Origin of the sequence: Arthrobacter sp. NPDC058130, from assembly GCF_042884475.1 — a bacterium.
Lineage (GTDB): Bacteria > Actinomycetota > Actinomycetes > Actinomycetales > Micrococcaceae > Arthrobacter.
Window position 1 is genome coordinate 112,692 of record NZ_JBHVTV010000006.1, and the last position, 110,763, is coordinate 223,454.

Genomic DNA, 110,763 nt, shown 5'->3' on the forward strand with positions numbered 1-110,763 from the left:
TCCGAGCTCCAGGCCCAGTTCACGGACGGCTTCGCTGCTCATCAGGGACACGACGCGGAAGGGCCCGCACTGCAGCTCGACCTGGGCCATGACCTTGTCCGCGGTGATGCCCGTGACCAGACCGACGAACCGGTTGCGGGCGGAGCGGCCCACTTTGGTGGGGTCCTCCGGAAGCTGGGCCTGGTCCCGGGCGAGGTGCGCAAGTTCCAGCCCATCCACGGCCAGCCGGCCGGAGTCATCCTTGACCGGGGTCAGGATCCCGCTCTCGGTCCAGCGCCGGACGGTGTCGTCACTGACCCCGAGGAAACGAGCTGCTTCTGATACGCGAATTTTCGGCATGACACCATAATCTCCTATTTGCGGCGAATATGGGCATTCTGATCCGCAAATCAGTAAGAAATCACCTTCTCGTGGACATTCCGTGTCGTGAGGAGCGCCGCCCGGCCTCCAGTGAAGCACCCAACTGAGGCGCCGCTTTTGAGGCGCCGGCCCCTAGGCCAGGACCTTGTCCAGTTTGGTGAACGAGGTGCCCCAGCCCTCGCGCGTCATGTCCAAAAATTCGGCGCTGCCGAACGGACCTTGGATGAGGTGCAGCCGGGTCCGGCCTCCCAGGTCCTCGAACTCAAGCCGCAGTTCGATCTGGGAGGTGGCGCCGACGTCGGGCTCCACCCGCTGGGTGGCCACCAGGAGCGACGGCGGGTGGAAAACGGAGATCACGGCGTCGATCGGCCCCTCCTTGGCGAGCCCATCCTCCTCCCAGACCATGACCAGCTGCCACGCGCCGCCGACGCGGGGCTCCACCACAATCCGGTCCCGCGGCGAGTCCACTCCCACGGGGCCGAACCAGGCGGCGAGCTGGTCCGGATCCGTGAAGGCCTTGAAGACCAGTTCGCGGGGAGCGTCGAACTCCCTGTTCATCGACAGGACGTGGGACTCATGGGCGTTCTGTTGCGTGTTCATTTCCTGGCTCCTGATTCTTGGGAACTTGCTGGATTTTTCGCAAATGCACATCGAGGCGGCTGAAGCTGGCATCCCAGAAGCGCCGGTACTCTTCCATATATTCGACAACCTCGCGGAGCGGCGCGGCCTCCAGTTTCGAGGAGCGCCACTGCGCATTCCGGCTCCGGGTGATCAGCCCGGCAGCCTCCAGGACCTTAAGGTGGCGGGAGATCGCGGGGAGGCTGATGTCAAAGGGCTCGGCCAGCTCATTCACGGTGGCTTCGCCCTCCGCCAGCCGGGCCAGGATGGCCCGGCGGGTGGGATCGGCGAGCGCCGAGAAGATGAGACTGAGCCGATCGGTTGCCACCGGGATGCGTCCTTCGTATTTAACATTTCTGCTAATTAACTGATGCGTTAAATATGAACCTGCAACAACCTCGCGTCAAGGGTTTTCCGCGCCGGCCGTCCTCCATTCGCCCTCTCGATTTCGGCGTCCGCCCGGACCATAATCGGAGCTATCCAGATAACGCTCTGCCGAGAGGAGCCGGCCGTGGCAACTTCAATCTTGCGGGCAGGGATGAGAGGTGCGGCCGCCGCCCTCACGCTGGGTGTAGTCCTGCTGACCACCGGATGTTCCTACGACAATCCAGCCGAAACCGCGAAGATCACACCTGCGACCCACGGGATCAACACCGTGGTGGGTTCGGTAAAGCTGGCTGACATGCTGATCCTCTCCCATGGAGCGGATCAGCCCGGACGAATCATCGGGACCGTTTTCAACACGTCCTCAAAGGACTCGACCGTCACGGTTTCGGGCGCTTCAGGGCCGCCCGTATCGATTCCGGTCAAGGCCAACGGCTACACTTCCCTGGCCCAACCACCGGCGATGATGCTGGACCCCACGGGGGGAGCCCCGGGCTCGATGGTCACGGTTAAGGTGAGCGAAGACGCCACGGGCACGTCGGCCGATGTGCAGCTTCCGGTCCTCGACTCGACGCTGACCGAATACCAGTCCTACATGCCCGCGGCGCCCGCATCCGGCACCCCCTCACCCACGCAATCCGGGGGCACAGCTTCGCCGGGCCCGACTGGGACCAGCCCATCCACCGCCAGCCCCGGCCCCAGTCCATCCACGTCCAGCCCCTCCCCCAGCCCCACCCCGTAGTCCCGGCTGCCGCCGGGGACCGCTAGGGAATGGCGGCGACGACGTCGATCTCGACCAGGAAGTCACCAAGGAACGATCCCACGGTGGTTCGCGCCGGGTAGGGGGTTTCGGCGAACTCTTGGTAGGTTGCGTTGAACCCGGCAAAGTCCCGGCCCGGATGGTGCAGGTGCACGGTTGCCTTGACCACGTGGGAAAAGTCCAGGGCGTGCGCACCGAGGACGGCTGCCAGATTCTTCATCGCCTGCACGGTTTGCTCTTCAATCGTGGTGCCGATGGTTTCGCCGGTGGCCGGATCGTGCGGCGTTTGGCCGGCAGTGTAGAGCAGGCCGTTGGCGGCGATGGCCTGGGAATAAGGCCCCGCCGGGCTGGGCGCGAGGTCGGTGCTGATCCGCTGTAGCGACATGGTGCTGTGTCCTTTCCTGGCGGCCGGCCTGCCGGCCGGCCCGAAATTGCTGATGGCTGGTTGGTGAGGGTCCTAGAGGACCTTGGACAGAAAGGCCTGCGTGCGTTCGTGTTGCGGGTTGTCCAGGACTTCGGAAGGAGGCCCGCTTTCGACGACGACTCCCTGGTCCATGAAGACCACCTGGTCGCTGACCTGGCGGGCGAAGGCGAGTTCGTGGGTGACCACCACCATCGTCATTCCGGCCTCGGCAAGGGACTTCATGACGTCGAGTACCTCGCCAACGAGCTCCGGGTCCAAGGCCGAGGTGGGCTCATCGAAGAGCATGAGCTTGGGCTTCATGGCCAGTGCCCGGGCGATCGCGACCCGCTGCTGCTGCCCGCCGGAGAGCTCCTGGGGATAGGAATGCCCCCGGTTGCCGAGCCCTACGCGGTCCAGCAGCGTCTGCGCCTCGGCTGTCACTTCGCTCCGGGGACGGCCCAGGACGCGGACTGGTGCTTCGACAATGTTCTCCAGCACGGTCATGTGCGGGAACAGGTTGAACCGTTGGAAGACCATTCCGGCGGCGCGTCGTGACCGTGCAGTCTGCCGCTCCTTCATTTCGTAGAGGCGTCCGTTGCGTTCGGCGTAGCCGACCAGTTGCTCGTCGACGTACAGCCGTCCGGCGTCGACCTTTTCCAGGTGGTTGATGCACCGCAGGAAGGTTGTCTTTCCGGAACCGGACGGGCCGATCAGGCAGGTCACCGAGCCGCGTTCTATCGTCAAATCGATGCCTTTGAGGATTTCCGTTGAGCCGAAGCTCTTGCGGACACCCTGGGCCTCCACCATTGCCGTGTTCATGATGCTGTCCTTGTCTTTGAACGGATCTTTGAACGGCGGGCCCGTCGCGGCGCCGCGTCGAAGCCGCGTCCGTAGCGCCGTTCAAGTTTGGTTTGGAAGAAGCTCAGGATGGTCGTCATCAGCAGGTACCAGAGGCTGGCGACGATGAGCAGCGGGATGGTTTGGTAGTTGTTGGAGTAGATGATCTGGGCCGAGTACAGCAGGTCCGAGATCGCCAGCACGCTGACCAGGGCCGTGCCCTTGAGCATGGAAATGACCTGGTTGCCGGTGGGCGGAAGGACCACACGCATCGCCTGGGGAAGGATGACCCGGCGCATAAGCTGGCTGCCGTTCATGCCCAGGGCCCGGGCGGCATCGTACTGGCCCTTGTCCACCGAGCCAATGCCGCCGCGGATAATCTCGGCCATGTAGGCGGCCTCGTTCAGGGACAGCCCCAGCAGCGCGGCGCCCAGCGGGGTGATGAGTACATTGGCCGATCCCAGGACCAGGGAGGGGCCGCCGAGGGGAAGGCCGAAGGCGATCACCGGATACAGGGCGGCGATGTTGTACCAGAAGATCAGCTGCACCAGCAGTGGTGTGCCACGGAAGAACCAGATGTAGCCCCGGCTGATGGTGTTCACGATCGGGTTGGCCGAGAGCCGCATGACCGCCAGGACGGTTCCCAGTGCGATGCCGACACTCATGGACACCACGGTCAGGAGGATGGTCAGCCCGGCCCCGGCGATGACCTGGGGCGCGAAGAGATAGGAGACGACGACGTCCCAGTGGTACCGCTGGTTCACCGCCACGTCCCAGGCGGCGCTGAGCGCGACCAGGATGAGGACGACGGCGGTCGCGAGCCGGAGCGGGTGCCTGAGCGGCACCACCGGGATGGAATCCGGCGCCGCCGGGGTGGTCTGGCGGGTGGCGGGGATGGCGTGTTGTTGCTGCATGGCTGTCACCTCCTATTGGGCGAAATTGACGCGGGCGTCGGTGATGGCGCTGGACTCAAGCCCGTATTTGCCGAGCACCTTGCGGTAGGAGTCGCTCTTGATGACCTCGGAGAGTGCGGCGGAGACGGATTTCACCAGGCCGGAGTCCTTGGGGATGCCCACACCGACCGGTGTGAAGTCGTATTTTGCGGCGATCTCGATCTGGGGATTCTGCGTGGCAGCGAAGTTCAGAATCGGCGAATCCGCCAGGACGGCATCCAGCCGGCCGCTGGACAGGGCGGAGATGGCCTGCCGCGTGTCCTGGAACTCGCTCCGCTGGATGGCGTCCTTGCCGGCCGCGGTGCAGGCCTTGTCGTAGTCGGGGACGTTGACCGTGAGCTGGTAGGACCCGGTCAGGAGACCGACCTTGCGGCCGCACAGGGAGTGTTGGTCGGTGATCCCCTGCGGGTTCGACTTCGCCACGGCAATGGAGTTGCCCATCTGCATGTAGTCAACGAAATCCAGGACCTTCATGCGCTTTTCGGTGGGGGTCATCGAGGAGACGGTCATGTCGTACCGGCCCGCGGCCATCCCGGGGATGATGGAGTCGAAATTGGCCACCTGGATCTCCACCTTCACTCCCAGGGCCTGGCCGAGGAGGCGTGCGATGTCCGGGTTGGTCCCGGTCATGTCCTGCGTTCCTTCGCGGTAGAACTGTGTCGGCGGCTCGTTGGTGGGGATGGCCACGCGGAGGACCTTCGTTGATTTGATCGAGTCGGGGAGCAGCTGCGCGGCGGCATCGTTGACCGCGAGGGCAGGGACTCCGGTGCCGGAACCGGCGGAGTCTCCCGACGCTGTCGACGGTGTCGATTGTGAGGTGGCCGTGCCCGGCGCGCAGCCGGTGGCCGCGAGCAGGAGAGCGGCCGTGGCCAGGACGGCGGGGATGCCGCGTGGAATGAGCTTCAGGGAAGCCGGCGCTGTGGGGGTTTTCATCAGGGGGTCCTCGTATCGGAGTAGGCCAGCTGGGCAGGCGGAAATTCGGCGGTAGGAGATTGGTTCGGGCGGAAGTCGGTGGGAAGGGCGCGCGTGAAGGCCTCGCTGCGGTGCCGGAGCAGGTCGCGGCCCTCGTCCCGCAGCTCTGGGATGGTGGATACCCCGAGCAGCATCATGGTGCGCGTCATTTCGGCGGCCATCAGCTTCAGGACGTGGGCAACGCCGGCCTGGCTGGCGGCGGCAAGCCCGTAGAGGTATGGGCGGCCGATTGCGCAGGCGTCGGCGCCGAGCGCGATGGCCTTGACGACGTCCGAGCCGCGGCGGATGCCGCCGTCGACGATGATTTCCATCCGGCCGGCCGTCATCTCGACGATGTCGGGCAGTACGTCCAGGGCCGAGGCCATGTGGTCCAGCTGCCTGCCGCCGTGGTTGCTGACCTGGACGGCGTCAATGCCGATCTCGGCCGCTCTGACGGCGTCCCTGGGATTGACGACGCCTTTGAGAATGATCGGACCGTCCCACCGCGCCCTCAGGTCCCGGATGTCGTCCCAGTCCGTCGGCTCGTAGGACCCCGCCAGCAGCGTCCGCCACATGTCCGGCGTGCTGGAAAGCGGGCCCTGAGGAATTTCCGCGTCCAGGTTCGGGAAGGCAATCGCGTCGTTGGCCAGGAAGCCCAGGGCCCACCGGGGGTGCAGTGCCCCTTCGATGACGGTTTTGGGTTTGATGGACGGCGGCGCGGTGAATCCGTTGCGGTAGTCGCGCTCCCTGTGGCCGATGGCCCGGCAGTCGACATTGACCACAAGGGCCTCGTAGCCGGCGTTTGAGACCCGGTCCAGGACAGCCTGCAGGAGGCCCTTGTCCGCCGTGGGCTCAAGGTTGAACCAGCGGCGCAGTCCGGGGGCCGCTGCGCTGACGTGCTCCATGGTGGTGGTGCTCAGGTGTGCCAGTCCGTAGGGCACGCCGGCGTCAAGGGCGGCGCGGGCGACGGCGGTCTCGCCGTCGGGATGGAACAACCTGGTGCCGCCGGTTGGGGACAGGGTCAGCGGCATCGCGACCCGGCCGCCCAGGAGGGTTGAGCTGAGGTCCAGGTGCTCCACCGACCCCCACTTCGGCAGGAAGGCCCAGTCTTCAAAGGACGACTGGTTGCGCCGCAGGGAGACCTCATCCTCGCCGCCGCCCTCGATGTAGTCGAACACGCTCCCGGGCAGGCGCTTGGCGGCCAGCTTCCGCATGTCTTCAACGCTGTAGCAGCGCCGCTGCAGCCGTTCCGCCACTGACCGGGCGGGTCCCTGGACCGCCGCCAGTGACTTGATGTCTTTGATTCTCATTAAGTGTCCTCATGTCTTGCGTGGATGGCCCGCGTGGAGCCGCGATCAATTTCGTCCCTCAATGGTGACGAAGATCTCATCCCGTCTGCATGTAGATTCCTCCAAAAGAATCAATTTTCACCTGTGATATCGTCCACATATGGACTCGGAACAGCCTGTTGTTGAGCTTGACCAGAACTCCGCGCTGGTCCGGCTGTCGGACTGCATCCAGCTCATGCAGGCCGGTCTGGTGCATGCGAATCCCGCCCCGGACAACCTCGCGCATCCCGTCTCGGACGTCCTCATGTACGACCCTATGGACGAATGGACGAGCATCGAGGACCGGATCATCCTCGCTGTCGGGCTAAGCTGCGGGTCGCCGGATTTTGACCAGCTGCTTCACCGGGCGTCGAACAGCAACGCGGCCGCGGTGATCGTCAAGGCGCACGGGGCGTCGCTGGAGCAGCTGCGTTCCGCCGCGGTCCGTCACAGCCTCGCGGTCCTCGTCGCACCGGACAACGCGGATTGGACGCGGCTGGTGGCACTGGCCAGGGCGTCGGTCATGGGTGCCGCCGTGGATTCCGTCTCGGGGGTCCGGCTTGGGGATCTCTACGCCTTCGCCAACGCCGCCGCTTCCATCACCAGTGGCGCGGCCAGCATCGTGGACCCCCTGGGACGGGTGCTTGGCTATTCGACCCTGCCGGGCCAGCCGATCGACGAGTTGCGCCGGGTCACCACGCTGTCCTTGCAGGAGATCAAGCCGCCTGCCTTCGATGCGGATTTCAAGATCGTCTATGCGTCCGCGGGCGCGGTGCTGATCCCGGCAGCGGATGGTGAGATGGCCCGGCTGGCCCTTGCCGTAAGGGCCGGCGGTGAGCTGCTTGGTTCGATCTGGATCATCGACCCGGGCGAGAGCAAACGGGAAGCTGCCCTGGAGGCACTCACCAGGATGGCGCCGCTGGCGGGGCTGCACATGCTCCACGCTCGTTCAGCGTCCGACTTTGGCGAACGCCGGAACGGGGATTTGATCCGCACGCTTTTGGACGACACCGTCCACGCGTCCTTTGCCGCAGCGCAGCTGGGGCTCGATGCAGCCCAGGGACTCGCGGTCGCGGCTTTTTCCATCAACCGGCCCGAATCCGGGAGCCTGGAGTCTGTACGGGAAATTCATCGGCTGCTGCAGCTCGTCACGACGGTTTGCAACATCCAGTTCAACATGAGCCACAGCGCCCTCATCGGCTCGGTGGTGTATGCGCTCTTGCCCTGCGGGGGAACAAGCCCGAGGACCGCGCACCGGCGCGTGGCCCAGGAGATCGGGGCGTACGCGCACACGATCAGTTCTTACCCGATCGTCGCCGCCGTCGGAGGCGTCGCTCCCAGGCTCGAGGACCTGCCGCGATCCCGATCTGAAGCACTGCAAACGCAACAGTATCTGCTTCACGGGCACGCGGGCGAGCGCGGCAACAAGGGTGCGCAGGCCTCCGCTGCCGGGCTTTTCGAGGACCATCGGATCCCGCTGAACCTGTTGAAAGTCGGGGCATTCATCGACGACAACGGGCTTGCGGATCTCGATGAGATCGCCAGGATCCAAGCCCACGACGCCGAACAGCAAACCGACTATCTGGAGACCCTCCGGGCCTACCTCACGTCAAACGGAAACATCTCCGCGATGGCGGCACGCCTGCACGTGCACAACAACACCGTCCGTTATCGCGTGGCCCGCCTGGCCAAGGACTTTGACCTCGATCTGGACGACCCGCAGAAGCGGCTCTGGCTGTGGCTGCGCCTGACGACCATGGAGCTGGCTCCTACGGCGACACCAATGGGGCCGTAGTAGGGCGCACGCCCTCATACCAGCCAAAAGAAGGCAGGATCCGGCGAACGCCGGATCCTGCCTGCTTTTGGGGTGACTCGGAGGTGGTTGCTACTTATGAGAAGCGTCCCGGCCGGAAGGTGGCCAGCATCGGGTGCTTGGCGCCGGTCATGATCTCGCCCGCGAGGAGTTCGCCGGCGATGAGGCCGAGGGTGGCCCCGGAGTGGGTGAAGGCCAGGAAGCAGCCGGGCACTTGGCCGAGTTCGCCGAGGACAGGTTCGCCGTCGCCGGGGATGGGCTTGTAGCCGATTTTCCAGGACGCCGGCTTGAGTTCAGGGTTGCCGGCGATGAGCTTTGATGCCTCATCGGCGAGTTCCTGGACCACTTCGTCGGGGATGCTGAAGGAGCCGTCGGCATGTTCGCTGATGCTCTCTTCGTACCAGTCGTGGTCCAGCGCAAACGTGCCGCCGGGGTTGGGCCGCACGGCGGCCCGCGGGGTGTTCATCACGGCCTTCACCTCGTGGTCCACCGGCTTGGTCAGCACCAGCATGGAGACCGGCGAACCGTTGGGGATCTCGACGCCGAGGGGGGCGACGACGGCGGGCGTCGCGGCACCGCACGCCACGAGCACCGCGTCCGCCGGGTAGGTCTCGCCTGCGGCCGTCTCGACGCCGGTGGCCCGGCCGCCGTCGACCGTGACGGACGCCTTGCCGGCGTTGAGCACCAGTTCGCCGCCCAGGGCGTGGAATTCCTCCATCAGGAAGTCCACCAGGTCGGGCAGGCTGACCCAGCCTTCACCGGGGTTGAAGATGGCGTTTTCCGGCACGGCGCCCGGGTCGATGCCGGGGGTGGCAGAGGCAATCAGTTCCGGCGCCAGGAGCTTGGAATCGTAGCCGATGGATTTCTCGTACTCGTGGCGGGCTTCGGTGGCAGAGGCTTCTCCGGCGGCGTTCCACATGAGGCCGCCGCCGAACTGCAGCCAGTCCCGGCCCGAGTCGGCGGCAAAGAGGGTGCGGTAGCGGTCCACGCCGGCAACCCGGAGCTGGTGGTAGGCGGTGGAGCGTTCTCCGGCGGAATTCAGCCACGACAGCGAACGGCCGCTGGCCTCGCTGGCCAGGCCGCGCTCGGTCAGGAGGACCACCGAGGCACCGCCGCGGAGCAGGTGGACGGCGGTGGAGACTCCGAGGATGCCGCCGCCGATGACGGCGACGCGTTTGGTTGAGGCGGTGGAGGACATGGGTCTGCCTTTTCTTTCGTAGGGGGTGCTTGAGGGCGCGCGCCGCGACGCCGAAGGAGCGCTGTGCGGCTATGCCAGGGCGTGGATTTTTTCGATGACCGCCAGGACTTCGAGTGATTCTGCGGGGTCAACCGGGAGCGGGCCCTGGCCCCGGAGCGCGGCCGCGAGCCTGGTGTAGAACGCGGGATACGCGCCGGGTTCCGGCACGATTGGCTGCCGGTCTCCGTCGACACCCAAGGTCCCCCAATGGGTTTGGGGGTCAGCTCCGTAGGCGGGGTCCGACGGCGTCATGCCGGCGGCGAGGGCTGGCTCCTGGCTGTCCAGGCCCCACTTCATGTAGCCGGCTTCGGAGCCCAGGACGTGGAAGCGCGGGCCGACCTGGGCCGCCATGCCGTTCATCCACAGCCGGGACCGGACCCCGGATTCATGGAGCAGGGACACGAAGGCCTCGGTGTCGGCTCCGTCCGGGTCCGGGCCGTGGGTGGCGGTCTCCCCGTGGCTTGCCGCCACCGGGCCGAAAAGCTGGATGGCCTGGTCGATCAGGTGGGCGCCGAGGTCGTTGAGGATGCCGCCGCCCGCCGCGACCGCCGCAGTGTCGCGCCAGTTCCCGAAGCCCTCGGGCCGCCACCACTCAAAGCGGGACTCGAAGGTGCGGACCTCACCAAGCGCCCCTTCCGTGAGGAGCTTTTGGAGCGTCAGGAAGTCGGCGTCCCACCGGCGGTTCTGGAAGACCGTGAGCTGCACGCCGGCGTCGGACGCCCGGGACATGAGCTCCTTGCCGTGGGTTGACGTCGTGACGAACGGCTTGTCCACCACCACGTGCAGGCCGCGGGCGATGGCCGACGCGGCGAGATCGAAGTGCGTCAGCGGAGGCGTGCCGAGGACAACGAGATCCAGCTCCCCGGCCAGCGCGAACATGGCCTCCGGGGTCGGGACGACCCGGGCGTGCGGGTAGCGGCTTGCCGCCTCGGCGGCGCGGTCCGGATCCGCGGTGACAATGACGTCCAGCGAGTAGTCTGGAGCAGCCCCGATCAGCGGTGCGTGGAAGACTTTGCCCGAGATGCCGAAACCGACGACGGCGGTGCGGATGGGTGCCGCGGCATCGGACCCCTTCAAAGTCCCCATCAGAGCACTTCCGAAAGGAAGCGCTGAAGGCGTTCGCTTTGGGGGTTGTCGAAGAGGTCGGCCGGCGTGCCGGACTCGACAACTTCGCCTTCGTCCATGAAGACCACCTGGTCGGCGACCTTGCGGGCGAAGCCCATCTCGTGCGTGACCACCAGCATGGTCATGCCCCGGCGGCCCAGGCCTGCCATGAGGTTCAGGACCCCCTTGACCAGCTCCGGGTCCAGCGCGCTGGTGGCCTCGTCGAAGAGCATGACCTCCGGTTCCATGGCCAGGGCGCGGGCGATTGCGACGCGCTGCTGCTGTCCGCCGGAGAGGTCCCGCGGCCGGTGGTCGGCACGTTCGGCGAGGCCCACCTCGGCGAGGCGGCGGCGGGCACGTTCCCTGGCCTCGGCCTTGGACATCCCCTTGACGCTCCACAGTGCCAATGCCACGTTCTCGAGGGCGGTGTGGTCCGGAAAGAGGTTGAAGTGCTGGAACACCATGCCGATGCGGGCACGCAGGACATCCGGTTTGACCTGGAGCGCACTCTCGCCGGCGAGAAGCACGTCCCCGCTCCTGGGCTCGTGCAGGCGGTTGACCCCGCGAAGGAGGGTGGACTTGCCGGAGCCGGAGGGCCCGATGATGCAGGTGGTGGTGCCCGGGGCGACAGTCAGGCTGACGTTGCGGAGCACGTCGATGTCGCCGTAGGCCATGGTCAGGTTATTCAGTTCCAGGCTGGACCCGTGGAAGGTCTCGATGTCCGGGACTGTGCTTTTAGTGTTGGTGCTTGCGAGGTTCACGTGTTGCTCCCGGTGGTCAGCGGCGAGGCCGCGTCGAGTTCTTTGACTTCCTTCAGCCCGCTGCTTGGTGCGGCGGGGCGGCGCCGGCCGGTCCGGAAGCGGTTGTCGAAGTAGTTGACCAGGTGGGTCAGGGGAACCGTGATCACCAGGTAGAAGATGCCGGCCATGACCAGGGGCGAGAGGTTGCCGGAGAGTACCGCGGCGTCCTGGCCCACCCGGAAGAGTTCCCGTTCGCTGACCAGCAGGCCCAGGAAGTAGACCAGCGAGGAGTCCTTGACGATCGCGATGAACTGGTTCACCAGGGCCGGCAGGACCCGGCGGACGCCTTGCGGGACGACCACCAGAGCCATGGATTTCGCGTAGCTCATGCCCAGCGCGCGGCACGCCTCGCCCTGGCCCTTGTCCACGCTCTGGATGCCTGCACGGAAGATTTCGCCGATGTAGGCGCTGGCAATCAGGCTCAGCGCAATGATCCCCAGCGGGTAGGGCGAGGGGCCGAAGATGGACTGGCTGAAACGGGCGAATCCCTGACCGATCAGCAGGATGGTCAGGATGGCCGGGAGCCCGCGAAACAGGTCTGTGTAGATCCGGGCCGGGACCCGGAGCCACCTGGAGGGCGAGATCCCCATGACCGCGACGATCATGCCGAGGACAACGCCGATAATCGTCGCTGCAATGGAAATGATGAGGGTGTTTAGAAGGCCGACCCCCAGCAGTTGGGGCAGGACCTCGGCCATTGCGCCGAAGTCGAAGAAAGTGCGGGTGATGGTGCTTAACCAGTCCATGGTTGCTCTCAGACGTAGGTAGCTTGTGGATCCCGGGCGGGCCGCGGAGTGCGGCCCGCCCGGTCAGTCGGTGGCCAGGTCAGGTGCCGGGCGCGTGTGCCTTGCGGTGCATATGGGCCGTTTACTTGCTGGGCCGTTTACTTGCTCGGCGTGGGCGTTGCAGTCCGCTCGGCCTTCGGCAGGTACTGCTCGGGCATCGGGGAGCCCGGGAACCACTTCTCGTAGAGCCTCTTCCACGTGCCGTCTTCCATGGCTGCTGCCAGGCCCTTGTTGAGGGCGTCCTTGAAGGCGGTCTTGCCCTTGGCCACGGCGAAGCCGGCGGGAGCATCGAAGGACGGGATGTCCGCGGCGCTGACCAGTCCGTACTGAGTCTGGTAGGCCTTGGCGGCCTCGTAGTCCAGGAAGTGCGCATCGACGGATCCGCTGTTCACCGCGGAAATTGCGGTGTTGTTGTCCGGGAAGCGCACCAGGCTCGCGGAGGTGAAGTTCTTGACGGCGTACGCCTCCTGCAGCGTTCCCTGCACGACGCCCAGGCGCTTTCCGGCGAGCCCGTCGGCGCTTGTAATGCCGGAGGTCTTCGTGGTGATGACGGTCAGGTAGCCGGCCAGGTAGCCATCAGAGAAGTCAACGGTCTGCTTGCGCTTGTCAGTGATGCCGATCGCAGCAACGCCGGCGTCGAACTGGCCGTTGGAGACGGCCGCGAGCAGCCCGGAGAAGTCCTGTCCGGTGAAGACAACCTTGTCCACTCCGGCGCGGTGGGCGACGTCCTTGAAGAGTTCGACGTCGAAGCCGGTGAAGTTACCCTGGGCGTCGGCGAAGGTGTAGGGCTTCGAGTCACCCAGGCTGGCTACGCGAATGGTGCCTGACTCAATCAGTCCGTAGGGGTTGTCCGCCGGGGCGGACTGGGCGGAAGGGGATCCTCCGCAGCCGGACAATGCCAGGACCGCGGCAACAGCGGCGGCGACGAGCGCCCCCGGGCGCAATTTCTTTCCTGTGTTCACAGCGTTTTCCAATCGTGGGAGTGAGGGGCGGGCTAGGCGGGTGGTGAGCCCCCGCGGTGCGGGACTGTCGATGCAGGGCCTTGCTGAGTCCGGTCTCAGTCCCTAGGATTGAGACCGGACTCACATCGATTGCTAGAAATGTAATCGAAGCCACATGGGGCGTCAAGGGTCCGCGACGAAAGGCCGTAATGAATAGTGATGCTTCCCGACGCCGCGACGTCACTGTCGCCGACGTCGCACGAGCCGCGCAGGTTTCCAAGGCCCAGGCGGCCCGCGCCCTGGGCAACTACGGCGCCGTGAGCGACGACGTGCGCGAGCGGGTGCTGGCTGCCGCCGAAGAGCTGGACTACCGGCCCAACGAGCTCGCCCGCAGCATGAACACGGGAAAATCGCACACCATCGGAGTGGTGGTCGGTGACATCGAAAACCCGCATTTTGGCCTGGCCACACGCGGCATCACGGACACCGCCAAGCGCAGCGGCTTCAACGTCATCCTGATCAACACGGATGAGGACACCGAGGCGGAAATCGACGCCGTCGGAGTGCTCCTGGACAAGCGCGTTGACGGCCTGATCGTGGCGCCGGCGTCATCGGCGGAAACGCAACACTTACGGCGCGTCCACGAAGCCGGGCGTCCGCTGGTGCTTCTGGACCGCAAGGCAGCGGGGCTCGACGTCGACACGGTGGCCGTGGACATGGAGGACATCTCGCATGAATCCACCAGCTACCTGATCGCGTCCGGCCACCGCAGGATCGCCTTCGTCTCGACGCTCAAGACAGCCGGACCCTACTTCGACGGCATGGAGCTGGACTCGTCGCAGATCTCGGACCGGCGCGACGGCCTGAAACGCGCGTTCGATGAGGCGGGTCTGGACCTGCCCGTCGACCTGATCCGCCTGAACGCCGGCGACAGCGAGTCGATCAGGAAGATCACCCGCGAGCTGCTGCAGCGCCCGGACCCGGCGACGGCAATCATCGCCTCCGACGGGCTGATCGGCCTCAGCGTCGTCGAGGCCATCCAGGAGCTGGGCCTCTTGATTCCGGATGATGTTTCCTTCCTCATGTATGACGACTTCGCCTGGACGCGCCTGACCACTCCCCCGCTCACCGTCATCGCGCAGCCCGTGTATGACATGGGCGTAGCAGCTGCGTCGGCCCTGATCCGGCAGATCGAGGGCCGCAAGGCACCTGCGGCCGCGCCGACGTTCACGGCCGAGCTGATCCGCCGCGGCTCGGTCGCGGCCCCGCGGGCGGCCAGCGCCGGCGGCTGACCCGCCCGAGGGTTGCGGTCCGAGCCCCGGGCTGCGGGACAGGGCTTAGTTCTCTGGCGCGGAATCGCGTCGAGGGATTGAGTGGGCTGTAGGTCTAGCAAATATGCGGCGGAGGGAGCGTGGTCCCTGTGGGCGGACGGGTCCGGCTGCTGGAACCGGACAGCCCCCGCCCGGGTCCCGTGGAAGCGAGCATGAATCCGTCATGGAGCTGACCGTCATCGTTCTCATTACCGCCGCCCTGTTCGCGTGGGCGCTGGTTTCGGTGCGGCTGCAGCAGGCGGATCTGACCGCGCCCATCGTGTTCACCGCCCTCGGCGCGGCCATGGCCTGGTTCGGGCTGATCGACGGCTCCTCACCCCCGGCGGGTATCACCCCGGTTGTCGAGATCACCCTGGTGTGGGTGCTCTTCTCCGACGCCGCCCGCCTGCCCCTCCAACAATTGCGCCAGGACGTGGGCCGCTATGTGCGGCTGCTGGGAGTCGGCCTGCCCCTGACGATTTTGTTCGGGTGGGCCCTGGCCGCCTGGTTCTTTCCCCAGTTCGGGTTCTGGCTGGCCCTCCTCGTCGGCGCGGCGCTGGCCCCCACCGACGCCGCCCTCGGAATCCCCGTGGTGACGAATCCGGCGGTGCCGTCCCGGATCCGCCAGCTGATCACGGTCGAGAGTGGCCTCAATGACGGCATCGCCACCCCGGTGGTCATGCTCGCGATCGCCGGGGCGGCTGCCGCAGCGGGCCTGGAAAATGCCGCCGGCCCCGGCAGCGCGGCCGTCGAGTTGCTCGTCGGCGCGGGCGTCGGTGCACTGATCGGCGCCGCGGGCGGATGGCTGCTGCAGCTGGCCCGCCAGCGCGGGACCGGCGCCGAGGACTTTGCCGGCATCGGGGTCCTCGCCCTGAGCCTGCTCGCCTACAGCGCCGCCCTCGCCGTGGGAGGCAACGGATTCGTCGCCGCGTTCTGCGGCGGGCTGGCATTCGGCACGTGCGCCGGCCAACGGGCCCCGGCCGAGCTGGTCTTCGTCGAGCAGATGGGCGGCCTGGTGTCGCTGCTGGTGTGGCTGGCCTTCGGAGCCATCACCATTCCGATCATGCTGGCGCACTCCCTCCCGCTGACCATCGCGTATGCCGTGCTCAGCCTCACAGTGGTGCGCATGCTGCCGGTGGCCCTGGCTTCGATTGGCGCCGGCCTGAGCCGGTCCACCGTCCTGTTCGTGGGGTGGTTCGGTCCGCGCGGCCTGGCCTCCCTTGTGTTCGCGCTGCTGGCACTGGAAGCCCTTGGCCCCGTGGCCGATCAGGCTGTCGCCGTCATCGCGGCCACCGTACTGCTCAGCGTCCTGGCCCATGGCGTCACCGCCGCGCCGCTGGCCGCCCGCTACGGACGGTCCGCCGCCGCGGCCGGACCGGAGCCCGGCGGGCCGGTGCAGGTTACCCCCGCTCCCGCCCGGGGCCTGAGCCGCAAGCACACGCCCACGCCGCTCCGTCGGCGGAACCGGGCCCGGCCCTGATCGGCGCCCTGCCGGGGCCGCCGTCGTCGTTCGCACATCGCCGGACGCCTCAGCCCGCAACGCCTGTGATGAGTCTCACGCGCAATTTTCGCCATCTGGCTTGAGCCGCCCGCGCGGCGCTGTGCACTATGGAAAGGCAAGGTGGGGAACCCGATTTCCCGCCGACGCAGCCCCGACGTTCCCTCTGACGCTCCGCGTCCGCAGTGAACCACGGGCACCCATCCTGGTGGACGCAATGAGGCCATACCGGTGAGCTCGCAGAGCTGCCCAAGGTCTCAGGCGTTCCTGGTTTGGCCCCACGGCGGCTCCGCATCGGTGCGGCAGCCGGACATCCGGATTCATGAATGGAAGCACTGAACAATGACGTTTGAAACTGCCACCTCTGTAACCCACAAGCTCTGGGACCGCTCCACCATGCACCACGAGCTCGACGCCCTGGTCCACGAGCTCTCCGAGCGCCACAACACCTCCAAGAACAACATCGCGGTCCACGCCAGCGGACCCGGCACCTTCACGCTCAGCCTGAACCACGGGGCAGCAAACCTTGAGGCAGTTTCCTCCTAGCAATCACAACGACGACGGCGGGAGCCACCTCCCGCCGTCGTCCTTGCTAACCACTCTCCCGCGGGCCACGGTCCCGCCAAACAGTTGCCAGCAGATCAACCGCCGCCCGGCCCACGGACATGCCCAGCCGGAGCTCGCTCCCAGCAATGGTGGCGGCGCAGACCAGGCAACGAACTGATCCCCGCACTGCAGCGCGTGAGGATATCCGCGCCCCGCACGCCCTCGGAATTCATCAGCGCCACCTGTTCCAGGCCAGGCTCTCCAGCCGCTTGACCCGGCGTCGTCAGCAGACTTCTTCCAATTGCCCCCGGTTCGGCCGGCCGCCAGGGAGTCATAAAGCGCCCGTTGGTGTGCTTTCTGGCGCAAGCGCCGACCGGGCGGACAGGCGTAGTCGCAGGTCACCTCTCCTCCTGGCGCGGAAACCCTTGATTTTGCCGCCAGCGGGCGGGCGACGAGAAGCGTCCTCCCGCACTATTTCCACATTGTGAAATTATCATTTCCTCTTGTGGAAAAATGTGAGCGGGGTTACTTTGGAAACAGACTCCGATTTCCGGGGCTGTTCCCGATTGATAGGTACAGATCAATGAAGATCCCAGACTCTGCGGCGCTGAAGGCGAGTTCGGCGCCGACGAAGAAGAAGCCCCTGTATAGGTCGCTCTTCTTCCAAATTCTGATCGCCGTCGTGGCAGGAGTGCTCATTGGCCATTTCTGGCCGGACCTCGGTTCCCAGCTGAGGCCGCTCGGTGACGGATTCATCCAACTCATCAAAATGATCATCGCGCCGCTGATTTTCCTGGTGATCGTCACCGGAATTTCGGCCGTAGGCGACGTCAAGGCGGTCGGAAGGGTAGGAGTCAAGGCCCTTCTGTACTTCACCGCGGCCACGCTGTTTGCCCTGGTTTTCGGCCTCATCGTTGGCAACATCGTCCAGCCGGGTGCCGGCCTGAACATCGACCCCGGCACGCTGTCCCAGGAAGCCCTCAACGCCAAAACCGGCACCACGCCACCGAAGGATGCGGCGGCGTTCATCCTGGACATCATTCCCGTCAGCGTTATCGGAGCCTTCGCGAACAACAGCCTGCTTCAGGTCCTGTTTTTCTCGGTGTTCTTCGGAGCGGCGATCGTCGTCATCGGCCGCGAACGCTGCATGCCGGTCATCAGCCTCATGGAGACTGTTCTTGAGCTCATCTTCAAGATCATGTCGTGGATCATGAAGGTCGCACCGATCGGCGCATTCGGCGCCATGGCGTTCATCATCGGCCAGTACGGGCTCGGAACCCTAGGCACCTACGCCAAGCTGATCGCCGCCTGCTACGGCGCTGCCATCATCTTCATCGGGCTTTTGTTCCTCCTGGCCTGGGGGTTCGCCCGGGTCCCGTTGTGGCGCTTCCTGAAATACACCCGCGAAGAATTCCTGCTGGCCATGGGTACCGCCTCCACCGAGGCCGTGATGCCGCGCATCATGACCAAGCTGACCAACGCGGGCTGCTCCCGGGCCACCACCGGACTGGTGGTCCCCACGGGCTACTCGTTCAACCTCGACGGCGCCGCGATCTACCTTTCGATCTCGCTGCTGTTCCTGGCCCAGGCGTTCGGACACCACCTCGACCTCGGGCAGCAGCTCGCGGCACTGGGTGTGTTGCTGCTGACCTCCAAGGGCATGGCCGGCGTGCCGGGCTCCTCGTTCCTTGCACTGTCCGCCACGGCAGCGGCCCTGGGCATCTTCCCGGTCGCAGGTGTCGCGCTCCTGCTCGGCGCCGACCGGCTCATGGACTCCATGCGTGTTGTGGTGAACCTGCTGGGCAACTGCGTGGCCACCTTCGTGGTCTCCAAATGGGAAGGCCAGTTTGACCGCGACGTCATGGTCCGCGCCTTCCGTGGCGAGATCACCAACCACGATTCCGCGATCATGCTGGGGGTGGAGGACGACTTCGAGGACCAGGAACTCCAACGGATCACTGAGGGCGGGCAGCCGTCACCGAAGTTCCGCGGCAGCCCGGCTCCCGGAGACATCCCGGAGTTCCAGATGAGCAGGCGCTCCCCCGGAGATACCGGGCAGGCCGGACCGCAGGCGGAGCACACACCGGCCATGCTCAACGAATAGCGGCAACCTTCACCCAGGTCCCCGTTCCGGTCCCGCCGGGGCGGGGACCTGCGCGTGGGTCCCCGGACCTTGGCCATCACGTCACGTGGATGATCACGGTCCCCAGGGCCGCACGGGCCGAACGGCCCGCACCCCGGGCAAAACCGCGCCCAAGTGAAGGACACATCTGGTACGTCCCTACTCTTGCTGGCACACTGAGCCGATGAGCGATCCTCTCCCCCAGTCCCGGCGGCCCGGCATCCGCGCCGCGATGTTCGTGGATTTCGACAACGTCTATACGGGCCTGATGGCCTTGGACCCGGCCGCCGCCAAAAGGTTCGCCGAGGACCCCAAGCACTGGACGGAAGCGCTGGCCGACGGCGGTGCGGGCGAGGAATCCCGGCGCTTCCTGATCCGCAACTGCTACCTTAACCCGGTCATCTACTCCAAGTATCGGCCCTACTGGACGCGTGCGGGCTTCCGGGTGATCGACTGCCCGTCCCTGACGCAGCGGGGCAAGTCCAGCACCGACATCAACCTGGTGCTGGACGCCATGGATGCGCTGTCCGGCGCGGCCCACATTGAGGAATTCTTCGTCGCGTCGGCGGACGCGGACTTCACGTCGCTGGTGCAGCGGTTCCGGGCGGCGGACCGCATGACCACCGTCATCGCCGCCGGCGCCGTGGCGTTCGCGTACCGGGAGATGGCCGACAGCGTGGTGGAGTCCCACGACTTCGTGGCGATCCTCAACGGGACCACGGCCGGCGCCCCCCCCGCATGGTGCCAACCGCCGGCCTTGGCGTGCCGCTCCGCACCGCACCGGGCGTCCCGGGGTCCGCGACGACGGCCGTCGACGAGGTCCGGGCCCTGGTGCAGGCCGCGCCGGGCCCGGTCACCGGGGCGGTGGCGGCGCACAGGGCCCTGACCGCGGACCCGTCGCTGAAGACCGATTGGGGCGGCCACGGCAAGTTCGGAGCCTGGATCGCCCAGATCGGCCAGGGCGTTGAGTACTCGTCCACGCCGTCGCCTGGCTGGGTGTGGGACTCGAAGCGGTTTTCGCCGGAGCTGTCCTCGCTGGCACCCGAGGGCCGGCCGGCGATCGAGGAGCAGGTCACCCGGGTCACCGACGTGCCGGCGCTGTCCGCCGAACAATTCCGGCAGGTTTTCCTGTCGCTGGAGGCGAAGCTGCGCGAGCACCTGGCCAACCGCGGCGAACTGGCGCGTTCTGTCCGGGACGACTGTGTTGCGGCCGGGCAGCCGGTGTCCCGTTCGGCGGTCAACTTCGTGATCCAGGGCGTGGTGTACGCCGGCGGTTCCCTCTCCGATGAGATGACGGCCCGGGAACTCGCCGCCGCGTGGACCAGAAATGTCGAAGAGCTGTGCCGGCTTGCCCTCATGGAGTTCGACGACGCCGAAAAGCTCGCGCTGCGGCGCTGGGCCGGCGGCGGGCTGCTGGAGCCCGGCCCGACCACCCCCCGGGCGTAGCGGCGCGTTAGGCCTCGGCCCCCACCGCGGCCGACCGGCCGTCGTCGTCCAACGGTGTGCCGCTGGCCATCATTGCCTTGTTGGCGGGCGGGTGGAAGTCGTCACCGTCAAAGAAAGCGACGTCCAGCCGCTCCCCCAGCAGGGAGCCGACGGTTGACTTCCCGCAGCCGGAGACGCCCATGACAACCAGGGGCGGTTGATTCGCGGTCATGATGCGTCTCCCTGCCCGAAGCTCAGGAGCACTTTCCCGGATTCGGCGGAGTTCCTGGCAACCTCGAAGGCTTCCAGGGCCTGTTCCACGGGGAACTCGTGGGTGATGACGGGATTGATCTGCAGGGAGCCGTCGGCTAGGGCGGCGATGACGTCGTCGATTTCGTCGTTGAAGCGGAAGGAGCCCTTGAGGTCGAGTTCGCGCGTGATGGCCAGGGAGATCAGGACCGGCTGGGGGCCGGTGGGCAGCAGGCCCACCATGACGACGGTGCCGCCGCGGGTCGCGCCCTGGATGGCCGAGGCCAGGCCGTGGTGGTTGCCGGAGGATTCGATCACGACGTCGGCCTCGACGGCGGCGATCGCCTCCGCGTCGTCCGCCTTGAGGACGGCGTCGGCTCCCACGGCCGCGGCGATTTCCAGCGGCCTGGCGTGCATGTCCACCGCGACGATCCGGGCCGCGCCGGCACGTTTGAGGACCGCGACCGCGAGGGCGCCGATGGGGCCGCTGCCGATCACGAGCGCGGTTTTGCCGGCCACGTCCCCGGCCCGGGAGACGGCGTGCCAGGCGACGCTGGCCGGCTCGATCAGCGCCGCGGTGCGCAGGCCAACGGCCGCCGGCAGCGGCCGGAGCATCCGTGCGGGCAGGGTCACGTACCGGCTGAACGCGCCGTCGGTGTGCGGGACGCGGGCCGCGCTGCCCAGGTAGGTGCAGCCCGGTGACAGGTTGGGCCGGTCCGCCGGATAGCGCGCCGCGCCCGGGCCCGGCGTGGCCGGGTGGGCCGCGACCGGCGTGCCCGCGGCCGGCCCGGTGCCGTCCGCCGCGGCCCGGACCACGGTGCCGGAAATCTCGTGCCCGAGCACCAGCGGCGCCCTCAGGATGGACTCCCCCGCCGCGCCGTGCAGCCAGTAGTGCAGGTCCGAGCCGCAGATGCCGCCGTAGGCCACCTCGATGACGGCCTCCTCCGGGGCGGGCGCCGGCAGCGGCACCTTATCGATCCGCAGATCGCCGGCCGCGTGGGCGACCACCGCCAGGCCCGCAACCGGCAGCACCGAAACCGGCAGTGCTGATTCGGGCAGTGCTGATTCGGCCAGTGTTGATTCGGGATGTGCTGTGGTGCCGGACATCAGACCACCACCGTCATTCCGCCGTCGATGAAGATCGTCTGGCCGTTGACGAAGTTGGACCCGTCCGAGGCCAGCCACACCGCCGGGCCGGCCAGGTCCTGCACAGTGCCCCACCGGTGCGCCGGGGTCCGGCCCAGGATCCAGGCATTGAACGCCTCGTCATCGACCAGGTTCTGCGTCATCTCGGTATGGATATAGCCCGGCGCGATCCCGTTGATCTGCAGCCCGGCCCCGGCCCACTCGGCGGTCATGGCCCGGGTCAGGTTCCGCAGCCCGCCCTTGGCCGCAATGTACGGGGCGATCGTGGGCCGGGCCAGGTCGGTCTGGACCGAGCAGATGTTGATGATCTTGCCCCGGCCGCGCGGAATCATGTGCCGGGCCGCCTCCCGCCCGACCAGGAACGCGCTGGTCAAATCCGTGGAGATCACCCGCTCCCAGTCCGCCACATCCAGCTCCAGCATCGGGACCCGGTGCTGGATGCCGGCATTGTTCACCAGGATCTCCAGCGGCCCCACATTCTCCTCCACCCACGCGATCCCCCGCGCCGCCCCGGCGTCACTGGTGACATCGAACGCGCAGCCATGCACCCGGCCCGGCGGATAGTCCGCGGCCATCGCCGCCTCGGCAGCCTTGAGCCGCTCCGGATTGATGCCGTTGAGCACCACCGTCGCGCCCGCGTCGGCCAGCGCCCGGGCCAGGGCATTGCCGATCCCCCGGCTGGAACCGGTCACCAGGGCCACCCGCCCCGTCAGGTCAAAAAGTGATGTCATGAGAAGGGACCGTTCTGTACCAGGTTGGCCGGGGCCTGCCCGGCGGCCAAAGCCTCGAGCTGCTTCCGCAGGAGCTTCAGGATCCTCGGCTGGAAGGCCGACGCGTTGCCGCCGACGTGCGGGGTGATCAGGGCGTTGGGCGTGGACCACAGCGGGTGGTCCTGCGGCAGCGGCTCCGGATCAACGACGTCGAGGGCGCACTGCAGGCGCCCTGACAGGACTTCCTTGGTCAGGGCGGCCGTGTCCACCACGGAGCCGCGGCCCACGTTGACCACCAGGGCACCGTCAGGCAGGGCGGCGAGGACCTCTTCACCGATCAGCTGGTGGGTTTGGGCGTTCAGGGGCAGCACCGACACCAGGATGTCGTGCGACGCGGCGAGCGCGGGCAGTTCCGCGGACGCGTGCACCTCGCCGTGTTCGTCGGTGCGGGCCGCGCTCCCCACCCGGGTGACGGTGACCTCGAAGGGCGCCAAACGAAGGGCGATTTCGTGCCCGATCCCGCCAACGCCCACCAGCAGCACGCGCCGGTCCGCCAGGGACTGGCGCCGCTCCGGCCGCCAGAGGCCGTACTGCTGGTCGCGGACTGCCTGGTCGATGCCGCGCAGCTTCGCCAGGATCAGGCCCACGGCCAGTTCCGCGGTCGCGGCGGCGTGGACACCGGAGGCGCTGGCCACGCCCGCGGCCGGCCCGGCGGCCTCGATGACGCCGTCGTACCCGGTGGACTGCGTCTGCACGTACTTCAGCCCCTCTACCTGGGCCAGGGAGCCCAATACAGCGGAGGCGTCGATGTACGGGAGGATGACGCCGTCGATCTCACTCAGCGTCCCGCCGTCGGGCTCCGATTTCAGGTCCCAAACCACTCCTCTCAGCCCTTCGGGCAGGGGCGAGAGATCGGCGAGGAGTTGCCGGTCGGGGAAGCTGACGGTGCGGACTGTTTGCATCGGAGAACCTATTCGATCTTTGACGGTGAAGTGGGCGGGGCTGCGCGGGCTAGCGCCGGTCGAAGGTGAGCCCGCCGGGGACCTGGAACGTGGGCATGAGTTCGAGCATGCCCACGTTCACGTGCCGGGGCGTCTCGATCGCGTAGTCCAGCGCGTTGACGATGTCGTCCGTGGTCAGCGACTCGTAGCCTTCGTAGTACGTCTTCCACGCCTCCTCCATGGCCTCGGGAGTGCCGCCCATGTTGCGGCCGAAGATTTCCGTCTCGACGCGTCCGGGGCATATTTCCGTGACGCGGATGCGCTTGCCCACGGTGTCGTTGCGCAGCTGCCGGGAAATTTGGTGCACGGCCGCCTTGGTGGCGTGGTAGACGGTGTGGCCGTAGAAGTTGTACACGCCGGCAATGGAGCTGATGTTGATCACGTGCCCGCGGTCGCGTTCCACCATGCCCGGCAGCACCAGCCTGGTCAGCTGGAGCAGGCCGCGCAGGTTCACGTCCACGAGCTCGTCAATGTCGCTCTCGCTGGAATCCAAGATGTTCCCCGGCCGGGACACTCCGGCGCAGTTCACCAGGACGTCGATTTCAAGATCGCCGACGGCGGCGGCCAGCGCCGCGGTGTCGGTCAGGTCCACGACCTGGGGGATGGCCCCGGTCTTGTCGGCCAGTTCCTTGAGCCGTTCCTCGTTGCGGGCGACGGCGTGGACCGCGAGTCCCCGCTTGGCCAGGCGTTCGGCGATCGCGGCGCCCATTCCGGTGGACGCACCGGTGACGAGGGCAGTTGAGTAGTCAGAAAAAGGCATTCAAGTCTCCTGGTGAGCGACGTGCAGTTGGTTCAGTGAAGTGCAGCGAAGTTGGCGCAGCTCGGGTGGTGGGTTGTTAGGCGTCGCGGAGGGGCAGGTGCGCCCGGTCCTTGACCGTGCTGACGGCAATGAGGGTGCCCAGCGCGGTGATGACGGCATAAAAAGCGGGCATGTAGATGTTGCCGGTGGATGAGATCAGCCAAGTCATCAGCAGCGGTGCAGTGCCGCCAAAGAGTGCCGACGAGACGTTGTAGCCCAGTCCGTAGGCGGAGTAGCGGACGCGGGTGGGGAACAGTTCAACAATGAGGATGTGGATCACTGCGGTGTGGCCGGCGAAGACAACTGCCATGATGCAGGCGCCGAGGATGGCCAGGCCCATGTTGCCGGTGGCGATCAGGGCGTAGGCGGGGATGCCGACGATGGCCATGGCGATTGCGGAGCCGGCGATGACCTTCTTACGGCCAATGCGGTCGGACAGGGCGCCCATGAACGGGATGGCGATGCAGATGGCCACCAGGCTGCAGGCGGTGACGATCAGTGCCTCGCCGATGGTGAAGTTGATCTGCTTGCCCTTCAGGAACGTGGGCATGTAGGAGAACAGGACGTAGTAGCCGGAGCCGTTCATGAGTGGGATGAACAGGGCCAGGAGCATGGCGCGGCGGTGTTCGGCGGACTTGAAGGCTTCCTTGAGCGGGTTCTTGGACAGCCCGCCCTCTTCCTTCAGCTTCTCGAAGTTCGGGGTGTCGCTGATGGCCTTGCGGATGTACCAGCCGATGACGCCCATGGGGATGGCGACCAGGAACGGGATGCGCCAGGCGAAGGCACCGAAGCCGCCGCCGTCGATCGCTGCCTGGGTGAGCCACGGGGACATGGAGAAGGCCACGAGCGTACCGGTGAGGAGGGCCGCGAAGGAGGCGATCTGGGCGTAGGAGGTGATAATGCCGCGCTTGCCCTCCGGGGCGTGCTCGGCGAGGAAGGTCATGGCGCCGGCGGCTTCGCCGCCAACGGAGAAGCCCTGCAGCATGCGCAGCAGCACCAGGAGCACCGGGGCGGCGATGCCGATTGCCGCGTAGCTCGGCAGCAGGCCGATGCCCGCCGTCGCGACGCTGATCAGCAGGATGACAAAGACCAGCAGCTTTTGCCTGCCGATGCGGTCCCCCAGGTATCCGCAGATCACGGCGCCGAGGGGACGCACGAAGAAGGACACGGCGTAGCCGGCGAAGACAAACAGCAGCGCGTTGTCCGGGTTGCCGGGCGCCAGGAACACCAGGGCAAGCGTTCCGGCCATGAAAGCAAAGATGCCGTTGTCATAGAGTTCCACGAAAATGCCGACGCAGCCGGCCATAACAACTTTGCGGGTCTGCTTACTGCTGAGCCGCTCTTTGTGCGGCTGGGCCGCGTGCGTAGAGATTGACATGGCTTTCCTTACTAAGGGGATGGTAACAAGGCTTTGGTGCTGGGACGAGACTGTTTAGCTTCCGGAGGCCGGCGCGAGCTGTTGCCAGCCGGGCTGGCCGCCGATGCCGAGGAGGGCGAAGACGGTACTGACTGTGGAACGGAGATTCTCCAGTTCCCGCAAGGCCGCCCGGTGTTTCGCCGTAGCGTCGGGGACGGTGGTCTTGCGGAAGGTTATGGTGTGGCCGGGCCGGGCCTGGGCCAGCACATCCAGCGAGCGGGTGGTGACCACTGCCAGGACGGGGTAGCCGGCGGTGACCCCGCGGCCGCGGTGCAGCACCAGGAGTTCATCCCGGGACGGCACCTCGATCGCTCCGACCGGGACGCCGCGGGAAAGCACTTCCGCGCTCGACTGGCGTTCGGGGAGGGCGCCGCCCAGACGCAGTCCGATGTGGTTGCTCCGGGCGCTGACGGTGTATTCGGTGGTGAAGAGCAGTTCAGCGGTGTCGCCGAATTCGTCCACATCGGGCCCGTCCGTGACCTCCACTACCGCGTGGCTGCTGAAGTGCGGCCGAGTGAGTCCCAGCCGGAACAGTGGCAGGTCGAAGTACGGGTGCCGGATGGGTGCGACGCTTCGTGAGGTCTTGAGTTCGGTGCCTTCCGTCAGCCGCAGGCCGAATCCGACCACCGTGTCCGGGGCGCAGCTGCCGAGCAGAACGGGCGCCTCCACCGAGCCGTGGACAGCGAGGTAGGACCTGAGGCCGCCGGTGATCTGGCTCAGCGCCACTGTTTCCCCGGCCCGGACTGACACCGGTTCCCACTGCGGGCACTCCCGCCCGCCCACCGTGAGCCGCAGGGGCGCCCCGGTGACGGCGATGAGGATGTCCGTGGTGGCCCGCATGCGGAAATCCAGTGCGGTGATTTCCAGCAGCGGCGCGTTGTCCTCGTTGGCGGTGAGGATGTTGGCTGCGCGTGCGGAGAACTGGTCGAGAGCACCGTTCACGGGTAGTCCGAACCGGGGTCCCCGGAAGCGCCCCAGGTCGGTGACCACGGAGTGGCCGGGCTGCTGGATGATCAAAGAGCCGCTCATCGCGCCGCTTCCAGTTTCCGGCCGGCGTAGTCCGCGAACTCTTCGGGCTGGATCTGGTGGAACCTCAGCAGGTCGCCGGGGACGTAGGGCACAAGCGGTTCGGTGGTGGCGTCAAGGACGGCCAGCGGAGTCTGGCCGATGACGCACCATCCGCCGGGTGCTGCGGCCGGGGCAATGACTGCCTGCCGGCCTGCGACGGCGACGGCACCTGCAGGAACGGACAGGCGGGGGTCCTTCAGCCGCGGGACCGGGAGCGGAAATTCGGGGCCGTCCATCATGGGCGAGCCGGCGGGGGCGCCGAGGCAGCGGATGACGTAGGACTTGGCCGTGTGCAGCCCGATGATTTCCTGGATGGAGAGCTGCTCATGCTCGGCGACGCGTTCCAGGTCCGGGCCGTACTCCCCGCCGTAGACGACCGGGACGTTGAACTCGCGCGGAGCCCGGGCTGGCGCACCGATGAAGTCGAGCTGGCGCATGCCGAGGAGGACAAAGGCGCGGACCTGGCGCGCGGTGGTGACGCCGGGGTCGAATTCCACCAGCAGCGAGTCGTACGTCGGTACGGCGCCGTGGACGCCGTCGGCGTCTGCGGCCTCGAGCCATGCGGCGAGGGAATGCACGGTGGTCCAGTTGGCTTCCTGGTCCGGGGAGGAGGCGACGACGCGCAGGGCGGCGTCCCCGGATTCGAAGACCTCCACCGGTGTTGGCGTTGAAGTGGCGGTCATGTCAGGCAGCCGTCACTTTGGCGGCCAGCACCTGGGCGAGCGGGGCGATTTTCACGCCGGCGTTTTCCAGTTCGGCGCGGACCTGCCGGGCCAGGTGCACAGCACCGGGAGTGTCCCCATGCAGGAGGATGGTGTCGGCGGTGATCGGCAGGTCGGTTCCGGCGACAGTTTCGATAAGTCCTGCGCACACCATGCGGATGGTCCGGTCCACGATGACAGAGGGGTCATGGATAACGGCGCCGGGGCGGCTGCGGGGCACCAGGGTGCCGTCTGCCTCGTAGGCGCGGTCCGCGATGCCCACGATGGCGACCGGGAGCTGCCGTCCGGCGGCGGCGTCGGCCAGCGCGCCGTCCTGGGCCAGGACGATCAGGTCCGGGTTGATCCGGGAGGCGGCGTCGGCCACGGCTTCGGCGTAGTCGGCACGGGTGGCAACCAGGTTGCCGAGGCGTCCGTGGGGTGCGATGTGTGCGACGCCGGTGCCGTGATAGGCGGCGAAGGCGCTCAGTGCGCCGAACTGGTAGAGGACGTCGTTGCGGACTTCATCCGCGGTGAGGTCCATGGCGCGCCGGCCGAAGCCCCGCAGGTCGGGGAAGCTCGGGTGCGCCCCGATGCTGACACCGCGCCGCACGCATTCGGCGACGGTCGCGTTCATGATGTCCGGGTCCCCGGCATGGAATCCGCAGGCGATGTTGGCGCTGGAAACCACGTCGAGCAGGGCCGCGTCGTCGCCCATCGAGTAGGCGCCAAAGCCTTCGCCGAGATCTGCAACGAGATCAACTGTGGGTCCCATGTGAGCCCTCCTGGGGTGTTGGCTGGAGCGTTGCGCCGCGAGGGGCAAAGCTCAGCTTCCGGTAGTGAAGTAAGTGCCGGGAACCGGCCCGGTGTGAGGCTTTCGGTCCGGCGGCCCGGAATGCCGGGCGCCTGTCAAAAAGTCTGGCACCGCGACTTGGCTCACACAAAGACGTAATCCATGTCACGGGATAGGCCCCGGTTATGACGGACCTTGGGTCTGCTCTCACGTGCCACCTCGTCTCACATCAGATTTCGGCTTGCCGCCGCGGGATTGCGAATGCATTCAAGCTATGGACCGCATATTTCGGAAATGTAAAAGAACCCGTCCATTCCTGTAAACACCCCTCATATGCGAAATGCGTCTGACGTCATCACGAAATTGCATGTCACCGGGGGAGATAGAATGTACGATTAGTGAAATAGCGTTCTGGGTTCAACCTAGTGTCAGCGACGTGGATCACACAAAGACCTATTGCGTATCCCTCCACTGCATCCGCCTATGACCTTTCCGGGTCCAGGACGCCGCAAAGAGAGAAGGCGGCAATGGACACGCGGAAGCTTGCGTATTTCGTCCAGATCGTGGATTCGGGCAGCATCACCAAGGCCGCGGCGGCCCTGCATGTGGCCCAGCCGGCGCTGAGCCAGCAGGTGTCGGCGCTGGAAACCGATCTCAAGCAGCGCCTGCTGATCCGCAGCAAGCAGGGCGTCAAGCCCACGGCCGCCGGGCACACCCTGTACCGGCACGCGCAGTCCATCCTGCGGCTGGTGGAACAGGCCCGCAAAGACGTCGCCAAGTCCGGGGCCGCCCCGTCCGGGCGCGTTTCGATTGCCATTGCGCCGTACAGCATGGCGTCGAGCCTGACGCCGAGGATCATTGGCGAAGTGGGCCGCCGATACCCAGACATCGTCCTGCACGTCACGGAAATTTACGGCGGCGTGCTGAGTGAAGCGATCAAGAACGGCCGCCTGGACATGGCCCTCATTTACGAGCCGGGTCCGATCCGCGGCGTCCAGTTCACCACGATGATCGTCGAGGACCTGCACTTTGTGGTCAACGCCAGCAGATTTGATGGTGCACCCGGCAATGGTGAAATCACGCTCGAGGAAGTCGCCCGTTTCGGGCTTTTCCTGCCCGAGAAAATCCACACCCTGCGCCAGGTTGTCGAGGCGGGCTTTGACAGCAAGGGGTTCAGCCTCCAGCTGGTCGGCGAAGTGGAGTCGGTGCCGTCCCTGGCCCGGCTCCTGCGGGCCGACCTGGGCGCCACGATCATGCCCAAGTCCGCCGCGGATGCCTTGTTCCATGAGGAGGACTTCCATGTCCTGCGGATCGTGGATCCCGCGCTGCAGTGCAAGATCGCCCTGTGCACGCCGGATCATGACCCGCTCTCTGAGGCGGCGTCCGCGGTTCTCCTGGTGCTCAAGGAAATGCTCCAGGAAATGCTCAGCGACAAATATGCGCGGTAGCCGGCCCATAGCATCCGCTTATTAGGTCACTCATCATTCGTCTTAGTAACTAGGCTCCCGGGATTCTAAAATTGGAGATAAGCCGAGAAATTGCGGCAGCTACTTTCATGAAGACCTAATTGGGAGCATTCGGTGAAAAAGATCAGCACTCTGCGAAGAATTTCCGACGGAAGTCTAGGACTGATGGCGAAAACCGGCTGCCATTGCCCGGCCAATGGTTTTTGGCGTCCGGCGGATCGCTCAGTGGATCCGGTCTTCATTTTCGAAGGCAGCATCATGCCCGCCACCGGCGGCAGCTCGACCGTCTGGTACCTGGAGGATGCCATCGTCGGTCCCCCGACCCATCAGCTTCCGGCCCGGTAGGACTGAAGCGGGTCCGGTAGGACTGCTGCTGCGGAAGGGAGGGTTCGATGTCCTGCGCGGACATCGAACCCTCCCTTTTCGCATGCCCGGGACCATGCTTCACGCGGGCCCTTCATGCGCGCCCCTCCGGGCACGCCAAAGCCGCCGCACGGGAGCTCCCGGGCGGCGGCTGCGGCGGCTTAGGCGGCGGCGCTGAAGGCGCTGCCAGGCCGGCTCGAACTAGGCCTGTTCGACCAGCAGTCCCTTGGCCTTCAGGACGTCGGTGAGCTTGCACAGATCGATGGTGGTTCCACCGGCCTTGTAGAGGCTGATCAGTTCGCGCTCGGCGTCGTCACGTTCCTGCGAGAGGCGGATGACGTCCTCGATCTCGTCTTTCCGGACCACCACAACGCCGTCCGCGTCGCCGCGGAGGACGTCGCCGGGGTAGATGATTTCGTCGCCGAAGACCACCGGGTGGTTGATCGGGCCGATGGTTTCCTTCACGGTGCCCTTGATCGAGACGCTGCCGGAGAAGACAGGCAGTCCCAGTTCGATGAGGTCCTTGGTGTCACGGACGCCGGAGTCGGTCACCAGGCCGGCGAGGCCCTTGGCCTTCATCGCGTTGCCGAGGACGTCGCCGAAGGTTCCGGCTTCCTCGTACTCCCCTGCCGCGGCGAGGATGACGTCGCCTTCCTGCGCGTAGTGGATGGCCACCTGCAGCATGAGGTTGTCCCTGGGGGCGCAGCGGACGGTGACGGCGGGACCACAGAAGGACATGTCCCGGTCAATCGGCTTGATCCGGGAGCTGAGTGCTCCCTTGCGGCCCTGGGCCTCGTGGATGGTGGCTGAGGAGAACTTCGCCAGGCGGCTGACGGCGTCGGCGTCGGGGCGGTCGATGGTGGTTTTTACGTGGATCACAGCGTTTTCCTTCGGTGGGTGCGGGTCAGTTGAGGGCCTGGACGGCCTTGTCGATGGCGGCGATGGATTCTTCGATAATGTCGAGGCTGGTGGCGTAGGAGATGCGGAAGTACGGGCCCAGCCCGTAGGCCGATCCCTGGACGACCGCCACGGAGGCCGCCTCGAGAAGGTAGAGGGTGAAGTCCTCGTCGTTTTCGATGACCTGCCCCTCCGGGGTGGCCTTCCCGATGGCCCCCGCACAGTTGACGTAGGCGTAGAAGGCGCCTTCCGGCGTCGTGCATGACAGGCCGTCGACGGCGTTCAGCGCGGCCACCGCGGTGTCGCGCCGGCCGCGGTAGATCTCGAGGCTGTCCCGCACGAAGCTCTGGTCGCCGGTGAGGGCGGCAGCGCCGGCGGCCTGGCTGACCGAGGACGGGCAGGAGGAGATCTGCGACTGGAGTTTGTTGATCGCGGCGATCAGCGGGGCGGGTCCGGCTGCGTAGCCCAGCCGCCAGCCGGTCATGGCGTAGGCCTTGGACACGCCGTTGACGGCGAGGATGCGGTCCTTCAGTTCGGGCGCCACTTCCACCAGGCTCGCGAGCCGGCCTTCGCCGAAGTAGATCTGGTCGTAGATTTCGTCCGTGAGGACGGAGACGTGCGGGAAGCCGGCCAGGACGTCCGCGAGCGCGCGCAGTTCCGCCGGCGAGTAGACGGCACCGGTGGGGTTGGACGGCGAGTTCAGGATGACCCATTTGGTCCGCGCGTTGAGGGCTCCGGCGAGAGCCTCCGGCGTGAGCTTGAATCCCGTCTCCTCGCCGCAGGGGACAATGACGGGGGTGCCCTCGTTCGCGAGCACCATGTCCGGGTAGGAGACCCAGTAGGGGGCGGGGACCACCACTTCGTCGCCTGCGTCCAGGGAGGCCATGAAGGCCGTGAAAATGACCGGTTTGGCGCCGCCGCCGATGGTGATCTCGGCCGGTGTGTAGTGCAGGCCGGTGCGCAGCTCGAGGGTCTGCAGGATTGCCTGCTGCAGGGCGGGCGTTCCGGTGACGGAGGTGTACTTGGTCTCGCCGCGGCTGATCGCCTCGACGGCGGCGGCCTTGATGTGTTCCGGGGTGTCGAAGTCCGGCTCGCCGACCGTCAGGTCCAGGATCCGGCGCCCTTCTGCCTTCAGCTCACGCACACGGGCCGCCGCGGCCACGCTGGCGGAGGACTTGATGCGGGAAACGCGCGTTGCAGGTTCAAATTCAGACATGGTCTCGTCCTAGGGATTCAGCAGGGAGCGGTACTCATTTCCTTCGACACTAGGGAATTCTGGCGGGTATGGATAAGACCTAAAGTGCGTGGACGGATAAGCGTCCCTTATGGCTGGCGCTGTGCCAGACGTTCCGGTTATGGCTCCACGCACTATTGGTATTTCCGCGGCCGCGCCGTTCTGTCTAGCCTTCTATGTAAGCCGGCGCCGTGCGGCGCGGCCCTTCCCGTTGGCCCGTGCCCCACCGCCCCGAATCCGAACTGAGGAGTGCTCTTGGCCGTTCTGCAGCGCCCGGACCGCCGGGAAGCCCCCTCGACGTCGGACGCGCGTCCCCGGACGGTCGACGGCGGCGGCTACCGGTACCGGGGACGGCAAAAGCCGGATGCGGCCGCCGTCCAGGCGGAGAAAATCCGGAAGAAGCTCCGGGAGGAGCGGCAGCGGATCTCCTTCAACGCGAGCAGCGTCCGCGCCCTGTCCGTCCGCCTGAACCAGCAGGTCGCCCAGGCGCTCTGCGACGGCATGAAGGCCACCCTCGTCGCGCGCGCCGCGGACCTGTCCCGCTGGGCGGTCCGGACCATCGGTTTGTCCTCCGAGGATCTGTTCCCGTCCGGGTTGCCGGCGGAGCAGCACCTTGCGGTGATCGGCGAGTTGAAGTCGGAGCTGGCCGAGCTTGCGGAGTCAAGGGCTGCGCTTGATGGACGGCGCGTCAAACTCCTGGCCACGGCCCGCCGGCTTGGCGTCATGGACGACTACGAGCTCGCGGCGCTGAGCGGACTCCAGTGCGAAGCCATCCGAAAGATGACCTGGGGCCTGCAGCCGGCGTCGGCCAGCTAGGCCGCGGCCCGCAAAACAATCAAACCCCTTTGATCGATCTATCTGAATTGATAGAATCGCGGCGTGAGTCACACCACATCCCTGGAGGCTCAGGCGGCAGCGTCGGGGTTCCTCCGACTGGCCGGACACCCCGTGCGATGGCAGCTGCTGGGCGAGCTGGCCCGCAGCGACCGGCAGGTGCGCGAGCTGGCGGCGCTGGTGGGTCAGCGCCAGAGCCTGACCTCCTACCATCTCGGCCAACTCCGCGCGGCCGGGCTGGTGACCATGCGGCGCAGCTCGGCTGACGGGCGCGACACGTACTGCAGCCTCAACCTGGCGGCCTACCGCGATCGGCTGGCCGAATCCGGCGCGGCGCTGCACGCCGGCCTGCGGCTGGTCCCGGCTGGGCTGACACCGCCGGCCGACGGTCTGGGCGAAACGCCGAGCCGACCGCCCGCGCAGCTGCCCGCGCAGTCCCCCGTAAGGGTGCTGTTCCTCTGCACGGGCAACAGCGCCCGGTCCCAGATGGCAGAAGCGACCCTGCAGCGCCTGGGCGGCTCCCGGATCGACGCCGCCAGCGCCGGCAGCCATCCCAAAGATCTGCACCCCAACGCCGTGCGCGTGATGCTGGAGCGTGGCCTGGACATCAGCGGCGCCCGCTCCAAGCATCTGGGTGAGTTCGCCGGGCAGCGGTTCGACTATGTGATCACCCTTTGTGACCGCGTACGGGAAGTGTGCCCTGACTTCCCTGGAGCGCCCGCGATGGTGCATTGGAGCATCCCCGATCCGGCGGCAGAGGCGGCAGAGGCGACTAGCCAGGACAGTTACGCGTCGTTTGTCCGCACGGCAGATGAGCTGAACACGCGGATCCTGTTCCTGCTGTACGCAATCGAGTACTCCCAAAGGACCTCGGAAAGGAGCTAGAAATGCCCAACGACTTTAAAGAACTGGTCAGCGTCCGCTACATGGTGGACGACGTCGACGCGGCGATCGAGTTCTATACAACGCACCTCGGATTCACCCTCAGGATGAGCGCAGCACCGGCGTTCGCCGACGTCACCCGCGGCCGGCTGCGGCTCCTCCTGAGCGGGCCGAGCAGCTCGGCAGGCCGGCCCATGCCGGACGGCGCGGTGCCCGCACCGGGAGGATGGAACCGCATCCACCTCATTGTGGGCGATATCGCGGCCGAAGTGCACCGGCTGCGCGAGGCCGGCCTCACGTTCCGAAATGACATCGTCAAAGGTCCAGGCGGACAGCAGATCCTGCTGGAAGATCCGTCCGGCAACGTCGTCGAGTTGTTCCAGCCCGCCGGCGGATAGGCGTGGTTTCACGGAGCGGACGACGGCGGGACCTCCCGCCGTCGTCCGCTTACGTTTAGTCAGTTTCCATAGGAAATTGCCTGCGACAGAATGACTGCCAACAGGGCACCGGCCGTGAGAATGACCGCCCAGGTTTCCAGGCGCAACCGCCAGGATGATCCCTTCGTCGGTTTCATGGCCTAGCGCAAAATGACGGTGCGGTTGCCGAGCAGCAGGATCCGGCCCTCGCAATGCCAGCGCACGGCGTTGCGAAGGGCCGCGCATTCGGCGTCCCGGCCCACCGCCACCAGGTCATCGGCGGTATACGTGTGGTCCACGTCGATGACCTGCTGGGAAATGATCGGGCCCTCGTCGAGTTCGGCGTTGACGTAGTGAGCCGTGGCGCCCACGGTCTTGACGCCGCGGTCGTAGGCCTGGTGGTAGGGCTTCGCGCCCTTGAAGCTGGGCAGGAACGAGTGGTGGATGTTAATGGTCCGCCCTGCCAGCCGGGCCGAGAGCTCATCGCTGAGGACCTGCATGTAACGGGCCAGGACCACGAGTTCCACGTCGAAGGCGTCCACCAGCTCCATTAGCCGGGCCTCAGCCTCGGGCTTGGTGTCCTTGGTGACTGGCAGGTGGAAGAATGGGATGCCGTGCCACTGGACCAGGCCCTCCTGGTCGCGGTGGTTGGACACCACGGCCACGATCTCCACCGGGATGTCGCCGGTGCGTGCCCGGAAGAGCAGATCGTTGAGGCAGTGGCCCATCTTGGACACCATCACCAGGACACGGCGTTTGCGGCCATGCGGTTCCAGCTGCCAATTCATCCCCCACTCCTCGGCCACAGGCGTGAAGTCGCGGCGCAGGTCCTCGGTGCTGAGGGACTCCTGCTCTGAAGAGGAGTCTGGGGAGGAGCCGGTGGTGGCACCCGCGGAAAAGTGGACGCGCATGAAGAAGTGCCGTTGCCCCTTGTCCCCGTACTGCTTGATGTCCAGGATGTCGCAGCCGTGGTTGAGCAGGAATCCCGAGACCGCGTGGACGATGCCCGGCGACTCCACACAGTCGACGGTCAGGACGTGCTCTGCCGTGGCGCCGGGTTCCACAGGAGCCAGGCCGGGGGACTGTGCGGTCACTTCTTCACCTTCTCAAACTCTCGCGCAACAGCTGATGCCTCTTCCTGCGCAAGCTCGGCCTGGAACCGCGAATATCGGGCCAGGTGCGCGGGACGCCTGCGCAGCACGAACCACGCGGAACCGAGCAGGATGAACCAGACCGGCGTGACCAGCAGCGCCAGAAGCGTGTCCGGCTGCGTGGTCAGCGCCCAGAGCACGAAGGCGAAGAACGCGAAGACCACGCAGACCATGGGGACTCCGCCCGGCATCCGGTACTTGGACGCATCATGCAGGTGCGGCCGGCGACGGCGGAAGGACAGGTGGCTGGCCAGGATGATGGACCAGACGAACACGAAGCAGACAGCGGACACGGTGGTCACCATGTCGAAGGCCTTGCCGATGTCCGAGCCGGCGTACATCAGCACGACGCCGGAGAGCAGCAGGACGCAGGAGAGGAACAGGGCGTTCTGCGGAACCCTGCGGCGGGACAGCCTGCTAAACACGCCGGGCGCGTCCCCCTCCTGCGCCAGTCCGTAGACCATGCGGGAGGTGGAGTAGATGCCGGAGTTGGCCGAGGACATGGCCGAGGTGAGCACCACCAGGTTCACGATCGTTGCCGCAGCGCCGAGCCCTGCCAGGGAGAACATGGCGATGAACGGGCTGTGTCCGGCCTGGAACTGGGTCCAGGGAGTGACGGACATCAGGATGATCAGGGCGCCCACGTAGAACAGCAGCACGCGGATGGGGATGGAGTTGATGGCCTTCGGCAGGTTCTTCTCCGGGTCCTTGGCCTCAGCTGCGGTGGTGCCTACCAGCTCAATGCCCACAAAGGCGAACACGGCGATCTGGAAGCCGGCCACAAACCCCATGAACTCGTTCGGGAAGAAACCGCCGTGGCTCCACAGGTTGGAGAAGCTGGCCGGTCCGGCGTCGGAGGTGAACCCGCTGAAGATCATGAACAGGCCCACCACGATCAGCGCCGCGATGGCGATGATCTTGATCAGCGCGAACCAGAACTCCGTCTCGCCGAACGCCTTCACCGTGGTCAGGTTCAGGAGCAGAAGGATGGCGATGGTGGCCAGGCCCGGGATCCACAGCGGCAGCCCCGGCCAGAGTTCCTTGGAGTAGCCGGCGATGGCGATGACGTCCGCGATTCCCGTGATCACCCAGCAGAACCAGTACGTCCAGCCGGTGAAGAAGCCGGCCCAGGGCCCGAGGAGGTCCGCTGCGAAGTCGCTGAAGGATTTGTAGTTCAGGTTGCTCAGCAGCAGCTCGCCCATGGCCCGCATGACGAAGAAGAGCATGAAGCCGATGATCATGTAGACGAAAATGACGGAGGGCCCGGCCGCGGAGATGGTTTTGCCCGAGCCCATGAAGAGGCCGGTGCCGATGGCGCCGCCAATGGCGATCAGCTGGATGTGCCGGTTGCTGAGCTGCCGCTCAAGATGAGGCTCCTGGTGGGAAGTTACGGTTTCAGTTGTCACGTGCTGCTCCTGGAATCAATGCTGTCTGGAGTGCTGCTGGGAGGGACGCCTGCCCCTGTCCGCCGGGAACAGAGTCAAGGCTGTTGAAGCTGTAGAGATGAATGCCCGCGAGCTTGCCAGGCTGGCTTTCCAGTCCGGACACCAGGCTTTGGGGCGAGTAGCGGTCGCCGCTCAGGAGTTTGCGGGCCAGCGGGCCCTTCCGGCTGAGGAACTTCAGGGAACTTCCGACGCCGATCTGCGTCGCCAGGGAGACCAGTTTGGTCCGGGGCACGGACCCCGCCACCCCTGCCCAGACGGGCAGCTCAACGCCTTCGCGGCGCAGGAGCGCCGCGTAGTCAAGGATCGTCTCCGGGGCGAAGCACATCTGGGTTACAACGTGCGAGGCCAGGTGCTGCTTGGCCAGGAGGGCGTCCAGCATGTCCACGGGGCCGGCGGAGGGGTGGCCCTCCGGGTAGCCCGCGATGCCTGCCCGCATCATGCCGCCGGAGTACTGGGCGATGTCTTCCAGCAGCGGGAGGGCGGACCGGTAGGGTCCGGCCTGCTGCTTCCGGTCCCCGCCAATGACAAACACCTCGCGGATGCCAGCAGCATCGCAGTCGCGGAGGATTCCGGTCAGCTCGGCCCGGTCATGCAGGCTCCGGGCGGCGAGGTGCGGGATGACGGTGTAGCCCAGCACACCAAGCTGCACGGCGGTGCGCATGGTCCGCTCGATGCCGTGATGGGGCAGGCATGTCACCGTGAGCGTGGTGGTCAACGGCACCAGGTCCGTGACCCGCTCGACGATTCCCTCGGAAGGGATGATTTCTATTCTGATGGGGAACATCATTGGTCCTCTCAATGCATCAGGTGTTTGGGCATCAGGTGTTGGGGCATCAGGTGTTGGGTTGTCAGGCCGTAGCCGCGAGCAGGGAGCTTGCTTCCTGGCGGGTGCTGCCGGAGTCCTGGATGCCGTCGGCGATGTGGGCGAGTTCGGCGGGGATTTCCCGGCCCTTCTTGCGCATCGCGGTGGCCCAGAGCCGGCCGGCGCGGTAGGAGGAGCGCACCAGCGGCCCGGACATGACGCCGAGGAAGCCGATCTCGTCCGCCTCGTTTTGCAGGTCCACGAATTCCTGCGGCTTGACCCAGCGGTCCACCGGCAGGTGCCGTTCGGAGGGGCGGAGGTACTGGGTGATGGTGATCAGGTCGCAGCCGGCCTCGTGCAGGTCCCGGAGGGCCTCGGAGATTTCCTCGCGGGTCTCGCCCATGCCCAGGATCAGGTTGGACTTGGTGACCATGCCGAGCTTGCGGCCCTGGCTGATGACGTCCAGGGAGCGGTCGTAGCGGAACGCCGGGCGGATCCGCTTGAAGATCCGGGGCACGGTCTCGACGTTGTGGGCGAAGACCTCGGGCCGGGAGTCGCAGATCGCCGCGATGTGTTCGGGCTTGCCGGAGAAGTCCGGGATGAGCAGTTCGACGCCGGTGCCCGGGTTCAGTTCGTGGATCTTGCGGACCGTCTCGGCGTAGAGCCAGACGCCCTCATCGGCGAGGTCGTCGCGGGCCACGCCGGTCACGGTGGCGTAGCGCAGGGCCATGGCCTGGACCGAGCGGGCCACCTTGGTGGGCTCGAACATGTCCACCGGGGAGGGCTTGCCGGTGTCGATCTGGCAGAAGTCGCAGCGCCGGGTGCATTCGGAGCCGCCGATCAGGAAGGTCGCTTCCTTGTCTTCCCAGCATTCGAAGATGTTCGGGCAGCCGGCCTCCTCACACACCGTGTGGAGGCCTTCCTTCTTCACGAGGTTCTTGAGCTGGACGAACTCGGGGCCCATCTGGACCTTGGCCTTGATCCATTCCGGCTTACGTTCCACCGGTGTGGCCGCGTTTCGCTGCTCAATGCGCAGCATCTTCCGGCCTTCTGGTGCCAGTGTCATAGTTCTCTTTCCTTCAGCATTCGACGACGTTGACGGCGAGGCCGCCCATGGCCGTTTCCTTGTATTTGGAGCTCATGTCCTTGCCGGTCTCCCGCATGGTCACGATGACCTCGTCCAGGGAGACCCGGTGGGTGCCGTCGCCCCAGAGGGCCATCTTGGCGGCGTTGATGGCCTTCGCCGCGGCGATCGCGTTGCGTTCGATGCAGGGCACCTGGACCAGCCCGCCGATGGGATCGCAGGTCAGGCCCAGGTTGTGTTCCATCGCGATCTCCGCGGCGTTCTCCACCTGCGCCGGCGTCCCGCCCATGACTTCGGCCAGCCCGGCGGCCGCCATCGACGACGCCGAGCCCACCTCGCCCTGGCAGCCGACCTCGGCGCCGGAAATCGAGGCCTGCTCCTTGTAGAGCACCCCGATGGCACCGGCGGTGAGCAGGAACTTCACCACCACGTCGTCGCGGTCGGCCTGGGTGGCGTTCTCCATGCCGGGGGCGAAATGCAGAGCATAGTAGAGCACGGCCGGGATGATCCCAGCGGCGCCGTTCGTCGGGGCGGTGACCACGCGCCCGCCGGAGGCGTTCTCCTCGTTCACGGCGAGGGCGATCAGGTTCACCCATTCCTGCCAGTACTTCGGGTCCCGGAAGTCGGGGTCATGGTCCCGGCTCTCCTTCAGCAACCGCTCGTGCCAGTCGGGGGCCCGGCGGCGGACCTTCAGCCCGCCCGGCAGCAGGCCCTCGCGCCTGAGGCTGGTTTCCACGCAGCCCTCCATTACGGAATGGATATGGAGCAGGCCCGCCCGGATCTCCTCTTCGGTGCGGTTGTCTTCCTCATTGATCCGCATGACGTCACTGATGCCCAAGGACGTGTTCTGGCAGTGCTTGAGCAGCTCCGCCGCGGTCCGGAACGGCAGCGGAAGTTCCTTCTTGGATTCATCGAGTTCCTGCTGGGCGGCGTCTTCCTCGCCTTCGCGGACGATGAAGCCGCCGCCGACGGAGAAGAACGTGGCGCTGTGCACGGTTTCGCCAGCGGCGTCGGAGACCGTGAATGTCATGCCGTTGGTGTGCCGGGGCAGGATGGTCAGCGGGCGCAGGACCATGTCCTTCACCCCGTAGGGCAGGGGCACGGCCCCGGCCAGCTGCAGGGTGCCGGTCTCGGCGATCGTGGCCAGCCGGCCCTCCACTTCCTCGGGCAGGATCAGCTCGGGGTGGAATCCCTCCAGCCCAAGCAGGATGGCGGTCATGGTGCCGTGGCCGTGGCCCGTCGCGGCCAGGGAGCCGTAGAGATCCACCCGCAGCGACGCCGTGTCCGCCAGCTTGCCAAGGGATTTGAGTTCTTCGGCGAAGACGGCTGCGGCACGCATGGGGCCAACAGTATGAGAGCTCGAAGGCCCGATCCCAATAGAAAAGAGATCAAAAACACCAACAGCCATGGCCGGGTTCCTAACTGGGTATATGTGGTAACAGAGCGGTGGGTGAGCTGCCCCCGAGGGGCCGGCGGAGCCGGGCTTTTCGAAAGCGTGCGTCAGTAAGCGGGGGCCCACACCGACAGGGTTCCCTGGCCGAGCTTGCGAGGCTAGGGGGACGGTGGGGAGAAGGAGCAGCACGCGTGAAAAGTCCGGTCCGCCGGTCCCGGAGCCAGTCCGCGAACGGTCTGGCTCCGGGAATGGTCAGGCGAGGTCGGCCACGCCTGGGTAGAGCGGGTGGGCTTTGGCGAGGGCCTCCACGCGGGCGCGCAGGCCCGAGAGGTCCGCGCCGGCGTCGGCGGTGAGTGCCTCGGCGATGATGTCCGCGACCTCGGCGAAGGCCGCCTCACCGAACCCGCGGGTGGCCAGCGCCGGGGTGCCGATCCGCAGCCCCGAGGTGACCATCGGCGGACGCGGATCAAACGGCACGGCGTTGCGGTTGACCGTGATGTCGATCGCGGCGAGCCGGTCCTCGGCCTCCTGGCCGTTGAGCTCGCAGTCGCGCAAGTCCACCAGGACCAGGTGCACGTCGGTGCCGCCGGAGACCACGCTGATGCCCTTCGCGGTCACGTCCGGGCGGACCAGCCGGTCCGCGAGGATCCGGGCACCGGCCAGCACCCGCTCCTGCCGCTCCCTGAACTCTTCGGACGCGGCGATCCTGAACGCCACCGCCTTGCCCGCGATCACGTGCTCCAGCGGGCCGCCCTGCTGGCCCGGGAACACCGCGGAGTTGATCTTCTTCGCGACCTCGGCGTCGTTGGTCAGGATGATCCCGCCGCGCGGACCGGCCAGGGTCTTGTGCGTCGTGGAGGTGGTGACGTGCGCGTGCGGCACCGGGGACGGGTGCAGCCCGGCCGCGACCAGCCCGGCGAAGTGCGCCATGTCCACCATCAGGTACGCGCCCACCGAATCGGCGATCCGGCGGAACTCGGCGAAGTCCAGCTGCCGGGCATACGCGGACCAGCCGGCCACGATCAGCGCCGGCCTGTGTTCCAGGGCCAGGGCCTCGACCTCGGCCATGTCCACCGTGTGGGTGTCCTGACGGACCTGGTACGGGACGACGTTGTAGAGCCGGCCGGAGAAGTTGATCCGCATCCCGTGCGTCAGGTGCCCGCCGTGCGCCAGGTTCAGGCCCATGATCGTGTCCCCCGGCCGGATCAGGGCGTGCATCACCGAGGCGTTCGCCTGCGCGCCGGAGTGCGGCTGCACGTTCGCGTATTCGGCGCCGAACAGGGCCTTGACCCGGTCGATCGCGAGCTGCTCGATGACGTCCACGTGCTCGCAGCCGCCGTAGTAGCGCTTGCCCGGGTAGCCCTCGGCGTACTTGTTGGTCAGCACGGAACCCTGCGCCTGCATGACGGCCCTGGCGGTGTGGTTCTCCGAGGCGATCATCTCCAGCCCGTCCCGCTGCCGGCCCAGCTCGGCGTCGATCTTCGCCGCGATCTCCGGATCCAGCGCGGACAGGTCCGCGTCCAGGGACGCGGAGACCACCTGCGCGAAGCCGGTTTCGGTCACCGCGGCGCTCACAGTTCGCCGCCGTTCGCTGCCGCGTACTCCTCAGCAGACAGCAGCGGACCTTCCGCGGTCACCGCCACCTTGAACAGCCAGCCGGCACCATACGGGTCACTGTTGATCAGCGCCGGATCCGACACAACATCATCATTGACCGCCACAACCTCGCCGGTCACCGGGGCATACAGATCCGAAACCGACTTCGTCGACTCCACCTCACCGCACGTCTCCCCCGCCGTCACCGACGAACCAACCTCCGGCAGATCCACATACACAATGTCACCCAGGGCATCAGCCGCCACAGCGGAAATACCAATCCCCACTGGGCCTGACCCATCAACAGCAACCCACTCGTGCTCGGCGGAGTACTTCAGTTCAGCAACTACTTTGCTCATTTCAATTCCTTTAATCTCGTCTGAATAAAAATCTGCGGTCGGTTTGAATGCCAGGTGACGGCAGGCGGCTCATCCCCAGCACCTTTGGCCTTCGAAGGCGCTTCCTAAGATGCCTGGAACGGGAGGCGGGCCGACCTTGAGGGCCGGTTGGCCGCGGTTTTCGAAGGCGCCCCTTTCGTGGAGGCTCCGTCGGGGTCCGGCATCCGGAAGCTTGCGTCTAAGGGAGCGTCACGTCCGCCCAGCGGGCGTATACGCGACCGAGCACGCGGAGGATGTCGGTCCCGACGGGGGCCGGGCTACTTTTGGCGCTTGTAGAACGGCAGTGCCACCACTTCGAACGGCTCTGCCTTGCCGCGCAAATCGATGTCCAGGGCGGTGCCCGGTGCGGCGTGTTCGACGTCGACATAGGCCATGGCAATGGGGTAGCCCAGGGTGGGGCTCGGCTGCCCTGAGGTCACTTCGCCAACAACGTTGCCCTCCTTGAGGACCGCGTAGTGGCTGCGGCCGGCGCGGCGGCCCAGTCCCTTGAGGCCGACCAGCTTGCGGCCCCTGGTGGACCCGACGCCGGCTGCCTTCAGATCGCCCAGTGCGGGTTTGCCGACGAAGTCCGATTCCTTGGCGAGCGAGACAACGGGCCCCAGGCCTGCGGCATAGGGATTGCCTTCGCGGGAGAGCTCATTGCCGTAGAGCGGCATGCCGGCCTCCAGCCGCAGCGAGTCGCGGCAGGCCAGGCCGGCCGGGACGAGCCCGTGGGCGCTTCCGGTTTCCAGCAGCTTCTCCCACAGGCCCGGAGCGTCGTCGTTCGGCACGTAGATTTCGAACCCGTCTTCGCCGGTGTAGCCGGTGCGGGCAAGCAGCAGCTCCTGCCCGTTGATCTGGACTTCAACAGCCGCGTAGTACTTCAGCTCAGCCACCAGCGAATGCTGCTCAGCCGGAACCAGCGTCAGCAGAATGGCCTCTGCATTCGGTCCCTGGACTGCGATCAGGGAGGTCTCGGCGGAGGCGTCCTCGACGGTGACGTCGAACCCGCCTTCTTTTCCGGCACCAGCCCTCTCGGCCAAGGCCGCGGCGACCACCACGGCGTTGCCGGCGTTCGGGACCACGAGGTACTTCTCCTCGCCTCGACGGTACGAGATGAGGTCATCGATGATGCCGCCGTCCTCGTCGCAGATCAGCGAGTACTTGGCCTTGCCGACGGTGACCGCGGACAGCTTCCCGGCCAGGGCGTAGTCCAAGAAGGCTGCGGCATCCGGGCCGCTGACCCAGACTTCGCCCATGTGGGAGAGATCGAACAAACCCGCCGCGTTGCGGACCGCGTGGTGCTCGGCGAGTTCGGAGCTGTATTTGAGCGGCATCTGCCAGCCACCGAAGTCAGTGAAGGAGGCGCCGGCTATTTTGTGCTGCTCATAGAGAGCGGTGTAGTTCTCAGTCATCGGGATACTCCTTAGTTCTCGAATTCGGAAAGCGGCGGGCAGGAGCAGACCAGGTTCCGGTCGCCTGCGGCGCCGTCGATGCGGCCGACGGGCGGGAAGTATTTGTCCTGCCTGAGTGCGTGCACGGGGAACACGGCCTGCTCACGCGGGTACGCCCGCTCCCAGCCGGAAGATACGACGGCGGCCGCCGTGTGCGGTGCGTTGCGCAGCGGGGAGTTCTCCACCGTGAAATCGCCGTTGGCGACCTGGTCGATCTCCTGCCGGATGGTGATCATCGCCTCGATGAAACGGTCAATCTCCGCAAGGTCCTCGGACTCGGTAGGCTCCACCATCAGGGTGCCAGCCACCGGGAACGACAGCGTGGGCGCGTGGAAGCCAAAGTCGATGAGACGCTTGGCCACGTCCTCGGCGGTCACGCCCGTTTTGGCGGTGAGTTCGCGCAGGTCCAGGATGCACTCGTGGGCCACCAGCCCGCTCTCCCCGGTGTAGAGCACCGGGTAGTGCTCATCCAACCGCGCCGCGACGTAGTTCGCCGCGAGCAGAGCAGACTTGGTGGCCTCGGTCAGGCCCACACCGCCCATCAGCTTCACGTACGCCCAGGAAATCGGCAGGACACCGGCCGAGCCGTAGCGGGAGGCGGAGATCGCAACTCCAGTTCCCGGTTCGATGGCGCAGGCCTCGTGCGCGGCCTTGTTGGCGTCGCCCGGCATGAACGGGGCCAGATGCGCCTTGGCCGCGACCGGGCCCACGCCGGGTCCGCCGCCGCCGTGCGGGATGCAGAACGTCTTGTGCAGGTTCAGGTGGGACACGTCGCCGCCGAACTTCCCCGGCTGGGCGAGGCCCACGAGGGCGTTGAGGTTGGCGCCGTCAACATAGACCTGTCCGCCGGCCGCATGCACCGAATCGCAGACCTCGCGGACGTCGGCGTCGTACACACCGTGGGTCGAGGGGTAGGTGATCATGATCGCCGACAGGACGTCCTTGTTGGCCTCGATCTTGGCGGTCAGGTCCGCGTGGTCGATCGTGCCGTCCGAAGCGGTGGCCACGACCACGACCTTCATGCCGGCCAGGACGGCGGAGGCGGCGTTGGTGCCGTGCGCGGAGGCCGGGATCAGGCAGACGTTGCGCTGGGCATCGCCGCGGGAGAGGTGGTAGCCGCGGATGGCCAGCAGGCCGGCCAGTTCGCCCTGCGAGCCGGCATTCGGCTGGATCGAGACCTGGTCGTAGCCGGTGATCTCAGTCAGGTCCGATTCCAGGCCCTCGATCAGTTCCCGCCAGCCCTCGGTCTGGGAGTCCGGGGCGAAGGGGTGGATGGAGGCGAACTCCGGCCAGGAGATGGCCTCCATCTCGGCCGTGGCGTTCAGCTTCATGGTGCAGGAGCCCAGCGGGATCATGGTGCGGTCCAGGGCGAGGTCGCGGTCCGAGAGGCGGCGGATGTAACGCAGCAGCTGGGTCTCGGAACGGTGTGTGTTGAAGACCGGGTGCTGGAGGTAGTCGGAGGTGCGGACCACGGATTCGGGCAGGTCGAAGCCCTTGGCCTCCACCACCGGACCGGCGCCAAAGGCGACAACCACCGCGGAGAGGACCTCCGCCGTCGTGGTCTCATCGACTGACACGCCAACTGTGTCCGCATCGATGAAACGCAGGTTGATACCGCGGGCCTCGGCAGCGTTGATGACCTTCCGGGCCTTACCCGGAACGCGGACCGTGACAGTGTCGAAGAAGGATTCGCTCACCAGTTCCCGGCCGACGATCTTGAGCGTGGCGGCGAGGGCCCGGGCGTTGTTGTGGACGGTCTCGGCGATCGCCTTCAGGCCCTCGGGACCGTGGTACACGGCGTACATCGAGGAGACGATGGCCAGCAGGGCCTGGGCGGTGCAGATGTTGGACGTGGCCTTTTCGCGGCGGATGTGCTGCTCGCGGGTCTGCAGTGCCAGCCGGTAGGCGGGGACGCCGGCGTTGTCCTTGGAGACGCCAACAATTCGGCCAGGAAGCGTGCGTTCCATGCCCTCGCGCACCGCCATGTAGGCCGCGTGCGGGCCGCCGAAGAACAGCGGCACGCCGAAGCGCTGCGTGGAGCCGACGGCGATGTCCGCGCCCTGCTCGCCCGGAGGGGTGATCAGGGTCAGGGCCAGAAGGTCCGCTGCCACGGTGACCAGGGCGCCGCGTTCCTTGGCTTGTGCGATCACGGCGGACTGGTCCCACACCCGGCCGGATACGCCCGGCTGCTGGAGGACGACGCCGTTGATGTCTCCGTCGGGCAGGCCCTTGGAGAGGTCGGCGACCTCAACCTCGAAGCCTAGCGCCTCGGCGCGGCCCCGCACGATCGCGATGGTCTGCGGGAGGCAGTCAGCATCAATGACTGTTTTGCCGTCGCGGGCACCGGCGTTCTGACCTGCGGACTTATTGGCCCTGCGCATCAGGAGCACGGCCTCGGCGACGGCGGTGGCCTCGTCCAGGAGGGAGGCGTTGGCGACCGGCAGCGCCGTGAGGTCCTGGACCATGGTCTGGAAATTCAGCAGCGCCTCGAGCCGGCCCTGCGAGATCTCCGGCTGGTACGGCGTGTAGGCCGTGTACCAGGCCGGGGCTTCGAGGATGTTGCGGCGGATCACCGGCGGCGTGACAGTGTCGTAGTAGCCTTGGCCGATCATCTGCACGGCCGTCTTGTTCTTGGAAGCCAGCTTGCGCAGCTCGGCCAGCACCTCAACTTCGCTGAGGGCGCTGTCCAGGCTGAGCGGCTTTTCCTGGCGAATGGAAGCGGGGACTGCATTGTCAACGAGGCCGTCTACACTGTCGTAGCCGACGGCCTTGAGCATGGTGTCGATGTCTGTCTGGCGGCGCGCACCGATATGACGGTCTGCGAACGTGGACGGGGACGATTGAATCGTCATGAGGAACTCCATAATTCAGGTGGCACAAAGCGCCACGATGATTCGGGTTCCTCCCCGCTCTGTATTGGACCTGAGAGTTTCCGCGTTGCCTGCTGTTTAGCAGGCGCCACTTGCACCGTCGGTGAGCCCGGTTTCCCGGACTGCTTTCCAGAGTTGCCTTGCCGCGGCGGTACGTGGGCCTGAGAGATTCCTGGGGAGGATTTGCTCCTACGGCGCCTGCTGAACGTACCGGCAGGACTCTCCCGCCGCAGATCATAAGCCGTGCCACTGGTGGGTGACACGGCTCACACATTACTTGGTGCGCGGGCCGGTTGCAAGATGCGGGTCCGTCTGAGGCGTTGGTTGACGATAGCAACCGAGCTCCTCGCGGTCCACGTCCGGGAGCCCGGGCGAACAACGGTGCGGAGCTTTTGCAGTTGCTGGCGATGGTCGAATCAACGGCAAGCGGACGACGGCGGGAAGTCCCGCCGTCGTCCGCTTGCCGCTTGCTGCCCTTACAGTCTTTGATACTCCGGAGCCGCCCACCGGGCATCTGCGGAATCGGCCTTGCGTGCCGGGTGGCCGGCGTACGTCCAGACACATGGCCGGCCGGCCTCGCTCGGGAGGAGCTGGCCTTCGTACAGCGAGATGCTCGCTCCCGCCGGGCTCTGCCAGACTCCGGTCAGTTCGCAGTGGGTGCCGGTGGCTTGCCGCCGTGGCGCCGAGAGGTTAATGATCCTGCGCGCCCGTTTCTCGGCAACGGGAAGTCTCTTCTTCATGATGACGCTCCTGTCCGTTCCCGGTAGGTACTTTCGGGAACATCAGTGATGAACATGTGTCCGGGGGCGTGGCTGATGGCGAAGGCCGGCCTAGATGCCGTCACTGCGCTCTGCGGTGTCACACCGCACGCCCAGAAAACCGGCACTTCCCCCGGCCGGATCTCCACCGCATCGCCAAAATCGGGGCGGTTGATGTCGGCAATGCCGAGGTCCCCGGGCGCCCCGACGTGAACCGGGCTGCCGTGGACCTTGGGTACTTCCGACGTCACCCTGATGGCCGTTTCGACCAGTTCGGGCGGCATCGGGCGCATGGAAACCACCATCGGTCCGTGGATTCGTCCCGCAGGCGTGCACTCGATTCTCGTGCGGTACATGGGGACGTTGCGTCCGGTTTCGGTGTGCCGGAGCGGGACGCCCTCGCTGGCGAGTGCGGCTTCGAAGGTGAAACTGCAGCCGATGAGGACGCCCACCATGTCATCACGCCAGACCGATGCGACGTCCGTAACTTCGTCGGCAAGTTCGCCGTCCACCCAGACCCGGTAGGCGGGGATGTCACTGCGGATGTCAGACCCTGCGGCGAGGGCGCTCTCGTACTGCCCCGCGGGGATGACGTCGATGAGGGGGCAGGCTTTGGGGTTGAGCCGGCAGAATTCGATGAATTCGTCGGCGTAGTCGGCCGTCACAGCTATCAGGTTTGCCTGGGTGTAGCCGTCGCTCCATCCGGAGGCGGGAGTGACCAGGCCGTTGCGAAACTTCAGGCGTGCATCGGCGGGTGCCAGGCGTGCGTTGGCCTGGTTCATCGGGACTCCGCCAGCTCAGTTGAAGACTGGAGGTACTCCTGGTCCTCGGCAACGTCGGAGTCCCGTCCCAGGGCCAGGCCTACCAAGGTCAGGAGGCAGGCAACGCTGAGGTAGATGGCCACCGGGACCCAGCTGTTGAAGGTGCCCAGCAGGAGGGTGAACATGAACGGTGCGATGGCGCCACCGATGATTCCGGCGAAGGTGTAGGCCAGCGAGCTGCCGGTGGAGCGGAGCCGCGGCGAGAACTGTTCAACAACGAAGGCCGCCTGGGGTCCGTACATGAACGAGTGGCAGAGCAGGCCCAGCACGGTTCCCACGATCAGCATGACCGGGGACCGTCCTTCGAGGACGATGAAGAACAGGTATCCCCAGACGGCGGCGGCCACTGCGGCGATGGCATAGACCAGCCGGCGGTTGATGCGGTCAGAGATGGCCCCGGCAAGCGGCATGGTGAAAATCTGGAGTGCCGAGCCGATGAGGACGGCCACCAGCACTTGGCCGCGGTCGAAGCCAAGTTTCTGAATGCCGTACGTGAGCATGAAGACTGTGCACATCGCGTAGATGACGTCCGGGCCGATGCGGCTGAGCATGGCCGCGACGAGGGGCCGGCGCTGGGTTGCCAGGACTTCGCGGATCGGGGACTTGGGTTTGTCTCCCCTGGCTTCCATGGCCTTGAAGATCGGGGTGTCCTCAAGCTTGAGCCGGATCCAGAGCCCGAAGGCCACCAGCAGTGCCGAGATCAGGAAGGCGATTCGCCAGCCGAAGTTCAAGAAATCCTCTTCGGACAGGGCCATAGTCAGGACGGCAAGCACGCCGTTGGCCATCAGGTTGCCGGCGGGCGGGCCGATCTGCGCGGCGGATGCCCAGAAGCCGCGGCGGCTCGGGTCACCGAATTCACTGGAGAGCAGGACTGCCCCGCCCCACTCGCCGCCGACGCCGACACCCTGCGCGAAACGGAGGAAGACCAGGATTGCGGGGGCGATGACACCGATGTTGCCGTAGGTGGGAAGAAGGCCGATGAGGAACGTGGCGGCACCGATCAGCACGAGCGTGATGACCAGGATTTTCTTGCGGCCGACCTCGTCCCCGAGCCGGCCGAAGATGATGCCGCCGACGGGCCGGGAAATGTAGCCCACCGCGTAGGTGGAGAAGGCCAACAGGGTGCCCGTGACGGGGTCTGAAGCCGGGAAGAAGATCAGCGGGAAAACGATCGCAGCCGCCGCGGAGTAGACGGCGAAGTCATAGAACTCCAGCGCGGTTCCGGTCAGGCTCGCCGCGAAGGCCTTGTACATGCCCTTGCGCCCCACAACGGGTTTCGGGTCAGCGGGGGCCATTACTGATGGAGCGGCCATTTGTACCTCCATGAAGAGTGTGGATGTCATCCGAGTGCGGGCGGATGGTGTTGGTGCGCCCTGCCTGTCCCGGCTTGCGGCGTTGCAGGTGGGGACATTGGGGTGTGTGTGCGGCTACCGTGATGCTGCGGAAGTCGTAACTGCGATCAGTTGTTGGATTGTTGAACAATCCGGATTGTTGAACAATTTACGCGACGCAGATCACACCGTCAAGGGGTTGAGGGTGTGCAGTCGTTTTCGCAATTGCCGGATTTAACCGGATTTAGGGCGCGGAAGCGCTACTTCGAAGCTCCGGGCGGCATGAAAGACGACGGCGGGACATCCCGCCGTCGTCGTTTTAATTCTTGTGGCTTTGCGCCTGTCTACCCCGGTGGAGGAAGGGCGCCATATGTATGTGGCATTGAATGAGGATTGGTCGGCCGGTCCTCGTCGGATGAGGAGGGCTCCCTGGTGTCGTAGCTGCGCGCGGTCCGCAGGTTCCGGGATCGCTTGTACAGGCCCACTGCGACCAGGCCGAGGCCAGCGGCGAGAAGCGCGAGTCCTAGGACGAACGCTGCCGCCGCGCCCTGTCCGGCGCTGCCCGAGAACACCTCAAACAGAGGCATCGGCAGCGTGAACACCGTGGCCGCCAGGAATATCAAGCCCGCTGCAATTTGCCATGTCCCCTTGGACTGCATGGTTCCCCCTCCATGTTTGCGTGTCAGCCTTGCCACCCAGTAAACCCGACACGTACCTATTTGAACAGGGCAGACCCAGGGCACCGACAGGGGAAGACGCGGCGGGGCCAAGGCGTGAGGCCCGGCCTATCATGGCATCACGGGACGAAATGTAGGCGGGGCCGCTGAACATGACCAATGAACGCAAGCGCGACGACGCGCCGACGGGAAACGTGGCGCTCGTGACCGGCGCGAGCCGAGGGGTGGGCCGGGGCATCGCACTTGTCCTTCTGGCCGCGGGGTTCCAGGTTTACGGAACCGGCCGCTCGATCGACCAGGCCGACCTGCCGCGGGAGATCGTGCGCCTGCGCTGCGACCACCTCAACAACGACGAGACGGCCCGCGTCTTTGATGCCATCCGGTCCGGGAGCGGCCGCCTCGACCTGCTCGTCAATTGCGCCTGGGGCGGCTACGAGAAGATGGTCGAAGGCGGCGCGTTCTCCTGGCCTGCTCCATTCTGGGAGCAGCCGCCGCACCGCTGGACCGGCATGATGGACGCCGGAGTCCGCGCCGCATTTGTCTGTTCGGCGCACGCGGCGCGCATGATGACGCCGCGGCGCCGCGGCCTGATCATCAACATCAGCTTCTGGGCGGCCCAGCGCCACCTCGGCAACACGATCTACGGCATCGCCAAAGCGGCGACGGACAAGATGACCTCCGACATGGCCGTCGAGCTCAAACCGTTCGACATTCCGGTCATCGCGCTCTACCCCGGGCTTGTGCGAACCGAGGCGGTCCTGGCCGCGGCCAAAAGCGGTGCGTTCGACCTCTCGACCAGCGAAAGCCCCGAGTTCATCGGCCGGGTGATCAATGCGCTGTTCCATGATCAGGACCTGATGGCGCGGACCGGCCAGGTACTCATCGCCGCGGCCGTTGCGAAGGAGTTCGGCGTCCTGGACATCGACGGAAAATCGCCGCCGGCGCTGACACTCGCGGACCTGTAGGATGCTGACCTCTACGGTGAGTCGGACGACGGCGGGATTCCCGCCGTCGTCGCCCTGCCGGACCGCACGCCTGTTGCGAGGTGCTACTGCTGGCGGGTCAATTGCCGGACCGGGGCGCCGGCCAGCCATGCTTTGACGTCCTCGAGAGCTCCGCCGTAGAACTGCGCGTAGCTCTCGTAGGTGACGTACCCCAGATGGGGCGTCAGGACAGTGTTCGGGGCGGACAGAAGCGGATGGCCTGCCGGCAAGGGTTCCTGATCGTAAACATCGACGGCGGCGCCCCGGATCCAGCCTTCTTCGAGGGCGCGGATCAGGGCAGGCTGGTTCACCAGGGGTCCCCTGGCCGTGTTGATCAGCATTCCGCCGGGGCCCAGCAGCCGCAGTTCGGCTTCACCAACCGTCCCCTCGGAGCGCTGGGACAGGCGAAGGTGAAGTGTCACGATGTCGGATTCCCGGAAGAGTTGGTCCTTGCTGACCTTCCGGACCCCTGCCGCCTCTGCAGTCGCCGCATCCAGGTTCTGGCTCCATGCCAGCACGTTCATGCCGAAAGCATGCGCGTACGCCGCCACCTTGTGGCCGATCTTGCCCAGCCCGACTATCCCCAGGGTCTTGCGCGCGAGTTCAAAGCCAACAGTGTTCTGCCAGCGGCCGGCCCGGAGCGCGTTCTCTTCAGCGGTCAGGTTCCGGGCCAGCGCCAGGAGCAGCGCCCACGTCAGTTCAGGGGCGGCCGACGGCGACCCGCCCGTTCCGCAGACGGTCACACCGCACTCTTCCGCCGCGGCGAGATCGATGGCGGCGTTTGCGGCGCCGGTGGTGATCAGCAATTTCAGCCGAGGCAGGTTCGCCAGCACAGCTCGCGGGAACGGAGTCCTCTCCCGCATGGCCACAATGATGTCGAAGTCCAGCAGGGCCTGGATTACGGCGGACTCCGAGGCGAATGGCGTGCTGAAGACGGTGACGCTGACGCCGTCCGCACCCACGGAAGTCCAGTCCGCATAGTCGGCAGAGACCTGCTGATAGTCATCCAGAATGGCCGGCCGATACTCGGTCATATTGGTTCAGTCCCCTTGTTCCAGACGAGTTTCCCCGGGAGGGGCATGGGCTTCCGGCTGTCCGTCGGATACCCGTAGCCCCGTGCGATCCCAGTGTAGAGGGGTGCCTTCCCTTGGACGGGGAGGGGCCGCATGATAGGCGCATGACCCAATTCGCATCAGCCGACGAATCCGCCGTTGCGAAAGCCCATCGTGAGCTCGAAGCTGCCGGCGTCCGCACCGTGATCGGCACGGTGGTGAATCATTCGGGCATCACGCTGGCCAAGAGCGTTCCGTTGGCGCGGCTCGAACTCTTCCACAAATCCGGGATGGGCGCTGCGCCCGTCTGGCATGTCTTCACCATCGACGGCGGGATCGCGTTCACGGACAGCATCACCCCCGTTGGCGATATGCGCCTCAAGATCGATATCGCAGGACTCCGTGTCCTGCCGGGCGGCCGGGCATGGGCGCCCGCCAACCTTTTCGAACAGGACGGAACCGCCTCTCCGGCCTGCGCCCGCGGCGTTCTGGCCGACGTCGACGGCAGCCTGGTCGGGGCCGGATACACAGCACTCGTGGGCCACGAACTTGAATTCTTTCTCGTCGCCCCAGATGGTTCAGCGCTGGAAACGGCACCCTGGGTTCCGTACGGGGCAACCGGCCTCCTAGACCGATCGGAATTCGTCGATGATCTGCTGTCAGCGCTGAACCTGGCCGGCATTCCCATGGAACAACTCCACGCCGAGTACGGCAGAAACCAGTTCGAGTTTTCCCTTCCCCCTGCCCCGCCGGTTCAGGCCGCCGACGCCGTGGTCCTGGCCAAGGTCATCGTTGGCATCGCCGCCAGGGCCCACGGCATGCAGGCCTCCTTCTCCCCGTTGCCCTTTTCCGGCACGGTCGGAAACGGCGCCCACCAGCACCTTTCGTTCCAAAAGAACGGCACGCCGCTATTCTCCGGCGGCAGCGGACCGCACGGCATCTCCGCCGAGGGAGGCGCTGTCATTGGAGGAATCATCGCAGGGCTCCCCGAGATCCAGGGTTTCCTCACGGGTTCAATTTTGTCCGGAAGCCGCTTGGCACCCGGCACATGGTCGGGTGCCTACTTATGCTGGGGCCTGGAAAACCGGGAAGCCTCAGTGCGCTTTTTGAACGAGGGCCAGAGCAATCCCCACGGAGCCAACGTCGAGGTGAAAATCATCGACCCCTCGGCAAACGTGTACCTGGCCTCCGCAGCCATCCTTGCGCTCGCCCTTGACGGCATCCGCGGCGGACAAAGGCTTCCGGCAGAGATCCCGGGTGATCCCGGACGGCTTTCGGACGACGAACGGCACCAAGCCAACATCCGGCTGCTCCCAAACTCCCCCGCCGCCATCATCGGCACGCTGGACAACTCACGCCTTGCACGCGGGCTCCTCGGAGACGCGATCGTCGATGCCACGGTGGCCGTCCGGCGCTACGAACAGCAAATCTCCGCGGAACTCGCGCCGGACGAGCTCGCCGAACGCTTTCGACTTGCCTGGTCGATCTGATGGCGGGCAGTTCCTTCCCGGACTTCGTCGAACAAGTCAGCCTGGTTGACCACCACGTGCACGGCGCGTTTCACGCCGACGGTGACGAGGCACGCTTTCAGAACTCGCTCAACGAAGGGAACACCGAACCACTCGCCAACCCCTGGGACGCCTACAACACGCAGATCGGACTCGCCATCCGACGCTGGTGCAGCGGCATTCTTGATCTGCCGCGGCACGCCTCACCGGCGGACTACTGGAGCCGGCGTGCCGAGCTTGCAGAACATGAGCTCAGCCGGCGCATGACCCGCGCTGCCGGGGTCAGCGACTGGCTGATCGATACAGGATTGGATGCCCCCGACTACCTCGGCCTGGCCGGCATGGCCGAGGTCTCCGGCGGGCGCACCCACGAGATCGTTCGGCTGGAACTGGTCGCCGAGTCGCTGATCGGGGAGCTCGCCAGCCCGGCAGATTACGTCGACGAGTTCGGCCAGCGGATTCACGAGCTCACCCGCAGCGCCGTGGGCGTCAAGACAGTTCTCGCCTACCGCACAGGATTCGACCAGAATCTGAGCCGGCCGACCCCCGATGCGGTCACCGACGCGGCCCGCCGCTGGCAGGAGAACCAGCACGCCGGCACCCATGCGAAGCTCACCGACGTGACCCTCATTGCCCACGGGATCCATACGGCGGTGTCGATGGAGCTTCCAGTGCAGTTCCATGTCGGATTCGGTGACCGCGACCTGGACCTCCACAAAACCAATCCCCTGTACCTCCTGGACTTTCTCCGGTCCGCCGACGTCCGGGACACACCGATCATGCTGCTCCACTGCTATCCGTTCGAACGCGAAGCCGGCTATCTGGCCCACGCCTTTGAGAACGTCTACATCGATGTGGGCCTTGCCGTGAACTTCACCGGGTCACGGAGCAGGGCTCTGGTGGCCCGCTCATTCGAGCTGGCCCCCTTCACCAAGATCCTGTACTCCTCCGATGCCTTGGGCCCCGCCGAACTCCACTACCTTGGCGCGCGGCTGTGGCGCAACGCAATCATCAAGGTAGTGGGCGGATGGATCGACGACGACGACTGTTCCGAGGCGGACGCCCGCAAGATCGTGCAACTCGTCGCGCGCGACAACGCCCGGCGCGTGTACGCCCTGCCCTGAGCAGCCGCCCCGTTGCGGTGCTTAACCGTTGAATTCGGCCGGGTGGGGGCCGGTGCGGCCGTCCCGCTCGAGGCCGTCCACCACTGCCAACTCGTCCGCCGACAGGTCGAAGCCGAACACGTCCAGGTTCTCATTGATCCGCGACGGCGTGACCGACTTGGGGATGATGATACGTCCCTGCTGCAGGTGCCAGCGCAGAATCACCTGCGCCGGGCTCCGGCCGTGCCGGGATGCGATCTCAAGGATGGCCGGTTCGTCCAGGAGGGCACCCTGCGCCAGCGGGCTCCAGGCCTCGGTGGCAATTCCGTACGCGGTGTTGAAGGCCCCGATATCCCGTTGCTGCAGGGCCGGGTGCAGTTCCACCTGGTTGACCGCCGGCACCGTACCGCCAAGGTCGATCAGCTTTTGCACGTGTTCGGGCAGGAAATTGGAAACACCGATCGCCCGGACCCGGCCGTCGGCCAGCAGCTTCTCCAGAGCCAGCCAGGAGTCCGTGTATTTGCCCAACCCGGGAGCGGGCCAGTGGATCAGGTAGAGGTCCAGATAGTCCAGGCCGAGTTTGTCCAGGCTGGTCTCGAAGGCCGCGAGGGTGGCCTCGTAGCCGAGGTCCGCAATCCAGAGCTTGGAGGTGATGAACAGTTCGTCGCGGGCAATCCCGGACTCCGCCAGCGCGCGGCCGGTGCCGGCCTCATTTCCGTAGATGGCGGCGGTGTCAATGCTCCGGTAACCGGCGGCAAGAGCCGCGCTGACCGCGGCGGTGGTGTCGTCGTCGGACACCTGGAAGACGCCGAAGCCGAGCTGCGGCATCTGGACCCCGTTATTGAGCGTCAAGGTGGGAATGGCGGTCATGGTTTCTCCTGAAGTTGGATCGGGTGAAGGAAGGCCGTGGCCAACGGACGGCGGCCCGACGGGGGCCCGTCCAGAAGTCTGTTCTGGACCGGGGTCGGACGAATTAGCACGCGTACGCTAGTAGTTGCAGGCGCTGTGTTTATTTTTGCACAAAGGTATATAGCGCGCAAGCAACTACTTTGTATCAGCCCGGTTATTGGGCCCAGTCGGCGTCGTCGTAGGGGCGGCCGCGGAAGTGGGCGCGGAGGTATTCCCCCACAACGGCAGCGCCCAGATCCCCAGTCTCGGGCGCCACCATCCGGCCGTCGATTCGGCGGACCATGCGCTGGACGAACCGTTCCAGGCCCGGGTCATCGCCCAGCCGGAAGAACGTGGCCTGTGTGCCCGCACGCCCGAGGCGGTCCAGTTCGGCGACGGTGACGCGGATGGTCTCCGCGTCCGGCGGCCAGCAGAACCACGACTCGCCGTCGGCCAGCAGGTGCGCTGTGGGTTCGCCGTCGGTCACCACCAGGAGGACGGGCTGCATCGACGGGTGCTGGCGGAAGAACCGGCCGGCCAGCAGCAGACCGTGGTGCAGATTGGTTCCCTGTTCCCGCAGGGCCGGCAGGGCCGTGAGCTCGCCAATGTCCATGGTCTGGGCGTAGCGGCCGAACGTAATCAGCTGCAGCCGGTCGCCGCGGAACCGGGTTGAGACGAGGTGGTGCAGGGCGAGCGCGGTGCGTTTCATGGGCACCCAGCGCCCCTCGGCGGCCATCGAGAAGGACACGTCAGCCAGCAGCACGACGGCGGCCTGTGTGCGCGCCTCTGTCTCCGTCACCTGGATGTCCCCCACGGCGAGGCGCAGTCCGCGGCCCGGATCACCGCCTTCGGCGATGGTGCGGCGGATGGCGTTGGTCATGGTCCGGGTGACGTCCCACGGCTCGGCGTCGCCGAACTCCCATTGCCGGCTGGAGCCGGTCTGCTCGCCGGCTGCCCCGGCAACGCGGGTGTCCCGGCGCCCCTGCCGGCCGGAGAGTTGCTTGGCGGTGTCCCGCAGCAGCGATCTGCCGAGCCGCCGCATGGCCTGGGGTGACAGCCGGAGATCCCCATCCGCCCCGCGCCGGAGGTAGCCGCCGTCCTGCATTGCACGCTCGATCTCCGCGAGGGTGCGGGCCGTCACGGCGGCATTCTGTCCGAGCTGGCGGGCGAGGGCGTCCAGGTCGAGGTCGTCGAGGCGTGAGCCGTTGTAGGCCTGGGAGAGCTGTTCGGCCAGCTCATCGAGTTCGGCGATGTCCTGGAGCACACCCGTGCCGTCGCCGAGCCCGAGTCCCTCCTCACCTTCGAAACGTTCTGAACCGGCCCAGTCCTCGCCGGGGCGCAGGGCGCGCAGGCTGGCGTCGAGTTGGTCGAGTTCGGCCATGAGGTCGGGCGAGCCGAACGCCTGCGCGGAGAGCCGCATCAGCTCATCGCGCTGCTCGGCGGACATGGAGCGCAGGAGCCGCTGGGCGGCGGCCGCGCGCTGGGCGAGCGCATCCACCAACTCCTCGACGGATTGTGGATTCTCCGGAAAGAAGTGGCCGTGCCGTGCCATGAACTCCTGGAAGTCCGCGTCGGTATCCTCGCCGCGCCGGTGTTTGCCGAGGAGCTCGTTGAGGTCGCGCAGCATCTCGTTCACGGCCGCGCGGTCCTCATCGGTGGCGTTCTCGAGTGCTTCCTTCATCCCGGCGAACCGCTGGTCAAGGAGTTCGCGGCCAAGCAGATCCTTGATCCGCTCGTAGGCCTCCCGTGCGGTGCTCGACTGCCAGTCATAGGAGGCGAGTTCGTTGACCGCTGCCGCCGTGGATCGGGGCAGGTTCTGCAGCTGCATTTCCCGGAAGGCGCGGTCGTTGTTGTCCATCATGGCGTCGCGGGCGAGCTGCTTGCGCTCCTCCAGCACCGCCGTGTCGAGCAGCTTCTGGACTTCGCTGAGGGTTCCGTCCAGCCGGTGGCGACCCAGGAGTTCGTTCCGGCGCTGCTGAACGCGGCCGGCGAGGTCGTCGAGCCCTTCCCGGCTTCGGCCGCCGCGCCGCAGGAACTCCTGCAGGGCGTGCCGGGGCGAGTAGCCGGCCATGACGTCCTCGGCCACAGCGTCAAGCGCCTCCGCCAGGTCCACGGGCGGGGCGAGCGGATCCGGGCCTCCCGTGTACCGCCCGTACCTGGACCGGTTGTGAGCGCTCATGGGCCCTCCTGTCCCTAGCCTTGAATACCTTGAACTGCTTAGCCGTAGACCGTCGCCTCGTCGTCGGAATCCTTGGAGATCCGCCGGGCGAGGTAGAGGCCTTCCAGGGCAAGTTCGACGGCGGCGGCGCGCTCCCCGTCGTTTTTCGCGCCCAGGCGCTCACTGACGTCGTCGTAGAGGCGGGATCCGTTGAGGGCCGGGAGGTTTTGGAGGAACTCCCGCGCGGTGACCAGTTCGCCGGTGGTCACCGTGGTGTGGCCGTCGAGCGCGGCCACGAGCGGAGCCATGTCCAGGCCCTGAAAGTGCGCCCGCACGGCTTCTGCGGTGGCTGTGCGCAGGAGGTGGTCCAGGACGGCCTGTTCACGCCCTTCCTCGCCCGACTCGAACTCAATCTTCCCCGTGAGGACGTCCACTGCGGCCTCGAGGTCAATGATGCGGGCGACGGCCTCGTCCTCGCCGCGCACGCTGGCCCGGCGCAAGGCCGCCGCGGCGACGGTTTCGGCACCTGCGATGGCGAACCGGGCGGAAACCCCGGAGGTCTGGTTGACCGCCGGAGACTGGCGCAGGGCGCGGGTGTAGCGGGCCAGGATCTCGAGGATGACGGGCGGGACGCTGGCCACCAGCTGCCCCTCTTGCCGGATGACGGCGACCTCGTCGTCCAGCTCTATCGGGTAGTGCGTGCGGATCTCGGCGCCGAAGCGGTCCCTCAGGGGCGTAATGATCCGGCCGCGGTTGGTGTAGTCCTCCGGGTTGGCGGACGCGACCACCAGTACGTCGAGCGGCAGCCGCAGCACGTAGCCGCGGATCTGGATATCGCGTTCCTCCATCACGTTGAGCATCGAGACCTGGATCCGCTCGGCGAGGTCGGGCAGCTCGTTGATGGCGATGATCCCGCGGTTGGAGCGCGGGACCAGGCCGTAGTGGATGGTTTCCGGGTCCCCCAGACGGCGGCCCTCGGCCACCCGCATCGGGTCGACGTCGCCGATCAGGTCAGCGACTGAGGTGTCCGGCGTCGCGAGCTTTTCGACGTAGCGTTCGGAGCGGTGGCGCCACGCCACCCGCAGCCGGTCCCCTTCGGTGAGCACACGGGCCCGCGAGTGTGCCGTGATCGGTTGGTACGGGTGTTCGTTCAGTTCCGATTCCTCGATCACCGGGGTCCACTCGTCCAGCAGCCCGGCGAGGGTGCGCAGGAGCCGTGTCTTGCCCTGCCCCCGTTCGCCGAGCAGGACGACGTCGTGGCCGGCGATCAGGGCACGCTCGAGCTGGGGAAGGACGGTCCGGCCGAAACCGTACATGCCAGGCCAGGGATCGCGGCCGGCGGCGAGCGCGGCGAGCAGGTTGTCGCGGATTTCGCGGCGCAGGTCCTTGTGAACATGGCCGGAGGCACGCAATTCACCAACAGTGAAGATATCGGGGCGTTCACTCACTCCTCTACGGTAGTCCTCGACTGTGCGGGGAATCGAGGAATTTCTTCGGGTCGCTGCCGCTACCGCTCCGCGGCTACCCCATCCCTCGCAAGCTCGGGTGGGGACCCCTGCCGCTACCGCTCCGCGGCTACCCCATCCCTCGCAAGCTCGGGTGGGGACCCCTGCCGCTACGCTTAGATCCTGATGACTGCAGCAACGCCGCCGGCACCATCGGCACGACCATCGGGACCGCCGTCGGGGCCTCCATCCGGGCCCCCAGGAACGCTCCTCCTTCTGGTGCGCCACGGGGAAACGCCGACCACCGGCACGGTGCTGCCGGGGCGGACCCCGGGACTGCACCTTTCCGACCGGGGCCGGGCCCAGGCGGAACGGATCGCCGAACGGCTCGCGGGCTTGCCCGTCGACGCCATCTACTCCTCGCCGCTGGAGCGCACCCTGGAGACGGCGGAGCCGACGGCGGCGCGCAGCGGACTGGACGTGAAGCACGAAGACGGCCTGTTGGAGTGCGATTTTGGCGACTGGACCGGCGCCGCCCTCGCCGAACTGTCGGCCCTGCCGGAGTGGCAGACCGTGCAGCACAGCCCCTCTGCCTTCCGCTTCCCGGACGGCGAGAGCTTCACGCAGATGCAGGCGCGGATCGTCGGAGCCCTTGAGGGACTGCGCACAGCCCACGCCGGGGGCGTCGTGGTGTGCTTTTCCCACGCCGACCCCATCAAGGCCGCGGTAGCCCACGCCCTCGGCACGCACCTGGACCTCTTCCAGCGCATCGTCATCAGCCCGGGCTCGGTTTCGGCCATCTCCTATGTGGCGGGCCAGGCACCCGCCGTGCTCATGGTGAATTCGACGTCGGAACCCCTCAGCGGGCTGCGAGCGCCGTGAGTTGGGGACTGGGTCAGCCGGTGAAACGGGACAGCCGGTGTCCGGCCGGGAGCTGACACTGCTCGCCGAGGGCAGTGTCGAGCTGCTCGGACGCCTCCCGCGCAGCAGCAACGAGACGTTCCTCGTCCAGGTCTCCTGCGGGGACGACTCCGCTTGGGCGGTCTACAAACCGGAGGTCGGGGAACGGCCGCTGTCCGATTTCGAGCCCGGGCTGTACCGGCGGGAACGCGCAGCCTTCCTGCTCAGCGAGTCCCTGGAGTGGAGACTCGTGCCGCCGACGGTGATCCGCGAGGAGGCCCCGCTGGGGATCGGGTCACTGCAGTGGTTCATCGAGTGCGACTTCCGTGAGCATTACTTCACCCTGTACGCCGACGCGCCCGAGACTCATCGCGACCTGTCGCAGATCGCCCTGTTCGACTACATCGCCAACAACACCGACCGGAAGAGCGGTCATGTGCTGCGTGGCGACAACGGACGGGTGTGGGGCATCGACCACGGGCTGTGCTTCTCGGCAGGTTTCAAACTGCGGACCGTGATCTGGGACTTCGCGGGCGAGGCTATCCCCGATGCCCTGCTCGAGGACATTGCCCCGCTCGCAGAGGCCGTTCCTCCCGAGGTGGCCGAGCTCCTCGATGACGGAGAGGTCACCGCCCTGCAGCACCGCGTGCAGCGTCTGCTGCACACGCAGGTGCTGCCCGTGGACCGCACCGGCATGCGTTACCCGTGGCCGCTGGTGTAAGCGAACGCCCGCTGGCAGGCTGCCCCTGCCTTACGGGCGGGCCAGCTCATCAATCTTTCGCTCCAGCGCCGCGCGTTCGGCCGCGTTCGTGCAGAGCGCGAGAGCCTGCTGCAGGGCGGACTGCGCCTCCCCGCGCCGGCCAAGCCTGGTCAGCAGCTCACCCCTGACCGCCGGCAGCAGGTGCGAGCCGATCAGTTCTCCACGGGAAGCGATCGCATCGACCAGTTCCAGCCCGGCGGCCGGACCCGATGCCATGGTCACCGCCACGGCGCGGTTCAGTTCGACCACCGACGACGGCGCCAACCTCCCCAGAGCCTCGTAGAGGATGACGATCCGCTGCCAGTCGGTTTCCGCGACCGAGGGTGCCACCGCGTGGCATTCGGCGATGGAGGCCTGCAGCCCGTAGGCGCCGAGTCCGCGGCCGGCAGCTACGGCCTTCGCCAGCGCGGCGCGGCCGCGCCGGATCGCCGACTGGTCCCACAATCGGCGGTCCTGGTCCTCCAGGAGGACCGGGCGGCCGGAGGAATCGAGCCTCGCGGGGAAGCGCGCGGCAGTCAGGTCCATCAGGGCCAGCAGGCCGAACACCTCGGGTTCGGGCGCCAGACGCGTGAGCACCCGCGCCAGGCGTCGTGCTTCGCCGGCCAGGTCCGTGCGCATCCAGGAGTCACCGCCGGACGCGAAGGAACCCTCCGTGAAAATCAGGTACACGACTTGAAGCACCGAGCCAAGCCGTTCGGGGAGTTCGCGCGTTTCCGGCACGGCGAACGGAACATGGGCGGCGGCCAACGTCTTCTTGGCCCGGGTGATGCGTGCCTGGATGGTCGGCACCGGAACCAGGAACGCCTTCGCGATCTCGTCGGTGCCCATGCCGCCCACCACGCGCAGGGTCAACGCGATCCGCGCTTCCTTGGACAACACCGGATGGCAGGAGATGAACATCAGCGCCAGCACGTCGTCGTCGATCGCGTCCGGATCGAACAGGGAATCCGCGCCCGGTTCCTCCTCCGCGAGGTCACGGGCCAGCAGGGCGTACTTTTCGTCCCGGGCAGCACGCCGCCGGAAGGTGTCCACCGCGCGGCGCCGGCCGGTGGTCAGCAGCCACCCCGCCGGTTCCGCGGGAATCCCATTCACCGACCAGGACACCAGGGCCTCAGCTAGCGCTTCCTGCGCCAGGTCTTCGGCCAACGGGAAATCGCCGGTATAACGGGCGAGGGCGCCGACGATGCGGGCGGACTCAATGCGCCACACCGCTTCGACGGCGGCCCTTGCCGCGTTGCTGCTCACTGCTGTTCCTGGTTGGGCGGTCCGGTGGGGCGGTCCGGTGGCTGGTTCAGACCTGGCCGGTCTGCTCGCGCCAGGCGCGTTCCTTCTGGATCCATTCATTGTCCTGCGGGAATTCTTCGATCGAGGGTACCCGGCGGATCTCTGTCTTAGTGCCCTTCGTGAGCGGTGCCCGTTTGGCCCACTCGATGGCTTCCTGCTTCGAGGCGACGTCAAGGATGTAGTAGCCGCCGAACAGCTCCTTGGTCTCGCCGTAGGGCCCGTCAGTGACCACAGGGGTTTCGCCGGTAAAGTCCACCACGACGCCCTCCTTGGGATCATCCAGTCCCTCGGCCGCCAGCAGGACGCCGGAGCGGATCAATTCGTCGTTGAATTTGCCCATGGTCTCAAGGATTTCGTTGAAGTCGGCCTTCTCGAGGTTGGCGTACGACTCATCGGTGCCGCGCATGATCAACATGTACTTTGCCATTTCAATCTCCTAGGTTGTGGAAGGTCGCCCTCCGACCTTCTCACCCACAGGTCGAACAGCGCGAGGGCAAATCGACAGAGGCCGGGAAAATTCATGTGGCGCGGCATCTGGCAGCTGGCTGCTTGCATCCGATGCGGTCGACGACGATGCGGGGCCCGAGCCGGAGGGCCTTAGGAATCGCACCGCCTGCGGGAAATAGCGTCCACAGCCAACGACGGCGGGAGCCCGCGCTCCCGCCGTCGCATCTCAAAGCTGCTGCTTAGGGTTGCTGGTCAAAGCAGCCGCGGGGCTACCGTCAGTTTTTGACCACGTCCAGCTCGATCACGGCCCAGGACAGGGCCGGCAGCGTTGCCCGGAGTTCGGAGCCGCTCGCCTTCGCCCCTGCCAGCGGCTTGAGCCCCACCTGGTCCGGATTGCCCTGGGTGTTGACTATGAAGCGGTCGCCGCCGTCGGGCATTTCCAGGACCTCGGCGCGCAGCACCTTGCGGGCGTCAAACCCGCGCAGCGCGACTTCAATATCCGCCGCTTCCTCGAGGCCGCGGTTTGCGAGGAAGAGTGCCACGCGGCCCGTTTCCTCGTTCCACGTGGCACTGACATCCACCAGGTCGGTGCCGCCGAAGCGGGCGTTGTCGTACTTGTCCGAGTCGACGGACAGGCGCAGGATCTGGCCCTTCGCCAGTTCGGCCATGCGCGCGAAGGGGTGGAAGATGGTCTGCCGCCAGGCCGGGCCGTTTTCCTCGCTGAGGATCGGGGCGATGACGTTGACCAGCTGCGCCTGGTTGGCGATCTTGACCCGGTCGCCGTGGCGGAGCAGCGAGTTGAGCAGGGTACCGACGACGACGGCGTCCGTCACGTTGTACTTGTCCTCGATGACCCTGGGGTGCTCGCGCCAGCCGGCCTTGGCCACCTGGTGCGGCTGGTCCTCGGTGTCGAGGCCGCGCTGGTACCAGACGTTCCACTCGTCGAAGGAGAGGTTGATGGTCTTCTTGTGCTTTCCCTTAGCCCGGACGGCGTCGGCGGTGGCGATGACTGATTCGATGAAATAGTCGGTGTCCACGGCGCTGGCGAGGAAGCTGCCGACGTCGCCCTCGTGCTCCTGGTAGTAGGCGTGCAGCGAGACGTAATCCACTTCCTCGTAGGCGTGGGTCAGCACGGTCTGTTCCCAGGCCCCGAACGTGGGCATGCCGGAGCTGGAGCTTCCGCAGGCCACCAGTTCGATGTCCGGGTCCACGAACCGCATCGCCTTGGCGGCTTCCTGGGCCAGCCGGCCGTACTCTTCAGCGGTTTTGTGGCCGATCTGCCAGGGCCCGTCCATTTCGTTGCCGAGGCACCAGAGCTTGATGTTGAACGGGTCCTTGTGCCCGTTTTTGGCGCGCAGGTCCGACAGGTAGGTGCCGCCGGGGTGGTTGGCGTACTCCACGATCTCGCGTGCCGCGTCCACTCCCCTGGTGCCCAGGTTGATAGCTTCCATGATTTCGGTGCCTGCCTGGGCGGACCAGTCGACGAACTCGTGCAGTCCGAAGGCGTTCGTCTCCAGGGTGTGCCACGCGCCGTCGAGCCGCCGGGGGCGGTTTTCCCGGGGACCCACCCCGTCTTCCCAGTTGTAACCGGACACGAAGTTGCCGCCGGGGTAGCGGAGGACGGTGGCCCCGAGTTCCTTGACGAGCTTGAGCACGTCCTGGCGGAAGCCATTTTCGTCGGCCTCCGGGTGGCCGGGTTCGTAGATTCCGGTGTAGACGCACCGGCCCATGTGCTCTACGAAGGAGCCAAACAGGCGGCGGGGCACTTCCCCAATGGTGAAGTCTCGGTCCAGGGTGATTCGTGCGCGGGACATGTGGGGTATCTCCTTTGGATTGATCAGGTTCGTTGGAAGTAATGAGGGCCCAGGCTCAGGTGCCGGCGAGCCCGGTGGTCGCAACGCCCTTGATGATCTGGCGCTGGAAGAACAGGAAGACCAGGATGAGCGGCAAGGCCGCGAGCAGTGCGGATGCCATGTTTTGCGCGTACTGGATGCCGTAGGCACTCTTGATGGTCTGCAGCCCCACCGGAAGAGTCAGGATGGACCCGTCATTGGTGGCGATGAAGGGCCAGAGGAAGTTGTTCCACGCGCTGATGAAAACGAAGATCGCGACGGCGGCGAGGATGGGACGTGAGAGCGGCAGGATGATCCGGATGAAGATCCGCATCCGGCTGGCACCATCCATCACCGCAGCTTCCTCGAGTTCACGCGGGATCTGGTCGAAGAACTTCTTGAGCACAAACACCATGGCGGGGTGGATGACCTGCGGCAGGATGACGGCCCAGGCCGTGTCGATCATGTGGAACGCCACCATTTGGTAGAACAGCGGAATCATCAGCACGGGTGGCGGGATGATGATGGAGGCGATGATCACGGTCATCAAGACCTTCTTGCCCCGGAAATCGATGCGGGACAAGGCGTAGGCGACCAGCGCGGAGATGACCAGTGTGATCGCCGTGATGGCGGCCGAGGTATAGAGGGAATTCCACGTCCACAGCGGGATGTTGCCGTCCTGGAACACTTTGGCGAAAGCGTCCGCGGTAAAGCCCGACGGCGGGATCCAGCTGACCGTCGGCGCTGCGGCGTCGGTCTCGCTCTTGAAGGCGGTAGCCGTGGCCCAGGCGAAGGGCACGAGCCACAGGACGGCGAGGAACGCCGCGACCGCTGTCACGGCGGCTTTGCCGGCGGTGATTTTCCTGCGGGGTTTCCGGACCTTTGCTGCGTTGGCGGTGTGCGGGGCGGGGCGGGTGAGTGTCTGGGTTGCCATGGTTATGCACTCCTGCGGCGCGTAATGACGAACTGCATGATCGAGACGATCACGATCAGTCCGAAGAAGATGTAGGAGACGGCTGCGGAGTAGCCCAGCCGGTAGCCGGTGAACCCGGTTTCGAAGATGTACTGGACAACTGGCCTGGTGGAACCGCTGGGGCCGCCGGCCGTCATCTGGTACACCTGATCAAAGATTTTCAGTGATGCCAGGATCTGGAGGAGCACGATCATCACGGTGGTCGGCGCCAGTTGCGGCAGCGTGATGGAGAAGAACTGCCGCCAGGCGCCGGCCCCGTCCAGGGATGCCGCCTCGTAGTGCTGGTGGGGGATGTTCTGCATGGCGGCCAGGTACAGCAGGAAGTTGAAGCCGACGGTCCACCACAGCGTGGCGATGACAATGGCCCACATCGCGACATTCGGGTCGTTCAGCCAGGCCACCTTTGGCAGCCCGATTTTCACCAGGAAGTCGTTGATCAGCCCCAGTTGCGGGTTGTACATCCAGGTGAAGAAGAGCGAGACGACCGTCGAGGCGAGCAGGTACGGCGCAAAGTAGGAGAGCCGCCACAGCCACTGCGCAGGCAGCCCGACGTTGAGCAGTGCGGCCATGACCAAGGCGACGATCACCAGGGGAACGGTGCTGATCACGGTGAAGTAGAGCGTGTTGCCCAGGGACCGCCACATGTCCGCATCGGCCAAGGCCTCGGCGTAGTTGGCCAAGCCAATCAGGTTGCTGTTGGCGCCGGTAAGGGACTTGCCGGTCAGGCTCATGTAGAGGCCGTAAAGGATGGGCCAGACAAGGAAGACCAGGAAGAACGCCAGGAAAGGCGCGGCGAAGCCCCAGCCGGCCACATTGTTCCTGGCCTGACGGGACGGGGCCGGACCGGATTGGGACCGGCCCGGGGAGGTTGCCGTACGCTCAGCGGTCCGGCGGGATGTTGCTAAGGAACTCATCAGGGACTCCTTTGTCACTCGGGTTGCTCAGACCGGGTTGGGCCGGGAGAGAAGGGTGTTGGTCCGGTGCACGAAGGCGTCCCAACCGTCGGCGGCCTTGTCGCGGCCGAGGAGCACGTTCTGCACGTTTTCCGCAAAGTAGGTTTGCCAGTCCGAGCCGGAGCCGCTGAACCAGGATTCGGGGTCGTAATTGATGATGTCCGCCGCGTTGGCGTAATGAATCTGCGGGGTGAGTGCGCGGTATGCCTGTGACTGCACGATCGGCTGGTAGGCCGGAATGTGTCCGGCTTCCGCCCAGGACAGTGATCCCTTGAGGAGATCGCTCACGAACTTGTACACGTCGCGCCGCTTCTCGTCGTCGGCGTTCAGTTGCCGAGGCAGGACAAAGGAATGCGAGTCCGCATAGGCTGCCGGCGTGCCGTAGAGCGTGGGGATGGTTGCCGCATCAACCGGCAGGCCGGCCTTCTTCAGGGTGGGAAGTTCCCAGACGCCGCTGAAGAGCATGCCTGAACTGCCGCGGGCAAATTCGGCGATGCCCGTACTGATGTCCCCGCTCTTGGCGGCGATGGTGTCGTCGAACAGTGACGCCATGAATTCCAGGGATTCGACCGCGGCGCCCCGGTCAGCCTTCATCGGTTGGCCCGGGGTGAGTTCCATGTCCACCCCGTGCTGCTTGTAGAGGGTGTAGAACAGGCGCCACATCTGGGATCCGCTGCCAAGGTAGCCGAAGGACAGGCCGTGCGCCTGCGTCACCTTCTGCATCTCCCGGGCCATGGAGAGGAAGTCCTGCGGGGAGCTCACGTCCGTCAGTTGCCCGTTGGGTGCGAGCACTCCGGCCTTGCCGGCGACCTCGGTGTTGTAGAACATGACGAAAGGGTGGGAGTCCAGGGCGATGGAAAAGACCTGGCCGCCGTGCTGGCTCTTGTCCCAGATCCTCGGTGCGAAGCCCTCCGCCGTCACCCCGTGTTCGGCCAGCAGGGACATGTCCCACGGGTCGATGAGTCCTCCGGGGGCGTACCCGGGAACCCGGCTGGCATGCATGATGGCCAGCTCCGGCGGGCGTCCTCCGGCCGACGCCATGGCCAGCTTCGTGTAGTACGGAGGCCCCCACGCCAGGACGGTCGGATGAACGATGAAACCGGGATTGCCCGCGTTCGCCTGTTTGATCATTGCCTGCATCTTGATGCCGTCACCGCCGGACAGGAGATGCCAGAACGCAATGTCCCGCACGGCCGCTGCCGAGGCGGTACCGCCGCAGCCTGTGAGGCCGGCCGCCGCGAACACGCTGCCGAGGGCCGCCGAACCTGCCAGTAACTGCCGCCGGGTCACTTGTGTCCCGGCAAAAATGTCAATCTGCTTCACCCGTCACTCCTTTGGATGGGTCCGCTGAAAATAATCCTGTTGGCACAAAACACTGCCGTTCCGGTGCGCTGAGTCCCGGGAGCGGCAGGGCCGATGTGACGCGGGACTCACATTACATCGATGTAAAAAGGACTACAAGAGAAAATTGTTAGCGTGAACAATGTGATGCGGCAGTCTCGTTTTGGGTGCGGTCGTTGAGGCGGTCCCGGCTAGCCGCTGGTGCTGTCCCGCTCCACGATGCTGTAGTCGACGGTGACCACCCGCTGTTCGCCGGCACGGTCCGCCATCCGCTCGGTGAGCAGGCGGAGGGCTTCGCTGGCCACCCGGCGCTTGTCGAAGGAAACCGTAGTGAGGGACGGCACGGCGTATTGCCCGTCGGCGATATCGTCAAAGCCCGCCACGGCAACGTCGCCGGGAATGCTGATTCCCCTGTTCCACAACACGCTCATGGCGCCGATGGCCATGGAGTCGGTGAAGCAGAACAGCGCCTCCGGGAGCGCGTGGGAGTCCAGATAGGCGGAGAGCGCTGCGGCGGCCGTCTGCGGTGTCCACTTCTCGCACGGGATGAGCAGTGAGTCGTCCCGGTCAATGCCGAGCTCGTCCAGCGCGGCCTGGTAGCCGCGGGTCCGCAGGATCGCCGCGGCGGAGCCCCGGCCCTCCGCGGTTCCGAGCACGGCAATGCGACGCCGGCCGGTCCTGGCGAGCGTAAGGGTCATGTCGCGGGCGGCGGCAACGCTGTCCACCCACACGCGGTCGGCCAGTTTTTGGGACACCTCACCCAGGAGGACCACGGGGGGCAGGGAGACGCCCACCTTGACGGCACTCTCGTCCAGCACCACCGGGTTGAGGATCAGGCCGTCGATGAGGTTGGACCGGGCCCGGGACATCAGCTCGTATTCGCGCCGGGGATCGGACCCGGTTTCCTCGATCTGGACGCTCCAGCCCTGCTCGTGGGCAACTTCCACCACGTTGTGCGCAATCTCGGCCGAGTAGGGAGTCGCCAGGTCCGGCAGCGCGAGGGCGATAACACCCGACCTGCCGTTGCGGAGTCCACGGGCCGAGAGGTTGGGCACATAGTCCAGCTCGAGAATGGCCTGCTCCACCTTGACCCTGGTGGCTCCGCTGACCGGAATGATTCCGTTCATCACGTTCGAGACAGTCTTGGGTGAGACGCCGGCACGACGCGCGACGTCCTTGACCGTGGCGCGCACCGCTCCCCTTTCAAAGTCTCCCGGGCCAAAGCCGGCAGCGCTTGGCTGCTGCTGTGGACAACCTGCTGTCGATGTTACCTCCCGCCTCGTCCGGCGGCGGCGGAAGCGGCGCACGATCCGGAGGGGAAATTCCGCAACGGGCTGCTGGACAGCATCCTCGGCGTCCCGGCGGCGAGCCCACGTTAGGCGGTGGAAGCCCAGAACGCCGAATATGGGGAGACGTCGGTGAACCACGGCGATCCCACGTCCGGGACTTGCTGACGCACACGCAAACCAGGCAAGGCGACAGGCCGCATCGACGGCGCCGCGGCACCGTTACTGGTGTCCGCCGGACTTGCGCTTACGGTCCAGCATGAGAGCGATGGCGATGCCGAACATCCAGACATCCTTCGCCAGCGCAGTCCCCTTTTCGCTGGGACGGATGCCATCCCCCTCGGTCATACCCGGCGTCCGCAAATACATGGTCAACATGGACCCAGAAAAGATCCCGAGCCCGACGCCGACCAGGCGGCTGGGCAGGAACGGCGCCAGGAGTGCCGCTCCGAGGGCCATTTCCGAGTAGCTAAGCACGTTGCCGAACACCTCGGGCTCCATCCGGCTGACCGGCGGGATAGCTTTGGCCGCCATCCGCTGAAGCCCGGCCGCGCTGTTCCTGTCCAAGTTGCGCTTACCGAAACCGGAGTTCAGAATGAATGCCCCTGTCGTCACGCGAAGCGGAATATGGCTCATTCTCATGTTCGATCCCTTCCTGGGCTGCGGGTTCCCCCTGCACCTGAGCCTAGTTTCACTCACCTCGCCCCGCCAGACCCGCTGCCGGACCCGGCCCCGGGCTGCTCTGCCACTCGAAGTAGGTTCACCGCCCAGGACGAAAACTAGGTACTTCAATTCCCGACACGGGCTCTGTTCACAAGGAACGGCAGCACTTTCGTAGACTCAATGGAGATCCGACTTGTCTCCTCAATAGAGACATGCCCGCCACAGGAAGAGCCATCGATGAAGATTATCGTCCTAGTAAAGGAGGTCCCCGACACCTACGGGGACCGAAAACTGAACCTTGAAACTGGCCTCGCCGATCGGGAAGCCAGCGAGACAGTCATTGATGAGATCGGTGAGCGGGCCTTGGAGCTGGCACTGACGTACGCCGACGCGAACGCGGGCACTGAGGTCGCCATGCTGTCCCTCGCCTCCGAAGGTGCCACAGCAACAATACGCAAGGGTCTTGCGATGGGCGCGGGGAGCGCCACTCACATCTGTGACGAGGCGTTGCGGGGTGCGGATCTTGGACTTACCGCTGAAACCCTCGCGGCAGCGATCCGTCGCGTTGATTTTGACCTCGTGATCACTGGCAACGTCTCCACCGATGGATCCGGCGGCATGATTCCCGCGATGCTCGCAGAATTGCTTGACGTGCCGCACGCTACCGGCCTCAGCTCCGTAGAAATCAGCGACGGCGCCGTGTCCGGCACCAGGGGCGTTGAATCCGGCGTGCAGAAGATATCAGCGAACCTGCCCGCGGTAATTTCCATTACCGAGGCGCTTCCCGGGCCGCGCTTTCCGAATTTCAAAGGAATCATGGCCGCGAAGAAGAAGCCCCTCGAGGTACTTACCCTCGCAGACCTCGGGGTCGCGGCCGACAACCCGGACGCGGCGCGTTCGATCATGCTGACCGTTGCAGAGAAGCCCCCGCGCGCGGCGGGCGTAAAGATCATTGACGAGGGTGATGCCGGCGAGAAGCTCGCTGACTTCCTTATCGAAAACCGACTGGCGTAAGGAGTAACGACATGACTGAATACCCTCGTGACGCAATCCTCGTCGTCGTGGAAACCCGGGCTTCCGGTGAACTCGAGAAGGCTGCTGCCGAACTCTTCGGCGCTGCCGCAGCAGTGGGCACGCCAATTGCCTTGGTGCTGGCCTCACCCGGCGCCGGGAACGCCGCCGCCGCGGAGGCCGCGGCCCTGGGTGCCGCCCACGTACTGGTCGCGGAGGCTCCGGACCCGTCCGCGCTCGGCGTGCCGAGCGTTGACGCGCTGGCCGCCGCTGTGGAGCAGGTGCAACCGGACGCGATCCTGATTTCGCATTCCCTGAATGGGCGCGACCTCGCCGGCCGATACGCGGCCCGGTCGCGTGCAGCGGTTTCTGCCGATGCGGTCGGAGTGTCACGTGATGACGAGGGCGTGGTGGCACACCACTCCGTCTACGGCGGTGCCTACAACGTGACGTCAACGTCCACGTTTGGGGCGCCGGTGATTACGGTTCGACAGGGCTCCATGGATGCGCGCGCGTCGGCTCAGCCGCCGGCGTCGGAGACCCTGGCAGTGAGGCCCTCCAACAAGCCGGCCGCGCGGATCGACTCGTTCGAGGAGGCCGTTGCCGCCACCTCACGGCCGGAGCTGCGTGGTGCCGCCAAGGTTGTGGCGGGTGGCCGCGGCCTCGGGTCTGAAGAACAGTTCGCCCTGGTCGGGCAGCTCGCCGATACCCTCGGCGCTGCCGTTGGCGCCTCGCGCGCCGCTGTGGATGCAGGCTACATCCCGCAGTCGGCCCAGGTCGGCCAGACCGGGGTATCCGTGTCCTCACAGCTGTACATCGCGCTGGGCATTTCCGGCGCGACCCAGCACCGGGCCGGCATGCAGACCGCGAAGACGATCGTCGCCATTAACAAGGATTCAGACGCGCCGATCTTCGAGATCGCCGACTTCGGCGTGGTGGGCGACCTCTTCAACGTTGTGCCCCAGCTAATTAGCGCGCTTGAGGCTCGGAAGAAGTAGCGATGGCAACTCTTTCTCGGAACATTCGGCGGGGCCTGCCGCGCGTCGAAGGCGGTGACCCCTGGCCCCCAGCAGGCGAGGTGCCCGCACACATTCTCACGGCGGAAGCGGTTGCCCAGGAACCGGTGCCATTGCCGAGCGCGGCATCGTCCGCTCCGGTCCCGGCAGTGAAGGCCGGTGCCATGGTGGCGCGGCAGCTTCGCCGAGGCCTGCCGCGCGTGCCGGGCGGCGAGCCCTGGCCGCCGGCGGGCGAGGCTCCGGTATCGGCGCCAGCGCTGTCCGGTCCTTCTGCCGTGGTTGCCACGCCCGCCACAGTCACCACGCCCGCGCCGGCCGGAGATGCGGCTGCAGCGGCAACTGCCCAAGCGGCGCCGGCAACGACATCGACTGCCGCTGCTCCGGCCACCGCACCCGCCGCCCGGACGACGGGCACCACCCCGCTTCGCCGCGGGCTCCCCCGTGTCCCCGGCGGTGAACCGTGGCCGCCCGCTGGGCTTGCTCCGGTTTCCAGCGTGGTGGCGACCGCTGCCGCACCTGCGGTGCAGGCGGAGCCGGAGCACATTGCCCCCGCCCCCGCTGCCAGCGTGGTGGAGACAGTTGCCGTGGTGAAGGCCGTTGCAGAGACGCAGCCGACGACGACCACGGGTGCACCCGCGGTCACAGCCGCCCCAGCAGCACAGTCCGCAGCGCCGGCGGCACAGCCCCCAGCACAGGTGGCACCGTCCGTCGTAGAAAAGCCCGCCGCCGTCGAACAGCCCGTGAAGCCAAAGGCCGAGGCGAAGCTTTACGGATCGCGCACCCTGGGCCAGTGGATCAAGCTCGTCGTGCTCCTCGCGCTCGGCGCAGTGGCAGCCGCGGCGATTCTTGTGCTCGCCGCGCGCGGTGTGACTACGCTGCCGGGCGTGCCGGAGTTCCTCGAGAGATACCCCGGCGCGTATGACCTGCCGGATACAGCCGAGCCTGGCTTCCCGTGGTGGGCGCAGTGGGCGCACTTCTTTAACATCTTCCTGATGGTGCTCATCATTCGCTCCGGCTACCAGGTGCGCACCCAGGAGAAGCCGCCGGCGTTCTGGACGCCGAAGGGCGGCGGCAAGAAGATCAGCATCAACCTGTGGCTGCACCAGTCGCTCGACATTTTGTGGCTGGCCAACGGACTCATCTTTGTGGTGCTGCTGTTTGCCTCGGGCCGCTGGGGGCGAATCGTGCCGACCAGCTGGGAGGCGGTCCCGAACGCTCTCTCCGCGCTGCTACAGTACATGACACTCGACTGGCCCGTTGAGACCGGCTGGGTGAACTACAACAGCCTGCAGCAGCTCATGTACTTCATCGTGGTGTTCATCGCGGCCCCGCTCGCGGCGATCACGGGTGCGCGCATGAGCGAGTTCTGGCCGAAAGACGCGAAGACGCTGAACAGGATCTACCCGGTGGAGATCGCGCGCGCAGTCCACTTCCCGACGATGCTGTTTTTCGTGCTGTTCATTCTCGTCCACGTGTTCCTGGTGTTCGCGACCGGGGCGCTGCGCAACCTGAATCACATGTTCGGCGGCACCGACGAGGTGAACTGGGTCGGGTTCTGGCTCTTCGCGGCCGCAATCGCCATCACGGCGGCAGGATGGTACGCCGCCCGCCCGCTCGTGCTCGCACCAATCGCGAAGCTGTTCGGTCAAGTGAGCAGCCGCTAGGCTTCACCGCCTACGATTTCAACTAAACAGTCCAGTCAGGGGGTCGAGCCCTTGCATGGTACGGCGTTTGCGGGCGCCCTCAACCAAAGGTGGGATAGCGGTGGCATCAGGCTCAAAATCCGGAACCAAACGCGGCGTCCTTTTCGATGTCGATGGGACCTTGATTGACTCCAGCTATTTCCATGCCCTTGCGTGGTGGCAAGCGTTCCGGCGGGAGGGTCTGGACATCCAGATCTCCGCCATCCACCGCTGCGTCGGCATGGGCGGCGATAAACTCATCGAACATCTGGTTCCCGAGTGCACTAAGGACATGCAGGAAGACCTGAAATCCGCGCACGGTGCCGTATTCTCCACCTTCTGGCCTTCCCTCCGGCCCTTCGACTCTGCCTGGGACCTCCTGGCCGCATGCTCGGACGCCGGACTGGCCGTGGGCTTGGCATCATCAGCGCAACAGCGGGACCTGGACGTCGCCCGGCGCCTCCTGGACGCCGACACGTCCATCGATGCCTGGACCAGCTCCAACGACGCCGACGAGAGCAAGCCCTCCCCCGACATTCTCCTTGCATGTTTGGAAAAGCTTGGCCTCAGCCCTTCGGACGTCGTCTTTGTTGGCGATGCAGTCTGGGACGTGAAGGCCGCAGCGGCAATCGGAGTTCCCTGCATTGCCCTGACCTGCGGCGGAATCAGCGAAGCCGAACTGCGGGATGCCGGTGCCGCGGAGGTGTACGACAATCCGCGGCACCTGTTGGGCAACCTTGGGGGCAGCGCTATTGGGAAGCTGAGCGCCTGATCCCGGGTCGGGTCGATTGCGTCGCCGGCGGCGACAGCGCTGGACTTGTAAATCTTTGAGGTCCGGCCGATCACGGCAATTGTGCCCTGACCAGCCTCCGCCCAGAGCATCCCGTCAGCCTAAGTCCTCCTCCACGTAGGCCCGGATGGCGCCGATCACGGGCGCCGATCCCTGAGTGCGGTAAACATCGATTGGCCTGGCGCCCAGCAGCACGTTGGGGCTGCACATCCAGAGCATGGCTTGGGCCGGCGTGAAAGCACAGTGCAGGTGCCCCACTAGAGCGTCCAGGTCCGCGAGTTGGAGCCGGCCGGCCGCGTTCGGCGCATCCAGGCCCGATGCCCAGCGATCCAGAAGGTCCACGTTGACGCCCAGCAGGGGTGCCGCGGCGTCCTTGCCCAGCGCGTTTGATAGCCGTTCGGAGATTGCCGCCGGGCTATAGCCGGGGGCGTCCCTCAGCTCCGCGAGACTGGCGAAAACTGTGGTGGCAGACAACGCCGGTTCTTCAACGCTCATGTGCTGCAGCTGTTCCATAAGGCAATGCTATTTAGCGGCACCCCCTTGGAGTAGGGCCGCAGGTCCCCCTAGGCGCTGGCCATCCAGGCGGTCCCCAGCTCCACGATCCGCCCGGATTCCATCACGCGGAGGAAGTCGACATCGCGGGTTGCTGGAAAGGCGTTGCGCGATCACCAAGCCCGTTCGGGACATTGGCGCACCAACGTCACCTATCTGCCATACAAATAGGTGACATCAGAAAACACCCCTTCACCGAATAGCCGTGTTGCCTCAGTCTGGTTACTAGACCTGCAGGGACCACTCACAGCAATCGGCACTTAGAAGGAATTCAACGTGGAAACTCCCCTCTCCCATCTTGCCCACCTCGAGATCACCACCCCGGACGTCGAAGCCTCGGCTCGGTTCTACGAGGAAAAGTTCGGCATGCGCATCATCGACCGGGTGGACGGCATCGTCTACCTTCGCTGCTGGGGCGACTACTACCGCTACAGCCTGGTCATCACCGAAGGGCCGGAAGCCTCCCTGGGACGGATGGCATGGCGCACCAACTCCCAGGAAGCCCTTGAAGCAGCAGCCCAGCGCGTCGAGGCAATCGGGGTTCAGGGCACCTGGAGCACAGGCGGCCACGGGTACGGCAAAGCCTTTGAATTCACCGGCCCCTACGGCCACCACATGCGCCTGTTCTACGACGTGGAAAAGTTCGTCGCCGAACCCGGCTTCGAGTCCACCTACCCGGACCGTCCGGAACGCCGCAGCAGTCACGCCGCTGCGCCCCGCTTCCTGGACCACGTCACCGTCGCAGCGTCAGACGTCCGCGGCTTCGCCAAGTGGTACGAAGAGGCCCTCGGCTTCCGCGTCATGGCGTTCGTGGACCTGGACGAAGCCCCTATCACCGTCTTCTCCGTCCTCACCACCAACGAGAAATCCCACGACCTTGGCGTTGTCCTGGACACCTCCAACCGCCCCGGCCGCGTCAACCACATCGCCTTCTGGGTTGACGCCACCGAGGACCTGCTCCGCACCGCCGACGTCATGATGGAAAACGGCACCTCGATGGAATACGGCCCCTCCATCCACGGCGTGGGTGAGCAGAACTTCCTCTACTTCCGCGAGCCGTCAGGCCTGCGCGTGGAGCTCAACTCCGGCGGCTACCGCAACTACGTCCCGGACTGGGAAGCCAACACCTGGAAGCCATCCGAGGGTTCCAACAACTTCTACAAGAACGGCGCCATGCCGCACTCCATGACGGAATCCTTCCCTCCGGCCGAAGGCTTCACCGCCACCGAAGAAGGCGCCTCGCCCGAGATGAAGGAAGCCCTCCTGAACCCCTACGCCAAGCAGGGCCGGGGCTAGAACGATGCCAGACGCAACGTATGCACTCATCCGGTTCCAGGAGCCCGATGACAATAAGGCCCGGGCAGGCCTGCTGGTTGGCGGTCGCGTCGTACCGCTGAATGAGGAGATCAATTCCCTGATTGAGCACTGGGACACCACGGAGTGCCAACTTGATGCCATCGCAGCTTCGGCCGGCGCGTCCGCCGGCCTGGCGTTGGCCGACGTCGAGGTCCTTGCCCCGGTGGAACCAGCCCAGGTGCTGCAGACCGGCGCGAACTACCGTAAGCACGTGATCGACCTCGCCGCAGCGCACCGCGAACCGGGCCAGGACGAGGAAGAGGTACGCGCCAAGACCGCCGCCATGATGGACAAGCGCGCAGGGCAGGGAACGCCATACTTCTTTATTGGACTCCCGACGGCGATCGCTTCAGCCACGGACGAACTCACCTTGCCCGCCTACAGCAAGTCCCATGACTGGGAGCTGGAACTGGCGGCCGTGATCGGCAGGACGGCGTTTCGGGTCACCCCCGAGGAAGCCCTGGACTATGTGTTCGGCTACACCATGGTCAACGACATCACCACCCGTGAGTACGTCTTCCGCAAAGACATGCCCGCGATCGGCTCGGACTGGTACCGCGCCAAGAACGCCCCGGGCTTCCTGCCCACCGGACCGCTGTTGGTGCCCGCCAAGTACTTCGGCGACCCGCAGGACGTCCAGGTGACCCTGAAACTCAACGGCAAGGCCATGCAGGACGAATCCACCCAGGACATGATTTTCGGAGTGGCCAAGCTGGTCAGCGAGGCCTCCCAAATCATGCCTCTTCGCCCCGGCGACCTGGTCCTCACCGGAAGCCCCGCCGGCAACGGCCAGCACTGGGGCCGGCTGCTCCAGGACGGCGACGTCATGGAAGGCACCATCACGGGCCTGGGCACTCAACTGATCCGTTGCAAAGACGAAGTCCAAACCGAAGGCAGCCAGCTGTGACCACCCAGGACACCGAACGCATCACCAACACCGGCACCGGGGGAACAGCAACCGATTCCCCGGTGATCCGGCGAGAAGACCCGCTGGGCAGCATCCGCGCCATGGCCGGAGCCCACAACAACTGGGGCCGCTGGGGCCAGGATGACGTCCTCGGGACCCTGAACTTCATCGACGCGGCCAAGCGGATCGAAGCTGCGGCCCTGGTGAAAACGGGCGAGGCCTTCTCGCTGTCCCAGCCCTTCGACACGAACGGTCCGCAGAAGGGCTGGCGCCGCCGCACCAACCCCGTGCACACCATGACCGACACCGGTGTGGACGCCGAACGCGGCAACCAGGGCTTTCCGCACGGCTTCGGCGGCGCGGACGACGTCATCGCCATGCCTCTGCAGTGCTCCACGCAATGGGACGGCCTGGGCCACATCTTCGACCAGGGCAAGGCCTGGAACGGCCGTGCCGCCGGCGACGTGGTCACCTCCGAAGGCGACCTGGTGACCGGCATCGAAACCGCAGCGGCGAAGATTGTCACCCGCGGGGTGTTGCTCGATGTTGGCCGGGCGCTCGGACCTGAACTGGGAAGGGACGACGGCGAGTTGCCGGACGGTTTTGCCATCACCCCGGAACACCTTCAGCGGACCATCGACCTGCAGGGCGCCAGCTCGAAGGTGGGCCGGGGCGACATCGTGGTGATCCGCACCGGACAGCACACCCGGGTCCGCCGCGAGGGCTGGGGCGATTACGCCGGCGGCTCAGCCCCGGGGCTGTCCTTCAGCACCGCGCCCTGGCTGCACCGCAGCGAAATCGCCGGGATCGCCACCGACACCTGGGGTTTCGAAGTGCGTCCCAACGAGTTCGATGCCGCCTTTCAGCCGCTGCACCAGATCGCCATCCCGAACCTCGGGCTGTTCCTGGGCGAGATGTGGGACCCGGACGGCCTCGCGGAAGCGTGCGCGGCGGACGGCAGGTACGACTTCCTGCTCTCCGCCGCGCCCCTGCCGATTACCGGCGCCGTGGGATCGCCCGTCAACCCGATCGCCCTCCGGTAATCAGCGCAGGCCGGTAAACACTGTCCGGTAGCTTTCAGTAGAACAAACAGCTCAACCAGCAAAGAAGCAACGCCGTCAACACAAAGGAGTCAGCGATGGCAGCAGTACAGAACGTCGGAATCGTCGGGGCGGGAGCCGCGGGACTGACCGCCGCCATCCTGCTTGCCGACGCCGGGATCCGGGTCGAAATCCTGGAGAAGGCGGAAGCCCCGCAGACGCTTGGCTCCGGAATCACGTTGCAGGGGAACGCCCTGCGGGTGCTCCGCCAGCTCGGCGTCTGGGAGCAAATCGAGGCGAAAGGCTACGCGTTCAGCACCCTCGGGCTGCGCGCCCCCGACCCCGCCGGCACCGTCATCGCCGTGTTGGATGACATGCGCACCGGCGGCGAGGACCTGCCCGCCACCCTGGGCATGTACCGCCCCGACCTCACCGCCATCCTCCGCGACCGTGCCGAGCAGGCAGGCGCGCGCATCAGCTACGGCAGGACGGTCACCGGAATAGCGGACGACGGCGGTTCCGTCACCGTGAGCACCGCCGACGGCCTCAGCGCCACCTACGACCTCCTGATCGGCGCCGACGGCCTGCACTCAGCTGTCCGCAAGGCCATCGGCATCGATGTTGAGCCCCAGTCCACGGGCATGGGCATCTGGCGCGCGTTTGTGGAGCGGCCGGAGGATGTGGTCCGCACGGATCTGACCTACGGTGGCCCCTGCTTCATCGCCGGCTACTGCCCCACCGGACCGGACACAATCTATGCCTACCTGGTGGAAAAGGCCCAGGAACGCAAGCACGAGGACGGCCCCCGCATTATGACCGAACTCGCCGCAGCCTACGGCGGCCCCTGGAACGAGATCCGCGCCAACCTGGACCAGAGTGCCCGCATCAACTACACGTGGTTCACCACTCACCTGGTGGACGGGCCGTGGAACCGCGGCCGCACCGTCATCATCGGCGACGCCGCCCACAGCTGCCCGCCAACCATTGCCCAAGGCGCCGCCATGGCAATGGAAGACGCAGCCGTCCTGGCCGAGCTCCTGGTCAACGCCGACGACGTTACCGAGACACTCTGGAAAGAGTTCACCGAACGCCGCCTGGACCGGGCAAAAACCGTGGTCGATGCCTCCGTCCAGCTGGGCCAGTGGATGCTCGACGGCGTCCGGGACGCCAACGTGCCGGGCCTCATGCATTCGGTCTCCAGCCTGGTTAGCGAGCCCGCATGAGCACCCGCGCCGTTGAAGGACAAAACCCGGTCGTGGACGTCCACGCCCACATCCTGTTGCCGGCCCTGCAGCAGCTCGTGGCCGAGGCTGATCCGCGCGGCTTCGCCGCCCAGCAGGCTTTGGAAGTGCGGCGTAACGGGCCGGAATCCATGGCAGCGTCGGGCCAGATGATCAAGGAGCGCTGGCCGCAGCTGACGGACCTGGACCGCCGGCTCGCGGACATGGACACCCAGGGCGTGGACGTGCAGCTGGTCTCGCCGTCGCCGTCGCATTTCTATTACTTCGCCGGCGAGGAGCTGGACCTGCAGCTGGCCAAGGCCGCCAACCAGGCGGTGCGGGAGTTCGTGGACCGCGCGCCCGAGCGGTTCAACGGCCTCGGCCTGGTCCCGCTCCAGCACCCCGGACTGATGGTGGAAGCCCTGGAGCACGCTGTGTTGGAGTGCGGGCTGCTCGGTGTGGAGATCGGCTCGTTCGCCGCTACCCCCGGGGACCCTGACCGCAGCACCGTTGAGCTGTCCGACCCCAGGCTGGCCCCGTTCTGGAGCCGGGCTGAGGAGTTGGGTGCCCTGGTGTTCCTGCATCCGTTCGGCTGCTCGTTGGATGAGAGGCTGGACCGCTTCTACCTCGCCAACACAGTCTCCCAGCCAGCCGAAAATGCTGTGGCACTGTCCCACCTGATCTTCAGCGGGGTCCTGGACCGCCACCCGGGCCTCAGGGTCCTGGCCGCGCACGGCGGCGGCTACCTTCCCACCACCCTAGGCCGGTCCGACCACGCCTGGCGGGTCCGGCCGGAGGCACACGGCTGCGCCCAACCGCCGTCGTCCTATCTGACGAAGCTGTACTTCGATTCGCTGGTCCACAACCCGGCTGAACTGCGGGCCCTGGTGGCCGCCGCGGGCCCGGATCAGGTGCTGCTCGGCTCGGACTACCCGTTCGACATGGGTTCCGACCGACCCGTGGCAGAGGTAACCGAGGCACTGCTTCCCGCGGAGGACGAGGCCAGGGTGCTGGCCGGCAACGCCGCTGCTCTGGGCATCACGCCAGCTTCAGCCCTCACCGCCCGCCGTACAGCCTAAGGAAGAAATTTCATGGTAAAGATTGCACGCTGGAACCACGACGGCGGGACGCAGTCCGGCTTCGTTGACGGCGGAACCTGCTTCGCCCTGCCCGCGGGCCAGGGCGTCCAGGCCCTGTTGGACGCCGGACTGGAAGAAACGCTGCGTCGTGCCCGGCAGACCATCGGCTCTGGGCCGGCCGTTCCGCTGGCCGACGTGCAGCTGCTCGCCCCGCTGGTGCCCGCCACCATCAGGGACTTTGTGGCCTTCGAGGAACACGTCGAAGGCGTGCGGAAAAGCATCGACGGCGTGGCCGGAGTGGTGCCCGAATGGTACGAGGCGCCCACCTTCTACTTCACGAACCCCCATACGGTGACCGGCACGGGCGAGGTGATTGGCATTCCGGCGGGCTGCGAGGACCTGGACTTTGAAACGGAAGTCGCCGCCGTCGTCGGGCGCGTCTCCGGAAGCGACGGCCGGAACCTGACTGCAGCGGAGGCGCACAGTCACATTTTCGGCTATACCGTGCTCAACGACTGGTCGGCGCGCGACTTGCAGCGCCGGGAGATGAAAGTCAGCCTGGGGCCGTGTAAGGGCAAGGACTTCGCCAACACCCTGGGGCCCTGGATTGTCACCGCAGATGAGTTCGAGGACCTGCACGACGCCGAGGGTTTCCTGCCGATCTCCATGGCCGTGGAAGTCAACGGCGAAGCCGTCGGCCAGGACCTGCTGTCCAATATGGGCTGGCCCTTCGCCGAGCTGGTGGCCTACGCGTCGCAGGATTCCGTGGTGCGTCCCGGCGATGTGCTGGGCTCCGGCACGTGCGGCAGCGGTTGCCTCGCCGAGCTCTGGGGGCGGAACGGCTCAAAGACTCCCCCGCCGCTGAAAACCGGCGACGTGGTCCGCATGAGCGTGGAAGGCATCGGCAGCATCGAGAACACGGTAGGTGAAAGCCGCAGCGCCGGGACCCGTGTGCGCGCCCGGCAGCGTCCGCGCAACCGGGTTGCCTCCGCTGTTCCTTCCGGGACTTAGGGTGGTCTCCCTTCAGCTCGATGGCCGGACCGTGGCGGTCACCGGCGCGGGCCAGGGCCAGGGCGCTGCCGAGGCGCGCATGCTGGTGGAGTCCGGGGCCCGTGTCATCGCCACGGACCTCGCCGTGGACATGCCGCCTGGGCTGGCCCTCGTGTCGTCGCCGTCGGCCGGTGCGCTTGTATACCGGCAGCTGGACGTCAGCGATGCCTCCGGCTGGTCCGGTCTCGCTCAATGGATCCAGTCCCAAGGGTGGCAGGTGGACGGGCTGGTCAACAATGCGGGCATCACCCAGCGGAGCCGGTTGCTGGATGCTTCTGTGGCTGACCTTCAGCGCGTCTATGAAGTCAACGTCGCAGGAAGCCTGCTGGGGATCCAGGCGCTCTCACCCCTGCTGGGCAGTGGCGCATCCATTGTCAATGTCGGTTCCGTCGCAGGACTGACCGCGCACTATCCGGTGGCCTACACCGCCAGCAAGTGGGCGTTGCGGGGCCTCTCCCAGGTGGCTGCCATGGAACTCGGCCCGCGTGGGATCCGCGTTAATACCGTCCACCCGGGCTTCATCGAAACACCCATGACGGCGAGCGCCAAGCCCGAGTTCAGGCGGGCAACCATGGCCGAGACCTCGCTGGGGCGCACTGGAAGAGTGGAGGAGGTGGCAGGCGTCGTGTTGTTCCTCCTCAGCCCGCTCTCTTCGTTTGTGACCGGTGCCGAGATCCCGGTGGACGGCGGCCAGTCAGGCCACGGCGGAGCAAAGTCTGTCTCGGAGGCGATGCGCTGACCGCCCACCGATCCCCCAAGTAGCTCGCAGTTAAGGCCGTCATGAGCGCTCATCACGGCCCCTGCTGCTAGCTAGTTGGGGTGGTGCACCCTCATTAGCCCGGCAGCACGGCCGACCAGCCGCCGTCGACCATCAGGTTGGCGCCCGTCACGTATGACGCTTCGTCGGAGGCTAGGAACAGCGCGCATTTGGCCACTTCTTCCGGCGTGCCGATCCGGCCCAGCGGGATGCTGCCGGCGATGGACCGCATGGGGTGATCTTCGGCCAGGAGGTTGCCCTCGGTGGCTGCGGTGCGGATCATTCCGGGGCTGACAGTATTGACGCGCAGTCCGTGCGGAGCTCCTTCGGCCGCGAGCTGCCTGGTCATGGCCACCACGGCTCCCTTCGTGGCGGTGTGGGCCAGCCGGCCGTTGGTCATGGAACCGGTAACTCCTGCCGTGGACCCCACCAGCACGATGGCGGCGTTCTCCGCCCGGATCAGTTGGGGCCAGAAGTATTTGACCGGCAGGAACACCACATCCATCTCGTGTTCCACATTCCACTTCCAGTCGGCAAACGTGAGCTGATCCACCGGGGCGAAGCGGGTGACCGCCGCGTTGGCATACAGGATGTGGACCTGGCCGTGGTTTGCGGCTACGTCCCGCGCCCATGCCGCCACAGCGGCCTCGTCCGTGAGGTCAACCCGGCTGCTGCTCATCCGGCCCCCGGCTGCTGTGACCTGGCGGACGGTGGCCGCGGCGCCGTCGTCGTCCATGTCGCAGCCGATTACTAAGGCCCCTGCTTCCGCGAAGGCGAGCGCCGCCGCCCTGCCCTGGCCGCTGGCCGTTCCGGTGATGACGGCGGTTTTTCCGGCCAGGCGCTGACTGGATACGGGCATAGGGGATCCTTCCGAAAGTGTATTTCTTCGACTTTCGCAGGGATGGTCCGGACGGGGAATGGCGTTTTGGTTCTAGGTGGTATCTGCAGGACGGATAGTCACCGGGTGGGAGGTGACGGGGAAGAGTTCGTGCAGCCGTGAACAGGCCCGCTGGACCACGGAGCGCAGCCAGACGCTGGCGGGGTCCTCCGCCTGGGACGGGTGCCAGTACATCGCTTCCACGAGGGACGCTTCAGCGCCTTCGGAGAATTCCAGCACAACGATATCCGCGCCGCGCTGGGCCCGTGCTGCCAGCATCCCCGGGACCAGCGCCACGAGGTCTGTGCCTTCCACCAGGAGTGGCAGGGAAAGGAATCCGGCCACTACGGCAACCACGCGGCGCTGAATGCCCCGCGACTCGAACAGCTTGTCCGCCGGGGTGCTGATGCCCTCGCCGAAATAGCCGACGGCGTGCGGAACGGCGGCCAAGACCTCGAGAGTGAGCCGGGGTTGCTGGAGCAGGGGATTTCCCGTGTCAGCCACTGCCACGAAGCTGTCCCGGAAGAGCTGCTTGCTGGCTCCCTGCATGTGGTACCCCGTAGGCCCGACGAGCAGGTCGATTTTCGAGTAGTCAGCCATCTGGCCTTGGATCCCGGACTTGGAGGTGGGAACGAAATCCACTGATACGCCAGGGGCCTCCTCGCGCAGGATCCCCCGCAGCGGGCCCACAATCAGCGCCGCCGCGTAGTCCGAGGCTGCGATGACGAATTCCCGCTCGCTCGTGGCCGCGTCAAAGCCAGACCGTACACGCGTGGCCCGCTGGACGTGAAGCATTGCTTCATCAACCAGCGGGACCAGGGACTGCGCGAAGGGCGTGAGGTCGTACGTGCGGCCGTTCCGGACCAGGAGTTCGTCGTCGAAATGGCGCCGGAGCCTGGCCATTGCTGCGCTGGTGGCGGGCTGGCTGAGCTGGAGCCTTTCAGCCGCCCGGGAAACGTTCCGCAGCTCCAGCAGGACCTGAAGTTGGGGCAACAGGTTCAGGTCCAGGTTCTTCATACCCATAGGTTATCCGTGCCGCGAGCCAAGCCCTTCAGCAACCTTCCGGGCGCCGCGCACGGCGATGGCCACGCTCATCAGCGTGGGATTCATGGCCGTTGCGGTCGGAATGAGCGCGTTTCCGCCCACCACCAGGTTGTCGTAGCCCCACACGCGTGACCATGGATCCGCCACCGAGGTGCCGTCGTCGGTTTCACCCATGCGCATGGTGCCCTGGTAGTGCAGGCTCGAGCCGTTCGGCATGAGGCGCGGCTCGGCAACGAAGGCGCCAAGGGCCTTGCCGGCACGCCGCAGCCGCTCAGTGGCCTCGGCGATTTCCGCATCTTCCCGTTCAGTGAGCGCGTACTCGATGCTCATGTTCGGGAATCCGCGGTAGTCCGGTTCGTTATCGTCGAATGTGACGGCGTCCTCGTAGCGCGGGTGCTTGCGCATCCCGTAGCCCATGTTGACGTAGCCCCAGCGGTTCTCGGAGTACGGGGTTCCCGGCTCCATCGGGAACGGAGTCGATTCGGAATACATCACCTGGACCGAGAAGGGGTGCTCCGGCTCAGAGAACGGGATGCGGTTCACCGCCGCAACAGGGTCTGCCGGGTTCAGTGCGCGCCGGGCCAGTTCGGCGTCGAGGTCTTCCTCCGTGGCGAAGCGGCGCATCTTTTCGGCGTCCAGCGCCACGGTGGAAATGACCACGGGATGCTCGGTGAGGTAGTGGCCGAGCGCTTGCGGTCGAACCCCCGACGCCCACAGGAGCTGCGGGGAGCGGAAGGCATCCCCGGCCACCACAACGAAGTCCGCGGCCACAAATGAGGTCTCTCCCGTGCGCAAGTCCTGGACGGACACCCCGGTAACCCGGCGTCCGTCCAGCTCCACGCGGCGGACCAGGGTGAGGTCGCGGAGTTCGAACTGCTTGGAGAGCGGGCCGTCCTGGTCGAGGAGCGGGCCGAGGACGACGTCGGCGCCCGCCCAGCGCATGGAGCCGTCCGGTTGCGGGTCGCCGGCAACCGGAAGGGTGCCGACGCCGTATCCTTCCGGCAGTTCCGCGCCGAATTCATCGTCCAGGAGGGACCTGACGGCTTCACCGACGGTGGAGTCGGCGAACGCGGCGCTGTGGACGTGCAGCAGCTCCTTTGCCTGGCCGATCAGCTCATCCCACTCCTCGTTGGCGATGAACGGAACCTTCTCGCTGAAGGCCGGCGACGGCGTGGCGCAGGTCCAGTGCGCACCTTGGCCGCCGACGTTGGTGGCCGCAGCCGCTGCGGGAAAAGATGAGGCGTGGGCGGAGCCGGCTCCGCCGAAATCGAGCAGATGGGTGCCCTGGCGGGCGGTGAACATACCCTCGGTGACAGTCGCTGCAGGAATTCCGAGGGATTCGCGGTAGTCGCCTGCCTGCGGTCCCTGCGACATTTCCCGTGCGCGGGCCTTTTCGGCGGGATCGGCGATGTTCCGGACGCTCTCGCCCGGAACATCGGTCAGCTGCGGCCCGGCCTCGAACATGATCACCCGGGCACTTGGGACTTGTTCCAGGAGCACCCGCGCATAGGTGGAACCGATGGGCCCGCTGCCGACGATGGCAATAGTGGGATTGGACATGATGTCTCCTTCGAATAGATCAGGCCGAAAGGGTTTCGGAAGCTTTTTGGGCGGGAACCGGCTCGTCGGAAAGTCGGCCGTGCGGGAGCAGGACCGCTGCGACTATGCCCACGGCGTAGGTGGCCGCCAGGGCGAGGAAGATGGGTGTGAAGACAGCGCCATAGATCTGGGCGATGGTGGCCTGGACGGCCGGGGCCGCCCCGTGGACCAGGTGCGGTGTAAGCGTGGAAGCGTCAAGACCTGCCGGCAGAAGGGCCGGCACACCGAAGCCGATCACCCCGCCGATTATCGCGGTCGCGACGGTTGATCCCACCTGCCGCACCAGGTTGACGGTCGCCGTGATGGCTCCGGTCTGGCTGGCGGGAGCGGCGCCCTGGACCACGGCGACGATCAGGCTCATGAACGCGCCGGTGCCCATACCAACCACGCCCATAACGATCATGGGAACCCACAGCGGAAGCCCGGCAGGCAGCAAGGCCATCACAGAAAGTCCGCCCGCTCCCAGAGAGGTTCCCACGATGGGGAAGATGCGGTATCGCCCGGTCCGGGTGGCCAGCCATCCAGTGAGCAGGTTGCTGATTAGCATGCCGAACACTGTTGCGATGGGGACGAACCCGGACACCGTGGCGGTGGTCTGGTAGGCCATCTGGAAGTACGTCGGCAGGTAGGCCGTGATGGAGAAAAGCCCGACGCCGATGATCGCCGACAATGCAGTGCCTGCCGCAATGGTCCGGTTGGCGAAGAAGCGGAACGGCACGATGGGTTCGGGAGCCCGCCGCTCAACAAAGAAGAAGGCGACAAAGCCCAGGACGCTCACTGCGAGCGCCGCCGCGGTGCCAGTGCCGGCGCTCCGTTCAGCAGCCCACGTGACGGCGAGCACGAGAGCCACCAGGGCAGCGGTGAAGACAGCCGCCCCGGCGACGTCGAAGTGGCGCGGCATGGGTCCCGGTTCCAGGTGCGGAACAGCGACCAACGCAAGGCCCAGGGCCGCTGCGCCGACCGGAATATTGATCCAGAAGACCCACGACCAACCCCAGGTATCGGTGATGGCGCCACCGAGCACGGGGCCAACGAGGATCGCGATAGGGAAAGCTGCACCAATGATGGCCAGGTAGCGCGGCCGTTCCCGCTGCGTGGTGACCCGGGCAATGATGGTCTGGGACATCAGCTGCAGGCCGGCGGAACTCATCCCCTGCAGGACACGCGCCGCGATGAGCCATGCCATGTCCTGAGCGAAACCGCAGGCCAGGGAGGCAGCCAGGAACATGACCAGCGAACCAAGGAAGATCCGCCGCGCTCCCAGCACATCACCGAGTTTGCCGAGCACGGGCAGCAGCACAGTGCTGGCGAGGGTGTACCCCACAACAACCCAGCTCATCAGGTTCAGTGCGCCCAGCTCGCCGGCGATGGTGGCCAGGGACGTGGACACCACAGTATGGTCCAGGGCTCCGAGGAAAGAGACCGTGAGGAGGGAAATAACAAGGAGACGGAGTCTCAAAGGCGAAAGTGGCATAGTGATCTACCCGAACGATCGGGCCGTCGACGCGACGTGTTGTGCCTCCGGCGCACCATCACGACGGAGAGCGGGTCCGAAAGGAACCCCGGCGCCGTCACCCACAATACCTCACTTTAGTCTAAAAGCAACAAAAGAATGCCGGAATTAGACCTGTTCCCTGCGGTTTCCTTTTCACGTGCCGCGCAGAGCCCACGTGAGGGCAGTGTCCTCGAGCAGGTCTTCCAGATCCGTGACGGGCTGGCCCGACGAACAGGCGTCAAGAGCCCGGCGGAGCGCCAGGCGGGCTGATGATTCAAAGCGCTCCGGGGCCCTCAATCTCCCGTCCTCGGTGGAGGTCTCCAGGCGCGTCAGCCCGGCAGGCTGGTCCACGGTTACTTCCGTCCTCACCTCGCCGAGGGCCAACAGCTGGAGCAGGCCTCCGGGATGAATGCCTCCGGCCGCTGCCCCCGCAAGGGTGGCGGGAATTGATCCGCCGGCGGGCCCGGCTGAGTCCAGGAGTGCGATCCTGCCTTGGGCCGCGGCAGTGCCCGACCGAAGCGTCAACGATCCCTGGACCAGGAACCGCGCCCAGCCGAGGCCGTCGCGGACTACCGCATCAAGGCCGGCCGCAGGGGCAGCACACTCCACGGTGACGATCCGGGCCGGACTGCCTCGTCTGGCCCGGACCGCATCAGCAACCACGTCGGGGCGCAGACGGGGCCGCTCAACGATGACCGGGAGGTCAGCCGGCCAGGGGTGTGATTCAAGCGCTTCCCGCGGAAGCATTTCCGGGTCCGCAATCACCACAGCTGCTGCTCCGCCCGCCCGGGCCGCGAGCATGCCCTGCCACCAATCGCCGGCTCCGGGCACTATCGCCACCGCGCCACTGAGGTCATTCCCCAGTGCAGCACTGAGCGGCAGTTCGGCAACAGCGGCAAGGTAGGAAGGCAGCGCAGTGAATACGCCGCACCCTCGGTCCGCGTGACTCATTGGGACGCTCCTTCAAGGACTTTCGCGGCGGCAGCGTCGGCGAGGTCGATTGCATACTGTGCGTCGGCCAGCAGTTCGTCGTACTCCACCGGGGCCACACCCTCCAGGATCGAAGCAAGTAGACGCCACTCCGCCACATAGCCGTCATCCGGATCCCGCCGGTACTCCGTCCACTGCCCGTCCACGCTTCGCACGCGGATGGCGGCGCTTCCGGCATGGACGAAGGCGGGCGGGAAGTTGACCTCGATACGGTCATGGGGGGTGGCTACGCTCATCCGCCAGAGCGCATCCGGCCCCTGCGGAAGCATGGTGAGCGCCAACTGGACCAGGATCCCGCTTGCCCGGTATCCCACCAGGTAGCCGATCGGCGGTGCGACTCTTGCGTAGACCACTTCTTCGAGGTCGGGCGCAATGTCCCTGATGGCGGGAAGATCATGGATCGCGAGACCCGTCATCAGCTGCCTCAGGACGTCGGCCGCCACCGCGGGATCGTTCAGCTCAGGACGTCCCCGCCGCCCCGGCTGAAAAGGGCCTCCTTCTGCGACCAGGCGGTGATACCTGTCGTTCGGCGGGAGCGCCAGCGTCACGGAGATCGTCTGCACGCGGCCCTGGAGGGCGACAAGATGATGCTTTGCGCGCCCCCATGCCGCATCAAACAAGTGGTTGGTTCCCACCAGGAGGCTGACGCCCGCGGCCCGGCATGCGGCAATGACCTCTTCGGCTTCTTCCCTGCTGGTGGCCAGCGGTTTTTCGCAGAAGATTGCCCGCTTGCCCGCGGCAACTGCCGCCAGGATCTGGCGGCCATGTTCACCGGGCGGGCTGCACACGGCCACCACGTCCACCTCCACGTCCGCGAGCAGTTCCGCCTCCCCCTCCGACCAGCTGGCACCAAGTTGCCCAGCCAGAGCCTGGGCGCGACCGCTTCCGGCATCGGCGACGTGCACCACCCTGAACAGCTCCGCCAGCCGTCCCAGCACCGGAAGGTGAAGAGCCGCAACACCCGGCCCGGCTCCAAGAACACCTACGTTCCAAGGCATCGCCGCCTCCCTTCTTATGTTCTTATTATTCATAAGTTGGGAAAGTTTTAGCTATAGTCACATCAGGCCGCACCTTAGTCGGCTCCAATGTGTGAGAATTGTTGCCATGAGCACAGACTCCACCCTCCGCTTTGGAGCACAGACGGATGAAGTGACGAGCCTCTTGCGGATCGTCAACCTGGTGCGCACGGGCGAGGCCACAACGCGCCCTGAAATCGGCAAGGTCACCGGCCTGGGTAGAGGCGTTGTTAGTCAGCGCGTGGATCAGGCCATCCAGATGGGCTTCCTCGGCGATGGTGAGTTCGGGGCCTCGTCCGGGGGCCGCGCCCCCCGGACGCTGCGTTTCCGCGCGGAACAAGGGCGGATCGTGATCTGCGCCCTCGGAGCGGCTCACATGAGGGTTGGCATAGCGGCCCTCGACGGCGACATCCTGGAACACACGCACCGCACCTGGGATATTGCGCAGGGTCCGGAGAAGACCATCGACGTGGCGATGTCCCTGGTTGAGGACATCCTAAAGAGAGACGCCAAGGTGCCCGTATGGGGCGTGGTGGTGGGGCTTCCCGGCCCGGTGGACTTCGCCTCGGGGCAGCCGGTGGCGCCGCCGATCATGCCGGGGTGGAGCGGTTACGATGTCCGCACGCCGTTCGAGGAACGGTTCAATGCACCCGTATGGGTAGATAACGACTCCAATCTGCTTGCCCTCGGCGAACGCGCCCGGCGGCGCGACTCCCTGGCGGACCTCATCTACTGCAAGATCGGCTCAGGCGTTGGAGCGGGCCTGCTGTCCAAGGGCAGGATTCACCGGGGTGCCAACGGGGCCGCCGGCGACATCGGACACGTCCGGGTTTCCGACTCCAACGCACAGTGTCGCTGCGGCAAGATCGGTTGCCTGGAAGCGGTTGCGGGCGGCTGGGCCCTCGTCCGGGATGCCGAACAGGCCATCAAGGAAGGTGCCAGCAGCTCTCTGGCCCCGAAGTCAAAAAAGGGAGCGCTGACCCTCGAGGACATCACCCTGGCAGCCCACGACGGGGACGCCCTGGCCATCACCCTCATCCAGAAGTCGGCACGGGTGGCAGGCGAGACCATTTCAGCCCTGGTGAACATGTTCAATCCAGGAGTCATTGTGATCGGCGGCGCCATCGCGTCCGCCGGTGAAGTGTTCCTGGCCGAGGTGCGCCAGCGGGTCTATGAACTGTCGCTGCCGCTCGCCACCCGCGACCTCACCATCACTCTCTCGATAAACGATGAGCGCGAACCGCTGCGCGGCGGGGCTGAATTGGCCCGCGAGCAGTTGTTCGACGTCACGTTTCCCCGCTGGTTCGCAGAAGGCCGGCCGTCCCCGGAACGGGCCGCCGTTCCGGTGTAAGGTTCCGGCATAATTCCCCATCGGAAAACTTCTTCCTGTTTCTGACTTAAGAATGTATCTTCGGATCATAAGTCTCGACACGAAGGAGTGCAGAACCATGTCCGACCTCATCAGGACCCTCATCATCACCGGCATGACGGATGTCCACCACGACTGGCGCAAGACCACCCCCGCCCTCAAGGAGCTCCTTGAGCAAACCGGCCGGTTCGAGGTGCGCGTTACCGAGGAGTTCCGCGGAGCAACGGCAGAAACGCTGGAACCCTACGACCTGGTGGTACTCAACTACTACGGGCGTTCCGACCCCTGGCGCGATGTTGCGGAGGAGCGTTTCGGGCCCGTCGCAGAGCAGGCGCTCTTTGATTTCGTCGCGGGCGGCAAGGGCCTCATCGCCTACCACCCGACGCTCGCCGGCGGCGTGGGCTGGGAGCCCGAGTACGAGCGCCTGCTCGGCGGGGTCATGCGAGAGGGGACCTCCCGGCGGGCGCCGAACAACGATTTCCTGGTGCATACCGCGGAGGCCCACCCCATCACCGCAGGCTGGCCGGCTGAATTCCCGCATTACAACGACGACCTCTACGTGGGCCTCAAGTGGCCGGAGGGCGTCAGGAAGACCGTGCTGCTGAAGGGGTGGGACAACCCCCTGCGCTACACCCAGGTCCCTTCACAGTGGCGCAGCCTGCCGGGGATGGGCGAAGAGCACCCGCTGGCCTGGGCCGTCGAGTATGGCGACGGGCGGTCAGTCTCGATCGGCATCGGCCACAACGCTCAGGCCATGGGACACCCGGCCTTCCGCGCCCTGTTCCCGCGCAGCGCGGAGTGGGCGGCCACCGGCAAAGTCACAATCCCGACGCCCGAAGACCTCGGCGAGGCCGTGGAGGGCGGCGACTGGTGGCCTACCACGCTGGAGCCGATGGTGCGCGGCATGTTCAACGACTGGGTGGCAGCAGGAGAGCCCGCCTCCCAGAAGTAGTGAAATGCCCGGACGTGGCCTGGGCACCTCAGGCCACGTCGCGGGACACGCTGGGCATGGGCTCCTGGTCAGGATCCAGCAGAGCCTCGAGATGGAACGGCAGGACCAGCGGCGAGCCGGGACCTGCCTGCAGGTAGGGCACCAGCAATTGGAAGTTGACGGTCACGGCGCGCATTCCGCCGCGCAGTTCGCGCCGGCCGCCCAGAACCAGCCTGTCCTGCACGAACCACCAGCCGGACTCGGCCGGCAACGAATCGGCCGGCACACTGCGGCTCCCCAGCGCCACCGCCAACTCCCCCGGCGCCAGCGGAATGCCGTCGATCTCAACTTCAAGGCCGGCCACGCTGGATAAGGGCATCGAGCGGATCCAGGGAAGGCCCACGCGAAGCTCAAAGCCTCCGGGCACGGCCGTCAGTGCATCTTCGCGCAGAGCGGTTTGCAACATGGCTCCCATCCTTTATCCTAAAAGTGACATAAGTTTGTCATTAAGAATCATAAATGGGAAGGCAGTCTATGTCCCCCGCAATTCCAAGCAACTGGACCCTCTGCGCCAGCTCCTTCAACTGGGCTCCGGAGATCACGGCCGCCCGGCGAACGGCCCAGGACATCGTCACTGGTATCGCGGATTCCGCGACGAAGATAGTAGAGCTTGAACCGGGACTCCTGTGGCGGTCCTTCCCCGCTCCGGAGGACGACGAGGTGGACGAACTGCGGGATGCCCTGGCCGCAAAAGGAGGCCGCGTCAGCATAGTTGGCGCCAGCCTCGACGACTTCACATCACCAACCGAACGCCGTTCGCTTCAGGAGCGCCTGGACTTTCTGGTCCCCCAACTGCACGCCGCCCGACGGGTGGGCGCCGGCGGGATCCGGCTGCCGATCGGACAGGCCGGCACGGAACTGCTCACGTTGCTGCGGCCGCTGCTGCACGAGCTCGACCTGGTCCTGTATGAAGAGATCCAGGGGCAGCAGATTCCCCGGAACCCCGCCGTGGCGACGGCCCTGGATGCGATAGCGGAGCTTGCGGATGACCACGTGCGGTTGCTCGTGGATATCAGCATGCTGATGCCGGCTCTTCCGGTGAGCTATCTCGAAGAGCTCCGGCGTAGAGGCGTTCCCGCGGACCTTCTCGTGCGGCTGGAGAATGACTGGCGCGATCCGGCCACCCTCGACGCCGTGACGGTCCTGCTCCGCTCCGGGAAGGTTCCGCCGCGCATCCATACCCTCTTCATGAATCTGCTCATCCGGTTCGGCCGCAGCGATGCCGCAGACCTTCGGGGCATCCTCCCCTTGGTGGGTGCCTTCCATCTGAAGTTCTGGGACCTGGACGACGACGGCGGCCGGGTTTCGCAGCCGCTGCGGGATCTTGGCAACCTGCTCGGCAGGAACGGTTTCACAGGCACGCTGACCAGCGAATGGGGCGGCCACGAGTGGCTGCAGGACGATCCAACGGACATGACGCGTAGGCATCTGGCGCTGTCGGAGACCGCCCTCGAGGAAGGGGCACTCATCGCCGGCGTTGCAGTCTGACCTGATGCCGAAGGCCAACACAATAAGAACGGCTGGTCCTGGGGTTCCAGGACCAGCCGTTCTGCTGTGTGCTACTTCGTACTGTGCTACTTGGTGCTGAAAGGCTACCTAGTGCTGAAAGCGGCATCGAAGGCCGCTGCCGAGGGTTCGTAGCTGGAGAGCCGGCGAACAAATGCCAGCGCTTCGGGGGCGCCCTCCAGCCGATCCATGCCGGCATCCTCCCACTCCACGGACAGCGGGCCGCGGTAATCGATGGCATGCAGCATCCGGAACGCGTCCTCCCACGGCACATCGCCGTGGCCGGTGGAAATGAAGTCCCAGCCCCGCCGGGGGTCCGCCCAGGGCAGGTGGGATGAGAGGCGGCCGTTGCGGCCGTTGGCCAGCCGCTTCTTCGTGTCTTTGCAGTGCACGTGGTAGATGCGGTCCTTGAAGTCCCAAAGGAACCCCACGGGATCGATGTCCTGCCACACCATGTGGCTCGGGTCCCAGTTCAGGCCAAAGGCCTCGCGGTGCCCAATCGCCTCCAGGGTGCGCTGCGTCGTCCAGTAATCGTAGGCGATCTCGGACGGGTGCACCTCGTGCGCGAACCGGACCCCGCACTCGTCGAAGACGTCGAGGATGGGGTTCCACCGGTCAGCAAAGTCCTGGTAGCCGGCGTCGACCATCTTTTCGGAGGCCGGCGGGAACATCGCCACGTACTTCCAGATGGACGATCCCGTGAACCCGGTCACCGTCTTCACCCCAAGCTTGGCGGCGAGCCGCGCGGTGTTCTTCAGTTCCTCGGCGGCACGGCGCCGGACCCCTTCAGGCTCGCCGTCGCCCCAGACGACGTCCGGCAGGATGCCGCGGTGCCGTTCGTCGATCGGGTCGTCGCAGACAGCCTGGCCTTTGAGGTGGTTGGAGATGGTCCACACTTTGAGGCCGTGGCGTTTAAGGGTGTCCAGCTTGCCCTGCACATAGGCGTCGTCGTCCCAGCGCCAGGGATCCAGGTGGTCTCCCCAGCAGGCGATCTCCAGGCCGTCGTAGCCCCACTCGCCGGCGAGCCGGGCCACCTCCTCGAACGGCAGGTCGGCCCACTGGCCGGTAAACAAGGTAATTGGTCGTGCCACGTATTTCCCTCCTCAGCCGGCCAGCGCGGGAACGCCGGCAGCGACGTGTGTCCAGGCGGAATCATTGTCGGAACTGCGCTCGACGGCGTCGAGCACCCGCTGCACCCTCAGCCCGTCAGCGAACGACGCGTGCGGGTCGGTGCCGCCTATGATGGCCTCCACGAGGTCTTTGACCTGGTGGGAGAAGCCGTGCTCGTACCCGAGCATGTGGCCCGCGGGCCACCACGCCGAAACGTAGGGGTGCTCCGCTTCCGTGACCAGGATCTTCCTGAAGCCCCGGCGGTCCGCGGGTGCCGTGCGGTCGTAGAACTGGACGCTGTTGAGGTCCTCAAGGTCGAAGGCCAGGGCCCCCTTGTCGCCAGAGACCTCAATTTCCAGCGCGTTCTTCCGGCCCGTGGCAAAGCGTGAGGCCTCCAACGACGCCAATGCCCCGGTTTCGAAGCGGCCGGTGAAGATGGCGATATCGTCCACGGTCACCTGGCCGTAACCGGTCCCGGCGGCGCCGGAGAGCCCAGTGCCGGACAGCCCGGAACCGCCGTCCGCAAGAGGCCGCTCCTTCACGATGGTGTCAATAACGCCGGACACCTTCGCCAGGTTCAGCCCGGTGACGAACTGGGCCAGGTCAATGGCATGGGCGCCGATGTCCCCCAGCGCCCCGGAACCGGCGTGTTCCTTCTGCAGGCGCCATGCCAGCGGCATCTCGGGGTCCACGAGCCAGTCCTGCCGGTAGGAGGCACGCACGTGGTTGATCGTCCCCACGGCGCCCTCGGCGATGAGGTCGCGCAGGAACGTGACGGCCGGAACACGGCGGTAGGTGAAGCCCACCATCGCCCGGATGCCCCGGGCTGCCGCGCGCTCGGCCGCCTCGGCCATCGCTTCGGCTTCCGCCACCGTGTTGGCCAGCGGCTTTTCGCACAGGACGTGCTTCCCGGCCTCAAGTGCGGCGATCGCGATTTCGGCGTGGGAGTCGCCGGGGGTGACGATGTCGACGACGTCGATGTCTTCCCGGGCGATGACTTCGCGCCAGTCTGTGGCCGATTCCGCCCAGCCCCACTTTTTGGCAGCGGCGGCCACCGCTTCGGCATTGCGGCCCACAACCACCGCCATTTCCGGCTCGGCGGGCAGGTCGAACATCCGCGGCGCGGTGCGCCAGCCCTGGGAGTGGGCGGCGCCCATGAAGCCATAGCCGATCATGGCCACCCGCAGGGTGTTCATGCGAGCACCACCTTGCGGTCGACGGCCACGCGGTTGCCGACGTAACGCATGGGCGCGATCTGCATGTAGAGCAGGCGGAGGGTGAGGATGACCTCGACCTGGATCTCCTCGCCGGCATCCGGGACGCGGTCCAGCGGGATGATCACATCTGGCTTGTCTGCGACGAACCACAGGGTTTCCCATTGCTCCGGAAGCTCGGCTATGGAGTAGGACTTTCCCTGCAATTCGAAGCGGAGGGACTCTTTGGGTATCTCCACGCCGTCAACTGTTGCGGCGACGTCGTCAACGGCAGACAGCCAGAGACTGCGGTACCAGGGCAGCTGCACCGACACGGAGATGCCCTCGGGGTGCCTGCGGACATTGGTGTCCTGGAACAGGGAATTGTGAGTTGCCATGGATTTCCTTACTTAAACGTATCGACAAAGGTGTCGTGGGGTGCGGGCGGCAGGGGGTCCAGCGTCTGCCGTGTGGACGGGCTATACGGGTGGTACTCCTGGGGCACGGGTTCGTCGGCGGGCGGCATAAAGACGGGCTTGCCGTCATCGCCGAAGTACATGAGGTCCAGGGCGAAGGCGTGCTGGTTCTTCTCCGCGAAGCTGATCCAGTTTTCCTCGAACGGCGCCCGCAGGAGCTCATAGCAGCGGAACTTCCAGATCTTCCACTCCCCGTCCTGGCGCAGGAAGTCCACGGCGTACTTGCACCAGACCCAGTGGGCCCAGACCTTTTTGCCCTGCACTTCGCCCGGTGAGTACATGTAGTCGGGGCTTTCCTTGGCCACGTCGGGGTCTGTCAGGCCGGACTCGTTGCCGGTCATGATCCAGACGCCCTTGGCGGTCTCGCCGTCGGCCGCCACTTCGATGACCGGCGTCGTGGTGTAGTGCAGGATCAGTTTGCCCACTGGTGACGGGCGTCCGCGGTGATAGCCGATGACGCTGTCGTAATCGGTGTACTGGCCGGCGTTGGTGTACCTCGCCCGCACGCCGGGGGTGCCGGGCTTAACCCACAGCGGGATGATCTGCTCGTCCTGGAATGCGTTGTGCAGGTACATGTAGCGGTTGAACAGGTTCTCGATGTCGCCGCGGTCATTGGCCCGCCGGGCCAGCTTCAGGGCTTCCCCGAGTTCCGCACGGAGGCGCTCCAACTCGGCTGCGAGGTCGGTATCGACGGTAGGCATGGACTCTCCTCAGGCCGGAACGACGGTTTCCTCGATGGCACGACGCATCAGCGTGTGCTGCTTCTTGACGAGGTCGATCGGATCGGATTCGCCGAGGTCCGCGAACGCGTGCCCCTCCCATTCGCTGGACAGGTAGCCCTTGTAGCCGCCCTTGACGAACTGGCGCACGATGCGGGGAATGTCCATCGCGGGTTCGTTGCCGTCCTGGTCAATGTCGTAGAACTTTGCGTGGACGTGGAAGATCTGCGGCATGATGTCCAGCCACTCCTCCGGGGGAACCAGGCCGTGCATGTTGAAGGCCAGCCGGGTGAACGGGCCCAGGCGTGCGGGATCGAAGTTGTTGGCGCTCAGGTAGTCCTCGAACTCCTGGTTTCGCTCCTGCATGGGCAACGGTTTGCGCCAGATGTTCTGCATGACGGCGAAGTGCTCCTCCGGCAGTCCCATCTGCGTCAGGGTGCGGAACAGCGTCGGGGAAAGGCTGTGCATCGTGGAGCTGAAGTCTGCCGTGAAACCGAGCCGGTCGCTCCCCAGTTCCTCATACATTTCCCGGATCTGCAGGATCTTGGGATCGTTCGGGCCCTGCGGCGCGTGGATTTCGTAGCCGAGCTTTTGATCGTACTTCTCGGCCAGGGGAAGCAGCCGGCGGAGCAGTTCCTTGCCCGCGGAGCGGATCACCACGCGGTGGAATCCGAGCTTGTTGGCCGTGCGCAGCTGCGCGGCGAAAAAGTCGTACTCCTCGTCCGGCGTCATGTCCCGGTCCTTGCGGCGGCCCATGTCCAGGTTGGTGCCCACGGCGCTGGGGGTGAGGCCGTAGCGGTCCATGCTGTCGCGCCACAGGCGGACAAAGTCGTCGTCGACGTCCGGGTAGGTGCGCAGCATCTGGGCGATGTTGAACTCGACGCCGGGGCCGAGGCCTTCATCGGCGGCAGCCTTGATCAGCGTCTCAGGCGTGTAAAGCCCGGCGGCGAACTCGGAGGTGAGCGAATAGAGGGTGATGCCAAGCTCGATGCCCGAGCCTGCGATGCCTTCTGACATGTCTTTTGATTCCTTCGTTGGTCAGCCGCGGACGGGCTGGGCGAGGTGGCTGTTGAGGATGCGGCGCGCTTCGGAGGCGTCAGTGATCATGGCCGACCCGGCATTGGCCGCGGCTGAACGCTGGACGGCCTGCTCGCCGCGGATGATGCTGAACGGGTCCTGCCAGTTGTTCCAGTGCCAGCCTTCGTATTCGCTGGAGATGGCACCGGAGTAGCCGTTCTCAACCAGTTGCCGGACGAGGCCCCGGACCGGCACCGAGGGCTCTTCGCCGGTCTCGTCGATGCCGAAGAACTTGCCGTGGACATGGCGGACCCAAGGCATGATCTCCAGCCAAGTGTCCAGCGGGGCGGGCCCAAACAGCCCGGTTCCGTTGATGGCGAAGTCAATGCCGAGGTCGGGCCGACCGTTGCGCGCTGCCAGGCCGATGAAGGCTCCGAAGCGCTCGCCATGGACCTTTTGTGTGTTGGGCGGTCCTTCGGCGTAGAAGCCGTTCCACAGGTCAACCACCTGACGGAGCAGTTCCTCCGAGGCCCCGCGCCGGCGGTAGGCCTCCAGCAGCGAGGGGGCAAAGCCGGTGACCGTGGCACCCCAGTCGGCGGTGAAGCCCAGCAGAGGGGAATTGAGTTTCTCATAGCGGTCGCGCAGGGCAAGGACACGCTCGTGGGCGCCGTGCTGGTCAGCGTGGACTTCGAGGGCCAGGGTGACGCCATACTTCTCGGCCACAGGCAGCAGGCTTTCCATGGCGTCAGGAGTCAGGGAGATCTGCACCCGGGCGATCGGGAAGCCGAGCCTGGCGGCTACTTCGATCTGCCTGCGCATGTATTCGACCAGCTCGTCATGGTTCATGAGCCTGTCACGGCGGATGCCCGTGTCAACATTGACTGCAAGCGAGGTGGGAACCAGGTCCACCTCGGACACAAGATCCCTGAACTGCCCAACAAAGGCGTCATCGATCCGGTCCGGGAAGCCGCGCAGGCTGGAGAATCCGATGACTTCGAGCCCGGGGCCGAAGCCTTCGTCCGCCACCTTGCGGATGAGGCCTTCGAGGTCATACTGCCGGCTGTGGAAGGCCCGGGTGAAGCTGTAAAGGGTGACGCCCTGGATCGGCGTGCCGAGGCTGGTCATCGCTGTGCCACCTTCATGGTCTTGGTGTCGTGCTCTTCGATGTGCAGCACGCCGTGGTCGGTGATGATGTACGGAATGTAGAGCTTGAGGTCCACCCGGACCTCGTGCCCGGTCTGGTGGTCCGCTACGGGAAGGTCGCCGGAGAGGACGGCCGAGTCCAGGGGGAACCACCATTCGCCGGTCTCGCCTGCGAGTTCCTCGAAGCTGAACGTGCGGTTGTTCATGGTCCAGCGCAGCGAGCCTTCCGGTGCGGCGACGCCATCCACTGTCAGTGCCGCTCCGGCGATGCACGAGCCCGGCAGGGCGCGATACCACGGGATGCGGACTTCGACGGCGGTGCGGCCGTCCTGGCTGGTGAGTGTTCCCTGCTCGATAATGCGGTCGGCGATCATCGAGACCTCCTTGTCTGCGGCATGCCTTGCCTGCACTTAGGCGAAACGGCCAGTGGCCACTTCTTCATTATTTAGTCAGTCTATTGTCTGATTCAGACATAAGTAAAGCGCTTGCGAATTCTTTCGCGATCCTGCGTGCCCCGCGCACTGCGAGCGCCACGGCGGTGAGGGTGGGATTGCATGCGGTGGCGGTGGGAATGACGCCGTTGCCGGCCACGAAGAGGCCGGGGGCCTGCCAGACCTGGCTGTCCGGAGAGCACACGCTCTCGCCGTCGTCCGCCGCACCCATCCGGGTTGTGCCCTGGTAGTGCAGCGATGCCCCCGGCGGAAGGACGAACGGGCGCTCGTCGAGAGGCTCGCCCACCGCCCGGCCCAGGCGCACAATCTCCTGCTTCGCGCGTTCCAGCACCTCATGGTCCCGCTCCGTGAGCCGGTAGTGGATGCGCATGGCGGGCATTCCGTACGAGTCGCGGGCGTCGTCGTCGAACGCCACCCGATCCTCCCACTGGAGATCCTTGGCGCAGAACAGGCCCAGGCCTACGATCGACCCCGGGACAATGGGGTCATCCTCGGCCAACGGCACTGGGGACGCATCCAGCTGCATGATCTGGCCATGGAACGGCGCCGCGTCAGTGTACGGAACCCATGCCACCCCGCTTTGCTCGCTGAGCGCGCCGCCCGCGGCCCGCGGCGCGTCGTCGGCCGTGACGTCACGCAGCCTGCTCGCGAACACCACTTGCGCCTGGTCGTTGAGATAACGGCCCAGCGCGGCGGGCCTGATGCCGGACGCCCACAGCAATTGCGGCGTGCGCAGGGCATCCGCCGCCACCACAATGCAACGGGCGGCCACCTGATGGATTTCTCCGCTGCGCCGGTCCTGGACTTCAACGCCGGCAGCCCTGCCGTCGTCGTCGACGATCACCCGGGTCACCAGCGACTCGTCAAAAAGCTCAAACTGCGGGTTTTCCCGGGTCACGTCACCCATGACGACGTCGGAGCCCGACCATACAAGGCCGCCGTCCTTCCGGCGGTGCACGGCGAGCGGCATGGGCTGGACGCGGTAGGCCCGGTCCCGGCCCTGATCCACAGCGGATGCGAGGCGTCCGCGGACGAGGTCCGCGAACGGGGCGCCGTCAAAGGCGTGGGTGGTCACCCCCAGCACCCGCTCGGCGTCGTCGAGAAGCTGCTCCAGGTCGGGCAGGAACGCGATGCGCTCCTGCCCGCCCGGGCGCGGGCAGGCGGCAGTCCAGTGGGCTGCCATGCCGCCTACATTGCTGGACATGGCAGCGACGGGCATCCCGTCTTCTCCGGGGAAGGCGTAGCCATCCGGCAGCAAGAAGGTGCCGGGCCGGGCCCGGCGCTCCCCGCTTTTGACGGCGCCGGGCGAGTTCACCGTTTCGGCACCGGCCCCCGGGCCCTCCGATGCCCGCTGGGCAAGGCTGCGGCGCTTCGGATCCTCGATGTTCTTAACGTGCGCCCCGGGCGGGTTGCTGACCGTGGGGCCCACTTCGAACATGGCGATGGAGGCGCCGGGCGCTTCCTCGCTGAGGATCCGTGCGTACGTTGACGCCGTCGGGCCGCTGCCAACGATCGCGACATCGACGGCGTCGGGATACCGGTTGCCGCTCACCGGCCCGCCACCAGTTCCTGGATGCGCCGCACGGACTTTGCCGAGTCGATCGTCGGGTAGTACTCAAGCCCGATCGGGCCCGCGTAGCCGCTGTTCTGCAGGTCTGCGAGCCGCGCGACCCAGTCGATGGATCCCGAGCCTGGTTCCCCGCGCCCAGGCGCGTCGGCGATCTGCACGTACTTGATGAGGTCGCCGGCATTGGCGAGCTCGGCGGCCACGTCCTCGCCCTCGACGGTGGAGTGGTACAGGTCGTAGAGGACGCCGAAGTTCGGGGAATTCACGCCGCGGGCGATGTATGCGGCTTCCGAAGTCCGGTCAAGGAGCGCCCCGGGGTGGTCCACCCTGACGTTCACCGGCTCGAGGACCAGCGTGATGCCGGAACCCTCGATGTGCGCGACGCCGCGGGTGAAGATCTCAATCAGCTCGTCCAGCTGGTCCTGCCGCTTGCGCCCGCCGAAGCCGGTGCCGCTGCCCACGACGATGCGTGGGCAGCCGAGCTGCTGCGCCACCGCCACACCGGCGTCCAGCCCCGCGTAGAAGGGCTCGTGGTTGCGGGGCGGGATCATGAACTGCATGCGCGGTTCCGCGAGCTGGGCGGTGAGCTGGACTCCGGTTTCCTCGAGCGCGTCCTTGAGGGCCGGAATGTCCTTGCCCGTCGGGCCCCACATCTCGACGGCGTCAAAGCCGGCGGCGGCGGCAGCGCGGACCCGGCCCGCCGCACTTTCGCCTGATTCGGCGAACAAAAGGTCGATATTGGGCGAAAGTTGGAACATGGATGTCTCCTGGAGAGTTGAAAGGGTGGTCTAGAACATGTGGTCTAGAACATGGGGTTTAGAACATGGGTGGGCCTCAGGCCCGTCGGGAATAGTCGGGTTGTGCTGCCGGTAGTCGCCGTCCACAAGGAAATCGAAGGCTTCACGCACCCGTTTTTGGGTGTAGAAGATCTCCACGAAGCGCTCGAACGCTGCGCGGTTGTCAACCATCACGGGTCAGCCCTTCAGGCCGCCGGAGAAGCCCTGGATGAATCGCTTCTGCGCGAACAGGAACAGCGCCAGGATGGGAATCATGGAGACGATCACTATCGCGAAGATCGAGTTCCACTTAGAGACCAGGGAGCCTATGTAGTAGTACATGGCCACCGGCAGCGTCTGGTTCGCAGAGCCGCCCAGGAAGATCAGCGAGGTGAAGAAGTCGTTCCATACGATGAGTCCGGCGAAGATGGTGACCGTGCCGGTGGCGGGAGCCATCATGGGGAACACCACCTTGGAGAAGATCTGGGACTTGCTGGCGCCGTCGATAGTGGCTGCTTCCTCATAATCCGTGCCAAGACCCCGGAAGAAGTTCGCGTAAAGGAAGATCGACAGCGGCAGGAGCATGCCGGTGTACAGGATGATCAGGCCCCACGCCGATCCCGTGAGGCCAATGGCACGCGCACCCATGTAGAGGGGCACGGCGCCGAGCTGGCCGGGGAGGATGATGGCAATGAGGAAGAGATAGTACGCGCCCTTGCTCCAGCGGCGGGTGTTGCGGGAGATCACGTATCCGGTGATTGAGCCCAGCGCGATCAATCCGACTATGCTGCCCGCGGTGATGATGACGCTGTTCACAAGGCCCATGACCACGTTGGAGTTGCCCGTGGCCGTCAGGACAGCGACGAAGTTGCCGAGGTCCGGGCTCTTGGGCGGCGCGAGGGGCGACGTCGTGTACATCTCGCTGTCAGGCTTCAGGGCCGTGGTCACCAGGAAGTAGAACGGGGCGAGGAAGATCAGCGCCAAAGCCCAGAGGCCAATTTCCCGGAGCAGGGTGAGTTTCGTGTAGCGGAACATTTGTTAGTCCTCGGGGTTCGATCGCGTCAGCCGCTGCTGGAGAACGGCGAAGAACAGGATGATGACGGCGAGCACCAGGGCCAGGGCGGCACCGCCGCCGAAGTTCCCGAGCGCGAAGGCCTGCTTGTAGACCTGGGTGGCCAGCGTTTCGGTTGCGCCGGCGGGTCCGCCGCTGGTCAGGGCCATGATGGGATCGAAGACCCGAAGCCCCTGCACGATTCCCAGGGTGGTCGCTATGGCAATGGCGGGGCGGATAGCTGGCAGGGTGACGTTCCGGAATCGCTGCCACAGGTTGGCGCCGTCAATGGCGGCCGCCTCCTCGACTTCCACCGGGACGCCGGCCAGTCCGGCCATGAAGATCACCATGGCGAAGCCGGTGGAGCTCCAGACAAGCACCACCAAGACTGTCCAGATGGCCCACTGCGGGTCTGCGAGCCACGGCTTTGCCAGGTCGCCGGCGCCTATTGAGGTGAGGAAGACGTTGATGGGACCGTCGAAGTCGAAGATGTACTTCCAGATGTAGGCCGTGGCAAGGGGGCTGAGCACCACGGGCATGAAGAAGAGAGTGCGGAGGATGTAGCGCGTCTTGAGGACCCGGTTCAGGCCGAGGGCGATGATGAGGCCTCCGACGCTGCCGAGGAAGACCGACCCAAAGGCCAGGAAGAGAGTGTTCAGCAGGGCGCCGAGCTTGGTGGGATCCTTGAAAATGGCTTCAAAGTTCTGCCAGCCGACCATCTTGAACGAGCCGATGCCTGTCCAGTTAGTGAAGGCGAAGAAGCCGCCGATGCCGGTCGCCACGTAGTGGATGGCGATGACAAGGGCAATCCCGGGCAGCGCCCACCACCAGTGGCCGAACTGTAGGCCCCTGCCCCGGGGGCGGGCCTTTTGGTCCGCCCCCGGAAAGCGCCTGCCTCGCCGGGGTGCTTCCTCTGCTTCGCTTTTCGGTTGCATCGTCGCAGTCATGGTGTTCCTTGCTTGTCCCTTTGAGTTCTCGGAGCTTAGTGATGTGAAGCTGCTACTGGTCCCAGGCTGTATCCATCGCCTGCAGGACCTGGTCGGCACTCTTCTGGCCGGTGATGATGCCCTGGACGCCGGTGGCGAGTGCATCGTACACGGCTGAGTTGGGCCACTGGCTGTTCGGCAGCGGGCCGTACTTTCCGTTCTTGATGAGATCACCGACGTTCTTGTACGCACCGCCGTTGAAGTCGTAGCTGTCCAGGCCGCTGACCGGGAGGGCGCCGTCGATTTCTGCGAAGGCCTTCGTCTGTTCAGGCTGCGCGGCCCAATCGAGGAAAGCCTTCGCCGCGTCCTTGTTCTTGGACGCCGCGTTGATGGAAAACGCGTAGTTGGCGCTGGCAAATACGAAACCCTTGTCCGAGCCCTGCTCTGCAGGGAGCCCGCGCACATCGAAATCTGAGTCGGCGGCCGCAGACTCCAACTGCTTCCAGCTGGGGCCCGGGATAAATCCGGCAACGGAGGTTCCGCCGGCGAGGCCCTTGGTGATGGCGTCGAAGCCGGCGCCTGCGGCGCCCTTCTGGAAGCAGCCTGCGTCATTCAGCTTCGTGACTGCCTCCAGCGATGCCTTCCAGCCGTCCGAGCCGGCGAAGGTGGTTTCCTTGGCTGTGCGCTTTTCGTTCCACTTCGGGTCCTCCGCGTAAACGCGGGAGGCTGCGAGCGACATTGCCATCAGGCCGGTGTTTGGAGCAGCGGAGCCGGCCAGCGCGAAGAACGATTTGCCGGACGATTCGAGCGTTTTGCACTGCTCCGCGAGGGAGGAGAAGTCTGACGGGAAGTCAGTGATGCCGGCTGCTTTCGCGGCGGTCTCGTTGGCGACCATCCCGACCACGGTGATCTCCGGGGCCTGGCCGTAGACTTTTCCGTCCATTCCGAAGAGGGCTTCGCTGCCCGTGGGAACAAGCTTCGTGGCGGCGTCGTCCAAGGGCTCAAGGAAACCGGCCTGAACGAGGGGCAGGATGCTGCGGCCGGTGCCCGACCCGGGTGCGGTCACCACGACGTCGGACGCGTTTCCGGCCTGGAGCTGGGTCCGCAGGGTCTGGTCGTATGAGTCGTTGGGCTGCGGGTTGAACGTGATCTTCACGTTGGGGTTCGACTTCATGTAATTCTCGGCCAAGACCTGGAAGGGGCTCTCGATGGTGTTGGAAGTGGCAAACGACAGGGAGAATTCCTGGGAACCTCCTGAGGAGGTGCTGCTGCCCGTGGAGGCCGAGCAGCCGGTAAGGACGAGGGCTGCGATTGTGGGGACGGCGAGGGCGCCGACCTTGAGGCCCGAATAGCGACGGTGCTGTGTCATGTCCAGCCTTTCTGACTTCGTTGTCGAAAATATCCGGAGCCGTGACCCCGGTCACTCATCAGTATGCAAGAGATGTGCCTAAAACGCACATAAGTCTTACCGATGACAGACATAAGTCGTACTGGGGGTGGCGGAAGCGCTTGTATCGAGAAGTCTGATGGCGGCCTCCTGACCTATCGACGCCGCTGATACACTGGGCTGACTTAGTTCACCGTTGAAGGATTGCCGTGCCGTGATGAATCATGTCCTGCTTTCCCGGCTCGACCTCAACTTGCTGATTTCGCTGGATGCCCTCATTACCGAACGCAGCGTGACCAGGGCGGCCGAGCGGCTCCACCTCAGCCAGCCGGCGCTCAGCGCCTCGCTCGCCAGGCTCCGGTCCCATTTCGGGGACCCGATCCTTGCCCGTCGCGGAAACGCTTACGAGCTCACGCCCTTCGCCCTGCGGCTGGCGGAGCACACGACCACCGCGCTCGAGGCCGCACGCCGTGTCTTCGAAAGCCAGGCCACGTGGGAGCCCGCGGAATCCGAGCGCGAGTTCTCCATCTACGGCTCGGACTACGGCTTCACTACCATTGGCCGGGTTGCGTCCGAGCTCGCAGCCGAGCGGGCGCCAGGGGTCCGCTTCCGGTTCATGCTCCACAACCCGATGGTGGTGGAGGATGCGGCCAACCGCCTTCGCTCCGTGGACGGCATGGTGATTCCCCATGGATTCCTCAGCGGGCTCCCCTACCTGGACCTGTGGAGGGACGGGTGGGTAGCCGTGGTCTCCTCGTCCAATGAGGCCGTCGGTGAGCGAATCACCATGGAAAACATCGCCGAACTTCCCTGGGTGATGACCTATCAGACCCGCTCGGCCTCAACGTCGGCGGAACGGCAGATCCAGCAGCTGGGTGTTGAGCCCCGCGTGGACGTGGTGGTTGAAAGTTTCCAGTCTTTGCCGCACTTTGTGGTTGGGACCAACCGGATCGCGCTCATCCAGGCGGCGCTGGTGCCGTTCGCGTTGCGGGTAGGGGGTGTGCGGATCCTGCCGCTGCCCTTCGATGCCACGCCGCTGGTTAATGCCTTGTGGTGGCACCCCGTGCACAACCGCGATTCGGAGCATGAATGGATGCGGGGTCTCTTCAAAGAGGCCGCAGACATCGTGGCAGCTGCCGCGTCCAAGGAAACCCCTTAAATGCCCCGATGCCCGGCCGGCTGAACGGACGGGCATCGAGGTCACGGGAGATCTGGTTGTGCAGGGTCAGGCGGACGCCAGCGCCGTCCGCATGCTCTTGCGGATGAGGTCGTGCTGCTGACGGACCAGCAGCAGCGGATCCACCTCGCCCAGCTCGGCGAAGGCATGGCCTTCCCACTCGCTGGACCAGTAGCCGCGGTAGCCGCCTTCGACGAATACGCGGACAAGTTCCGGATAGTCGATGGCCGGCTCGTTGCCGTGCTCATCAATGTCGTAGAACTTCGCGTGGACGTGCATGATTTGCGGCATGATGTCGGCCCACTCCTTGGGGCTGACGTGGCCGTGCATATTGAAGGACAGGTGGGCGAAGGACCCGAGCCGGGCAGGATCGAAGTCCCGCCCGCGCAGGTACGCAATAAACTCCTCCTGCCGCACCCGCATCGGGGCGTCAGTGGCCCAGATGGCCTGCAGCCGTTGGACGGCTTCGTCGTCCAACCCGGCACGGCGGACCGCGCGCAGGAGTGTCGGAGACATGCTGTGCATGGTTGAGGAGAAGTCAGCCACGAAGCCCAACAGTGGTGAGTCAAGCTCCGCATACACCTCCCGGACCTTCATGATCTCCGGCGAGTTGGGCCCCAGCGGCGCATGGATCTCGTAGGCAAGCTTGAGTTCCAGGTCCTCGGCGAGCGGCAGGAGGCGGCGAAGCAGCTCCGGCTTCGCGCTCTGGATGCGGACGAGCGGGAAACCCAGCTTCTTGGCGCCGCGGAAGAGCGTCTCGGTGAACTCGTATTCCTCGTCGGGGGTCATGTCGCGGTCGCGGCGCCGTCCCATGTCCAGGTTGGCGCCGAAGGAGCTGGCAGTGAAGCCGTGCTTGTCGAAGGCCTCCTGCCACGAGCGCGCGAAGCCGTCGGTCACGTTGGGATAGGCAGGCAGGACCTGCGATGCCACGATCTCGATCCCGGGGCCGATGCCCAGCTCCGCCACGCGGTTCAGCAGACCGTCGAAGTCGTACCAGCCTGCCCGGAACTCGGCACTTGCCGAGTACAGGGTGAGCCCCAGCGAGAAGGGATCCTCCTCGGCTTTCGGCGGGGGCGGCGTGACCGCCGTCGTCAGTTCCGGCGCCGCCCCCGCTCTGTCGGTGACGGTCAGCTCCAGTGTCTGGTGGACGAAGTTGGGGACGTACATGCCGGGACCGCCGTCCTGGCCGGGAGCGATCTGCATGTAGGGCAGGCGCAGCTCACCGATGAGCTGGATGGTGTGCTGTTCGCCCAAGGCAACAGGGCTCTCCGTTTTGGCGATGAGCAGGGGATGTTCCTGGAGGTACCAGAGAGTTTCGCTGTGGGCGGGCAGGTCCGGTAGCGCATGGCGGACACCGCCCAGCTCCAAGGTCAGGTCCTCGGTGCGGATTTCCTGGCCGTCGACCGTGAGCCGCAGGCTGGAGACCGAGGAGAGCCACAGGCTCCGGTACCACGGAAGCGTCAGGGCCAGCGCGAGGCCGTCGGGGTGGGTGCGGAGGCTTGCTTCGTCAAGAAGTCCGTTTGGCATGGTTGTTCTCTTTGCTGGGAGGTGGGATGGGTCAGGAAAGTTCGCCGGCGATGCGGCGGATCAGGGCGTGCTGGCGCCGCACTTGCTCGATGGCACGCCAGGGCGTGCGTTCGCCTTCGTATTCGCTGGAGAGGTAGCCGGTGTAACCGGAGCCCTTGAGGGCCTTGAGCACTGGCAGCCAGGGAATCTGCTGGTCTTCCAGCTGCTCGTTGATGTCGTGGAACTTCGCCTGGACGAACACAACGTACTGGGCGATAGCCGCGAAGTCGGCGGGATCGACGCCGATGCCGTCAAGGAAGGCAGGCCGGCTCTCACGGGTTTCCCCTTCGCGCAGCGGGATGGGCCGGTCCTGGAAGATCCCGGTGTCGATGAGGAGCCCAAAGTTTTTGGTTCCCGTGCGCTCGATGAGTGCGATGTAGTCCTCGACGACGGGATGTTTGATGGGCGTGGGCGAGTGGATTTCCGGGCAGATGATGATCCCCAGCTCGTGGGCCAGATCAAGGGAGCGCTCCACGGACTCGGTCCAGATGGGGTCCGGGACCAGGTCGCTGGACACGACGCCGATCTTGGGGCGCACGAACCCGAATCCCAATTGATTGGCAAGGCGCAGGTCCCGCTGCAGGGCATCGGCGCCCTCGGCAGCGGTCATGGTCCGGCCCGGGTGCAGACGGGTGTCAATCCAGGAGCCGTAGTTCGTGGGCTCCAGCGAGTACTTCTCCAGGAGGCCGAACCAGTTGTCGATCCAGGCGGGGGACGGTTCCGGATAGCCCGGGATGTGGCCCTCCCCGAGGATCTCGACGCCGGTGGCGCCCACGTCCGCGACGGCCGCCAGCGCCGTTTCCAGATCCATGACGGTGCCGTAGTCGCCCATGAAGCTGTACAGGGAAACGCCGTAGCGGAAGGAGCCCTCGTGGCCGTCCGGCGCGAGCGTCACCTTGCGGCTGGTCCGGTGCACGGTGGGCTGGTGCTCCAGCGGGATGTAGGACATGCGGAGCCGCAGCTCGATGGAGAGCTCGTGGACGCCCTGCGGCAGGCCGCCATCAAGGAGAACGGTCACCACGGCTGCTTCCTCAAGGGGCCAGCGCTCGCCATCGCTGTCCCAAAGCTGACGCAGGGTGTAGGTCCGCTCACCGAACGTCCAAAGCGGAACGTCAGGTCCGACGTCGACGATGTTGCCAACGCGAACGGCGATGCCGTCGATGAGGGACGCGGCCATGCCCCGGTAGGAAGGCATCCGGACCCGGAACTGAAAGCCGGTTACACGCCCGCCGTCCGTTACGTTGCGGAAGCCGACGGACTGGATGAGGTCTCTTTCGAGAAGCATCATTGCTCACTCTCTCTAGGTGCAGACTTCAGAGTAGCAAGCATTCCGCCTGTTTTATACTTAAGTTAGTTCATAACCTACAGAAGTTCTCCTGAGTTCGACGGGGCCCACCAAGGAGCCTCGTGGCGGACAAGCTGGCCTGACGACAACGAACCCCGATGCCCTGACCGGGGCATGCTGCCCTTTAGGGAGCCGGATCCGTCACGACCGCCATCTGGTCCTGCGGCTCGGTGGCACTACGGCTGGAATGGGCGATGAGCACCAGGGTCGCAGCGATAAGCACGCCGTTTTTTGCCACGAACTCGCCGTCGGCCGTCAACAGCAAGGGATCCCCGTCGGTGAACATCATTCCGGGCGCCATTGCGAAGGTGGCGAACGTCCCGGCAAGGTGCATGGCCAATACCAGCAACGCGAGACGAAGCAAGACGCCGCTGATGAGCAAGCAGCCGATAGCCACTTCGGCGGCTCCGAGCACGACCAGGACGAGGTGGTCATGGCCAAATGGCAGGGTCCTGGCGATGAGGCCTGCCACCGGGGACCTGCCGATGATCTTCAGTGCGCCGAACCACACGAACACAAGCCCGAGAAGCACCCGCAAACCAGGCAACGCGACCGGCCGTAGCGATCGCGTCACCATATGGTCCAGGGCTCGAGCCCGCTCGATTGCCATGACGGGGATGTGCATCCGGTCGGCATGGGTTCCTGCCGACCCAGTCCGCTTGTTCCAGCGGGGCAGTGGGCCCATCTCGCGTGTCTGGCGCCTGAGGCTCGATTTAGAAAACATGGCTGCGTCGCCTTTCTTCAAGCAGCCCGCCCTGTCTGCGGCCCGCCCTCAGAGAACAATGGTCCCCACGGCTTGCGGAAACCTTGCCGGTAGTCAGCCATCAATTCGACGCCAATTGGGCACACTCCGAAGCGGACGACGGCGGGACGTCCCGCCGTCGTCCGCTTGAGTCTGGTGCCGTCCTTGAGGATGCCGGCCTGGAGGCGCTGATTCGGCAACCCACCCGCGGAGCGGGGAACAGGTCACCTCACAGAACTGCCGGCCGGCAATCTGGTAACGTTATCTATTCGTAATATTGCCTGATCGAAATGTGTTTGAATATGCCTGCAGACTCCGCTAATGACGACAAGCCGAAACAGCTCCTAGGACTAAGTGGCACCCAGACTATCGGCTCGGCTTTGGCAGCGGTGACCTCTGCCTTGGTGGGGTCTTTTCTGGGCGTTGCCGGGACGCTTATCGGCGCCGCACTCGGCTCTATCGTTGCCACGGTGGGTGCCGCTCTCTACGCCAAAACTCTTAGTTCTGCCGCCACAGTGGCAAGGAAAAAAATCCCTCAGCGACGCAGGGGCGGACTGCCCGCCGACGACGGCGACGTGCTGGCCGCCAGCGCTCCGGCCGAGAGCGACGAACCTCGAGCCAGACGTGTGAGGAGGCAACTCACCCCCAAGACCTGGATCAAGGTCGGGGCGGTCAGTGCCGCCGCATTCGTTATCGCGATGGTCGGCGTCACGGCGGTCGAATTCGGAACCAATCGGCCCATCTCCAGCCTTGTCTCGTCGACGTCGAGCATCGACAGCGGTGCCACCGGGCACACCACAACGCTGGGCAAAGCATTCAGCGGCAATCCGGCTGTCCCGGATGAGACAGACAAATCGGCCGGGAACCCGGCGGAAGTGCCGGGGCAAGTCAAGGAAGTCGCTGGCAAGGAAGGTGCCCTGCCTACGGACGGTAGCCCCAGTGGCGCGGGCAGTGGCGTGGACAGCGGCCCGGCCGGAACTGAAGTGCCGGGAGCGGACAAAGCAAGCGACACCCCGCCGGCAGACCTCGCCCCCGAAACCGGACAGAGCCCGGCGCCTGCCCCCGTGACCGAACAGACCTCGGCGCCGGAGGTCCCCTCGGATTCGGGATCGGCCGAGCAGCCCGCACCGTGACTCGCCCTTGATCACGAAGTAGGAGCCGCGACTAACGCCCGCCAATGCTAGCGCGACGCCGTGCGTGCAGTGCCGGGCAGCGGCTCGGACGGGATTGCCGGTGGTATTGCCGTGGAAAGCCCGCTGCTGTGGGCGACGTACGTCGCCCACAGC

The 110,763-nt window shown here is 66.0% G+C and carries 104 protein-coding genes, 1 pseudogene and 1 riboswitch (1 of these 106 cut by a window edge); of the genes and pseudogenes, 33 read left to right on the forward strand and 72 right to left on the reverse strand.

Features of this window, described 5'->3' with window-relative positions; translation table 11 throughout:
- The 3 genes from ACFVTM_RS12565 to ACFVTM_RS12575 all read right to left on the reverse strand — a co-directional run.
- Nucleotides 1–339: the 5' portion of a molybdopterin-binding protein gene (locus ACFVTM_RS12565; protein WP_390203796.1), read on the reverse strand. The gene continues 72 nt to the left of window position 1, outside the view; the window shows 339 of its 411 coding nt (coding positions 1–339); the start codon lies at nucleotides 337–339; its stop codon lies beyond the left edge, outside the window.
- A 153-nt stretch (nucleotides 340–492) separates the two neighbouring features.
- On the reverse strand, nucleotides 493–960 hold the full coding sequence (locus ACFVTM_RS12570) for an SRPBCC domain-containing protein (RefSeq protein ID WP_390203797.1): 468 nt from the start codon (nucleotides 958–960) through the stop codon (nucleotides 493–495).
- Entirely contained in the window at nucleotides 935–1,306 is a 372-nt protein-coding gene (locus tag ACFVTM_RS12575; protein ID WP_390203798.1) for an ArsR/SmtB family transcription factor, read from the reverse strand. The genes ACFVTM_RS12570 and ACFVTM_RS12575 overlap by 26 nt, the downstream gene beginning before the upstream one ends.
- Before the next feature lie 183 nt (nucleotides 1,307–1,489).
- Between ACFVTM_RS12575 and ACFVTM_RS12580 the strand changes: the two genes are divergently transcribed.
- Nucleotides 1,490–2,104, forward strand: coding sequence for a hypothetical protein (locus ACFVTM_RS12580; protein WP_390203799.1), 615 nt, complete (start codon nucleotides 1,490–1,492; stop codon nucleotides 2,102–2,104).
- Nucleotides 2,105–2,126: 22 nt separating this feature from the next.
- Here the strand turns inward: ACFVTM_RS12580 and ACFVTM_RS12585 are convergent, their stop codons facing one another.
- From ACFVTM_RS12585 to ACFVTM_RS12605, 5 genes are all read right to left on the reverse strand, one after another.
- Nucleotides 2,127–2,507, reverse strand: coding sequence for a RidA family protein (locus ACFVTM_RS12585; protein WP_390203800.1), 381 nt, complete (start codon nucleotides 2,505–2,507; stop codon nucleotides 2,127–2,129).
- 72 nt (nucleotides 2,508–2,579) lie between these two features.
- Nucleotides 2,580–3,344, reverse strand: a complete 765-nt coding sequence (locus ACFVTM_RS12590; protein ID WP_390203801.1) for an amino acid ABC transporter ATP-binding protein — start codon at nucleotides 3,342–3,344, stop codon at nucleotides 2,580–2,582.
- Complete coding sequence (locus ACFVTM_RS12595) at nucleotides 3,341–4,276, reverse strand: amino acid ABC transporter permease (RefSeq protein ID WP_390203802.1); 936 nt, start codon at nucleotides 4,274–4,276, stop codon at nucleotides 3,341–3,343. Before ACFVTM_RS12595 ends, ACFVTM_RS12590 begins: the two co-directional genes overlap by 4 nt.
- A gap of 12 nt (nucleotides 4,277–4,288) precedes the next feature.
- Nucleotides 4,289–5,248, reverse strand: a complete 960-nt coding sequence (locus ACFVTM_RS12600) for an ABC transporter substrate-binding protein (RefSeq protein ID WP_390203803.1) — start codon at nucleotides 5,246–5,248, stop codon at nucleotides 4,289–4,291.
- Nucleotides 5,248–6,576 carry an alpha-hydroxy-acid oxidizing protein gene (locus tag ACFVTM_RS12605; protein WP_390203804.1) on the reverse strand — a complete coding sequence of 443 codons (1,329 nt, stop codon included), beginning with the start codon at nucleotides 6,574–6,576 and terminating at the stop codon, nucleotides 5,248–5,250. The genes ACFVTM_RS12600 and ACFVTM_RS12605 overlap by 1 nt, the downstream gene beginning before the upstream one ends.
- A 139-nt stretch (nucleotides 6,577–6,715) precedes the next feature.
- Here ACFVTM_RS12605 and ACFVTM_RS12610 point away from each other — a divergent pair, with 139 nt between their 5' ends.
- Complete coding sequence (locus tag ACFVTM_RS12610) at nucleotides 6,716–8,389, forward strand: PucR family transcriptional regulator (RefSeq protein ID WP_390203805.1); 1,674 nt, start codon at nucleotides 6,716–6,718, stop codon at nucleotides 8,387–8,389.
- Nucleotides 8,390–8,483: 94 nt separating this feature from the next.
- On the opposite strand, the gene ACFVTM_RS12615 is transcribed toward ACFVTM_RS12610, so the two are convergent.
- The 5 genes from ACFVTM_RS12615 to ACFVTM_RS12635 form a co-directional block, all read right to left on the reverse strand.
- The gene (locus tag ACFVTM_RS12615; protein WP_390203806.1) at nucleotides 8,484–9,605 is read right to left on the reverse strand and encodes an NAD(P)/FAD-dependent oxidoreductase; all 1,122 of its coding nucleotides are present in this window, start codon (nucleotides 9,603–9,605) and stop codon (nucleotides 8,484–8,486) included.
- A 69-nt stretch (nucleotides 9,606–9,674) separates the two neighbouring features.
- On the reverse strand, nucleotides 9,675–10,730 hold the full coding sequence (locus tag ACFVTM_RS12620; protein ID WP_390203807.1) for a Gfo/Idh/MocA family oxidoreductase: 1,056 nt from the start codon (nucleotides 10,728–10,730) through the stop codon (nucleotides 9,675–9,677).
- Nucleotides 10,730–11,509 carry an amino acid ABC transporter ATP-binding protein gene (locus ACFVTM_RS12625; RefSeq protein WP_390203808.1) on the reverse strand — a complete coding sequence of 260 codons (780 nt, stop codon included), beginning with the start codon at nucleotides 11,507–11,509 and terminating at the stop codon, nucleotides 10,730–10,732. The genes ACFVTM_RS12620 and ACFVTM_RS12625 overlap by 1 nt, the downstream gene beginning before the upstream one ends.
- Complete coding sequence (locus tag ACFVTM_RS12630; RefSeq protein WP_390203809.1) at nucleotides 11,506–12,294, reverse strand: amino acid ABC transporter permease; 789 nt, start codon at nucleotides 12,292–12,294, stop codon at nucleotides 11,506–11,508. The genes ACFVTM_RS12625 and ACFVTM_RS12630 overlap by 4 nt, the downstream gene beginning before the upstream one ends.
- A 137-nt stretch (nucleotides 12,295–12,431) precedes the next feature.
- Entirely contained in the window at nucleotides 12,432–13,295 is an 864-nt protein-coding gene (locus tag ACFVTM_RS12635; RefSeq protein WP_390203810.1) for an ABC transporter substrate-binding protein, read from the reverse strand.
- A 188-nt stretch (nucleotides 13,296–13,483) separates the two neighbouring features.
- On the opposite strand from ACFVTM_RS12635, the gene ACFVTM_RS12640 reads away from it, so the two are divergent.
- The 5 genes from ACFVTM_RS12640 to ACFVTM_RS12660 all read left to right on the forward strand — a co-directional run bounded on the left by ACFVTM_RS12640 (nucleotide 13,484) and on the right by ACFVTM_RS12660 (nucleotide 19,636).
- Complete coding sequence (locus tag ACFVTM_RS12640; RefSeq protein WP_390203811.1) at nucleotides 13,484–14,566, forward strand: LacI family DNA-binding transcriptional regulator; 1,083 nt, start codon at nucleotides 13,484–13,486, stop codon at nucleotides 14,564–14,566.
- Nucleotides 14,567–14,768: 202 nt separating this feature from the next.
- Nucleotides 14,769–16,064: a cation:proton antiporter gene (locus ACFVTM_RS12645; RefSeq protein WP_390203812.1), complete on the forward strand. Its 1,296-nt coding sequence runs from the start codon at nucleotides 14,769–14,771 to the stop codon at nucleotides 16,062–16,064.
- A 360-nt stretch (nucleotides 16,065–16,424) separates the two neighbouring features.
- Nucleotides 16,425–16,628, forward strand: coding sequence for a hypothetical protein (locus tag ACFVTM_RS12650; protein ID WP_390203813.1), 204 nt, complete (start codon nucleotides 16,425–16,427; stop codon nucleotides 16,626–16,628).
- Between the two features lie 583 nt (nucleotides 16,629–17,211).
- Nucleotides 17,212–18,732 carry a cation:dicarboxylate symporter family transporter gene (locus tag ACFVTM_RS12655; protein ID WP_390203814.1) on the forward strand — a complete coding sequence of 507 codons (1,521 nt, stop codon included), beginning with the start codon at nucleotides 17,212–17,214 and terminating at the stop codon, nucleotides 18,730–18,732.
- Between the two features lie 202 nt (nucleotides 18,733–18,934).
- Nucleotides 18,935–19,636 (forward strand): NYN domain-containing protein, encoded by a 702-nt coding sequence (locus ACFVTM_RS12660; protein ID WP_390203815.1) that lies wholly within the window; start codon nucleotides 18,935–18,937, stop codon nucleotides 19,634–19,636.
- Between the two features lie 591 nt (nucleotides 19,637–20,227).
- On the opposite strand, the pseudogene ACFVTM_RS12665 reads toward ACFVTM_RS12660, so the two are convergent.
- The 9 genes and pseudogenes from ACFVTM_RS12665 to ACFVTM_RS12705 form a co-directional block, all read right to left on the reverse strand.
- Nucleotides 20,228–20,407: pseudogene (locus ACFVTM_RS12665) on the reverse strand (shikimate kinase); the annotation flags it as partial.
- The gene (locus ACFVTM_RS12670; RefSeq protein ID WP_390203816.1) at nucleotides 20,404–21,531 is read right to left on the reverse strand and encodes an L-idonate 5-dehydrogenase; all 1,128 of its coding nucleotides are present in this window, start codon (nucleotides 21,529–21,531) and stop codon (nucleotides 20,404–20,406) included. The pseudogene ACFVTM_RS12665 and the gene ACFVTM_RS12670, both read right to left, overlap by 4 nt.
- Entirely contained in the window at nucleotides 21,531–22,301 is a 771-nt protein-coding gene (locus tag ACFVTM_RS12675) for an SDR family oxidoreductase (protein WP_390203817.1), read from the reverse strand. The genes ACFVTM_RS12670 and ACFVTM_RS12675 overlap by 1 nt, the downstream gene beginning before the upstream one ends.
- Nucleotides 22,298–23,242, reverse strand: a complete 945-nt coding sequence (locus ACFVTM_RS12680; RefSeq protein ID WP_390203818.1) for a 2-hydroxyacid dehydrogenase — start codon at nucleotides 23,240–23,242, stop codon at nucleotides 22,298–22,300. Before ACFVTM_RS12680 ends, ACFVTM_RS12675 begins: the two co-directional genes overlap by 4 nt.
- A gap of 49 nt (nucleotides 23,243–23,291) precedes the next feature.
- Complete coding sequence (locus ACFVTM_RS12685; RefSeq protein ID WP_390203819.1) at nucleotides 23,292–24,041, reverse strand: SDR family oxidoreductase; 750 nt, start codon at nucleotides 24,039–24,041, stop codon at nucleotides 23,292–23,294.
- Between the two features lie 76 nt (nucleotides 24,042–24,117).
- Nucleotides 24,118–25,458: an MFS transporter gene (locus ACFVTM_RS12690; RefSeq protein ID WP_390203820.1), complete on the reverse strand. Its 1,341-nt coding sequence runs from the start codon at nucleotides 25,456–25,458 to the stop codon at nucleotides 24,118–24,120.
- A 54-nt stretch (nucleotides 25,459–25,512) separates the two neighbouring features.
- Complete coding sequence (locus ACFVTM_RS12695) at nucleotides 25,513–26,526, reverse strand: biotin-dependent carboxyltransferase family protein (protein ID WP_390203821.1); 1,014 nt, start codon at nucleotides 26,524–26,526, stop codon at nucleotides 25,513–25,515.
- Nucleotides 26,523–27,248: an allophanate hydrolase subunit 1 gene (locus tag ACFVTM_RS12700; RefSeq protein ID WP_390203822.1), complete on the reverse strand. Its 726-nt coding sequence runs from the start codon at nucleotides 27,246–27,248 to the stop codon at nucleotides 26,523–26,525. The genes ACFVTM_RS12695 and ACFVTM_RS12700 overlap by 4 nt, the downstream gene beginning before the upstream one ends.
- A 1-nt stretch (nucleotide 27,249) precedes the next feature.
- On the reverse strand, nucleotides 27,250–28,038 hold the full coding sequence (locus ACFVTM_RS12705; protein ID WP_390203823.1) for a LamB/YcsF family protein: 789 nt from the start codon (nucleotides 28,036–28,038) through the stop codon (nucleotides 27,250–27,252).
- A gap of 545 nt (nucleotides 28,039–28,583) precedes the next feature.
- Between ACFVTM_RS12705 and ACFVTM_RS12710 the strand changes: the two genes are divergently transcribed.
- Entirely contained in the window at nucleotides 28,584–29,504 is a 921-nt protein-coding gene (locus tag ACFVTM_RS12710; RefSeq protein ID WP_390203824.1) for a LysR substrate-binding domain-containing protein, read from the forward strand.
- A 132-nt stretch (nucleotides 29,505–29,636) separates the two neighbouring features.
- Nucleotides 29,637–29,867, forward strand: coding sequence for a hypothetical protein (locus ACFVTM_RS12715; protein WP_390203825.1), 231 nt, complete (start codon nucleotides 29,637–29,639; stop codon nucleotides 29,865–29,867).
- Nucleotides 29,868–30,086: 219 nt separating this feature from the next.
- Here ACFVTM_RS12715 and ACFVTM_RS12720 read toward each other — a convergent pair whose 3' ends face one another.
- Both ACFVTM_RS12720 and ACFVTM_RS12725 read right to left on the reverse strand, forming a co-directional pair.
- A complete protein-coding gene (locus tag ACFVTM_RS12720) occupies nucleotides 30,087–30,764 on the reverse strand; it encodes a 4-carboxy-4-hydroxy-2-oxoadipate aldolase/oxaloacetate decarboxylase (RefSeq protein ID WP_390203826.1) in 678 nt (225 codons plus the stop codon).
- Nucleotides 30,765–30,789: 25 nt separating this feature from the next.
- A complete protein-coding gene (locus ACFVTM_RS12725) occupies nucleotides 30,790–31,998 on the reverse strand; it encodes an aspartate transaminase (RefSeq protein ID WP_390203827.1) in 1,209 nt (402 codons plus the stop codon).
- Nucleotides 31,999–32,271: 273 nt separating this feature from the next.
- Here ACFVTM_RS12725 and ACFVTM_RS12730 point away from each other — a divergent pair, with 273 nt between their 5' ends.
- From ACFVTM_RS12730 to ACFVTM_RS12740, 3 genes are all read left to right on the forward strand, one after another.
- The gene (locus tag ACFVTM_RS12730; RefSeq protein WP_390203828.1) at nucleotides 32,272–32,832 is read left to right on the forward strand and encodes a hypothetical protein; all 561 of its coding nucleotides are present in this window, start codon (nucleotides 32,272–32,274) and stop codon (nucleotides 32,830–32,832) included.
- A 63-nt stretch (nucleotides 32,833–32,895) separates the two neighbouring features.
- Nucleotides 32,896–33,735, forward strand: coding sequence for an ArsR family transcriptional regulator (locus tag ACFVTM_RS12735; protein ID WP_390203829.1), 840 nt, complete (start codon nucleotides 32,896–32,898; stop codon nucleotides 33,733–33,735).
- A 2-nt stretch (nucleotides 33,736–33,737) separates the two neighbouring features.
- A complete protein-coding gene (locus ACFVTM_RS12740) occupies nucleotides 33,738–34,130 on the forward strand; it encodes a VOC family protein (protein ID WP_390203830.1) in 393 nt (130 codons plus the stop codon).
- Between the two features lie 179 nt (nucleotides 34,131–34,309).
- On the opposite strand, the gene purU is transcribed toward ACFVTM_RS12740, so the two are convergent.
- From purU to ACFVTM_RS12800, 12 genes are all read right to left on the reverse strand, one after another.
- Complete coding sequence (purU, locus tag ACFVTM_RS12745) at nucleotides 34,310–35,242, reverse strand: formyltetrahydrofolate deformylase (protein ID WP_390203831.1); 933 nt, start codon at nucleotides 35,240–35,242, stop codon at nucleotides 34,310–34,312.
- Complete coding sequence (cycA, locus tag ACFVTM_RS12750; protein ID WP_390203832.1) at nucleotides 35,239–36,705, reverse strand: D-serine/D-alanine/glycine transporter; 1,467 nt, start codon at nucleotides 36,703–36,705, stop codon at nucleotides 35,239–35,241. The genes purU and cycA overlap by 4 nt, the downstream gene beginning before the upstream one ends.
- A complete protein-coding gene (locus ACFVTM_RS12755) occupies nucleotides 36,695–37,531 on the reverse strand; it encodes a methylenetetrahydrofolate reductase (RefSeq protein WP_390203833.1) in 837 nt (278 codons plus the stop codon). Before ACFVTM_RS12755 ends, cycA begins: the two co-directional genes overlap by 11 nt.
- Nucleotides 37,532–37,592: 61 nt before the next feature.
- Nucleotides 37,593–38,612: a lipoyl synthase gene (gene lipA, locus ACFVTM_RS12760; RefSeq protein WP_390203834.1), complete on the reverse strand. Its 1,020-nt coding sequence runs from the start codon at nucleotides 38,610–38,612 to the stop codon at nucleotides 37,593–37,595.
- 13 nt (nucleotides 38,613–38,625) lie between these two features.
- On the reverse strand, nucleotides 38,626–40,038 hold the full coding sequence (locus ACFVTM_RS12765; protein ID WP_390203835.1) for an L-serine ammonia-lyase: 1,413 nt from the start codon (nucleotides 40,036–40,038) through the stop codon (nucleotides 38,626–38,628).
- A 237-nt stretch (nucleotides 40,039–40,275) separates the two neighbouring features.
- Nucleotides 40,276–41,598: a serine hydroxymethyltransferase gene (gene glyA, locus ACFVTM_RS12770; protein WP_390203836.1), complete on the reverse strand. Its 1,323-nt coding sequence runs from the start codon at nucleotides 41,596–41,598 to the stop codon at nucleotides 40,276–40,278.
- Nucleotides 41,595–41,978 (reverse strand): glycine cleavage system protein GcvH, encoded by a 384-nt coding sequence (gene gcvH / locus ACFVTM_RS12775; protein WP_390203837.1) that lies wholly within the window; start codon nucleotides 41,976–41,978, stop codon nucleotides 41,595–41,597. The genes glyA and gcvH overlap by 4 nt, the downstream gene beginning before the upstream one ends.
- Nucleotides 41,979–42,274: 296 nt before the next feature.
- Nucleotides 42,275–43,411: a glycine cleavage system aminomethyltransferase GcvT gene (gcvT, locus tag ACFVTM_RS12780; protein ID WP_390203838.1), complete on the reverse strand. Its 1,137-nt coding sequence runs from the start codon at nucleotides 43,409–43,411 to the stop codon at nucleotides 42,275–42,277.
- An 11-nt stretch (nucleotides 43,412–43,422) separates the two neighbouring features.
- Nucleotides 43,423–46,314, reverse strand: coding sequence for an aminomethyl-transferring glycine dehydrogenase (gene gcvP, locus ACFVTM_RS12785; RefSeq protein ID WP_390203839.1), 2,892 nt, complete (start codon nucleotides 46,312–46,314; stop codon nucleotides 43,423–43,425).
- A 145-nt stretch (nucleotides 46,315–46,459) separates the two neighbouring features.
- Nucleotides 46,460–46,557, reverse strand: a riboswitch (glycine riboswitch).
- A gap of 239 nt (nucleotides 46,558–46,796) precedes the next feature.
- Nucleotides 46,797–47,060, reverse strand: coding sequence for a hypothetical protein (locus ACFVTM_RS12790; RefSeq protein WP_390203840.1), 264 nt, complete (start codon nucleotides 47,058–47,060; stop codon nucleotides 46,797–46,799).
- Nucleotides 47,057–47,860 carry a putative hydro-lyase gene (locus ACFVTM_RS12795; protein ID WP_390203841.1) on the reverse strand — a complete coding sequence of 268 codons (804 nt, stop codon included), beginning with the start codon at nucleotides 47,858–47,860 and terminating at the stop codon, nucleotides 47,057–47,059. Before ACFVTM_RS12795 ends, ACFVTM_RS12790 begins: the two co-directional genes overlap by 4 nt.
- Entirely contained in the window at nucleotides 47,857–49,212 is a 1,356-nt protein-coding gene (locus ACFVTM_RS12800; RefSeq protein WP_390203842.1) for an MFS transporter, read from the reverse strand. Before ACFVTM_RS12800 ends, ACFVTM_RS12795 begins: the two co-directional genes overlap by 4 nt.
- 847 nt (nucleotides 49,213–50,059) lie before the next feature.
- Between ACFVTM_RS12800 and ACFVTM_RS12805 the strand changes: the two genes are divergently transcribed.
- Entirely contained in the window at nucleotides 50,060–50,872 is an 813-nt protein-coding gene (locus ACFVTM_RS12805) for an SDR family NAD(P)-dependent oxidoreductase (RefSeq protein ID WP_390203843.1), read from the forward strand.
- Between the two features lie 83 nt (nucleotides 50,873–50,955).
- On the opposite strand, the gene ACFVTM_RS12810 is transcribed toward ACFVTM_RS12805, so the two are convergent.
- Nucleotides 50,956–51,924 (reverse strand): D-2-hydroxyacid dehydrogenase family protein, encoded by a 969-nt coding sequence (locus tag ACFVTM_RS12810; RefSeq protein ID WP_390203844.1) that lies wholly within the window; start codon nucleotides 51,922–51,924, stop codon nucleotides 50,956–50,958.
- A gap of 143 nt (nucleotides 51,925–52,067) precedes the next feature.
- Between ACFVTM_RS12810 and ACFVTM_RS12815 the strand changes: the two genes are divergently transcribed.
- Both ACFVTM_RS12815 and ACFVTM_RS12820 read left to right on the forward strand, forming a co-directional pair.
- On the forward strand, nucleotides 52,068–53,432 hold the full coding sequence (locus tag ACFVTM_RS12815) for a glutamine synthetase (RefSeq protein WP_390203845.1): 1,365 nt from the start codon (nucleotides 52,068–52,070) through the stop codon (nucleotides 53,430–53,432).
- Nucleotides 53,432–54,574 (forward strand): amidohydrolase family protein, encoded by a 1,143-nt coding sequence (locus ACFVTM_RS12820; RefSeq protein ID WP_390203846.1) that lies wholly within the window; start codon nucleotides 53,432–53,434, stop codon nucleotides 54,572–54,574. Before ACFVTM_RS12815 ends, ACFVTM_RS12820 begins: the two co-directional genes overlap by 1 nt.
- A 21-nt stretch (nucleotides 54,575–54,595) precedes the next feature.
- Here the strand turns inward: ACFVTM_RS12820 and ACFVTM_RS12825 are convergent, their stop codons facing one another.
- From ACFVTM_RS12825 to ACFVTM_RS12835, 3 genes are all read right to left on the reverse strand, one after another.
- Nucleotides 54,596–55,423 carry an aldo/keto reductase gene (locus ACFVTM_RS12825; protein ID WP_390203847.1) on the reverse strand — a complete coding sequence of 276 codons (828 nt, stop codon included), beginning with the start codon at nucleotides 55,421–55,423 and terminating at the stop codon, nucleotides 54,596–54,598.
- A gap of 193 nt (nucleotides 55,424–55,616) precedes the next feature.
- Nucleotides 55,617–57,620, reverse strand: coding sequence for a VWA domain-containing protein (locus tag ACFVTM_RS12830; protein WP_390203848.1), 2,004 nt, complete (start codon nucleotides 57,618–57,620; stop codon nucleotides 55,617–55,619).
- Between the two features lie 38 nt (nucleotides 57,621–57,658).
- The gene (locus ACFVTM_RS12835) at nucleotides 57,659–59,047 is read right to left on the reverse strand and encodes a sigma 54-interacting transcriptional regulator (RefSeq protein WP_390203849.1); all 1,389 of its coding nucleotides are present in this window, start codon (nucleotides 59,045–59,047) and stop codon (nucleotides 57,659–57,661) included.
- 183 nt (nucleotides 59,048–59,230) lie between these two features.
- Here ACFVTM_RS12835 and ACFVTM_RS12840 point away from each other — a divergent pair, with 183 nt between their 5' ends.
- Nucleotides 59,231–59,926 carry an MSMEG_4193 family putative phosphomutase gene (locus tag ACFVTM_RS12840; protein WP_390203850.1) on the forward strand — a complete coding sequence of 232 codons (696 nt, stop codon included), beginning with the start codon at nucleotides 59,231–59,233 and terminating at the stop codon, nucleotides 59,924–59,926.
- A gap of 37 nt (nucleotides 59,927–59,963) precedes the next feature.
- The gene (locus ACFVTM_RS12845) at nucleotides 59,964–60,665 is read left to right on the forward strand and encodes an SCO1664 family protein (protein WP_390203852.1); all 702 of its coding nucleotides are present in this window, start codon (nucleotides 59,964–59,966) and stop codon (nucleotides 60,663–60,665) included.
- A gap of 30 nt (nucleotides 60,666–60,695) precedes the next feature.
- On the opposite strand, the gene ACFVTM_RS12850 is transcribed toward ACFVTM_RS12845, so the two are convergent.
- The 8 genes from ACFVTM_RS12850 to ACFVTM_RS12885 all read right to left on the reverse strand — a co-directional run bounded on the left by ACFVTM_RS12850 (nucleotide 60,696) and on the right by ACFVTM_RS12885 (nucleotide 69,462).
- Entirely contained in the window at nucleotides 60,696–61,949 is a 1,254-nt protein-coding gene (locus ACFVTM_RS12850) for an RNA polymerase sigma factor (protein WP_390203853.1), read from the reverse strand.
- Nucleotides 61,950–61,995: 46 nt separating this feature from the next.
- Entirely contained in the window at nucleotides 61,996–62,415 is a 420-nt protein-coding gene (locus tag ACFVTM_RS12855; protein WP_390203854.1) for a YciI family protein, read from the reverse strand.
- 295 nt (nucleotides 62,416–62,710) lie between these two features.
- Entirely contained in the window at nucleotides 62,711–64,249 is a 1,539-nt protein-coding gene (locus tag ACFVTM_RS12860) for an alpha-N-arabinofuranosidase (protein WP_390203855.1), read from the reverse strand.
- A 55-nt stretch (nucleotides 64,250–64,304) separates the two neighbouring features.
- The gene (locus tag ACFVTM_RS12865; RefSeq protein WP_390203856.1) at nucleotides 64,305–65,201 is read right to left on the reverse strand and encodes a carbohydrate ABC transporter permease; all 897 of its coding nucleotides are present in this window, start codon (nucleotides 65,199–65,201) and stop codon (nucleotides 64,305–64,307) included.
- A gap of 2 nt (nucleotides 65,202–65,203) precedes the next feature.
- The gene (locus ACFVTM_RS12870) at nucleotides 65,204–66,154 is read right to left on the reverse strand and encodes a carbohydrate ABC transporter permease (RefSeq protein WP_390203857.1); all 951 of its coding nucleotides are present in this window, start codon (nucleotides 66,152–66,154) and stop codon (nucleotides 65,204–65,206) included.
- Nucleotides 66,155–66,181: 27 nt separating this feature from the next.
- The gene (locus ACFVTM_RS12875; RefSeq protein WP_390203858.1) at nucleotides 66,182–67,516 is read right to left on the reverse strand and encodes an extracellular solute-binding protein; all 1,335 of its coding nucleotides are present in this window, start codon (nucleotides 67,514–67,516) and stop codon (nucleotides 66,182–66,184) included.
- A gap of 209 nt (nucleotides 67,517–67,725) precedes the next feature.
- Nucleotides 67,726–68,727 carry a LacI family DNA-binding transcriptional regulator gene (locus ACFVTM_RS12880; protein ID WP_390203859.1) on the reverse strand — a complete coding sequence of 334 codons (1,002 nt, stop codon included), beginning with the start codon at nucleotides 68,725–68,727 and terminating at the stop codon, nucleotides 67,726–67,728.
- Nucleotides 68,728–69,042: 315 nt separating this feature from the next.
- Complete coding sequence (locus ACFVTM_RS12885) at nucleotides 69,043–69,462, reverse strand: hypothetical protein (RefSeq protein ID WP_390203860.1); 420 nt, start codon at nucleotides 69,460–69,462, stop codon at nucleotides 69,043–69,045.
- A gap of 258 nt (nucleotides 69,463–69,720) precedes the next feature.
- Between ACFVTM_RS12885 and ACFVTM_RS12890 the strand changes: the two genes are divergently transcribed.
- The 4 genes from ACFVTM_RS12890 to ACFVTM_RS12905 all read left to right on the forward strand — a co-directional run bounded on the left by ACFVTM_RS12890 (nucleotide 69,721) and on the right by ACFVTM_RS12905 (nucleotide 73,964).
- Nucleotides 69,721–70,497 carry an electron transfer flavoprotein subunit beta/FixA family protein gene (locus tag ACFVTM_RS12890; RefSeq protein WP_390203861.1) on the forward strand — a complete coding sequence of 259 codons (777 nt, stop codon included), beginning with the start codon at nucleotides 69,721–69,723 and terminating at the stop codon, nucleotides 70,495–70,497.
- 11 nt (nucleotides 70,498–70,508) lie between these two features.
- Nucleotides 70,509–71,492 (forward strand): electron transfer flavoprotein subunit alpha/FixB family protein, encoded by a 984-nt coding sequence (locus tag ACFVTM_RS12895; protein WP_390203862.1) that lies wholly within the window; start codon nucleotides 70,509–70,511, stop codon nucleotides 71,490–71,492.
- A gap of 512 nt (nucleotides 71,493–72,004) precedes the next feature.
- Nucleotides 72,005–73,174 (forward strand): cytochrome b/b6 domain-containing protein, encoded by a 1,170-nt coding sequence (locus tag ACFVTM_RS12900; protein ID WP_390203863.1) that lies wholly within the window; start codon nucleotides 72,005–72,007, stop codon nucleotides 73,172–73,174.
- Nucleotides 73,175–73,274: 100 nt separating this feature from the next.
- Nucleotides 73,275–73,964 (forward strand): HAD family hydrolase, encoded by a 690-nt coding sequence (locus ACFVTM_RS12905; RefSeq protein WP_390203864.1) that lies wholly within the window; start codon nucleotides 73,275–73,277, stop codon nucleotides 73,962–73,964.
- Nucleotides 73,965–74,078: 114 nt separating this feature from the next.
- On the opposite strand, the gene ACFVTM_RS12910 is transcribed toward ACFVTM_RS12905, so the two are convergent.
- Nucleotides 74,079–74,495: a hypothetical protein gene (locus ACFVTM_RS12910; RefSeq protein ID WP_390203865.1), complete on the reverse strand. Its 417-nt coding sequence runs from the start codon at nucleotides 74,493–74,495 to the stop codon at nucleotides 74,079–74,081.
- Between the two features lie 315 nt (nucleotides 74,496–74,810).
- Between ACFVTM_RS12910 and ACFVTM_RS12915 the strand changes: the two genes are divergently transcribed.
- The 7 genes from ACFVTM_RS12915 to ACFVTM_RS12945 all read left to right on the forward strand — a co-directional run bounded on the left by ACFVTM_RS12915 (nucleotide 74,811) and on the right by ACFVTM_RS12945 (nucleotide 81,925).
- The gene (locus tag ACFVTM_RS12915; protein ID WP_390203866.1) at nucleotides 74,811–75,830 is read left to right on the forward strand and encodes a VOC family protein; all 1,020 of its coding nucleotides are present in this window, start codon (nucleotides 74,811–74,813) and stop codon (nucleotides 75,828–75,830) included.
- 4 nt (nucleotides 75,831–75,834) lie between these two features.
- A complete protein-coding gene (locus tag ACFVTM_RS12920) occupies nucleotides 75,835–76,797 on the forward strand; it encodes a fumarylacetoacetate hydrolase family protein (protein WP_390203867.1) in 963 nt (320 codons plus the stop codon).
- Nucleotides 76,794–77,840, forward strand: coding sequence for a cyclase family protein (locus tag ACFVTM_RS12925; protein WP_390203868.1), 1,047 nt, complete (start codon nucleotides 76,794–76,796; stop codon nucleotides 77,838–77,840). Before ACFVTM_RS12920 ends, ACFVTM_RS12925 begins: the two co-directional genes overlap by 4 nt.
- 95 nt (nucleotides 77,841–77,935) lie before the next feature.
- Entirely contained in the window at nucleotides 77,936–79,060 is a 1,125-nt protein-coding gene (locus tag ACFVTM_RS12930) for an FAD-dependent oxidoreductase (protein WP_390203869.1), read from the forward strand.
- Nucleotides 79,057–80,136 carry an amidohydrolase family protein gene (locus ACFVTM_RS12935; protein ID WP_390203870.1) on the forward strand — a complete coding sequence of 360 codons (1,080 nt, stop codon included), beginning with the start codon at nucleotides 79,057–79,059 and terminating at the stop codon, nucleotides 80,134–80,136. The genes ACFVTM_RS12930 and ACFVTM_RS12935 overlap by 4 nt, the downstream gene beginning before the upstream one ends.
- 12 nt (nucleotides 80,137–80,148) lie before the next feature.
- Complete coding sequence (locus ACFVTM_RS12940) at nucleotides 80,149–81,147, forward strand: fumarylacetoacetate hydrolase family protein (protein WP_390203871.1); 999 nt, start codon at nucleotides 80,149–80,151, stop codon at nucleotides 81,145–81,147.
- A 1-nt stretch (nucleotide 81,148) separates the two neighbouring features.
- Complete coding sequence (locus ACFVTM_RS12945; protein ID WP_390203872.1) at nucleotides 81,149–81,925, forward strand: SDR family NAD(P)-dependent oxidoreductase; 777 nt, start codon at nucleotides 81,149–81,151, stop codon at nucleotides 81,923–81,925.
- Nucleotides 81,926–82,019: 94 nt separating this feature from the next.
- On the opposite strand, the gene ACFVTM_RS12950 is transcribed toward ACFVTM_RS12945, so the two are convergent.
- The 6 genes from ACFVTM_RS12950 to ACFVTM_RS12975 all read right to left on the reverse strand — a co-directional run bounded on the left by ACFVTM_RS12950 (nucleotide 82,020) and on the right by ACFVTM_RS12975 (nucleotide 88,946).
- Nucleotides 82,020–82,802, reverse strand: a complete 783-nt coding sequence (locus ACFVTM_RS12950) for an SDR family NAD(P)-dependent oxidoreductase (protein ID WP_390203873.1) — start codon at nucleotides 82,800–82,802, stop codon at nucleotides 82,020–82,022.
- Between the two features lie 72 nt (nucleotides 82,803–82,874).
- Nucleotides 82,875–83,837 (reverse strand): LysR family transcriptional regulator, encoded by a 963-nt coding sequence (locus ACFVTM_RS12955; RefSeq protein WP_390203904.1) that lies wholly within the window; start codon nucleotides 83,835–83,837, stop codon nucleotides 82,875–82,877.
- Between the two features lie 9 nt (nucleotides 83,838–83,846).
- Nucleotides 83,847–85,424, reverse strand: coding sequence for a GMC oxidoreductase (locus ACFVTM_RS12960; protein ID WP_390203874.1), 1,578 nt, complete (start codon nucleotides 85,422–85,424; stop codon nucleotides 83,847–83,849).
- Nucleotides 85,425–85,443: 19 nt separating this feature from the next.
- Entirely contained in the window at nucleotides 85,444–86,937 is a 1,494-nt protein-coding gene (locus ACFVTM_RS12965; RefSeq protein ID WP_390203875.1) for an MFS transporter, read from the reverse strand.
- Nucleotides 86,938–87,111: 174 nt separating this feature from the next.
- A complete protein-coding gene (locus tag ACFVTM_RS12970) occupies nucleotides 87,112–87,909 on the reverse strand; it encodes a hypothetical protein (RefSeq protein WP_390203876.1) in 798 nt (265 codons plus the stop codon).
- Nucleotides 87,906–88,946, reverse strand: a complete 1,041-nt coding sequence (locus tag ACFVTM_RS12975; RefSeq protein ID WP_390203877.1) for a Gfo/Idh/MocA family protein — start codon at nucleotides 88,944–88,946, stop codon at nucleotides 87,906–87,908. Before ACFVTM_RS12975 ends, ACFVTM_RS12970 begins: the two co-directional genes overlap by 4 nt.
- 106 nt (nucleotides 88,947–89,052) lie before the next feature.
- Here ACFVTM_RS12975 and ACFVTM_RS12980 point away from each other — a divergent pair, with 106 nt between their 5' ends.
- On the forward strand, nucleotides 89,053–90,315 hold the full coding sequence (locus ACFVTM_RS12980) for an ROK family protein (protein WP_390203878.1): 1,263 nt from the start codon (nucleotides 89,053–89,055) through the stop codon (nucleotides 90,313–90,315).
- A gap of 97 nt (nucleotides 90,316–90,412) precedes the next feature.
- Nucleotides 90,413–91,285: a ThuA domain-containing protein gene (locus ACFVTM_RS12985; RefSeq protein WP_390203879.1), complete on the forward strand. Its 873-nt coding sequence runs from the start codon at nucleotides 90,413–90,415 to the stop codon at nucleotides 91,283–91,285.
- Nucleotides 91,286–91,313: 28 nt separating this feature from the next.
- Here ACFVTM_RS12985 and ACFVTM_RS12990 read toward each other — a convergent pair whose 3' ends face one another.
- Nucleotides 91,314–91,730, reverse strand: a complete 417-nt coding sequence (locus ACFVTM_RS12990) for a hypothetical protein (protein ID WP_390203880.1) — start codon at nucleotides 91,728–91,730, stop codon at nucleotides 91,314–91,316.
- Nucleotides 91,731–91,798: 68 nt separating this feature from the next.
- On the opposite strand from ACFVTM_RS12990, the gene ACFVTM_RS12995 reads away from it, so the two are divergent.
- Nucleotides 91,799–92,812 (forward strand): restriction endonuclease subunit R, encoded by a 1,014-nt coding sequence (locus ACFVTM_RS12995; protein ID WP_390203881.1) that lies wholly within the window; start codon nucleotides 91,799–91,801, stop codon nucleotides 92,810–92,812.
- A 104-nt stretch (nucleotides 92,813–92,916) separates the two neighbouring features.
- Here the strand turns inward: ACFVTM_RS12995 and ACFVTM_RS13000 are convergent, their stop codons facing one another.
- The 13 genes from ACFVTM_RS13000 to ACFVTM_RS13060 all read right to left on the reverse strand — a co-directional run bounded on the left by ACFVTM_RS13000 (nucleotide 92,917) and on the right by ACFVTM_RS13060 (nucleotide 104,629).
- Nucleotides 92,917–93,921, reverse strand: a complete 1,005-nt coding sequence (locus ACFVTM_RS13000) for a sugar phosphate isomerase/epimerase family protein (RefSeq protein WP_390203882.1) — start codon at nucleotides 93,919–93,921, stop codon at nucleotides 92,917–92,919.
- A gap of 12 nt (nucleotides 93,922–93,933) precedes the next feature.
- Nucleotides 93,934–95,136, reverse strand: a complete 1,203-nt coding sequence (locus tag ACFVTM_RS13005) for a Gfo/Idh/MocA family protein (RefSeq protein WP_390203883.1) — start codon at nucleotides 95,134–95,136, stop codon at nucleotides 93,934–93,936.
- A complete protein-coding gene (locus ACFVTM_RS13010; protein WP_390203884.1) occupies nucleotides 95,133–95,531 on the reverse strand; it encodes a DUF6379 domain-containing protein in 399 nt (132 codons plus the stop codon). The genes ACFVTM_RS13005 and ACFVTM_RS13010 overlap by 4 nt, the downstream gene beginning before the upstream one ends.
- Before the next feature lie 8 nt (nucleotides 95,532–95,539).
- Nucleotides 95,540–96,310, reverse strand: a complete 771-nt coding sequence (locus ACFVTM_RS13015; RefSeq protein WP_390203885.1) for a nuclear transport factor 2 family protein — start codon at nucleotides 96,308–96,310, stop codon at nucleotides 95,540–95,542.
- Nucleotides 96,311–96,319: 9 nt separating this feature from the next.
- The gene (locus tag ACFVTM_RS13020) at nucleotides 96,320–97,345 is read right to left on the reverse strand and encodes a sugar phosphate isomerase/epimerase family protein (protein WP_390203886.1); all 1,026 of its coding nucleotides are present in this window, start codon (nucleotides 97,343–97,345) and stop codon (nucleotides 96,320–96,322) included.
- A 21-nt stretch (nucleotides 97,346–97,366) separates the two neighbouring features.
- Nucleotides 97,367–98,470, reverse strand: coding sequence for a sugar phosphate isomerase/epimerase family protein (locus tag ACFVTM_RS13025; RefSeq protein WP_390203887.1), 1,104 nt, complete (start codon nucleotides 98,468–98,470; stop codon nucleotides 97,367–97,369).
- Nucleotides 98,467–98,862, reverse strand: a complete 396-nt coding sequence (locus ACFVTM_RS13030; RefSeq protein ID WP_390203888.1) for a DUF6379 domain-containing protein — start codon at nucleotides 98,860–98,862, stop codon at nucleotides 98,467–98,469. Before ACFVTM_RS13030 ends, ACFVTM_RS13025 begins: the two co-directional genes overlap by 4 nt.
- A 67-nt stretch (nucleotides 98,863–98,929) precedes the next feature.
- Nucleotides 98,930–100,492 (reverse strand): GMC oxidoreductase, encoded by a 1,563-nt coding sequence (locus tag ACFVTM_RS13035; RefSeq protein WP_390203889.1) that lies wholly within the window; start codon nucleotides 100,490–100,492, stop codon nucleotides 98,930–98,932.
- On the reverse strand, nucleotides 100,489–101,265 hold the full coding sequence (locus ACFVTM_RS13040) for a TIM barrel protein (protein ID WP_390203890.1): 777 nt from the start codon (nucleotides 101,263–101,265) through the stop codon (nucleotides 100,489–100,491). Before ACFVTM_RS13040 ends, ACFVTM_RS13035 begins: the two co-directional genes overlap by 4 nt.
- 30 nt (nucleotides 101,266–101,295) lie before the next feature.
- The gene (locus ACFVTM_RS13045; protein ID WP_390203891.1) at nucleotides 101,296–101,478 is read right to left on the reverse strand and encodes a hypothetical protein; all 183 of its coding nucleotides are present in this window, start codon (nucleotides 101,476–101,478) and stop codon (nucleotides 101,296–101,298) included.
- Nucleotides 101,479–101,481: 3 nt separating this feature from the next.
- Nucleotides 101,482–102,318 carry a carbohydrate ABC transporter permease gene (locus ACFVTM_RS13050; RefSeq protein ID WP_390203892.1) on the reverse strand — a complete coding sequence of 279 codons (837 nt, stop codon included), beginning with the start codon at nucleotides 102,316–102,318 and terminating at the stop codon, nucleotides 101,482–101,484.
- Between the two features lie 3 nt (nucleotides 102,319–102,321).
- Nucleotides 102,322–103,281 carry a carbohydrate ABC transporter permease gene (locus ACFVTM_RS13055; protein WP_390203893.1) on the reverse strand — a complete coding sequence of 320 codons (960 nt, stop codon included), beginning with the start codon at nucleotides 103,279–103,281 and terminating at the stop codon, nucleotides 102,322–102,324.
- A gap of 52 nt (nucleotides 103,282–103,333) precedes the next feature.
- Entirely contained in the window at nucleotides 103,334–104,629 is a 1,296-nt protein-coding gene (locus ACFVTM_RS13060) for an ABC transporter substrate-binding protein (protein ID WP_390203894.1), read from the reverse strand.
- Nucleotides 104,630–104,861: 232 nt separating this feature from the next.
- Here ACFVTM_RS13060 and ACFVTM_RS13065 point away from each other — a divergent pair, with 232 nt between their 5' ends.
- The gene (locus ACFVTM_RS13065) at nucleotides 104,862–105,806 is read left to right on the forward strand and encodes a LysR family transcriptional regulator (RefSeq protein WP_390203895.1); all 945 of its coding nucleotides are present in this window, start codon (nucleotides 104,862–104,864) and stop codon (nucleotides 105,804–105,806) included.
- Nucleotides 105,807–105,872: 66 nt separating this feature from the next.
- Here ACFVTM_RS13065 and ACFVTM_RS13070 read toward each other — a convergent pair whose 3' ends face one another.
- The 3 genes from ACFVTM_RS13070 to ACFVTM_RS13080 form a co-directional block, all read right to left on the reverse strand.
- On the reverse strand, nucleotides 105,873–107,351 hold the full coding sequence (locus tag ACFVTM_RS13070) for a sugar phosphate isomerase/epimerase family protein (RefSeq protein WP_390203896.1): 1,479 nt from the start codon (nucleotides 107,349–107,351) through the stop codon (nucleotides 105,873–105,875).
- Nucleotides 107,352–107,382: 31 nt separating this feature from the next.
- Entirely contained in the window at nucleotides 107,383–108,675 is a 1,293-nt protein-coding gene (locus ACFVTM_RS13075; protein WP_390203905.1) for a DUF6379 domain-containing protein, read from the reverse strand.
- Between the two features lie 184 nt (nucleotides 108,676–108,859).
- On the reverse strand, nucleotides 108,860–109,480 hold the full coding sequence (locus ACFVTM_RS13080; RefSeq protein ID WP_390203897.1) for a hypothetical protein: 621 nt from the start codon (nucleotides 109,478–109,480) through the stop codon (nucleotides 108,860–108,862).
- 623 nt (nucleotides 109,481–110,103) lie between these two features.
- Here ACFVTM_RS13080 and ACFVTM_RS13085 point away from each other — a divergent pair.
- A complete protein-coding gene (locus tag ACFVTM_RS13085; RefSeq protein WP_390203898.1) occupies nucleotides 110,104–110,610 on the forward strand; it encodes a hypothetical protein in 507 nt (168 codons plus the stop codon).
- Nucleotides 110,611–110,763 lie beyond the last annotated feature (153 nt).

What these genes read in the sequence shown, in the direction of transcription:
- ACFVTM_RS12570 (WP_390203797.1), bottom strand. Translation starts at nt 960, where the DNA reads ATGAACACGCAACAGAACGCCCATGAGTCCCACGTCCTGTCGATGAAC.
- ACFVTM_RS12585 (WP_390203800.1), bottom strand. Translation starts at nt 2,507, where the DNA reads ATGTCGCTACAGCGGATCAGCACCGACCTCGCGCCCAGCCCGGCGGGG.
- ACFVTM_RS12590 (WP_390203801.1), bottom strand. Translation starts at nt 3,344, where the DNA reads ATGAACACGGCAATGGTGGAGGCCCAGGGTGTCCGCAAGAGCTTCGGC.
- ACFVTM_RS12595 (WP_390203802.1), bottom strand. Translation starts at nt 4,276, where the DNA reads ATGCAGCAACAACACGCCATCCCCGCCACCCGCCAGACCACCCCGGCG.
- ACFVTM_RS12600 (WP_390203803.1), bottom strand. Translation starts at nt 5,248, where the DNA reads ATGAAAACCCCCACAGCGCCGGCTTCCCTGAAGCTCATTCCACGCGGC.
- ACFVTM_RS12605 (WP_390203804.1), bottom strand. Translation starts at nt 6,576, where the DNA reads ATGAGAATCAAAGACATCAAGTCACTGGCGGCGGTCCAGGGACCCGCC.
- ACFVTM_RS12610 (WP_390203805.1), top strand. Translation starts at nt 6,716, where the DNA reads ATGGACTCGGAACAGCCTGTTGTTGAGCTTGACCAGAACTCCGCGCTG.
- ACFVTM_RS12615 (WP_390203806.1), bottom strand. Translation starts at nt 9,605, where the DNA reads ATGTCCTCCACCGCCTCAACCAAACGCGTCGCCGTCATCGGCGGCGGC.
- ACFVTM_RS12620 (WP_390203807.1), bottom strand. Translation starts at nt 10,730, where the DNA reads ATGGGGACTTTGAAGGGGTCCGATGCCGCGGCACCCATCCGCACCGCC.
- ACFVTM_RS12630 (WP_390203809.1), bottom strand. Translation starts at nt 12,294, where the DNA reads ATGGACTGGTTAAGCACCATCACCCGCACTTTCTTCGACTTCGGCGCA.
- ACFVTM_RS12640 (WP_390203811.1), top strand. Translation starts at nt 13,484, where the DNA reads ATGAATAGTGATGCTTCCCGACGCCGCGACGTCACTGTCGCCGACGTC.
- ACFVTM_RS12645 (WP_390203812.1), top strand. Translation starts at nt 14,769, where the DNA reads ATGGAGCTGACCGTCATCGTTCTCATTACCGCCGCCCTGTTCGCGTGG.
- ACFVTM_RS12650 (WP_390203813.1), top strand. Translation starts at nt 16,425, where the DNA reads ATGACGTTTGAAACTGCCACCTCTGTAACCCACAAGCTCTGGGACCGC.
- ACFVTM_RS12655 (WP_390203814.1), top strand. Translation starts at nt 17,212, where the DNA reads ATGAAGATCCCAGACTCTGCGGCGCTGAAGGCGAGTTCGGCGCCGACG.
- ACFVTM_RS12660 (WP_390203815.1), top strand. Translation starts at nt 18,935, where the DNA reads ATGAGCGATCCTCTCCCCCAGTCCCGGCGGCCCGGCATCCGCGCCGCG.
- ACFVTM_RS12670 (WP_390203816.1), bottom strand. Translation starts at nt 21,531, where the DNA reads ATGTCCGGCACCACAGCACATCCCGAATCAACACTGGCCGAATCAGCA.
- ACFVTM_RS12675 (WP_390203817.1), bottom strand. Translation starts at nt 22,301, where the DNA reads ATGACATCACTTTTTGACCTGACGGGGCGGGTGGCCCTGGTGACCGGT.
- ACFVTM_RS12680 (WP_390203818.1), bottom strand. Translation starts at nt 23,242, where the DNA reads ATGCAAACAGTCCGCACCGTCAGCTTCCCCGACCGGCAACTCCTCGCC.
- ACFVTM_RS12685 (WP_390203819.1), bottom strand. Translation starts at nt 24,041, where the DNA reads ATGCCTTTTTCTGACTACTCAACTGCCCTCGTCACCGGTGCGTCCACC.
- ACFVTM_RS12690 (WP_390203820.1), bottom strand. Translation starts at nt 25,458, where the DNA reads ATGTCAATCTCTACGCACGCGGCCCAGCCGCACAAAGAGCGGCTCAGC.
- ACFVTM_RS12695 (WP_390203821.1), bottom strand. Translation starts at nt 26,526, where the DNA reads ATGAGCGGCTCTTTGATCATCCAGCAGCCCGGCCACTCCGTGGTCACC.
- ACFVTM_RS12700 (WP_390203822.1), bottom strand. Translation starts at nt 27,248, where the DNA reads ATGACCGCCACTTCAACGCCAACACCGGTGGAGGTCTTCGAATCCGGG.
- ACFVTM_RS12705 (WP_390203823.1), bottom strand. Translation starts at nt 28,038, where the DNA reads ATGGGACCCACAGTTGATCTCGTTGCAGATCTCGGCGAAGGCTTTGGC.
- ACFVTM_RS12710 (WP_390203824.1), top strand. Translation starts at nt 28,584, where the DNA reads ATGGACACGCGGAAGCTTGCGTATTTCGTCCAGATCGTGGATTCGGGC.
- ACFVTM_RS12725 (WP_390203827.1), bottom strand. Translation starts at nt 31,998, where the DNA reads ATGTCTGAATTTGAACCTGCAACGCGCGTTTCCCGCATCAAGTCCTCC.
- ACFVTM_RS12740 (WP_390203830.1), top strand. Translation starts at nt 33,738, where the DNA reads ATGCCCAACGACTTTAAAGAACTGGTCAGCGTCCGCTACATGGTGGAC.
- ACFVTM_RS12755 (WP_390203833.1), bottom strand. Translation starts at nt 37,531, where the DNA reads ATGATGTTCCCCATCAGAATAGAAATCATCCCTTCCGAGGGAATCGTC.
- lipA (WP_390203834.1), bottom strand. Translation starts at nt 38,612, where the DNA reads ATGACACTGGCACCAGAAGGCCGGAAGATGCTGCGCATTGAGCAGCGA.
- ACFVTM_RS12765 (WP_390203835.1), bottom strand. Translation starts at nt 40,038, where the DNA reads ATGGCTGTTGGTGTTTTTGATCTCTTTTCTATTGGGATCGGGCCTTCG.
- gcvH (WP_390203837.1), bottom strand. Translation starts at nt 41,978, where the DNA reads ATGAGCAAAGTAGTTGCTGAACTGAAGTACTCCGCCGAGCACGAGTGG.
- gcvT (WP_390203838.1), bottom strand. Translation starts at nt 43,411, where the DNA reads ATGACTGAGAACTACACCGCTCTCTATGAGCAGCACAAAATAGCCGGC.
- gcvP (WP_390203839.1), bottom strand. Translation starts at nt 46,314, where the DNA reads ATGGAGTTCCTCATGACGATTCAATCGTCCCCGTCCACGTTCGCAGAC.
- ACFVTM_RS12790 (WP_390203840.1), bottom strand. Translation starts at nt 47,060, where the DNA reads ATGAAGAAGAGACTTCCCGTTGCCGAGAAACGGGCGCGCAGGATCATT.
- ACFVTM_RS12795 (WP_390203841.1), bottom strand. Translation starts at nt 47,860, where the DNA reads ATGAACCAGGCCAACGCACGCCTGGCACCCGCCGATGCACGCCTGAAG.
- ACFVTM_RS12800 (WP_390203842.1), bottom strand. Translation starts at nt 49,212, where the DNA reads ATGGCCGCTCCATCAGTAATGGCCCCCGCTGACCCGAAACCCGTTGTG.
- ACFVTM_RS12805 (WP_390203843.1), top strand. Translation starts at nt 50,060, where the DNA reads ATGACCAATGAACGCAAGCGCGACGACGCGCCGACGGGAAACGTGGCG.
- ACFVTM_RS12810 (WP_390203844.1), bottom strand. Translation starts at nt 51,924, where the DNA reads ATGACCGAGTATCGGCCGGCCATTCTGGATGACTATCAGCAGGTCTCT.
- ACFVTM_RS12815 (WP_390203845.1), top strand. Translation starts at nt 52,068, where the DNA reads ATGACCCAATTCGCATCAGCCGACGAATCCGCCGTTGCGAAAGCCCAT.
- ACFVTM_RS12820 (WP_390203846.1), top strand. Translation starts at nt 53,432, where the DNA reads ATGGCGGGCAGTTCCTTCCCGGACTTCGTCGAACAAGTCAGCCTGGTT.
- ACFVTM_RS12825 (WP_390203847.1), bottom strand. Translation starts at nt 55,423, where the DNA reads ATGACCGCCATTCCCACCTTGACGCTCAATAACGGGGTCCAGATGCCG.
- ACFVTM_RS12830 (WP_390203848.1), bottom strand. Translation starts at nt 57,620, where the DNA reads ATGAGCGCTCACAACCGGTCCAGGTACGGGCGGTACACGGGAGGCCCG.
- ACFVTM_RS12840 (WP_390203850.1), top strand. Translation starts at nt 59,231, where the DNA reads ATGACTGCAGCAACGCCGCCGGCACCATCGGCACGACCATCGGGACCG.
- ACFVTM_RS12855 (WP_390203854.1), bottom strand. Translation starts at nt 62,415, where the DNA reads ATGGCAAAGTACATGTTGATCATGCGCGGCACCGATGAGTCGTACGCC.
- ACFVTM_RS12860 (WP_390203855.1), bottom strand. Translation starts at nt 64,249, where the DNA reads ATGTCCCGCGCACGAATCACCCTGGACCGAGACTTCACCATTGGGGAA.
- ACFVTM_RS12865 (WP_390203856.1), bottom strand. Translation starts at nt 65,201, where the DNA reads ATGGCAACCCAGACACTCACCCGCCCCGCCCCGCACACCGCCAACGCA.
- ACFVTM_RS12870 (WP_390203857.1), bottom strand. Translation starts at nt 66,154, where the DNA reads ATGAGTTCCTTAGCAACATCCCGCCGGACCGCTGAGCGTACGGCAACC.
- ACFVTM_RS12885 (WP_390203860.1), bottom strand. Translation starts at nt 69,462, where the DNA reads ATGAGAATGAGCCATATTCCGCTTCGCGTGACGACAGGGGCATTCATT.
- ACFVTM_RS12890 (WP_390203861.1), top strand. Translation starts at nt 69,721, where the DNA reads ATGAAGATTATCGTCCTAGTAAAGGAGGTCCCCGACACCTACGGGGAC.
- ACFVTM_RS12895 (WP_390203862.1), top strand. Translation starts at nt 70,509, where the DNA reads ATGACTGAATACCCTCGTGACGCAATCCTCGTCGTCGTGGAAACCCGG.
- ACFVTM_RS12910 (WP_390203865.1), bottom strand. Translation starts at nt 74,495, where the DNA reads ATGGAACAGCTGCAGCACATGAGCGTTGAAGAACCGGCGTTGTCTGCC.
- ACFVTM_RS12920 (WP_390203867.1), top strand. Translation starts at nt 75,835, where the DNA reads ATGCCAGACGCAACGTATGCACTCATCCGGTTCCAGGAGCCCGATGAC.
- ACFVTM_RS12930 (WP_390203869.1), top strand. Translation starts at nt 77,936, where the DNA reads ATGGCAGCAGTACAGAACGTCGGAATCGTCGGGGCGGGAGCCGCGGGA.
- ACFVTM_RS12935 (WP_390203870.1), top strand. Translation starts at nt 79,057, where the DNA reads ATGAGCACCCGCGCCGTTGAAGGACAAAACCCGGTCGTGGACGTCCAC.
- ACFVTM_RS12940 (WP_390203871.1), top strand. Translation starts at nt 80,149, where the DNA reads ATGGTAAAGATTGCACGCTGGAACCACGACGGCGGGACGCAGTCCGGC.
- ACFVTM_RS12950 (WP_390203873.1), bottom strand. Translation starts at nt 82,802, where the DNA reads ATGCCCGTATCCAGTCAGCGCCTGGCCGGAAAAACCGCCGTCATCACC.
- ACFVTM_RS12955 (WP_390203904.1), bottom strand. Translation starts at nt 83,837, where the DNA reads ATGAAGAACCTGGACCTGAACCTGTTGCCCCAACTTCAGGTCCTGCTG.
- ACFVTM_RS12960 (WP_390203874.1), bottom strand. Translation starts at nt 85,424, where the DNA reads ATGTCCAATCCCACTATTGCCATCGTCGGCAGCGGGCCCATCGGTTCC.
- ACFVTM_RS12965 (WP_390203875.1), bottom strand. Translation starts at nt 86,937, where the DNA reads ATGCCACTTTCGCCTTTGAGACTCCGTCTCCTTGTTATTTCCCTCCTC.
- ACFVTM_RS12970 (WP_390203876.1), bottom strand. Translation starts at nt 87,909, where the DNA reads ATGAGTCACGCGGACCGAGGGTGCGGCGTATTCACTGCGCTGCCTTCC.
- ACFVTM_RS12975 (WP_390203877.1), bottom strand. Translation starts at nt 88,946, where the DNA reads ATGCCTTGGAACGTAGGTGTTCTTGGAGCCGGGCCGGGTGTTGCGGCT.
- ACFVTM_RS12980 (WP_390203878.1), top strand. Translation starts at nt 89,053, where the DNA reads ATGAGCACAGACTCCACCCTCCGCTTTGGAGCACAGACGGATGAAGTG.
- ACFVTM_RS12985 (WP_390203879.1), top strand. Translation starts at nt 90,413, where the DNA reads ATGTCCGACCTCATCAGGACCCTCATCATCACCGGCATGACGGATGTC.
- ACFVTM_RS12990 (WP_390203880.1), bottom strand. Translation starts at nt 91,730, where the DNA reads ATGTTGCAAACCGCTCTGCGCGAAGATGCACTGACGGCCGTGCCCGGA.
- ACFVTM_RS12995 (WP_390203881.1), top strand. Translation starts at nt 91,799, where the DNA reads ATGTCCCCCGCAATTCCAAGCAACTGGACCCTCTGCGCCAGCTCCTTC.
- ACFVTM_RS13005 (WP_390203883.1), bottom strand. Translation starts at nt 95,136, where the DNA reads ATGAACACCCTGCGGGTGGCCATGATCGGCTATGGCTTCATGGGCGCC.
- ACFVTM_RS13010 (WP_390203884.1), bottom strand. Translation starts at nt 95,531, where the DNA reads ATGGCAACTCACAATTCCCTGTTCCAGGACACCAATGTCCGCAGGCAC.
- ACFVTM_RS13015 (WP_390203885.1), bottom strand. Translation starts at nt 96,310, where the DNA reads ATGCCTACCGTCGATACCGACCTCGCAGCCGAGTTGGAGCGCCTCCGT.
- ACFVTM_RS13020 (WP_390203886.1), bottom strand. Translation starts at nt 97,345, where the DNA reads ATGTCAGAAGGCATCGCAGGCTCGGGCATCGAGCTTGGCATCACCCTC.
- ACFVTM_RS13025 (WP_390203887.1), bottom strand. Translation starts at nt 98,470, where the DNA reads ATGACCAGCCTCGGCACGCCGATCCAGGGCGTCACCCTTTACAGCTTC.
- ACFVTM_RS13030 (WP_390203888.1), bottom strand. Translation starts at nt 98,862, where the DNA reads ATGATCGCCGACCGCATTATCGAGCAGGGAACACTCACCAGCCAGGAC.
- ACFVTM_RS13040 (WP_390203890.1), bottom strand. Translation starts at nt 101,265, where the DNA reads ATGTTCCAACTTTCGCCCAATATCGACCTTTTGTTCGCCGAATCAGGC.
- ACFVTM_RS13050 (WP_390203892.1), bottom strand. Translation starts at nt 102,318, where the DNA reads ATGTTCCGCTACACGAAACTCACCCTGCTCCGGGAAATTGGCCTCTGG.
- ACFVTM_RS13055 (WP_390203893.1), bottom strand. Translation starts at nt 103,281, where the DNA reads ATGACTGCGACGATGCAACCGAAAAGCGAAGCAGAGGAAGCACCCCGG.
- ACFVTM_RS13060 (WP_390203894.1), bottom strand. Translation starts at nt 104,629, where the DNA reads ATGACACAGCACCGTCGCTATTCGGGCCTCAAGGTCGGCGCCCTCGCC.
- ACFVTM_RS13070 (WP_390203896.1), bottom strand. Translation starts at nt 107,351, where the DNA reads ATGCCAAACGGACTTCTTGACGAAGCAAGCCTCCGCACCCACCCCGAC.
- ACFVTM_RS13075 (WP_390203905.1), bottom strand. Translation starts at nt 108,675, where the DNA reads ATGCTTCTCGAAAGAGACCTCATCCAGTCCGTCGGCTTCCGCAACGTA.